This window comes from Bradyrhizobium sp. CCBAU 45389, assembly GCF_028128625.1.
GTDB lineage: Bacteria > Pseudomonadota > Alphaproteobacteria > Rhizobiales > Xanthobacteraceae > Bradyrhizobium > Bradyrhizobium liaoningense_B.
In genome coordinates this window covers 56,604-171,946 of the sequence record NZ_LBIY01000090.1, presented here as the reverse complement: position 1 = coordinate 171,946, position 115,343 = coordinate 56,604, and the positions used below count along the sequence as shown (strand labels likewise).

At 58.4% G+C, this 115,343-nt stretch carries 92 protein-coding genes and 5 pseudogenes (1 of these 97 only partly in view); 57 read left to right on the top strand and 40 right to left on the bottom strand.

The window, feature by feature from the left end:
- Positions 1–18 precede the first annotated feature (18 nt).
- The 9 genes from nifE (at position 19) to XH79_RS20820 (ending at position 7,216) form a co-directional block, all read left to right on the top strand.
- The gene (nifE, locus tag XH79_RS20860; protein ID WP_271526548.1) at positions 19–1,665 is read left to right on the top strand and encodes a nitrogenase iron-molybdenum cofactor biosynthesis protein NifE; all 1,647 of its coding nucleotides are present in this window, start codon (positions 19–21) and stop codon (positions 1,663–1,665) included.
- A 9-nt stretch (positions 1,666–1,674) separates the two neighbouring features.
- Positions 1,675–3,066 carry a nitrogenase iron-molybdenum cofactor biosynthesis protein NifN gene (gene nifN, locus XH79_RS20855; protein ID WP_271526547.1) on the top strand — a complete coding sequence of 464 codons (1,392 nt, stop codon included), beginning with the start codon at positions 1,675–1,677 and terminating at the stop codon, positions 3,064–3,066.
- Positions 3,063–3,458: a nitrogen fixation protein NifX gene (gene nifX / locus XH79_RS20850; protein ID WP_271526546.1), complete on the top strand. Its 396-nt coding sequence runs from the start codon at positions 3,063–3,065 to the stop codon at positions 3,456–3,458. The genes nifN and nifX overlap by 4 nt, the downstream gene beginning before the upstream one ends.
- 6 nt (positions 3,459–3,464) lie before the next feature.
- Positions 3,465–3,929 carry a NifX-associated nitrogen fixation protein gene (locus tag XH79_RS20845; RefSeq protein ID WP_271526545.1) on the top strand — a complete coding sequence of 155 codons (465 nt, stop codon included), beginning with the start codon at positions 3,465–3,467 and terminating at the stop codon, positions 3,927–3,929.
- A gap of 12 nt (positions 3,930–3,941) precedes the next feature.
- Positions 3,942–4,142, top strand: a complete 201-nt coding sequence (locus XH79_RS20840) for a CCE_0567 family metalloprotein (RefSeq protein WP_271582775.1) — start codon at positions 3,942–3,944, stop codon at positions 4,140–4,142.
- Positions 4,143–4,153: 11 nt separating this feature from the next.
- Entirely contained in the window at positions 4,154–4,453 is a 300-nt protein-coding gene (gene fdxB / locus XH79_RS20835; protein WP_128947961.1) for a ferredoxin III, nif-specific, read from the top strand.
- A 542-nt stretch (positions 4,454–4,995) separates the two neighbouring features.
- Positions 4,996–5,292, top strand: coding sequence for a hypothetical protein (locus XH79_RS20830; protein ID WP_271526543.1), 297 nt, complete (start codon positions 4,996–4,998; stop codon positions 5,290–5,292).
- Positions 5,293–5,362: 70 nt separating this feature from the next.
- Positions 5,363–6,199, top strand: coding sequence for a host specificity protein (locus XH79_RS20825; RefSeq protein WP_245471557.1), 837 nt, complete (start codon positions 5,363–5,365; stop codon positions 6,197–6,199).
- 621 nt (positions 6,200–6,820) lie between these two features.
- Positions 6,821–7,216, top strand: a complete 396-nt coding sequence (locus tag XH79_RS20820; RefSeq protein ID WP_128947960.1) for a Rieske (2Fe-2S) protein — start codon at positions 6,821–6,823, stop codon at positions 7,214–7,216.
- A gap of 9 nt (positions 7,217–7,225) precedes the next feature.
- Here the strand turns inward: XH79_RS20820 and XH79_RS20815 are convergent, their stop codons facing one another.
- Complete coding sequence (locus XH79_RS20815) at positions 7,226–7,816, bottom strand: hypothetical protein (RefSeq protein WP_128947959.1); 591 nt, start codon at positions 7,814–7,816, stop codon at positions 7,226–7,228.
- 261 nt (positions 7,817–8,077) lie between these two features.
- Here XH79_RS20815 and XH79_RS20810 point away from each other — a divergent pair, with 261 nt between their 5' ends.
- The 9 genes from XH79_RS20810 (at position 8,078) to XH79_RS20765 (ending at position 15,982) form a co-directional block, all read left to right on the top strand.
- Positions 8,078–8,398, top strand: coding sequence for an iron-sulfur cluster assembly accessory protein (locus XH79_RS20810; RefSeq protein ID WP_271526542.1), 321 nt, complete (start codon positions 8,078–8,080; stop codon positions 8,396–8,398).
- Between the two features lie 324 nt (positions 8,399–8,722).
- Entirely contained in the window at positions 8,723–9,895 is a 1,173-nt protein-coding gene (nifS, locus tag XH79_RS20805) for a cysteine desulfurase NifS (RefSeq protein ID WP_128947957.1), read from the top strand.
- A 5-nt stretch (positions 9,896–9,900) separates the two neighbouring features.
- A complete protein-coding gene (nifT, locus tag XH79_RS20800; protein WP_128947956.1) occupies positions 9,901–10,125 on the top strand; it encodes a putative nitrogen fixation protein NifT in 225 nt (74 codons plus the stop codon).
- 653 nt (positions 10,126–10,778) lie between these two features.
- Positions 10,779–12,338, top strand: coding sequence for a nitrogenase cofactor biosynthesis protein NifB (gene nifB, locus XH79_RS20795; protein ID WP_164937317.1), 1,560 nt, complete (start codon positions 10,779–10,781; stop codon positions 12,336–12,338).
- A 10-nt stretch (positions 12,339–12,348) separates the two neighbouring features.
- On the top strand, positions 12,349–12,573 hold the full coding sequence (locus tag XH79_RS20790; RefSeq protein WP_128947955.1) for a 4Fe-4S binding protein: 225 nt from the start codon (positions 12,349–12,351) through the stop codon (positions 12,571–12,573).
- A 337-nt stretch (positions 12,574–12,910) separates the two neighbouring features.
- Positions 12,911–13,225, top strand: coding sequence for a nitrogen fixation protein NifZ (locus XH79_RS20785; protein WP_128947954.1), 315 nt, complete (start codon positions 12,911–12,913; stop codon positions 13,223–13,225).
- A gap of 253 nt (positions 13,226–13,478) precedes the next feature.
- Positions 13,479–13,835: a DUF3024 domain-containing protein gene (locus XH79_RS20780; RefSeq protein WP_128947952.1), complete on the top strand. Its 357-nt coding sequence runs from the start codon at positions 13,479–13,481 to the stop codon at positions 13,833–13,835.
- Positions 13,836–15,379: 1,544 nt separating this feature from the next.
- The gene (locus XH79_RS20770) at positions 15,380–15,610 is read left to right on the top strand and encodes a hypothetical protein (RefSeq protein ID WP_271526541.1); all 231 of its coding nucleotides are present in this window, start codon (positions 15,380–15,382) and stop codon (positions 15,608–15,610) included.
- A 24-nt stretch (positions 15,611–15,634) separates the two neighbouring features.
- Positions 15,635–15,982, top strand: a complete 348-nt coding sequence (locus XH79_RS20765; protein ID WP_271526540.1) for a (2Fe-2S) ferredoxin domain-containing protein — start codon at positions 15,635–15,637, stop codon at positions 15,980–15,982.
- A gap of 445 nt (positions 15,983–16,427) precedes the next feature.
- Here the strand turns inward: XH79_RS20765 and XH79_RS20760 are convergent, their stop codons facing one another.
- Positions 16,428–17,171, bottom strand: coding sequence for an OmpW/AlkL family protein (locus tag XH79_RS20760; protein ID WP_442868893.1), 744 nt, complete (start codon positions 17,169–17,171; stop codon positions 16,428–16,430).
- Positions 17,172–17,622: 451 nt separating this feature from the next.
- Positions 17,623–18,036: an ArsC/Spx/MgsR family protein gene (locus tag XH79_RS20755; protein WP_128947948.1), complete on the bottom strand. Its 414-nt coding sequence runs from the start codon at positions 18,034–18,036 to the stop codon at positions 17,623–17,625.
- Positions 18,037–18,612: 576 nt separating this feature from the next.
- Between XH79_RS20755 and nifH the strand changes: the two genes are divergently transcribed.
- The 6 genes from nifH to XH79_RS20725 all read left to right on the top strand — a co-directional run bounded on the left by nifH (position 18,613) and on the right by XH79_RS20725 (position 25,274).
- The gene (gene nifH, locus XH79_RS20750) at positions 18,613–19,497 is read left to right on the top strand and encodes a nitrogenase iron protein (RefSeq protein ID WP_128948000.1); all 885 of its coding nucleotides are present in this window, start codon (positions 18,613–18,615) and stop codon (positions 19,495–19,497) included.
- A gap of 143 nt (positions 19,498–19,640) precedes the next feature.
- Positions 19,641–20,417, top strand: a complete 777-nt coding sequence (locus XH79_RS20745; protein ID WP_164937316.1) for a nitrogen fixation protein NifQ — start codon at positions 19,641–19,643, stop codon at positions 20,415–20,417.
- A gap of 859 nt (positions 20,418–21,276) precedes the next feature.
- Entirely contained in the window at positions 21,277–21,618 is a 342-nt protein-coding gene (gene nifW, locus XH79_RS20740) for a nitrogenase stabilizing/protective protein NifW (protein WP_128947946.1), read from the top strand.
- 892 nt (positions 21,619–22,510) lie between these two features.
- Positions 22,511–23,620, top strand: a complete 1,110-nt coding sequence (locus XH79_RS20735; RefSeq protein ID WP_271526539.1) for an electron transfer flavoprotein subunit alpha/FixB family protein — start codon at positions 22,511–22,513, stop codon at positions 23,618–23,620.
- Positions 23,621–23,631: 11 nt separating this feature from the next.
- On the top strand, positions 23,632–24,939 hold the full coding sequence (locus XH79_RS20730) for an FAD-dependent oxidoreductase (protein WP_271526538.1): 1,308 nt from the start codon (positions 23,632–23,634) through the stop codon (positions 24,937–24,939).
- 38 nt (positions 24,940–24,977) lie between these two features.
- Entirely contained in the window at positions 24,978–25,274 is a 297-nt protein-coding gene (locus XH79_RS20725) for a ferredoxin family protein (protein WP_271526537.1), read from the top strand.
- A 225-nt stretch (positions 25,275–25,499) separates the two neighbouring features.
- Here the strand turns inward: XH79_RS20725 and XH79_RS20720 are convergent, their stop codons facing one another.
- The 3 genes from XH79_RS20720 to modC all read right to left on the bottom strand — a co-directional run bounded on the left by XH79_RS20720 (position 25,500) and on the right by modC (position 28,853).
- Positions 25,500–26,048 (bottom strand): carboxymuconolactone decarboxylase family protein, encoded by a 549-nt coding sequence (locus tag XH79_RS20720; protein WP_271582774.1) that lies wholly within the window; start codon positions 26,046–26,048, stop codon positions 25,500–25,502.
- 6 nt (positions 26,049–26,054) lie between these two features.
- The gene (locus tag XH79_RS20715) at positions 26,055–26,609 is read right to left on the bottom strand and encodes a peroxiredoxin (protein ID WP_271526535.1); all 555 of its coding nucleotides are present in this window, start codon (positions 26,607–26,609) and stop codon (positions 26,055–26,057) included.
- A 1,053-nt stretch (positions 26,610–27,662) separates the two neighbouring features.
- Entirely contained in the window at positions 27,663–28,853 is a 1,191-nt protein-coding gene (gene modC / locus XH79_RS20710) for a molybdenum ABC transporter ATP-binding protein (protein ID WP_271526534.1), read from the bottom strand.
- A gap of 414 nt (positions 28,854–29,267) precedes the next feature.
- On the opposite strand from modC, the gene XH79_RS20705 reads away from it, so the two are divergent.
- Both XH79_RS20705 and XH79_RS20700 read left to right on the top strand, forming a co-directional pair.
- Entirely contained in the window at positions 29,268–29,459 is a 192-nt protein-coding gene (locus XH79_RS20705; RefSeq protein ID WP_271526533.1) for a hypothetical protein, read from the top strand.
- Positions 29,460–29,567: 108 nt separating this feature from the next.
- Positions 29,568–29,690 (top strand): hypothetical protein, encoded by a 123-nt coding sequence (locus XH79_RS20700; RefSeq protein ID WP_271526532.1) that lies wholly within the window; start codon positions 29,568–29,570, stop codon positions 29,688–29,690.
- Positions 29,691–30,922: 1,232 nt separating this feature from the next.
- Here XH79_RS20700 and XH79_RS20695 read toward each other — a convergent pair.
- The gene (locus XH79_RS20695; RefSeq protein ID WP_271526531.1) at positions 30,923–31,249 is read right to left on the bottom strand and encodes a hypothetical protein; all 327 of its coding nucleotides are present in this window, start codon (positions 31,247–31,249) and stop codon (positions 30,923–30,925) included.
- A gap of 504 nt (positions 31,250–31,753) precedes the next feature.
- Here XH79_RS20695 and XH79_RS20690 point away from each other — a divergent pair.
- Positions 31,754–33,400, top strand: coding sequence for an NEL-type E3 ubiquitin ligase domain-containing protein (locus tag XH79_RS20690; RefSeq protein ID WP_271526530.1), 1,647 nt, complete (start codon positions 31,754–31,756; stop codon positions 33,398–33,400).
- A gap of 279 nt (positions 33,401–33,679) precedes the next feature.
- Here the strand turns inward: XH79_RS20690 and XH79_RS20685 are convergent, their stop codons facing one another.
- The 12 genes and pseudogenes from XH79_RS20685 to XH79_RS20630 form a co-directional block, all read right to left on the bottom strand.
- Positions 33,680–34,399: a hypothetical protein gene (locus XH79_RS20685; protein WP_271526529.1), complete on the bottom strand. Its 720-nt coding sequence runs from the start codon at positions 34,397–34,399 to the stop codon at positions 33,680–33,682.
- 59 nt (positions 34,400–34,458) lie between these two features.
- Positions 34,459–35,208 carry a hypothetical protein gene (locus tag XH79_RS20680; RefSeq protein ID WP_271526528.1) on the bottom strand — a complete coding sequence of 250 codons (750 nt, stop codon included), beginning with the start codon at positions 35,206–35,208 and terminating at the stop codon, positions 34,459–34,461.
- Positions 35,209–36,687: 1,479 nt separating this feature from the next.
- Positions 36,688–38,130, bottom strand: a complete 1,443-nt coding sequence (locus tag XH79_RS20675) for a M16 family metallopeptidase (protein ID WP_442868887.1) — start codon at positions 38,128–38,130, stop codon at positions 36,688–36,690.
- A gap of 80 nt (positions 38,131–38,210) precedes the next feature.
- Positions 38,211–39,524: pseudogene (locus tag XH79_RS20670) on the bottom strand (M16 family metallopeptidase); the annotation flags it as partial.
- A gap of 1,319 nt (positions 39,525–40,843) precedes the next feature.
- Positions 40,844–41,710, bottom strand: a complete 867-nt coding sequence (locus XH79_RS20665; RefSeq protein ID WP_271526526.1) for an Effector protein NopP — start codon at positions 41,708–41,710, stop codon at positions 40,844–40,846.
- Between the two features lie 125 nt (positions 41,711–41,835).
- The gene (locus XH79_RS20660; RefSeq protein ID WP_271526525.1) at positions 41,836–42,423 is read right to left on the bottom strand and encodes a tetratricopeptide repeat protein; all 588 of its coding nucleotides are present in this window, start codon (positions 42,421–42,423) and stop codon (positions 41,836–41,838) included.
- Positions 42,424–42,453: 30 nt separating this feature from the next.
- Complete coding sequence (gene sctV, locus XH79_RS20655) at positions 42,454–44,553, bottom strand: type III secretion system export apparatus subunit SctV (protein WP_271526524.1); 2,100 nt, start codon at positions 44,551–44,553, stop codon at positions 42,454–42,456.
- 9 nt (positions 44,554–44,562) lie between these two features.
- Positions 44,563–44,991 carry a tetratricopeptide repeat protein gene (locus XH79_RS20650; RefSeq protein ID WP_271526523.1) on the bottom strand — a complete coding sequence of 143 codons (429 nt, stop codon included), beginning with the start codon at positions 44,989–44,991 and terminating at the stop codon, positions 44,563–44,565.
- A 2-nt stretch (positions 44,992–44,993) separates the two neighbouring features.
- A complete protein-coding gene (locus XH79_RS20645; RefSeq protein ID WP_271526522.1) occupies positions 44,994–45,530 on the bottom strand; it encodes a hypothetical protein in 537 nt (178 codons plus the stop codon).
- Between the two features lie 33 nt (positions 45,531–45,563).
- Complete coding sequence (locus tag XH79_RS20640) at positions 45,564–46,457, bottom strand: SctD/MshK family protein (RefSeq protein ID WP_271526521.1); 894 nt, start codon at positions 46,455–46,457, stop codon at positions 45,564–45,566.
- Positions 46,458–46,572: 115 nt separating this feature from the next.
- Entirely contained in the window at positions 46,573–46,764 is a 192-nt protein-coding gene (locus XH79_RS20635; protein WP_271526520.1) for a hypothetical protein, read from the bottom strand.
- A gap of 43 nt (positions 46,765–46,807) precedes the next feature.
- Positions 46,808–47,116 carry a hypothetical protein gene (locus tag XH79_RS20630; RefSeq protein ID WP_271526519.1) on the bottom strand — a complete coding sequence of 103 codons (309 nt, stop codon included), beginning with the start codon at positions 47,114–47,116 and terminating at the stop codon, positions 46,808–46,810.
- An 898-nt stretch (positions 47,117–48,014) separates the two neighbouring features.
- On the opposite strand from XH79_RS20630, the gene XH79_RS20625 reads away from it, so the two are divergent.
- Positions 48,015–49,469 carry a DUF1521 domain-containing protein gene (locus XH79_RS20625; protein WP_271526518.1) on the top strand — a complete coding sequence of 485 codons (1,455 nt, stop codon included), beginning with the start codon at positions 48,015–48,017 and terminating at the stop codon, positions 49,467–49,469.
- A gap of 1,417 nt (positions 49,470–50,886) precedes the next feature.
- Here XH79_RS20625 and XH79_RS20620 read toward each other — a convergent pair.
- Entirely contained in the window at positions 50,887–51,753 is an 867-nt protein-coding gene (locus XH79_RS20620) for a hypothetical protein (RefSeq protein WP_271526517.1), read from the bottom strand.
- A gap of 297 nt (positions 51,754–52,050) precedes the next feature.
- The gene (locus XH79_RS20615) at positions 52,051–52,746 is read right to left on the bottom strand and encodes a secretin N-terminal domain-containing protein (protein WP_271526516.1); all 696 of its coding nucleotides are present in this window, start codon (positions 52,744–52,746) and stop codon (positions 52,051–52,053) included.
- 172 nt (positions 52,747–52,918) lie between these two features.
- Between XH79_RS20615 and XH79_RS20610 the strand changes: the two genes are divergently transcribed.
- From XH79_RS20610 to XH79_RS20540, 15 genes are all read left to right on the top strand, one after another.
- Entirely contained in the window at positions 52,919–53,431 is a 513-nt protein-coding gene (locus XH79_RS20610) for a nodulation protein NolB (protein WP_333921003.1), read from the top strand.
- An 8-nt stretch (positions 53,432–53,439) separates the two neighbouring features.
- Positions 53,440–54,306, top strand: coding sequence for a type III secretion system inner membrane ring lipoprotein SctJ (gene sctJ, locus XH79_RS20605; protein ID WP_271526515.1), 867 nt, complete (start codon positions 53,440–53,442; stop codon positions 54,304–54,306).
- Positions 54,307–54,317: 11 nt separating this feature from the next.
- The gene (locus XH79_RS20600) at positions 54,318–54,956 is read left to right on the top strand and encodes a nodulation protein NolU (RefSeq protein ID WP_271526514.1); all 639 of its coding nucleotides are present in this window, start codon (positions 54,318–54,320) and stop codon (positions 54,954–54,956) included.
- Positions 54,953–55,573 carry a type III secretion system stator protein SctL gene (gene sctL, locus XH79_RS20595; RefSeq protein WP_271526513.1) on the top strand — a complete coding sequence of 207 codons (621 nt, stop codon included), beginning with the start codon at positions 54,953–54,955 and terminating at the stop codon, positions 55,571–55,573. The genes XH79_RS20600 and sctL overlap by 4 nt, the downstream gene beginning before the upstream one ends.
- Positions 55,570–56,925, top strand: a complete 1,356-nt coding sequence (gene sctN / locus XH79_RS20590; protein WP_271526512.1) for a type III secretion system ATPase SctN — start codon at positions 55,570–55,572, stop codon at positions 56,923–56,925. The genes sctL and sctN overlap by 4 nt, the downstream gene beginning before the upstream one ends.
- Positions 56,901–57,437: a hypothetical protein gene (locus XH79_RS20585; RefSeq protein ID WP_271526511.1), complete on the top strand. Its 537-nt coding sequence runs from the start codon at positions 56,901–56,903 to the stop codon at positions 57,435–57,437. Before sctN ends, XH79_RS20585 begins: the two co-directional genes overlap by 25 nt.
- Positions 57,434–58,555: a type III secretion system cytoplasmic ring protein SctQ gene (gene sctQ, locus XH79_RS20580; protein ID WP_271526510.1), complete on the top strand. Its 1,122-nt coding sequence runs from the start codon at positions 57,434–57,436 to the stop codon at positions 58,553–58,555. The genes XH79_RS20585 and sctQ overlap by 4 nt, the downstream gene beginning before the upstream one ends.
- Positions 58,548–59,213, top strand: a complete 666-nt coding sequence (gene sctR / locus XH79_RS20575; RefSeq protein WP_271526509.1) for a type III secretion system export apparatus subunit SctR — start codon at positions 58,548–58,550, stop codon at positions 59,211–59,213. The genes sctQ and sctR overlap by 8 nt, the downstream gene beginning before the upstream one ends.
- Positions 59,214–59,215: 2 nt before the next feature.
- Positions 59,216–59,491: an EscS/YscS/HrcS family type III secretion system export apparatus protein gene (locus tag XH79_RS20570; protein ID WP_271526508.1), complete on the top strand. Its 276-nt coding sequence runs from the start codon at positions 59,216–59,218 to the stop codon at positions 59,489–59,491.
- A gap of 10 nt (positions 59,492–59,501) precedes the next feature.
- Entirely contained in the window at positions 59,502–60,323 is an 822-nt protein-coding gene (gene sctT, locus XH79_RS20565) for a type III secretion system export apparatus subunit SctT (protein ID WP_271526507.1), read from the top strand.
- Positions 60,320–61,357 carry an EscU/YscU/HrcU family type III secretion system export apparatus switch protein gene (locus tag XH79_RS20560; RefSeq protein WP_271526506.1) on the top strand — a complete coding sequence of 346 codons (1,038 nt, stop codon included), beginning with the start codon at positions 60,320–60,322 and terminating at the stop codon, positions 61,355–61,357. Before sctT ends, XH79_RS20560 begins: the two co-directional genes overlap by 4 nt.
- A 53-nt stretch (positions 61,358–61,410) precedes the next feature.
- Positions 61,411–61,566 carry a hypothetical protein gene (locus XH79_RS20555; RefSeq protein WP_271582773.1) on the top strand — a complete coding sequence of 52 codons (156 nt, stop codon included), beginning with the start codon at positions 61,411–61,413 and terminating at the stop codon, positions 61,564–61,566.
- Between the two features lie 1,029 nt (positions 61,567–62,595).
- Positions 62,596–62,997, top strand: coding sequence for a hypothetical protein (locus tag XH79_RS20550; RefSeq protein ID WP_271526505.1), 402 nt, complete (start codon positions 62,596–62,598; stop codon positions 62,995–62,997).
- Between the two features lie 855 nt (positions 62,998–63,852).
- On the top strand, positions 63,853–64,119 hold the full coding sequence (locus XH79_RS20545; protein ID WP_271526504.1) for a hypothetical protein: 267 nt from the start codon (positions 63,853–63,855) through the stop codon (positions 64,117–64,119).
- Between the two features lie 378 nt (positions 64,120–64,497).
- Positions 64,498–65,238 (top strand): glycosyl hydrolase, encoded by a 741-nt coding sequence (locus XH79_RS20540; RefSeq protein WP_271526503.1) that lies wholly within the window; start codon positions 64,498–64,500, stop codon positions 65,236–65,238.
- A 737-nt stretch (positions 65,239–65,975) separates the two neighbouring features.
- On the opposite strand, the gene XH79_RS43320 is transcribed toward XH79_RS20540, so the two are convergent.
- The 8 genes from XH79_RS43320 to XH79_RS20500 all read right to left on the bottom strand — a co-directional run bounded on the left by XH79_RS43320 (position 65,976) and on the right by XH79_RS20500 (position 77,161).
- Positions 65,976–66,128, bottom strand: coding sequence for a hypothetical protein (locus XH79_RS43320; RefSeq protein ID WP_442869963.1), 153 nt, complete (start codon positions 66,126–66,128; stop codon positions 65,976–65,978).
- A gap of 206 nt (positions 66,129–66,334) precedes the next feature.
- The gene (locus XH79_RS20530; protein WP_271582772.1) at positions 66,335–67,294 is read right to left on the bottom strand and encodes an outer membrane protein; all 960 of its coding nucleotides are present in this window, start codon (positions 67,292–67,294) and stop codon (positions 66,335–66,337) included.
- A 1,053-nt stretch (positions 67,295–68,347) separates the two neighbouring features.
- On the bottom strand, positions 68,348–70,531 hold the full coding sequence (locus tag XH79_RS20525; protein ID WP_271526501.1) for a hypothetical protein: 2,184 nt from the start codon (positions 70,529–70,531) through the stop codon (positions 68,348–68,350).
- Between the two features lie 811 nt (positions 70,532–71,342).
- Positions 71,343–72,005, bottom strand: a complete 663-nt coding sequence (locus XH79_RS20520) for a CpaD family pilus assembly lipoprotein (protein ID WP_128948652.1) — start codon at positions 72,003–72,005, stop codon at positions 71,343–71,345.
- 10 nt (positions 72,006–72,015) lie between these two features.
- Positions 72,016–73,467 (bottom strand): type II and III secretion system protein family protein, encoded by a 1,452-nt coding sequence (locus tag XH79_RS20515; RefSeq protein ID WP_164937419.1) that lies wholly within the window; start codon positions 73,465–73,467, stop codon positions 72,016–72,018.
- Between the two features lie 27 nt (positions 73,468–73,494).
- Entirely contained in the window at positions 73,495–74,184 is a 690-nt protein-coding gene (locus tag XH79_RS20510; RefSeq protein WP_128948653.1) for a winged helix-turn-helix domain-containing protein, read from the bottom strand.
- A gap of 1,998 nt (positions 74,185–76,182) precedes the next feature.
- On the bottom strand, positions 76,183–76,347 hold the full coding sequence (locus XH79_RS20505) for a hypothetical protein (RefSeq protein WP_245471959.1): 165 nt from the start codon (positions 76,345–76,347) through the stop codon (positions 76,183–76,185).
- A 196-nt stretch (positions 76,348–76,543) separates the two neighbouring features.
- Positions 76,544–77,161 (bottom strand): hypothetical protein, encoded by a 618-nt coding sequence (locus tag XH79_RS20500; protein WP_245471960.1) that lies wholly within the window; start codon positions 77,159–77,161, stop codon positions 76,544–76,546.
- Positions 77,162–77,859: 698 nt separating this feature from the next.
- Here XH79_RS20500 and XH79_RS20495 point away from each other — a divergent pair.
- The 5 genes from XH79_RS20495 (at position 77,860) to XH79_RS20475 (ending at position 87,945) form a co-directional block, all read left to right on the top strand.
- On the top strand, positions 77,860–78,300 hold the full coding sequence (locus XH79_RS20495) for a VirK family protein (RefSeq protein WP_128948656.1): 441 nt from the start codon (positions 77,860–77,862) through the stop codon (positions 78,298–78,300).
- A 2,757-nt stretch (positions 78,301–81,057) separates the two neighbouring features.
- Positions 81,058–82,539: a pentapeptide repeat-containing protein gene (locus XH79_RS20490; protein ID WP_128948657.1), complete on the top strand. Its 1,482-nt coding sequence runs from the start codon at positions 81,058–81,060 to the stop codon at positions 82,537–82,539.
- 189 nt (positions 82,540–82,728) lie between these two features.
- Positions 82,729–83,610, top strand: a complete 882-nt coding sequence (locus tag XH79_RS20485; protein ID WP_128948658.1) for a pantoate--beta-alanine ligase — start codon at positions 82,729–82,731, stop codon at positions 83,608–83,610.
- 256 nt (positions 83,611–83,866) lie between these two features.
- Positions 83,867–85,108: a cytochrome P450 gene (locus XH79_RS20480; RefSeq protein WP_128948659.1), complete on the top strand. Its 1,242-nt coding sequence runs from the start codon at positions 83,867–83,869 to the stop codon at positions 85,106–85,108.
- Positions 85,109–85,719: 611 nt separating this feature from the next.
- Positions 85,720–87,945: a hypothetical protein gene (locus XH79_RS20475; RefSeq protein ID WP_128948660.1), complete on the top strand. Its 2,226-nt coding sequence runs from the start codon at positions 85,720–85,722 to the stop codon at positions 87,943–87,945.
- Positions 87,946–88,710: 765 nt separating this feature from the next.
- Here XH79_RS20475 and XH79_RS20470 read toward each other — a convergent pair.
- Both XH79_RS20470 and XH79_RS20465 read right to left on the bottom strand, forming a co-directional pair.
- A pseudogene (locus XH79_RS20470) lies at positions 88,711–89,454 on the bottom strand (NEL-type E3 ubiquitin ligase domain-containing protein); the annotation flags it as partial.
- 262 nt (positions 89,455–89,716) lie between these two features.
- Positions 89,717–90,328, bottom strand: a complete 612-nt coding sequence (locus XH79_RS20465) for a hypothetical protein (RefSeq protein WP_128948661.1) — start codon at positions 90,326–90,328, stop codon at positions 89,717–89,719.
- A 951-nt stretch (positions 90,329–91,279) separates the two neighbouring features.
- On the opposite strand from XH79_RS20465, the gene XH79_RS20460 reads away from it, so the two are divergent.
- On the top strand, positions 91,280–91,486 hold the full coding sequence (locus XH79_RS20460; protein WP_128948662.1) for a hypothetical protein: 207 nt from the start codon (positions 91,280–91,282) through the stop codon (positions 91,484–91,486).
- A gap of 410 nt (positions 91,487–91,896) precedes the next feature.
- Here XH79_RS20460 and XH79_RS20455 read toward each other — a convergent pair whose 3' ends face one another.
- On the bottom strand, positions 91,897–93,222 hold the full coding sequence (locus XH79_RS20455) for an MFS transporter (protein WP_128948681.1): 1,326 nt from the start codon (positions 93,220–93,222) through the stop codon (positions 91,897–91,899).
- Positions 93,223–94,941: 1,719 nt separating this feature from the next.
- On the opposite strand from XH79_RS20455, the gene XH79_RS20450 reads away from it, so the two are divergent.
- Entirely contained in the window at positions 94,942–95,517 is a 576-nt protein-coding gene (locus XH79_RS20450; protein ID WP_128948663.1) for a hypothetical protein, read from the top strand.
- Positions 95,518–98,416: 2,899 nt separating this feature from the next.
- On the opposite strand, the gene XH79_RS20445 is transcribed toward XH79_RS20450, so the two are convergent.
- Positions 98,417–98,836: an SET domain-containing protein gene (locus tag XH79_RS20445; RefSeq protein ID WP_128948665.1), complete on the bottom strand. Its 420-nt coding sequence runs from the start codon at positions 98,834–98,836 to the stop codon at positions 98,417–98,419.
- A 548-nt stretch (positions 98,837–99,384) separates the two neighbouring features.
- On the bottom strand, positions 99,385–100,638 hold the full coding sequence (locus XH79_RS20440) for a DUF418 domain-containing protein (RefSeq protein ID WP_128948666.1): 1,254 nt from the start codon (positions 100,636–100,638) through the stop codon (positions 99,385–99,387).
- 267 nt (positions 100,639–100,905) lie between these two features.
- Between XH79_RS20440 and XH79_RS43315 the strand changes: the two are divergent.
- A pseudogene (locus XH79_RS43315) lies at positions 100,906–101,043 on the top strand (transposase); the annotation flags it as partial.
- Positions 101,044–101,979: 936 nt separating this feature from the next.
- Here the strand turns inward: XH79_RS43315 and XH79_RS20430 are convergent.
- Positions 101,980–102,969, bottom strand: coding sequence for a hypothetical protein (locus XH79_RS20430; RefSeq protein ID WP_271582771.1), 990 nt, complete (start codon positions 102,967–102,969; stop codon positions 101,980–101,982).
- Between the two features lie 1,814 nt (positions 102,970–104,783).
- Here XH79_RS20430 and XH79_RS20425 point away from each other — a divergent pair.
- The 4 genes from XH79_RS20425 (at position 104,784) to rpoN (ending at position 110,978) form a co-directional block, all read left to right on the top strand.
- Positions 104,784–105,407, top strand: coding sequence for a J domain-containing protein (locus tag XH79_RS20425; RefSeq protein WP_128948668.1), 624 nt, complete (start codon positions 104,784–104,786; stop codon positions 105,405–105,407).
- A gap of 1,112 nt (positions 105,408–106,519) precedes the next feature.
- The gene (locus XH79_RS20420) at positions 106,520–107,305 is read left to right on the top strand and encodes a LuxR family transcriptional regulator (protein ID WP_245471962.1); all 786 of its coding nucleotides are present in this window, start codon (positions 106,520–106,522) and stop codon (positions 107,303–107,305) included.
- Between the two features lie 424 nt (positions 107,306–107,729).
- On the top strand, positions 107,730–108,035 hold the full coding sequence (locus tag XH79_RS20415; protein ID WP_271582770.1) for a hypothetical protein: 306 nt from the start codon (positions 107,730–107,732) through the stop codon (positions 108,033–108,035).
- A 1,440-nt stretch (positions 108,036–109,475) separates the two neighbouring features.
- Positions 109,476–110,978 carry an RNA polymerase factor sigma-54 gene (rpoN, locus tag XH79_RS20410; protein ID WP_128948669.1) on the top strand — a complete coding sequence of 501 codons (1,503 nt, stop codon included), beginning with the start codon at positions 109,476–109,478 and terminating at the stop codon, positions 110,976–110,978.
- Positions 110,979–111,436: 458 nt separating this feature from the next.
- Here rpoN and XH79_RS20400 read toward each other — a convergent pair whose 3' ends face one another.
- Both XH79_RS20400 and XH79_RS43140 read right to left on the bottom strand, forming a co-directional pair.
- Positions 111,437–111,619 carry a hypothetical protein gene (locus XH79_RS20400; protein ID WP_245471964.1) on the bottom strand — a complete coding sequence of 61 codons (183 nt, stop codon included), beginning with the start codon at positions 111,617–111,619 and terminating at the stop codon, positions 111,437–111,439.
- Between the two features lie 94 nt (positions 111,620–111,713).
- Positions 111,714–111,833 (bottom strand): annotated as a pseudogene (locus XH79_RS43140) (hypothetical protein); the annotation flags it as partial.
- Between the two features lie 155 nt (positions 111,834–111,988).
- On the opposite strand from XH79_RS43140, the pseudogene XH79_RS20395 reads away from it, so the two are divergent.
- A pseudogene (locus XH79_RS20395) lies at positions 111,989–112,252 on the top strand (IS3 family transposase); the annotation flags it as partial.
- A gap of 1,005 nt (positions 112,253–113,257) precedes the next feature.
- A complete protein-coding gene (locus XH79_RS20390; protein ID WP_271582769.1) occupies positions 113,258–113,497 on the top strand; it encodes a hypothetical protein in 240 nt (79 codons plus the stop codon).
- A 246-nt stretch (positions 113,498–113,743) separates the two neighbouring features.
- Here XH79_RS20390 and XH79_RS20385 read toward each other — a convergent pair whose 3' ends face one another.
- The 3 genes in view from XH79_RS20385 to XH79_RS20375 are tightly spaced (at most 14 nt apart) and all read right to left on the bottom strand, a layout consistent with a single transcriptional unit that may run on beyond the window.
- A complete protein-coding gene (locus XH79_RS20385) occupies positions 113,744–114,628 on the bottom strand; it encodes a HesA/MoeB/ThiF family protein (RefSeq protein ID WP_164937420.1) in 885 nt (294 codons plus the stop codon).
- On the bottom strand, positions 114,625–115,122 hold the full coding sequence (locus XH79_RS20380) for a Mov34/MPN/PAD-1 family protein (RefSeq protein ID WP_164937421.1): 498 nt from the start codon (positions 115,120–115,122) through the stop codon (positions 114,625–114,627). Before XH79_RS20380 ends, XH79_RS20385 begins: the two co-directional genes overlap by 4 nt.
- A 14-nt stretch (positions 115,123–115,136) precedes the next feature.
- Positions 115,137–115,343, bottom strand: the 3' portion of a protein-coding gene (locus tag XH79_RS20375; RefSeq protein ID WP_128948673.1) for a hypothetical protein. It continues 201 nt past the right edge of the window; the window shows 207 of its 408 coding nt (coding positions 202–408); its start codon lies off the right edge, out of view; it ends in the stop codon at positions 115,137–115,139.

Genomic DNA, 115,343 nt, shown 5'->3' with positions numbered 1-115,343 from the left:
GCCTTGAGAGGAAACAGGATGAGTTCACTAGCGGCCACGGTCCAGAATATCTTCGACGAGCCGGGCTGCGCCAAGAATGGCAGTAAGTCGGGGGCCGAACGCAGGAACGGCTGCACCAGACAATTGCAGCCGGGTAGCGCTGCCGGCGGCTGTGCTTTCGATGGCGCCAAGGTTGCGCTGCAGCCGTTCACCGATGTCGCTCACTTGGTACATGGTCCGATCGCGTGCGAAGGTAATTCCTGGGACAATCGCGGCGCGGCGTCGTCCGGCTCGGATCTGTGGCGCACCGCATTCACAACCGATTTGAGCGAAACCGATATTGTTTTCGGAGGCGAGAAGCGGCTCTGCAAAGCGATCAAGGAGATCATCGACAAGTACGATCCGCCCGCCATCTTCGTCTATCAAACCTGCATCCCGGCGATGATCGGCGATGACATCAACGCAGTCTGCAAGGCAGCATCTCAAAGATTCTCAAAGCCGGTGATCCCGATCAATTCTCCGGGCTTCGTCGGTTCGAAGAACCTCGGTAACAAGCTCGCCGGCGAGGCCTTGCTCGACTATGTGATCGGGACGAGAGAACCGGACTACACCACTCCGTACGACATCAATCTGATCGGAGAATACAACCTTTCGGGAGAGCTCTGGCAAGTGAAGCCATTGCTAGACGAGCTGGGAGTGCGAATTCACTGCTGCATCTCCGGCGATGGTAAATATCGCGAAGCCGCTTCATCTCATCGCGCGCGGGCGGCGATGTTGGTGTGCTCAAAGTCCATGATCAACGTGGCACGCAAGATGGAGCAACGCTACGGGATCCCGTTCTTCGAGGGATCGTTCTACGGTATTCAGGATTCAAGCGAATCGCTACGCCAGCTCGCCCGCTTATTGGTTGAACGCGGCGCCCCGACAGATCTGCTCGGGCGCACCGAAGCGGTGATCGCGCGCGAGGAAGCGCGGGCGTGGGCTGCCATCGAGCCGTACAAGCCGCGATTCGAAGGCAAAAAGGCCTTGTTGGTGACGGGCGGCGTCAAGTCATGGTCGGTCGTTGCGGCACTCCAGGAAGCCGGGCTGGAGTTGATCGGAACTAGCGTGAAGAAATCGACCAGGGAAGACAAGGAGCGCATCAAGGAGCTCATGGGGCAGGATGCCCACATGATCGAGGACATGACCGCGCGCGAAATGTACAAGATGTTGAAGGACGCAAAAGCGGACATCATGCTATCAGGCGGCAAGTCGCAGTTTGTCGCGCTGAAGGCGGCGGTGCCGTGGCTTGATATCAACCAGGAGCGTTGCCACGCCTATATGGGCTATGTCGGAATGGTTAAGCTGGTGGAGGAGATCGATAAGTCACTCTCCAGTCCGATGTGGGAGCAGCTACGTCGACCAGCGCCATGGGAGGCATTGGCCAAGGCGAGGGAGCAGATGCAATCGCCGATGGCCGCAATCGCCTGCGATCCGGCGCCGGCCGAAACCGCGCGCCGCGCGAGGAAGATCTGCGTGTGTAAGAGCGTTGATCTGGGAACGATTGAGGATGCAATTTACGTGCACGGCTTGAGGAGCGTCGCAGCGGTCCGAGAGCATACAAATGCGGGCGGTGGCTGCTGTCGAAGTCGCATCGAAGGTATGTTTGTGTCCGAGCCGTCTGACATGCGACAGGCCGCAGAGTAGGGAGTCGTCATGGCGCCAACAAAAGCCTGCGCTGTCAACCCGCTGAAGATGAGCCAGCCGATCGGCGCCGCATACGCCTTCATGGGGCTGCGCGGTGCGATGCCGCTTCTGCACGGCTCCCAGGGGTGCACATCCTTCGGGCTCACGCTCTTTGTCCGGCATTTCAAAGAAGCAATACCGCTGCAGACCACCGCGATGAGCGAGGTTGCGACCGTACTCGGCGGGTATGAGAATCTCGAGCAGGCGATACTGAACATCTATAACCGTACCAAGCCAAAGATCATCGGAATCTGCTCAACCGGGGTCACCGAAACCAACGGCGACGATGTGGATGCCTACCTCAAGCTAATCCGGAGCAATCATCCGCAACTCGCAAAGTTGCCACTGGTGTATGTATCGACGCCTGATTTCAAGGGCGCGTTCCAGGATGGCTGGGAGAAGGCTGTTGCACGCATGGTGGAGGTGCTGGTGGACCGGCCCAGCGCCAATGGCCTGTGGTATCCATCGAAGGTGAATGTTCTGCCGGGGTGTCACCTGACGCCCGGCGACCTTGATGAACTCCATGTCTTACTGGAGGATTTCGGATTGTGCCCCTCCTTCCTCCCTGACCTCGCGGGGTCCCTCGACGGGCATATCCCCGATGAGTTTACGTCAACGACCATCGGCGGCATTGACGTCGACGAAATCGCGAGCATGGGGCGCGCAGGATGGACGATTGCAATCGGTGCTCAGATGCAGCGCGCGGCTGAGATCATGCAGGCTAAGACCGGCGTGCCTTTTCGCGTGTTCGAGCGGCTGTGTGGTCTCCATCCGAACGACGAATTCATGACGTTTTTGAGCGAGATTAGCGGCCGCCCAATACCCTTGAAATATCGACGCCAGCGCAGTCAGCTCGCGGACGCTATGCTGGATGCTCACTTCCATATAGGCGGTCGCAAGGTCGCGATCGGTGCTGAGCCAGACCTTCTGTTCGATCTATCGAGCATGCTGCACGATATGGGAGCGCAGGTGACCGTCGCCGTGACGACCACTCAATCGGAGGTGATCGAGCGGATCAAGACCAAGGAGGTGCTCATTGGCGATCTCGAAGATCTGGAAGGACTCGCCAAACAGAAGCGTTGCGACTTGCTGATCACGCATTCGCATGGAAGGCAAGCGGCGGCGCGGCTGAAGGTGCCGTTCTATCGTACAGGTTTTCCGATGTTCGACCGGCTTGGCGCGGGCCACCAAATATCCGTAGGCTACCGTGGTACCCGCAGTGTGATCTTCGAAATCGCCAATCTCGTGATCGCGCATCGCGAGGAGAACGATCGTCCTACGCCCGATAGGTGGCGGACTACGCCCGGTCTGCCACAAAGCTCTGGGTGTCGCCGCTCCACCGGCGCGGGGCCAATTGCATGAAGGTCGCTTTTGCCACTCAGGACCTGAAACGAGTCGATGCTCATTTTGGTTGGGCAAAGAATATCGCAATCTACGATGTCGCGCCTGACGGTTATGTGTTTCTTAAAGCGATCGAGTTTGAGGGTGACCTTAAGGAGGACGGCAGTGATGACAAGTTGGCGCCAAAGATCGAGGCGATCAAGGATTGCGCAATCCTTTACGTCGCTGCCATTGGTGGTGCAGCAGCTGCGCGAGTGGTAGCCAACAAAATCCATCCTATCAAGGTGAGCAAACCAGAAAGCATTCCGGTGTTGCTAGAAAAGCTCGAGCGGGTGCTGAAGGGCACGCCACCTCCCTGGCTGCGCAAGGTCCTTGCAAAGGACCAACGGCGAACGTTTGAGTTCGGCGAATGAGGTGACATGACCGCAAAAATAGAGCAGCAGGGCAGCGTGGTCGACGCACCATTCCTCATCCAATTGGTCAAGATTTGGCGTGCTCAGGATACCAACGGATCTTGGGAAGGGAAGAGCGATCTTGATCTGCTCGAACCCTATATCCTGGACAGGGAGAAACGGCGCGCATTGCCGATTATAGGTGATCCCGATCCCGACACACTGTGGCGGCTTGAGCTATTCTTCGATGCGGTCGCGCTCTCGATGGAGAGGGAGACAGGCGTTATGGTTCAGCCGATTCTGAAGCTGCATCATGAAGGCTTCGGGCGCATAGTGCTCATCGCAGGGCGGTTGATCGCCGTAAACAAGCAGCTGCGCGATGTGCATCGCTTCGGATTCGATAGTCGCGTCAAGCTGGCTCAGGAGGGGGATAAATATGTCAGCGAGGGAATCGGCCTGATTCAGAAATTTCCGGACGTGGCAAACTATTGAGGATACTCACCCATGTGCGATCGTGAAAGACTGAAGGCCGAACTAAAGAAAGTGTCCGCCAAGGCGATACAGGCCAAGATGGATCTGCACGACCTTTCGGAAGAATTGCCCATCAACTGGACGTCGATCATGATTGTGGCGCAGAAGGCGTACGATGTCTACGCCGAGCTCGAGCGCAAGAGCCGCGAGCTGAAAGCACTGGAAAATACTTGAAGGGGCAATGGATGTCATTTGCAACGCGAGACGGCCGCGACTGGACGCCTCAATACCTGACCTCGATCGATGCCAAGAAGTGCATCGGCTGTGGCCGCTGTTTCAAGGTGTGCGGTCGAGATGTCATGACCTTGAAAGGAATCAACGAGGAGGGCGAACTTGTCAATCTCGACAATGACGAGGACGATGAAGTCGAAAAGAAGATCATGGTTCTAAACGATCAGGGCGCCTGCATCGGCTGCGGTGCGTGCGATAGGGTTTGCCCGGCCAACTGCCAGACCCACGTTTCAGCCGCAACCGAAGCTGCATGAGCGAAGGGGGATCGCATGAGGGGACGACCCGTTGGATCAGGTCAACCCGCAACCGAGACTCGCAGCGGCCGACTCGAATGGTCCCGATCTTCCACTGAACAGCAAGACGGAGCGAGCGGAGATATTGGCATAGGTCGCATAGGAGCTTAGCTCCCAGGCAAGCCATACCGGCTGAGTGCGCCTGCTTGCGAGCCTGTCCCGTACTGCAGGGACCCCGTTTTCCCGAAAGGCGCCTGGCCCTGACGCGGGGAGGGCGATCGGTTACCTTCGTGGTCTTCAAGATTGCGAATTGCCGGTTTCCGAACTAGGGACTTTCCTACGGAGCCAATGGTGCCCATCTTATCCTGTGGCGTGCCCGGTTGGAGGATCGGCAGGAGCATAAGTCGCCCGAGGTGCACGGGCGTTGACATCTGTCTGCCCGATCATAGCCGATTGCGTTGAACCGCATGTGACGGCCGCACCTGTGTCCTCCGCAATTCTCCACTGGGGACCGGATCAAGCAGCCCGGAATTGGATGACGGTGCAATAGCCTATGCGAGTTCGTGGACGCCGCGAAAAAGGCACCGATCAGCAATTCTGCTCGCGAGCAGCTGATCCTCGATGGAAGGCTGCATTGGTCAATGTGCCTGCTCAATGGCGGCGGCGGTCCGAGGAAAAGGGTGGTGGCGCTGATCTGCGCCATTATCGGTCGCATTCTTGATGGATCAAGCACGGGCAATATCACGCGCCGTCAGCTTTCGATCGGTGACCAGCGGGGGCGTGACTCGCGTGCGATTGCGCAGCCGCAGTCTCCCAAATGCCGGCAGATGCTTCGGTCAGGTTGTGGTCAGTTAGGTTAAATATTCTCGCCGCGAGCTTGCGCGGCACGAGCTCAATTGCGTGCAATTTTGCCGATAGGAGAGCGATCTGATGTATGGCAGAATCGTTGGCTCATCCAGCCAATCCACAAGCGCTAGCCAAGCTGATGAATCGGGAGATAGCCCCCGCTTTGCGGAAACAATTGCAGGTATGGAGCCAGGTGGATCGTCATCTGAAACAAGGGCTCCATACTCTCTGGATTCCAAGTCGCCCATTGTAGAGATCAGCGAATATTCCTTCGACAAAGGGCTGAAGAAATTTTTGGGGGCAGACATCAGGCACATCGCGAGCAACCCGCAAGAGTACTCGGACTTCGTATCGGAGAAAGCTGAGCACGCAGCAACGGTTACTGGAAGCTATATCAACACTTATCATGATCCGGCTAGGCCCGCGCGCTTCTACAGCTATCCATTGGATGGCGAAACAGTTGGCCTGTTAAGAGTCGGAGGTCCGGTTCGGATTAAGGGAGAGGCCTTCCGGGAACAGTTTGGGCGCAACGATCTCACCTCCGTGGTAGACCTTCGGGTGACTCACCCCCTCGTCGAGAACGCGGGCGATATTCTGCTGGAACACCAACTGAGAAAGGATGGTGATTATCCGTTGATCTTGTCCAAACCAGCCCGGGACGGCATGGAACCCCGCCTAGAGAAAATGGGTTTTGAGCACGTGGGCCGAAATCACTGGGTGCTTGATCCTCACCAGCATCCTGAGGTGTGGACAAAGAATGAGAACGACGAGTGGCAGCGAGTAGGCAAGCCTACGAAGTACCTTGTCACGGCAGAGGGCGGTGATACTGCCCCTGGACCGGCCGTCGAGACGGACTTTTCCGACGAAGATGACCCGTCATTCTACTTGGAGCGCGCCCTTGCAGGGCAGCGCATAGAGTAAAGCAACCGCTAAACCTGAACGATCTTTCGAAAGCTGAGAGAGTGATATCGACACTCAGAGAAGTTTTCGAAAGGGAATTGTTGGACGATGACCCTTCATTTTGCTTGGAGCGCGCTTTTGCCGAACGCGCATGGAGTAACGTGGCTGCGCTAGCAGCGCTGGCCTGAAATGAGGGGCATGTGACCGTTCTAAGCGCGGGCGCAACGGTCTTAATTCAAAAGGGGGCGCGCGCTCGCCGCGTGCGCCCCAGCCGGCTGGAAGCGAGCACTCGACGCTTCTGCGAAGGCACATGCGATGCCGCGGGGGAGCGCCATCCGACGGCACCGTAGCCGGCCTTATGCAGCGTGGCCTCAACGAGCAGCGACGACCATCCATCGCGTTAAGCAGTCCGGCAAAGCCCGAGCTCGAAAACTGCAAGTCTGCAGCTAGCATGGAGGAGATAAGAAGGCTCAATGTTCGTGCAAATTGGTCTGAATTATGCGCCCCGGGCAATGACGTCTGCTGCAATGCCGAAGTTTGCGCGTTGGATTACCAGAAACGCGATACGTCTCGGCACTCGTACGGTTATTGCAGGGGCGCTTGAACAGCAACAATGAAGCCTTGCAATAAAACGAGCGATGAATGCAGCACAATCCCATCTATGTGATTTGCAGCTTTAACGACATTCCGAGCCGCCAGGCGATGGGATTCCGTCTTGTAGTCGTCGATGATGACGGCAATCGCCGCCCGTGGCCCATCATTGTGGTGCGATGGGGCAAAAAGGTGATCGGCTATGTCAATAAATGCCCCCACAACGCCGTCAATTTGGACTGGGAGCTGAACCAATTCCTCGATCCATACGGCATCAGGCTGATGTGCGGCAAGCACGGTTCAACCTTCGAACTTGGCACCGGGCGGTGCGTCGAAGGTCCATGTCAGGGTAGAGCGCTCGCGCCGATCGCATTGGTCGTTATGGATGGTGACATCTGCGTCGTCGGTGTGCATCTTGTGGAAGACGATGCATCGGCCGACAACTGAAGACCGCGCTCAGACCGGCCGGTTCTCGTTGCGGTTTTTAACAGCCTCCATCCTCTTTAGTCCGTCGTCATACGAGATCTCCTCATGGGATAGATCGAGATGCTTTGTGGCATCGAGGAGGTAATCAAGCTTGCCGCCCGGATCGAGCTTCTTGATGTCGTCCTTGTTCAGCCCGACCAGGTCCATCAGCTCCTTCCAAACGGTGGATTCGTCGCACGGTAACACGTGGAAGTTAATATCGCCGAGGTTAACTCGGTACTTCGCCAGCAGATCGATGTTGTTGCAGAAAATGAAGTAGCTGCCGGTTGGGCTTAAGGCACCGTTGAGGACGGTTGCGACGTCAGCAAGATACGCGAAGGAATGTAAGTAGCCGGCCAGCACGGGAATAGTGCGCTCTCCGTCCTGCGCGATCGTCAGAACCTGCTCGATCGAATAGTCTGGCGGTCGTTTCTCGTCCGCGACCTGAGTCTGGAACTTTAGTGCGATGTCCCCGCGAAAGCCGAACCGGCCCGGCTTGGTGGTCGCGCCTTTGAGTACGGCGTTGAGAAGGCGGCCCTCCTTCTCGAGTCTGCCGAGTGCGGTGTTCTCGATTGCAGTCATTAAATGTGTCCTCGATCTAAGCTCTTCACCGATCCGTTGGTCGGTGCCAGACGCGATGCAAATTGCCTGCCGCCGCATGCGTAGCGGCCTTCAGCGCAGCTTGGAAAGAAAACGCCTCGGTGGTTGGGACCGCCTCAAGTAGCTTTGTCAGGATCCTGACAGCCGTTCCAACGCCGACGGCGCGAAAGTGAGCATCATTAAGCGTCTGCGCGCTGGCACGTGACTTGCTCTCAGCTGGGTCCAAGCTGACGAGGGAAAGACGTGATCAACCTGACCGATAGCGCAGTGAATGCGATCAAGAGCGCGATTTCATCCTCGGCGCGCCCGGCCGGTGGTCTGCGCGTCATGATCGAAGCAGGCGGCTGCAATGGATTCAAATACAAGATGGGCCTGGCCGAGGAGCCAAAGCCTGACGACACCGTGATCGAATGCGATGGACTGAAGGTGTTCGTCGATAACAAGAGCCGTGAGCATCTGGTCGGCACGACCATCGATTTCGTGCTGGCACCGGAGAGCTCCGGCTTTACCTTTCACAACCCGAACGCCACCGCGAACTGCTCCTGCGGAAAATCGTTCAGCTGACGGAAAACATTGATGAGGTCAGGAGGAGAAGGAATTGAACCATGCCGGCCGAACCAGAACAAGTGAGGAGATCGTCTTTCACTACGAAGCGGGAGGGGCGCATTCGTTGCGTGCACGGCGAGATCCGGCCCAATATGCAAGCCGGCCGAGGCGACTGTTCGCTGAACAGCACGATAGCAGCGTGCTCATGGCGAGGCGGGCCGGTGCTGGCAGGTCGTGCAAGCTTTCGAGCGTAAGGTTAGGAGGCGTTCAGACGCGATTGGTAGATAAGAGCGGAGGATTGGATCGCCTAGTCCTCGTCGCTGCAGCAGGCGAGGTGGTGGATTGAGTGAAAATCGAGCGCTGATTTACCTCGATAACAATGCAACGACGCGGACTGATCCATCCGTCGTGCAAACCATGTTGCCTTTCTTCACTGAGCAATTCGGCAATGCCTCGTCAAGGCATGCCTTGGGCAGCGAAATCGCAGTCGCTGTGAGGCGGGCTCGGAGAAGCCTGAGCGGCCTGTTAGGTAGTGCATACGATCACGAAATCGTCTTCACCTCGGGAGGGACCGAGGCCAATAATGCCGCAATCCTCTCTGCGCTTGCGACGCAAGAAGGTCGAGACGAGGTGGTCACCACTTCGGTTGAGCACCCCGCCGTACTTGCGCTAACGGAGCAATTGGCGGCAAGGGGAATCAAGACGCGCATTGTACCCGTAGATGCTTGCGGCAGGCTCGACATCGAGGCGTTTCGCTGCGCGCTTGGGCCACGAACAGCGATTGCCTCGGTTATGTGGGCCAATAACGAGACCGGAACGATGTTTCCTGTGGAGTTTCTGGCCGGGTTGACCCGTGAGGCGGGCGCACTGTTTCACACAGATGCGGTCCAGGCGATTGGTAAGGTGCGCTTAAACCTAAAGGACAGCGCGATCGACATGTTGTCGCTATCCGCGCACAAACTGCACGGCCCCAAGGGGGTCGGCGCGCTATATTTGCGCAAGGGGATTAAATTCCGGCCGCTGATCTGCGGCGGATCACAGGAACGAGGGCGACGCGGCGGGACTGAGAATATTCCCGGAATCGTCGGACTGGGGAAAGCTGCCGGGCTTGCGGCGGAGCGGCTTGAACCCGAGCGCGTCCGCATTGGCGCGTTACGCGACCGCCTTGAGCAGGGAATTTTGCGCAATGGCGAGTGCGCTGTGCTCGGCGACATCGGCAATCGGTTGGCGAACACGACCAATATTGCCTTCGACCATCTCGAAGGCGAAGGCATTGCCCACCGTCTCAACCGGGCGGGCATCGCCGTGTCGCTCGGATCAGCCTGCAGTTCGGGCTCAATGCAGCCATCGCATGTTCTGCGTGCCATGCAGGTGCCGGCGTGGCGGATGCACGGCGCCATTCGCTTTTCTCTTTCGCGTGAAACCACCTTCGCTGAAGTCGATGAGGTCGTGTACGCAGTGTCAGATATCGTGGCTCGCATGCGCGCCACATCCAGCGTCACAGTCGGGGAGTAGACGTCGTGAAAATCATGATCCGCCGCTCTCCGGACGCGGGCCTGTCGATCTACGTGCCAAAAAAGGATCTCGAAGAGCCAATCGTTGCCTCCGAGTACGAGACCTTATGGGGGGGCTGGATCAAAGTAGCTAACGGCTGGGTGCTCGATTTGCCCGAGATGGCGAGCGACACACGGTTACCGATCACAATCGACGCGAAGAAGCGGGATGAGAACGGCGACGATCCGTGAAGGCACTCATGGACATTGGCGCCCGCCTGGGGACCGGAACCATTGGCGTCTATCTCGTCCTGGCATGACGGAATTGGATCCGATGTGCTGCGCCCCCCCCCAGAGGCATCGGTCGCTTCCTTCCGGCCGGTTGACCTATCCGGGGGATCTTTGGGGAACGAATAGCTGTCGGTGCGGCATATCAAGATCAGCAAACGTCGGCCCGCCGCGACGGCATTGATGACGCAGGCATCGCTCGGTCAGTTGGGCCCAGGCGATTGCACCATCATCTTTGGCCCTCATTGCTGCCCGTCATAGTAGGGCGCGTGTCGCCCACTATTAGCCTTATGAAGTCCGGATCCCCCAGTTCGGATCCACCCAATTGGAAGCGGCAGCGCGTGAAGGCCCGTTTAGATGAAGCCGCATGCGGGCGCGTCCAACGCGAGAGTAAATGCGCAAGCGATGGAGCTCTGAGTGAGAACGGCGACGCGTCTGTCGCTTTGCCGACAGGCTCATCATTGCTGTTCTTGCAAGCGCCAACGCTATCGTCGTGATAACTCGGTGGACTACGGTTGCGATCGCACATCCTCGCCATGGCATGCAAGTTGCTACGCAGCTTCCTGAAGCGCGCTCAAGAATGACCTGGGGCGATGATGCTTGCAGAGAGAATGGGAATGAACGCGGTCGTGGGACGCGGAAAGTATATCAAAGCTGCAGTGAATGGCGGAAACATCATGCAGCCCATCACCGAGCATAAGGGCTGCCGCGCTTCGGCCAACACCGGGCGGGCGAGCTGCGGCTCGCAGGACAGCCAAGGCGATCTGCCGATCGGGATCTGGGAAAAGGTCAAAAACCATCCCTGCTATAGCGAAGATGCGCATCATCATTACGCTCGCATGCATGTCGCGGTCGCGCCTGCTTGCAACATCCAGTGCAATTACTGCAACCGAAAATACGACTGCGCCAATGAATCGCGTCCCGGAGTGGTGAGCGAGAAACTCACCCCTGAGCAGGCGGCGAGAAAAGTGATCGCGGTCGCGACGACCATTCCGCAGATGACAGTCGTTGGCATCGCTGGTCCCGGCGATGCCCTGGCCAATCCAGCAAAGACGTTTAAAACGTTCGAGCTGATCAGCCAGGCCGCTCCCGACATCAAGCTGTGTCTGTCAACCAACGGAATCGCACTGCCGGACTATGTCGATGCCATCGTCAAGGCCAGAATTGACCACGTCACCATCACGATCAACATGGTCGATCCGGAAATCGGAGCCAAGATCTATCCGTGGATCTTCTTCAACCACAAGCGATACACCGGCATCGAGGCGGCAAGGATACTCACCCATCGCCAGCTGCAAGGCCTCGAGATGCTTAGCGAACGCGGCATTTTGTGCAAGATCAACTCGGTGATGATCCCCAACATCAATGATGACCACCTGGTCGAGGTCAATAAGGCGGTCACGTCGCGCGGTGCCTTCCTTCACAATATCATGCCGCTGATCTCCGCGCCCGAGCACGGAACAGCATTTGGCCTCAACGCTCAGCGCGGCCCGACGGCGCAAGAATTGAAGGCGCTGCAAGATGCTTGCGAAGGGCAGATAAACATCATGCGGCATTGCCGCCAGTGCCGCGCTGATGCGGTCGGTCTACTCGGCGAGGATCGCAGCGCAGAGTTCACTAATGATCGGGTGATGAAAATGGACGTCCAATACGACTTAGCGATGCGCAAGGCTTATCAGGAAAAGGTAGAGAACGAGCGCCTTTCCAAAGTTGCCGCCGACCAAAAGGAGCTTGCGGAACTTTCCGGAGACATGAGGGCGATCACTCTTCTGGTGGCGGTCGCCACCAAGGGCTCCGGATTGATCAACGAGCACTTTGGACATGCAAAGGAATTCCAAGTGTACGAGCTTTCCACATCCGGCGCCAAGTTCGCTGGTCTGCGCTGTGTGGAAGGTTACTGCCAGGGCGGCTATGGCGAGGAAGATAGATTATCCGCGATCATGCGCGACATCCATGACTGCCACGCGGTCTTCGTGGCTAAGATCGGCGGCTGCCCGAAAAGCAGTCTGATCGAGGCAGGAATCGAGCCAGTTGATCAATTCGCTCATGAGTTCATTGAGAAGTCGGCGATCGCTTGGTTCAGATCCTATCTCGACAAGGTGAAGCGCGGGGAGATCCAGCACGTGCAGCGCGGCGAGCCTGCGTGTCGGTTGGGAGACCGGATCTCTGCGGCGTAAGGAGAAATATGTGCCGTTCAAAATCATCGCCTCGCAGTGTACGAGCTGCTCAGCCTGCGAACCATTATGCCCGAACGTTGCTATCTCGGAGAAGGGGGGAAGCTTTGTCATTGAAGCGGCAAAATGCACCGAATGTGTTGGCCATTTTGACGAGCCACAATGTGTCGCCGCCTGTCCAGTCGACAATACCTGCGTGGTTGACACGTCGTTGCCTCGCTACCAAGCGCCAGCCTAAAGCGGGCGCCCTCATGAGCGGCATGCAAGGACCTGGTGCTGAATACGTCGCAAGCGCCGCCCGTTGGATCGCAGGTGCCGACGTTCGCTCTCCCTTATGGACGGCGATTCCTCTGGGTTACCCTGCGATAGTGCTGTTGCTGGTCGGCAGCATGGCTTGGCGGCATTTCGGCGGTTCGAGGGCGCGTCGTAATGCTGAGAGCGGCCTTCCAGGCCGCGCTCCCATCGTGGATGTGATTGACAATATCGCGCGCGGCCACGAAGTGATGCGGAATGTCGCCTGGGGGCTATGCGGCGTCCGTGCATCTCTAGAGCGAGCGACGCATGAGGAGCGGTATATGAACATCATTCTTCGCGACAGCGACGTCGTCGAGCTAAGCGATCCGCCCGTCTTCAGCTTTGGCCAGAAGCTTCGAGCCAATCGCACCATCCGCAATGATGGCACCTATCCCGGTAAGGAGATTGGCGACGTCTTAGTCAAGAAGGGCGAGGTGGGTTACGTCATCTCGATCGGTACGTTCTTACAGCAATTCTACATCTACGGTGTAGAGTTTTTGGAAAGCGGCCGCCGCGTTGGCATGAAACGCAAGGAACTAGAGCCAGTGGATGCCTGCGAGGAGGTCGATGATTTGCCATTACCGGAGGAGTCATGACTAAGCAAGGTGTTACGAAATGTCGGCGGGGCCAGCGGGGCAAACCCGCCGCCGACCTCATCAAGGACCACTCATCTACCAATACGGAGCCCGACGGAGCTTTGCTCGCTGCCAGAACGACCCGCCAGACCGTCATCGATACTCTCAACAACGAAGCTTATGAGCCGATCTTTATTGTGCGATTTTGGTGAGGAGCTGCTCATGTGCTGGTCTTCAAGAAGAAATCAGAGTGCTTTGAATGGAGGCTTTCGTCATGAATGCCGCACTGATGAGGAAAGCAACGGGGATAGTTCCTCACCCCAACGAGCTTGATCGCAAACGGATCGAGCGCGGCTTGAGCGCGCGCAAGCGCTATCTCTACGTCTCGCCAAACGTGACGCCAGTGAGGGGCGGCTACCTCATCGAGAGTCCATGTTGCTCGCGCAACATCGACAAGGACGGCGCCTTGGTCGACGTCGCGCTGATTCTTTATGACTCCGTGAGCGGGATCTGGAAGCTGTTTCACAAGAATCACGCGGGGGGAGTCTGGGAGTTTTACAGCCTTTATCACCGCTTGACTCCTGCAATCGACGAGTTGAATGCGGATCCCGAGCGCCTGTTCTGGCAATGAGAGGCTGCCATGTCCGAGGGATAGAGGAACGACGATGGCGCTCACGACGGACGGATTGATCGAATTCGGACAACTGCATACTGCCGATGGCGCCGACATGGGTCACTTTGTCGAGGTGCGCCGCGGCTTTCCCCAGCTTGCTTGTGTGCGCTGTGATGCGTCAGATTTGTCGGATCAGCCGTTCCAACAGTGTCCTCGTTTCGATCTTCCTCTGCTCGATGATCGGACCACTGCGTGCAGATTACGGCCGACCGAACGCGAGCGACCGGGATCGTATTGGCCAAGATGAATGCTGGGCGGTGAGCACTGAACCAGCGGAATATGGCGTAGTGCATTTTAAGCCTTCCGATGAAATCCAAGAGGATGTCGAATGGTCGAGCAGTGTTACGAGGCGCATCTGCAATCATGTGAAGGTGTCGGGTCGCTTTATGTTGCGCCCGACGTGACAGAGGTGAGTTGATCGCATGCTCCCTGTTATGTTGAGGTGCACTTCACGCGATCGGAGCACTGCGCCGTTATCGATGGTCAGCGCGGCACACGGGTTGAAACGGCGCCCATATTGCCCAAACGCTTGCACGCAACTAACCTATCGCCGGCTATCGGCGTGGCTACTCTCTGCTTGCGTAGAAGATAGCCAATCGCGTCATGTCGCTTCCATTTCACACCGGTCTCGCGAACAAGCAGATCGAGTTTATCGTCGAGACCATGAAAGATGTGGCGACAACGTGGGCGCCTGCGCGGCGATTGACTGAGATGATCGTCATCCAAGACAAAGAGTACGAGAGGTTCATTGGGGGTGAGTTTAGGTTTTGTCAGCGCAAGAGATGAGCAAGCGGACCAAGGACACCTGGTTTGTACGACGTTGCCGAGCGACATCGTGATCCGCCCAGTGCAGGAGGGTGCCGGCCGCCGAAGACAACGCATCTAGAAAGCCGCAAGAGAAATGTTCCAGGTGAGTGCGGAGAAGGCATGCTCGATCATAGAACAGCTCGGCGTGCAAGGCGCGGCTTGAGGCAGGCGCCAAGATGTCTGAAAGCGAGCACATTACAATCGAGATTGTCGGTGTCCAGCTCGTGATCGTTGCTGACCAAAATCGGGAATCGGTATGAACTCTCAAGAAGTCATCATCCACGTCCGCTTCGCGCCGAACGGGCGGGTGATACAAATCAGCGAGCGTCCAGCAAAGCTCAATCCGAACCAATGGTTTGATGTCCTCAACACCCGTGCGAGCTCGGCTTATCGGCCGCTCGCTCGGGGCCGAGGGGTTTTTCGGCTGAGCCGGACTGCGGTCGATGCCTTCAAGCAGGAATCCGCGGGGCCGGCATCAGCGCACTGATTGTCGGCGACTTGATGAGCGAGCAGATCGAATCAGTCCGACCGACGCATCATTCTGACCGAGGCCATGGGCGTTTAGCCCGATCTCGGATCGCTGCTATGGGCGAGAATGCCGACATTGTTGCGACTGCGCCGAATTGTAAGACGCGCCCGTTACGCATCTGGTGTGCAACTTGCTTTGGAGAATTTCGATGACAAGTGAGTGGTGAATGAAGAATGAGATCGGGATGACGGAAGAAGACGTTGGTATTGATCAGGAAGCGGTTTCGGACGCCAAGGTATCGATCGCTCATCCTCAGCGGCGACAACGACTATGTCGCCCTCTCATTCCGGCTGCTTTCGCAAGGCGAGTGGGAATCAGTCGTATCGATCGCCAATGGGGCGTTCAACCGTTAGAGGGTATGGGCGACTATGTGCTCACACCTCATCCCTTCAGATGAAGTCCACTATCGGAGAATAGGCGCGTGAATTCAGAAAGCAAATTTGATCTTCCTCAGCTCTATAGGCATCATGTTTTCGCGTGCAACACGCAGCGTCCGCCAAGCCATCCGCACGGCAGTTGCGGCGCCTCGGGCGCGCAAGCTCTCTGGGATCGAATGGGCAAGGCGATCGAAGCGCAAGGTCTCAACGATATTGGCTTCACGACAGCGGACTGCCTTGGCTTTTGTAATACTGGTCCCTTGCTGGTTGTCTATCCCGACGGAGTCTGGTATCGCGCGACCACGCCTGAGGACGTTGACGAGATCGTCAACTCCCACCTCAAGCAGGGCAAACGTGTCGACCGCCTCGTGATGGTGCTCAAGCGAAGCTAGAGGCGTCGCTTGGGTCGCCACTTGCCCTGGCTAGCAAGCATGAACGGCTTGTTAGTCCATGAACCGGCATGTTTGGAGCTCAGATCATCTGATGTTGACCGGGCACCTTGCGCCCACGAGTCCGCTGACAGCAGGCCATAGAGCTTGGCGCGGCGTACCGTGTTTCTTCTATGCCAAAATGGGAAAATGGCTCCGTTGCAGCGCGCGACGAAACGGGCATATGATCATGTGCCGGGTTTATGTTTGTGTACTGTCACTCACGTGCCACGCGAGTCCGTAACTCGCAGCGGGCGCAATGCTGCGAATGGGGCACTCTCTTGCGAGCTAACGCGTGGTTGACGCGTCAGCTTGCTTCCTGCCACAGTGCGGTGAGAGTAGGAGATGGGCTCGATGAGCTCGCTGCGTCCGAGCTGATCAAACGAAGTCTCCTTTGGGACCCCGTTCTTCAGAACTTGTAAGCGACGCCGCCGCTGACGAGCCATGGATCGATATGTGCACGGCCGGTAACGGCAATCGCATTGTTTATGGTCGCCGAGTACTCCGGCCGCAGCCACAGTTTTTTCACGTCAAAGTTGAGGCCCCAGTGACGATCAAGCATGTAATCGAATCCGAATTGGATCGCCGCGCCAAATTGGTTTCTGAGGTGTAGATCGGTGACGGCAAGACCGGCGAGCGACGTGTTGGCTGCCGATTGGTTGAAGAATACAGTGTAATTGATGCCCGCGCCGAGATAAGGCTTGAGCGGCCCAAAATCGGTGAAGTGATATTGCAGGGTCAGTGTAGGCGGCAACAGCCAGGTTTTTCCGATATCGAGCCCAGTGAGCGCGCCATTGCCGCTGATGTGATGGTTAGTCACGCCGAGAATGAGTTCAGCGGCTAAGTTATTTGTGAAGAAATAGGTGATGTCCAGCTCTGGTATGACTTGATCGCTGATCGAAAGCCCAGAACTTGGTGATGAGAGCGATGGCGTCCCGGAAACGTTGACCGAACTGCCTGCGGTATCCGGCAAAACGCCGAGCACGCGCAAGCGGATCATCCAAGGGTTGCGGGGTTCAATTGGAGGCGCTTTATAGTAGACCGGCGCCGGATCCAGATCCGCACTACGTGCCGAGTTGCTGGCCAACGGGGTCGCTAGCGCGAGGACCGATGCCATCGCCAGAACTGCTCTTGCTTTCATCGAATTCTCCATTCCAAAGTCGCGCGAGATGTCGCGCAAGGTCTCTGTCACACATTGGGACTGCCGGAGGATTTGATATCGATCAAAATGAGAGCGGCGGTTAGTGCAATCATGCCTGTAAGTTGTATTAGGATCACACCGGCGAAGCGTGGTGATCTGTTCTGATCGTTAGTGTATCCGAGAGGTCGTCTGAGCCGAGGCTCTCGAAGCAGCTGCCTCTCGGCTTGGTGCTCTGATCTAATCCAAGCCGCGGAAGTCATGCGTGATAAAGCCACCGACTGCGGCGAATCCTCTCACGGGTCGCTAAGGCGGACGGGCGACATTCAAGCGCAATATTGGCGATGCCTCCCTACGGAGTAGGCACCTGCGCGGGGCGGTCTCAGCAGAGGCCCACTCTGTTACTGCTCGTGCAAGCCGCCAGTGGAGCACGTCATTCTTGGCATGGCAAACGCTCAGCGTTTCCTCACGTCTGCGGGCAACACGTGCGGTTTGCTTCTTGCAAGCATCCCTCGAGCTCATCGTGAGCCTTGCGGCCAAGTAGCGACAGCACGAGCCCATGATCGAGTCCGGCACATCGTGCCCCGTCTACGTCAATCAGCGGTCGTCGTATCAGGAGCGGATCGCCAGCCATCAATGCAAGTGCGTTTGCAGCATCGACAGAATCGGGGTTGACTTCGCCTGACTTGATACGAGGCGCGGCTCGGTTGAACCAGGAGCCGGCGGGCATATTGCGGAAGAAGCTGCGCAATTCGTCCGCATGCCATGGCTCCGTCAAGATGTCTTTGACGACCACGTCGTGGCCCGCGGATTGAAACGCTTGAATCTGACGCGCATTCGTGGCGCAGCCGGGCTTCTGATAGAAAATGATTGTCGCCACGGCAAACCTATGTACGCGTTGTGAGACGAACGGGTGGCACGGCGCTGCTGCATCCGGCTGCCCATTTGAAATGCTTGCTGATCATCTCCAATATCAGCGCACCAGGCGCCGTTCCGTAGTTGCAACCCTCGCCGCGGGTCCGCCAGGTTTCGAGCCCGACCGGCATGTTCATTCTCCTCAAATTGCCCCTCTTATCAGAGGAGCAGCAAGTTCCGTTCCACAACTGAGACATCGGAATAGGTGTCGTCAATTCGTTTTTTTTGGCGCTGATGTTTGTGGTTGTTTGTTCGATGTCCGACAGCCGCGCAGATTCTGTTAGATCCAAAACGGCCAACGATCACGCAAGAGCTGGTTAGCTTTTGGAAACGTAATCAGAAGCTTAAGGTGCGCGGCCAAGCGTTGGCACGGCCGTTGCTAATAAGCGGCAGCAACACTGAGTGAGGGCTGAGTGCAGGCCGACGCGTAAGGCGAGCGATGCGCTCCTTCCCTTCAACCCGTGTGGCCCCCGCTTCTGCGAGAGAAACAAGCTCGCGCGAGAAGCGCGAGCTTTTGGATAATCGGTTGATGGAGAGCAACATGGCTTCACTAAGACAAATCGCGTTCTACGGGAAGGGCGGTATCGGCAAGTCCACCACTTCACAGAACACGCTGGCGGCGCTAGCCGAGCTGGGTCAGAAAATTCTGATTGTAGGGTGCGATCCGAAAGCGGACTCGACCCGCCTCATTCTGCACGCCAAGGCCCAAGACACGATTTTGAGCCTCGCCGCGAGCGCCGGCAGTGTGGAGGACCTAGAGCTCGAGGACGTAATGAAGGTCGGCTACAAGGACATTCGCTGCGTGGAGTCCGGTGGTCCAGAGCCAGGTGTCGGCTGCGCCGGCCGCGGTGTCATCACGTCGATCAATTTCCTGGAAGAGAACGGCGCCTACGAGAACATTGACTATGTCTCATACGATGTGCTTGGCGATGTCGTTTGCGGTGGTTTCGCGATGCCAATCCGCGAGAACAAGGCGCAGGAGATCTACATCGTGATGTCTGGTGAAATGATGGCGATGTATGCCGCAAACAACATTTCCAAGGGGATCTTGAAATACGCGAACTCTGGTGGCGTGCGGCTGGGCGGCCTGATTTGCAACGAGCGGCAGACCGACAAGGAACTGGAACTGGCGGAAGCGTTGGCCAAGAAGCTAGGAACTCAGCTGATCTACTTCGTGCCCCGCGACAACGTGGTGCAGCATGCAGAGCTACGCCGCATGACGGTGCTTGAGTATGCACCGGATTCCAAGCAGGCTGATCACTATCGGAAGCTCGCGGCCAAGGTTCACAATAATGGCGGCAAAGGCATCATCCCGACCCCGATCTCAATGGATGAGCTCGAGGACATGCTCATGGAGCATGGCATTATGAAGCCCGTCGATGAATCAATCATCGGCAAAACTGCTGCCGAACTCGCAGCCTCGTAAAGGTCGCGAGTCGCGGCCTTGTGAAGGCGCGCGACAGATGCCGGTCTCCCTCACCATCCCGGAGACCGGCATACTGACAAACGACGGTTGCCAAAACCAGGATGCGCCGTGACGAACCTTGCATTGTGAAGAACCACAGAGTTATGTCCGAGCCGCACGTCTTTCCGTTCGTGGCTGCTTGTGCTGTTGACGCTAACAGCCAGTCGCATAGGGGAATTACAACCTACCGCCTGCTCACCGGTAGGCATCCTGCAGATGCCGATATCGCCACGGATAGCAATTTCGATCGCCATGTTCTGGCGTCTATCCTAGCCGCTGCCACGATGGATAGTGGCTCCCTTCTTGAGAAGGTTGGCCTATCCGGCGTTGAATTGGCGGCCTTGCTGGAGCGGTACTTTCCCTCAACCGAGACCATGGCCGCGGAGCAGGCCTCGCCTTTCAGGTGGGAAGACGACGAGGAGATCGCAATGGTTCGCGATCTGTTGCTCAAGCAACGCTCAACCGAAGGGGATATCGGCCGCTGGCTGGCCGCGATGATCGCGCGCCGCGCCATTGAGCCGGACCATCTCTGGGAAGCTCTGGGCTTGCGCAATCGTGGCGAACTCTCTCTGCTGCTGAGCCGGCATTTCGCGCCGCTCGCCGCGCGTAATGTCAATAATATGCGTTGGAAGCGCTTCTTCTACCGCATGATTTGCGAGAATGAAGGCCTTGGGATGTGCACGACACCCGTGTGCACTCAATGTGACGACTTCAACGTCTGCTTCGGTGAAGAAAGCGGTGAGAGCCGGATGGCCGAGCGCCGGCGCGATTTTCTGTCGCACGCCGCAGCTTGGCCGGATGTGGCCAGCGGCCGGGTGTTTGCAATGCCTGGAGAGTCCGCAACCGCACCGTCATCCGAGAAGGCCTTGCCGGATTTGTAGGCCGTTCGTGGAGAGTGGATGCGAGGGGATGGCGTGTGTTCAAGGCGGCAGGATCGAGTGCTCCGCTACAATTCTCACATCCTAGTGCGCCGCAAGGAAGCCGTCGTAAAAGAAGGGAGGCGCGTTCTGTTTCGTAGCGCTGTCGCATTTGCCACAATCCATTTGCTGAAGAAGATCAGAAAAAGAGGCGTTAGCTTCTTCAATGGGTGGACTGTTACGACAGGCTGGCATGCTGGTTGCTGGAGTGTCGGCAGTTCAAACTATGAGGAGTTCCCGAGTGGTTGCCGCCAGCACCGCCGCCAAATCGGCTTGGTCCGATAAAACCATGCACCAACTCTACCGCGCTAAACGAGACGCCAGTACGCCATGGCCTGCAGGCGCCTGGCATTGCGTTCACCGGCGAGGAGAAGCTGGCGATTGCGCGGCCGCCGGCGTGGGGCGGAGTCACAAAGACTGCGGCGGCACGCCGTCATGGGCAATCAAGACACCGCCACCATCCGCGCCATCATCGAAGATCTTCCGCTCGCTATCACGGGGCTGGTGCGCGGACGCGGGAAACCGGTCCCGACGTGGCGATCGAAACAAAGGTGGTCATGATCAATACGTGATCCCAACCGGCGATATCGAGACCGCCTCCAAGCTGTGTGGTCATCAGGACTTCGTGTGGAATGGGTGAAGTAAGTACTAGGATATCCCGGGGTTGGGAACATGAGGTCGCCGTCCATGATGAGAACTCCCTCCGCCCCGTCACCGATTTCTCATCAGATTGATAGCCACCGCAAAAGCCGCGCGCACGTCGCTTTAGTACTCAGATCCGCTCAGTGTGGGCGCCATTCAGAACTCCGAAGGAGAATGTTCGATGACCAACTCATCACCAGGAGCGGGCATCCTGGATCGACTCAGCAAAGCCTCATCGGCAGAGGATTTCTTTTTGCTGCTTGGGGTCGAGTACGACCCGAAGGTCGTGGATGTCGCGCGCCTTCACATTCTAAAGCGCATGGGACAATACTTCGCCCAAGAGCAATTTTATGGTGCCGCAGAACCGGAAATCAGAGCTCGATGCAAGGCCATGTTGGAACAGGCCTATGCAGATTTCGTAGCATCGTCACCGATCCAGGAGCGAGTGTTCAAGGTTTTGAGGGATGCCGTCGTAGACTCTAGGAAGCCTGCGGCCTTTGTCCCTTTGAGCGAGTTGAAGTGACCGAGCATTCCACTGTAAGCGAAGTCTGCCCGACGGAGCCGAGGCACGAGCTTTCTATTTTCGGGGGCAAGTCTCTGCGGCCCTCGGCCCAGCAAGGACTGTCGTATTCCCGCCCATGTCTGAATTGTTTTGTTCGTGACTACGATATCAGCAGCTGTTTGAAGTGTCGCGCAAGCCATTACTTCCCACCGACTTTCAACCGTCTTTGCAACTGGTACGACACTTGCCTGATGTCCCGCTGATCCGATTATCAATGCCGACAGATGGTAGCGTCGGCGATGAGTTTGAAGGAGGAGCCATGATGCTGCTGTTACTGCCTGCCGAGCCGCCCTGCGCCATCGTATCGAGGCGCACGATCCCGGCAGGTCCCTTCGCAACGGTCTCTGACGCGGTCGCAGTTTCGTAGCGACGGTGAGATGGTGGTCAATGAATAAGTGTCCCCTTCGCGCTACTCCTGTGGCGGGTATGCACAGCAGCATCCGCATCAAATCGGCCCACGATTCCGCTCAGAGTTGTCTCCATCTCATGGCGGATAGAAACTACGCCACGAAGAGCGGTAGCATCGGCCCATACGGACTGCTAGCGCTGGAGGCGCGGAGAGCGGACTCATCAACCAGGCCTGGGAGCGGCCGGTTAGAATCAGCACGGCGTCCTGGCCAGCCGCGGTGGCGCTCGTCGAACCTGGCGTGCAAGGGTTCAGTTTGCAAGATCTCTCCAAATCCGGCCGAACGGGTACGTCTATTGCGACGACGCGTGTTGTTGTGCGACCGGTGCGAGCACGCAAGCGGGCAGAGCAGCCAGCCACTTGCTGACCAAAAGTGAACTTCAGTTAACGAGAGCGAAGAAGCAACCCGTGGCGCGGGCGCGCCTATCGTTGAGAGGAATTTAGACTATGAGCAACGTCAGCAGAACGGCCATGCCACCGGGGGCCGGCCGCGGTGCAGCCAAAAAAGAGCTGCCGGAGCACTTCAAGTCCTACAAGCACGTCTGGGTCTTTGTCGAGCTGGAGCGTGGCCAAGTGCATCCCGTTTCCTGGGAGCTCATGGGTGCGGGGCGCGGCCTTGCCGACAAGCTAAAGGTGAATCTTGCCGCCGTCGTTATCGGTCCGGAGGGGCAGCACACACGTAATGCAGCACTTGAAGCCTTTTGCTATGGCGCCGATCTGGCCTATCTCGTGAGCGACAATGTTTTGTCGGATTACCGCAACGAGTCCTATACCAAAGCGCTTACCGAACTCGTCAACACTTACAAGCCCGAGATATTGCTGTTGGGTGCGACGACGCTCGGTCGCGATCTCGCAGGTTCCGTGGCGACGACTCTGTCGACGGGGCTCACTGCCGACTGCACCGCGCTGGACGTGGACGCCGATGGTTCGCTTGCGGCGACGCGTCCAACCTTTGGCGGCTCGCTGCTCTGCACAATCTATACCTTGAATTATCGTCCGCAGATGGCCACTGTCCGCCCGCGGGTCATGCCGATGCCTGAACGTGTTGTGCGCGATGCCGCTCGTATCATCGTTCATCCGCTCGGCCTTGTCGAAGACGATATAGTCACAAAAGTATTGTCGTTCCTACCCGACCGCGATGCAGAAACGTCCAATCTTGCCTATGCCGATGTGGTGGTTGCGGGCGGGCTGGGGCTGGGATCGCCTGAGAATTTTCGGTTGGTGCGCGAGCTCGCAACTCTGCTTGGCGCTGAATATGGCTGCTCGCGTCCTCTCGTGCAGAAAGGGTGGGTTACGCCTGACCGGCAAATCGGCCAGACGGGCAAGACCATCCGGCCGAAGCTCTATATTGCCGCGGGCATTTCCGGTGCGATCCAGCACCGAGTTGGCGTCGAGGGCGCGGATTTGATCGTGGCCGTCAATACTGACAAAAACGCTCCGATCTTCGATTTCGCCCACCTTGCGATCGTCAGTGATGCCATGCAATTGCTACCGGCGCTGACGGCCGCATTTCGCGCGCGGCTTTTGCCAGATTCGCGCGCCAGGATTGCGGTCTAGAGGAGATACTGATGATTGAAGAGAGATTCGATGCGATCGTGGTCGGAGCCGGTATGGCCGGCAACGCGGCGGCATTGACGATGGCCAGACATGGTATGAAGGTGCTGCAGCTCGAGCGGGGCGAATATCCCGGATCGAAGAATGTGCAGGGGGCCATCCTCTATGCCGACATGGTGGAAAAGCTGGTCCCCAAGTTTCGAGAGGAGGCGCCGCTCGAGCGTCACGTGATCGAACAGCGGTTCTGGATGATGGATGATCGTTCCCATGTCGGTATGCACTACCGTTCGGAGGACTTCAACGAGGAGCGGCCGAACCGCTACACGATTATACGTGCCCAGTTCGACAAATGGTTTTCTTCCAAGGTGCGGGAGGCTGGCGCGATCGTTCTGTGCGAGACGACCGTCACAGAGCTCGCGCAGGACGACCGTAAAAGGATCGTCGGTGTCCGTACAGATCGCCAAGACGGGGAAATACATGCCGACGTCGTCGTTCTGGCCGAAGGCGTCAATGGTCTGCTCGGCACGCGTGCGGGCCTGCGCGCGCGTCCGACACCCGATACCGTTGCGCTCGCCGTGAAGGAAATGCATTTCTTGCCTCGTGAGACCATTGAAGCGCGCTTCAACCTCAAGGGCGATGAAGGCGTCGTGATCGAGGCTGCCGGTACGATTTCCCGCGGCATGACTGGGATGGGTTTCATCTACGCCAATAAAGAGTGCATTTCGCTTGGCATCGGTTGTCTCGTCGCCGACTTCCAGCGCACGGGCCAAACGCCGTACGGCCTGCTCGATCAATTCAAGAGGCACCCCTCTGTGGCGACCTTGATAGCAGGGTCGGAAGTAAAGGAATATTCGGCGCATCTCATTCCCGAAGGCGGGTACAAATCAATCCCGCAGCTTTATGGGGAAGGCTGGGTCGTAGTGGGCGATGCGGCCCAACTTAACAATGCCATTCATCGTGAGGGCTCAAATCTCGCGATGACCTCCGGCCGTATCGCCGCCGAAGCGATCGGACTGATCAAATCGCGCGGTGAACCGATGACAGCAGCAAATCTGTCAATCTACAAGAAGATGCTGGACGACTCTTTCGTCATCAAAGATCTGAAGAAGTACAAGGATTTGCCACCCCTCATGCATACCCACTCCCAAAATTTCTTTCTCACCTATCCGCAGCTCATCTCCAAGGCGATGCAGAACTTTGTGCGCGTCGATGGTACGCCCAAGGCTGAGAAGGAGAAGGCGAGCCTGAAATCCTTTGTCAAGGCGCGGTCATGGTCAGGTCTGGTCGGCGATGCTTGTCGTCTTGCCAGGGCCTGGCGCTGACCGTAACAGTGTGAAGCCCAGCAATGGAACGCAAAAGCATGAATGTCGAACCCTCCGTGCGCGTCGAAGACAAGCTGTATTACAACCGCTATCTTGTCGACGTCGGTCACCCTCACGTCAGGATCCGTGCGCACAAGGCGCCATCGCCGCAGCTCCTCGCACTTTTGAAGGCCTGCCCGGCGCGATGCTACGAGCTCAACGACGACGGCCAAGTCGAGATAGCAGTTGACGGCTGCATCGAGTGCGGTACCTGCCGCGTGCTCGCCGAGCCGACCGGCGACATCCAATGGAGCCATCCGCGCGGCGGATATGGCGTTCTGTTCAAGTTTGGCTGATGAGAGGATGCGGCAGTGGTGGGACCAAGTTTCGCGTAATCTCACCGTATCCGCGGCGCGTTCACCGTCAGTTGGATGGCGCCGGGTATTCGAGCAAGACACGTCATGGGGACGCTGCGCAAGGCATGAGTTGCAGATATCACGCTCGTTCGGAACCCGCAAAGGGCTGGTTGTGGCGCCACTGAGTAGCGCCACAATGCCCTGGAGCGGATGGCAGAGGAAAGATCAGTCTCCCGCCTGAGGGGAGACAGGCCCTGCGGCCTCGATTGCGATCGCCACTGACTGTATGATCGCAGCAAAGCGCACGGCGGTCTGGATCACTTCCGAATTCACGCCCGCGGCTCTCAGTGTCTTCTCATGGGCATCGATGCAGACACCGCAGCCGTTTATGGAGGAGACAGCAAGCGACCACAGCTCGAAGTCGGTCTTGTCCACGCCGGGATTGGCGGTCACGTCCATACGCAGCCGCGGCGGCATCGTCTTGTATTCCGGGTTGGAAGCGAGGTGAGCGAAGCGGTAGTAGACGTTGTTCATTACCACTAGAGCCGCCGCGGCTTTCGCTGCAGCGATCGCTACAGATGTCATCACGGCGGCGGCTGCCGATTCGACCGCGGCCATCAGAGCTGAATTGCGGCTGGCAATGGCGCTCGCCAACAGCACCCCGTATTTTCGTTGCGGCGAAAGCGTCTCATCGGCCACCAAGGAGGTCAAGTTAAGCCTGACATCCTCCGCGAAGTCGGGAATCCTGTCATATATTTGTTCGATCGACGACATGCGGCGTCAAGCAACTTTCAATGTTTCGCCGCCGATTTCGCGGTTGCAGGGACAGAGCTGGTCGGTTTGCAGTGCGTCCAGAACGCGGAGTGTGTCCTTAGGACTGCGCCCGACGCTGAGATTCGTCGCATAGATGTGCTGGATCGTGTTTTGGGGGTCAACAATAAAGGTGTAACGATAGGCAACCCCTTCGGGTGAACGCACACCAAGACCATCGACGAGCATTCCCTTTGTGTCGGCAAACTGCCAGATTGGTAGATTATGCAGGTCGACATGTGAGCGCCGCCAGGCGAGCTTGCAGAACTCGTTGTCAGTCGAGCCACCCAGTACAACCGCATCGCGGTCAGCGAATTCCTTGGAAAGGCGGGCAAACTCAGCGATCTCCGTCGGGCAGACGAAGGTAAAGTCCTTGGGATAGAAGAAGATGATCTTCCATTTTTCCGGAAAGCTCATTTCGGTCAGCGTCTCAAATGCACTCTGTCCTTCTTCTTCCTGCGCTTGAAAACCGGGCTTCACGCCTGTGATTTCGAACGGCGGCAACTGACTTCCAATTCCGAGCATGCTGTCCTCACACATTTCGCTTTTTTGGATCGTGAACTCGCTGGTGGAGCAAACTATATGCCACCCCTTCTTAGGACGGGAATGGGCCCAACAAGACAAGCCCAGCGGCTTGGTTACAGGCATGCTCGCGCGCTTGGTGCCTCGATCCCGCTAAGCTGGCGGTCATCTGGAGCACCTGCACTCGCACACAACGCGTTGGGGCCACCCTGAGAAACACCCCCCTACGCCAGCGGACGAATGCCTACGATCGCGGTGCCTTTGAGCTCGACAGTACGCGAGCGCAGGCTGGGCGGTTGGCGCGAACACGGCAGCCAGTCCTGAACCGTAGCATCTCGTTCTCAACCGACGGGCACTGCAGAGGCGACTAGGGGTTGACGTCGGCTTGGGCTATTTAGCGGACGAAGCCGGTTGAGCTGCGACGTCTCGCCATTGAAGGTCCACAATCAGCGCGTTCGCAAGGCATCAAGGTGGCCAGGAGCCAACGCCCGAGCTAAGGCGGCTGCCGGAGATGGCCAACGAGTCCGATGGACGATTTCCGAGCCGACGTACTCGGCAGCCTCAATGTCACCTTCAAGTGGTCCGGTATCGTTGTGACCAATAACCGCAGCTGCCGCGCGCCGCCGCTTGAGATATCGAACCACTGCTGCTGAAAAAGTCGACGATCGCAAGGCAGCAGCGTGTCAACGTTCGCGGTGAGGCTCGCCAGCCGGCAAGGCAGTTTTCGGAACGTCTGTCAGGACTGGTACGCCTCGGGTTATGGTAACGAATTCGGCGCGAAGGCCCCAGCCAGCTGTTTCTCGTTGTTCGGCGAATTTGCCGATCTCGAGGCTCGGCTGCCGAGTGGTTGGGAATTCTAGATCTTGTCCCGTCGCAACGTCGATTGCGAGCATAATGTGTGTGCCATTTGCTCGCCTCGAGTGTCGCTGCGCCTGCGGCCGACGCCCACGCCTTGCTGCGCGATATCGCGAGCCAATTCGGCCGGTAGCCTATCGACATCGTCTTTTGGAAGGTAGAGAACTGCCCACGAGACTATTCGGATCTATTTCATCTAGATCACGGCCGGGGTCTTGTTGGTGTTTCTCTCGCATCCGGGCATACCTGAAGGTGCTCATGCGGATGCGGCGGGCGTTGCAAGCAACCGCTCGGCAGCCCGAGCGGAACGGCGCGCGCGACCTCCGCGAATACTTCCGCTCCAATGCCGAGCCGTAGCACATCAAAGGAGCGGCGCGTGATGCGCGCCAAAAGCGGCACGCTAGAACGGCCGGTTTCAAGGATCAGAACCAAGGTGACCTCAGCCTCGCCGTGCGGCAGGGAGGCTGTTATGCGTGCTCGAAATACATTGAGGATAGAGCTAGCGCGCGGACGTTCGCACGCAATGCTGACGTCGTCGGCAGCGATGCGCAGCCGCAGCTGCACGCCTGGTCTAAGCGGCACTCCGGGTATCAGAAAGCGCGCAGTCTTGAGGCGGAGCATGATCAGCCCATAGCGCCCGTCATAACCGCCGACCACCGTATCAAGACAGACTGCCGCTTCGCCGCGCCTGGCAAGCGCCGGATCGCCCTGAACGACATTGAGCGGACCGGCCGCAGTCACGGCGCCATCTTTCATCATGACGAGCTGATCGGCAATACGCTCGATATCAGCGATGTCATGGCTGATGTAGATCATTGGCAATGGAAGCGTTTGCCGCATGCGTTCGAGAAATGGCAGGATCTCGCATTTGGCGGCGCGGTCGCGCACAAGAAGCGGATCGTCCAGCAAGAGCAGCCGAGGCTGGCCTAACAGCGCGCTGCCAAGGGCAAGTCGCTGTCGCTCGATCCCGGAAAGATGTGTTGGCGAACGCTCGAGCAGTGGGGCCAAGGCGAGCAATTCGACCACACCATCAAAATCGATCAGTGTCGGTTCCGATTTTGACGCGTTGTATAAAAGGGTGCGTCGTACAGACAATTGAGAGGAGAGAATCGGTGGCTGGAAGACATATGCGACGCGGCGCATATGAGGTGGTCGAAACGTCGTCTCATCCTGCCAAATCTCCCCATCAATCGCACAGAATCCATTTGGTAGACGCTGCACGCCAGCGATGCAGCGCGCGAGTGTAGTTTTACCGCACCCGGGGGGACCAAAAATCGCTGTGACGCCTTTGGCGGGTAGGCTGAATTGCGTATCCAGCGGAATGCTTGCGGGAGAGCCGTTGAAGGCAACTTCAATATAGCCCTTCTTGGCTTCTCTGATGAACCTGCGCATGTGCTGTATCTTCTCATCTGTGTCACGATCCCGGTGGCTGCAATGGAGGTGATCGCCATGCCTCCGACGATCCATTCTATTGCGCTCCAGCAGGGTGTTTTCAGCTCGCGTGAGGGACATAAGGTGGGAGGGCGGACCGCAGATCGGTGACAAGACCTCAGTCTTGTTGAGCATCTCCGAGGCGCTAGGCTCGTGGCAATCGGACGCTGTCCTGTGCGCTAGCCATTGAGAAGGAAGCGGCTTTCCAGCCGCGCGAGGTTGTCAGTCTGCTTGGCGGGCCGAGGGCTTCTGCTGAATGTTCGAATGGCGCGGCTTGAGAGGTGTGCCGGTAAGGATGTCGGATCACGCCAGGACTGAATACCGGCTTCGGGACGGAAAGTCGGCCTCGAGCATCCCAGAGTTTCGCGAGCCGATATGAAGTTTGCGCCGGTCCCCATAATCGTGGCCTTTGCACTCTCAGGTGCGAGCACCATCAAAGCCACATCAATCAGAATGAATCGAATAAGCCTCATTGGAACCCCGGTCCGCCGCCACCGCTTCCTTCGCAACTGGCTGATCCTCACCCAGCAATCGCTGTGCCGTTTCAAGGAATATCTGGGCGGCTAGTGGCAAGGCAGGCTTTGTATCGGTCTCCACCCAGCGTCTCAGATCGCTGCATCTTATTGTAAGACTTTGGACGTTCGCGTCACCAACCGCACGTGTAGGAGCTGCTAGATGGCACCCGAGGATGATACGATGCCTCTCGCAGAGGGCATGGTGCTTGGCGAATATGCGTCCGTAAAACTCGTCAATGATGCGCAAGTCCATGCCATCCGATTGGTGTATCTTCCGATCTGAGCGGAGGAGACGGTCGGCGGCCGGTCGTTTGGAAAAAGCGCTGATATCAGATGATACGCGGTGCCTGCGCGCTTAAAGCGCTTGAATCGACCGTAGCGTCAGGTTGTAGGCATTGCGAAGCAGAATGCCATATCGGGAGCCAACACCGGCACACAAGCGCTAAACGGCCGATCTCTGTTGCATCCCGGTCTTCGCAATGCGTGTTGCGCGTTGCGGGACGATGATTCGGGCCCTCTAATCATTGCGTGGGCCCGGAACAGCGAGCCAGTGGCTGCCGAGGCGTTGCAGTCCGGTAAACGGATCGCCCTCGCCGGGCAAAGAAAAATAGTGAAACATATGAGGATTAAGAGAGGTGTGGTGAATCAATTGCGACGAATGGGCTGGACTTGCAACGCGCATCGCTGTGCAGCCGCCCTCGCAGCGATCGCGATCGCAGCGACGTGGTGCACAGCACACGCTCGCGCGAGAGATCTTCGCGCCGAGGACGTCTTGGTGTCGTGCAAACCAGACGTGATCCGCTTCTGTGACCGCTTTACAGGCCGTAGCGATGTTGACGTGGCCATTTTTTGTCTTAAGGACAATTTCAAAAACTTGCGCCGCGAATGCCGACGCATGATGCCAACTCCCGCGGACGGAAACGACGGACCGAGAGAATCTCTGAATAGGCGTCCCGTAGGCCTTCATCGCGAGTGAGGGGCGGCAGTTGCGAACTCGAACGATAGTGAGATGTTCAGACTGACTGGCGCTGGGGTTTGGCCAGCGTGGTGGCAAGGCGATCGGGCTGGAGCATCAGCCTGCCGAGGTACAGCTCAACTATCTGAGGACTGATCCGTGAATCGATTGGCCTCGATCAGCGATAAACAGTGCGCCCACCCGTGTTACGAGGTTGTAGTGCGCCCCGAATTTCGATTTCGTACTGCAGCATTTGTGATTTATTCAGCGCTGCAGCATTCGGCGACTTCGAGGCATTCGTCAGAGTGCTATCGGTTCGCTGTAAGTGTCCGGCGGACAATCTGCGTCAGCTGTAGAGATAATGGGCCGGACACATGCGGGAACTCTGTACTACCACCAATCTATGGTGTCGTGGTCGGCGCTAGGTATTTTAGAGAGTGGCGAAGTCGCTTGTGACAGGTAGAAGACCATCCTGGTTTTTCTTACATTTCCCAGCTTGGGATTACCTTCGGCTGGACCGCCGGCCTGAAGGCAACAGATTGAGGTAGAAAACTCGTTTGTTAGCCGCTGATCGACTTGCCGAAGGTAACGCTTGATGCCATCGCGGCGTTCTCGATGACCGCTTCAGGGGAATCGCTTCGCCCGATCGTGGTGCTCTCGACCGAATACACTGTTGACCCCAAGGCCAAAGGAAACGCCGTCGACAAGAGCCCTTCAAAGGCAGAAAGCTGTTCAAGTAGACGCTTCTCAACGAGCTTGCGCTCCGCGCCAGGAAGACCGGCATTAAGTAACCGACGGCAGCGCCAGATTTCGTTTCGCAGCCATCTGATCTCACTTAGTGTATCATCAATCGAAGTCAAGATGTTCGTCCCTGGAGTATCAAGCATGGCGATCGTCGTCGAGCGGCCGTTCCTCGGCTTTGTATTCCTGCCGATTAGTTGAGCCGAGGACTTGCGACTTCCAGCGCCGTTCTTCCCCGACGCGGCGAGCAGTTCGGTGTATGCAACTCTTACCAATCAATATCACCCTACACTGCTCGTGTGACGATAAATCGCGGTAGATCCTCGCGTTTTCACGGCGCCGCGATCGTTTGTCGTGCACAATTCCAGCTCGCAGGCTCGGCTCAAAAGGCTCAAATCTCGCGCCCGAGACCGGGGTGGACTCCGATATCAGCCGATCCACGGGCGGGATGTCGCCGGCTGCAATGCCTGCAGTTGCTCGGTGGCGCCTGCAGAAGCGTATTCGCGCCGGTCGTGCGGGACGGCCCGATTGTGGGATAACACCTCGTTTCGGTCGGCCGGTGGAGTGTCAGCGATAGTGGGGGACTACCAGTTCTAAGATGCGCCGACCCGGCGCGTTCGCTCCATTTTGCTACTTAAGAAGCCATATCGATGAACGCAGAACAGCTCGGCGCAGGTACTCCTTCCGCAACTTCCGATTCCGAAAGCTCCCAACCGGGTTCTCCGGCCGCGTCGCAGTGGGGAGAGGCCTTGAGGGACGTGCACGCGTCCGCTGCCGAGGCGGCTCCCTGGCAGGAGGAGGTGCTGGCCGACTGGGCTGCCGAAGATGGGCAGGGGCAACATGAGGACCGGCAACAGGCGGTAAGTCGAACGAGGGCTTGGCGGGGCACGGGTGATCTCGATGAGCCGCTAGGTCTGTCGTCTCTGTCCCTGACTGCGTTATCTGCGCCCACTCTGGCCGGCGTGCGCCGCCTGAATGTCGACAACAATCAGCTGGCAAGCCTGCCCGAACAACTTCCAGCAACGCTTCAAGACTTGGACGCCAGCCGTAACCGCCTGACCCACCTACCCCGGCTCCCGGCCGGGCTCGAGTTTCTGAACGTCGACTACAATCAATTGACGGAGCTGCCCGAACCTCTTCCGGCCGGGCTCGAATGGCTTAGCGCCAGCCATAACCGGCTGACCAACCTGCCTGAGACCGTCCCGCACCAGCTGTTATGGCTCGGCGCCAGCAACAATCAGCTGACCAGCGTGCCCGAGACGCTGCTGACGCGTCTAAGCCGCGAGTCGAGCGTTAATCTGGAGAATAATCCGCTCGCCGATTGGGTGCAGGTCGGCCTGGAAACTGCGATGCACGCCGGACACTATGCCGGCCCTCAGGTTTTCATCTCGACCACGAGTGGAGCGTTGGAGGTTGCGGCGCGGTCCCTGCAAGAGGTTGCCGCGGACTGGCTCGAGGGCGAGCCCACGGTAGTGGCCGCTTGGCAACACTTCGTCCATGAGCCGGGGGCCGCGGACTATGCACGTTTCCTTGACAGGCTCCGGGGCACCGTGAACTACCATCACGAGACGTTCCGTCAGGCGATTGCCGAAGATCTGCGGCAGGCAGCCGTCAGGCCGCGTTTGCGCGAGCAGTATTTCGAGTTGGCTTCAGGAGCGAACGCGAGCTGCGAAGATCGCATTACTTTGGTCTGGAACGGCATGCAGACAGCGCGCCTGAACGCTGATGTGGAGGACGGCGTCTATGACGGGCGAGTCGGCGAATTGCTTCAGAACGGCCGCGTCATGTTTCGCTTGGAAGCGCTTGATGGGATCGCGCGCGAGAGGGTCAACTCGCTTCGTCGTGCCGATCCCGGCGCGGACGTCGATGAGATCGAGGTCTACCTTGCCTACCAGATCCAGCTGCGGGACGCGCTGGAGCTGAGGCACATTGCTCCCGACATGCGCTTCATGAACGTCTCTCACGTGACCGAGGAGGATGTGGCCAGGGCCGAGGCATCAGTGCGGGACCAGGAAGCGGCGGAATTACCGGACTATTTGGCAGCGCGCTGGCAACCATGGGAAAGTGCGGTGAGGCGCATCGCACCCCAAGTCTATACTGAAATGCAGGAGCGGCTCGTCGACGCCATGGGCGTACAGTTTGAAACCCGCTTGAATGGGCGACTGGCCGAGCATGGCCTGACAGGCGATGCCGATGCCGAGCGGGTCCTCGGCGCAGAGATACGAAACGAGATCGCCCGGGAGATCAAAAGTGCGGTCTTGCATCAGGTGCTCGGGAAACTCGACCTTGAGCTATGAGCGCCCTCCGAAGGAAGGCCCCGCCGATCCGCCTAACCGATTACAACGTGAAGAGAGTCATCGATTCTTTCGAGGACGTGCTCTTTGAAAGAGGCATTCGCGAATGAGCCACCGTCAATTGCCCATCGTGCTGTCCGTCGGGACGATTACGGTAAGATTGGAGATCCAAGCGAAGAATCGTATACAAAACTCCATGCATTCGCGTTGCGAACGTCATCGAAGTCAGGGATCAACGACCATTCGGAGCCCGGGCGAATAGATGGCGATCAGGCCGAACTCTCAAGTGGACCTTGTGCAACGTAGGCTATCGATATCCGTCCCCCGCGGTCGATCGGACTTTCGCAGCGTCACACTCGAATCCAGATCGCGAAACATGCTGTAGTTCCGTCGGATCCATTGATGCAGCTCGGTGGACCAGTCCTTCTCGTTGCGCAGATATCCAGTGAAGGAAAAGCTAAGCCGGTCTATATATCTTTTGAGGAACAGCGGAAGTGCGGAAATGCGAATCACCCGCTCGCTATCCATCGCCTCAGGTAATCCGCCGCGCAGCACGAATTCATTGTGGACGGTGATCAGCGACGTCGGCGGAATTCGCCGCCGCAGCATTTCATAAGCGCGAAGGGAGATACGGTCTGCGGCTGCGACGAAGAGGATGATAGGGGCGACATAGCAGCGCGCTGTCTCCTTCATGAAGCCAATCTCCTCGCACATCTTGAAGAATTCGTCGAAGGCGTGAAAGCCGAGGTCGATTACCTTGGCTACACGATCGTGGATGATAAGAGGGTCCATCAGCTGCATCTTGCCGTAAGTGTCGATCACATCCGCGGTCTCCGTGTTGTTGGGAAGGTAGTCGAGCAATGACGGCTCTTTCAAGTTGACATCAAACGACAGCGCTGTGCCGTTTTTCAGCAACAAGAACTCGCTCATGGCCCGAGCGATGAGGGTTTTACCGACCTGCGGGCTAGGAGAGCAGATGATGTAGATGGGGGTCGCTAACATAGCCAGCAGATCAATTTCGTTCCGTGCGTGGGCCCGACCTGAGCTCGCCAGATATGCGGCTACTTCTCGCCGGCCCGGGTGGCGGACTTGGCCCCGGCCAATTCCGTCAAGCTGATGCGATCAAATTCGCTCCAGACATTTGCCAGCCAGTGCCGGACATAGCCGCGCAGCACGAAGGAGTTGTTCGCGGGTTCATCGTTCCGTGCTTTATTTGCGACGAAGTCTATGAATGGAACGGATGCGATCTCCACCTGCTCATAGGCCATCTCGTTAAGCTTCGGTATGGTCAACTCAGTCGCATGTTTGATGCGGTGAAAATAGGAATTGTAAGTCGCTTGGTCCCACTGGAAGAATTGAGTGTCGTTAATGAAGTTCTTGACCAGGTAGTACTTTGCGCCGCTCATAAAAGTCGCGGTTTCCGCGATCTCGTCTAGCGACGCGATGGATGATCCAAGGATGTGGAACACGGCAAATGTGATCTGGCCAGACCGTGCCGAGTCCAGAAAGCCGATGTCGCGCAAGGAAGCCAGCGCAGACGACAGTAGGCCTGCGCGAGCATCGATGACAGTGACGGACAGCCCTGAATTCAAGGTATCGAAGATCTTCATCTGGTCCGTGGTCGTCGTCATGTCGACGATCTCAGTAATCCCAGGATAAAAGCGCTTCAGCGTTCCCCGAGGCCACTCTGTGTCGAATGCGCGTGTTTGCACGTTGTTCACGCTGAAGTAGTCCAGTAGCGTTCGTGATACGGTCGTCTTCCCGACTCCTCCCTTGTCCGCACCGACCACAATTACCACTGGCTTTACCATAGAAACGTCTCCTGAGACTCTCGCTATCGCCGCGCGCGAAGTGCGCAATCAGCGCGTCTCTGCTTTGGTTGCGAACATGGCGGAAAGAAGGGGCCATGAACCTTCTGTGCGAGAGTTCTGCAACTGATAGACGTTTTCAACATCAAGCGAGTAACGTCGTGTGATGATGCAGGCCCGAGAATGAGAGAAATCACTTGTAGTGGCGATTTACGTGAGGTTTGTGCCGCTGGAATGCGCGGGCCAAGAATCAACTTTCTGCCGGCGGTGATCGTTGCATTGCCATGGTGAGCTATGGAAGCCGTAGCTGCCACCATCCAATTTTCATGAAGCGAACGAGTCTCACGTTGCGTCAGATTGCGAGCTCGATGAGAGCGCAAATCAAGGCGATGCTATGCGGCCCGACTATGGATTGGCAGACAAGGTCTGCTGGATCAGATCGTCTTCTTTTCGGACGAGAGCGAATTGGCTGGCTAATTCCCGAGAGTTGACCCTGAACGACGGAGCTCTCACTCTTCTGAAGAATGTCGGGATATGCGAACGCTAAAACGCGGTGGTGACGCAATAGCAGGCATGCATCTGTTCGCTCTGCAGCGAGATTATCGCCGTCACTGAGACCAAGACCCAAGGGAGAGCTGACCGCAGGCCAACGGTGCGGCACCGGTGGGGAAGCGATATCGGATGCCCGTTAAAAGAAGCCGACGTCGAATGGTCGGAACCGGCGATCTTGTCTTGGACAGAGATTTCGCCGAGCTGCGTACTATTGGGCGACAAGGACTCTTAGTGGAATGAACGATAGCCTGGCGGGTGTGCACTCTCGTTGGGCGCTTCCTTGGGGCGGAAGACAGTGTACGCTAGGGTTTTAAGGCGCCCACTCTGACCACCCTTCGATATGCTAGGCAAGTCCGCCTGAAATAGGTTGCGAGCTGCGCGTCAAGTTCTCTTTCTCCTGATCGATCGCGCTTGACGTAATTGATCTGCAAATTCGGGCTCGGCCTAAAGCTACGTCAAGGTCTACTTCATATCGAATAACAACCGGAGCATGCTGAGGCCGCCCGCTATAGTTTGCGCTCCAGGGGGCATCGATCCTGCCGGTGCAACGGTATATAGCGCCGGCCTGGCAAGGCAATGCACGAACACTCCTGAACGCGATTAAGCCGGATACTCACCGTAACAATCGAGGGATGGCCTGAAAGGAGGGGTCGAGCTCGAAGCTGCCGCCGAAGGAGGGCCGAAAGTCGCGATCCCCTGGCGCTGCGAAGAGCTCCGATCCGGGGATCTCTGGCAGGTCGGCGATCTCTGTCTTATTGGCTAACCGGAAGATTTTAGCTTGGACTGCCGCCTTGCTTAAACGCGTTTGCGCAAAACCGGCCCGAGCGAGGGCAGGGAAACTGCGTAACCAACGAATATCTCCACGAGCAAAGGCGCGTCGCTAGACGCACTCTGCGCGCAAGAGCAAGGCGCTTGCAAGCGTCTGGGCTGCTAGAAAGCTAAATTGGGCGGCGTCGTCGGGGCGGCGTCCAGCTGATCGACGCCTGGCGGGGGTGTGGGCCCCAATGGCACGGTAATCGGCTGCGCTGCGTCCTTTGGGGAGCGGCCGACGATAACTGTGAGCAGACCCTGGCCCCACAGCCGCTGCGCCGCTCTCTTGGCGTCCTCCAGCGTCACCCCATCGATCACGGCATTCTGCTTTTCGAAATGGTCGATGGGCAGCTTGTCAAGCTGATGCTGCAGTAGCGTTCGCGCAAGCTTTGATGATGTGTTGAGAGCCACCAGTTGCGAGCCCTTCAGGTAGGACTTTGCGTCATCGAGTTCCTGCTGAGTCGGTCCTTCCTCGGCGATGTGACGGACCTGCTTCTCGATTTCTTCGACCGTTTCGCCGGCGCGATCGGCGCTGGTGCCGCTGTTGCCGAGAAACATGGCTGAATGATCCAACCAGACAAGGCGCTCACCGACGGAATAGGCCAGTCCGCGCTTCTCGCGGACTTCGCGGAAAAGGCGGGACGTCAGCCCGCCGCCGCCGAGGATGTGGTTGACGATATAGGCGGGCATGAAATCCGGCTCGCTGCGGCGGACGGCTGGACCGCCAAAAGTCACAATTGTCTGCGGCACATCGAACCGAATGAAGACCCGCTGCGGCGGCTTTGCTGCGATGACTTCGGCAACCGGCATCGCTTCCGCGTTGCTCGGCAGGCTGCCAAAGGTCTTGTCGAGCAACTTGCAGACGACCCCTGCATCGACGTCGCCGACCACTGCGATTTTGAGCGTGTCTTTTGCGATCACGCGTCGGACATAACCCTTGAGATCCGCGACCTCGATCTTCGGCACGCTTTCCAGCGAGCCTTCGGCTGGGCGAGCATAAGGATGATCCCCAAACGCGACTTCGAGGAACTTGCGATGACCCAGAGACGAAGGATCGGTCGATTCGTGCCGAAGGCGCGCGAGCACAATAGCACGGATCCGTTCGACGTCGGCTGCGTCGAAAAGCGGCGAGGTTAGCGCCATCCGTAAAAGCTCGAAGGCCTCGTCCGCGTTGTCCTTCATCGTGCGCAAGGCACCGCGGAAGTGATCATGGGTCACGTGAAAATGCAGCTCAATAGCACGACGGTCCAGCCGCTGATGAAAGGTCTTGAAGTCAAATTCGCCGGAACCTTCCTTGAGCAGGCCAGAAACCATGTGGCCTACGCCAGGTTTTTGAGCGGGGTCCTGAGTCGCGCCGCCGGTGAAGGCATATTCCATCGAGATCACTGGGACAGTGGAATCCTGCACGAACCAGGCTTCAATACCGGAAGGCGAAATCAGGCGCTTGATCCTGGTCCGATCAAGTGACCTCGGGGCTGCAACCGAATTTGGCGAAGCGAGCGTCGTGATGGAGAGCGAGGTTCCCCCGAGGAGGATCCCACGTCGTGTGCAAGGATGGATCACTAGAGCTTCTCCTAGTGTTGTGGAGTGGACTCTTTGATGAGATAGCCGGTGACAGCTCGTTTCTTGTCGAGCCATTTCTACACGACCTCGTGCACCTGCTGTGCACTGACCGCGCGGATGTGGTCCGGCCAGCGTTGAATATCCTCGATGCACAGTCCCGTCGTCAGGCCGCGGCCATACCAATGCGCGAACATTTCCTGACTATCCTGAGCGTATGTGACCTGCGCGATCAGCCGCGCCTTCGCCCACTGGAGATCTTCGATGCTCGCGGGAGTGCGTGCAACGTCGGCGATTACCTCGTCGATGGCGCGTTCGATTAGGCCGAGGTTGACGCCAGGTTTTGGTATGGCGGAAATCTCGAATAGCGAGGGATCGAGCGCGGCAGAGTGGTAGCTCGCTCTGGCAGTGACCGCGAGCTGCTTTTCGACCACTAGCGAGCGATAGAGATATGAGTTGACGCCGCCGCCCATCAACTGCTCGAGCACCTCGAGCGCTGGACTCTCCCCAGCGACGGCGGTGCGCGCCGACGGTACGAGATAATAGCGGTGCAGGGCTGGCTGCTCGACGCGGGAATCGGCCAACGTCACTCTGCGCTGCGCGGCCGGCGTCGGCTCCTGCGGCCGCAGGCGTTCCGGGGCAATCGATGGTTGAGCGGGGATGGCGCCAAACGTCTCCTTTACCATCGAGCGCACTTCCTTGGTGGCTACGTCGCCAGCGACGATCAGGATCGCGTTGTTCGGTGCATAGAAGCGCTTGTAGAACGTAAGGGCGTCCTCTCGCGTAAGCTTTTCGATTTCCTGGCGCCACCCGATAATAGGGTGGCCGTAGGGGTGGTTGAGGTAAAGCGCAGCCATCATCTGCTCAGCAAGCCGGTTGCCGGGATGGTTGGCAACCCTCATATTGAATTCCTCAAGCACGACGTCGCGCTCGGAAAGTACGTTCTCGTCCTTGAGAATGAGACCGGTCATGCGGTCGGCTTCAAATTCCATCATCGTGCCAAGGTGCTCGCGAGGTACGTGCTGGAAGTAGCTGGTGAAGTCGAATCCGGTAAAGGCGTTTTGATAGCCGCCGGCGCGCAGTACGGCCTTGGAGAATTCATCCGCCGGATGTTTGGAGGTACCCTTGAACATCAGGTGTTCGAGGAAATGCGCAAGCCCCGATTTGCCGGGCGGTTCATCCGCGGAACCGACCTTATACCAGATCATCTGAGTCACGACAGGTGTGCGATGATCCTGGATCACAACCACCTGCAGGCCGTTCTGAAGCGTGAAGCACGCTGGTCGATCTGATCTGACCGTGCCGGCATAGACGCTAGCTTCGTCAGGACGGTGCAAGCCGGTGCTATCATCCGTTCTGTGCTCAACCGCCGGCCTGATGCGCGTCGTCGAGTCCAAGGCTTCAGCGGCGGTGCCTGCCGCCTTGGCGGTGACCGGAATCCGGCTCTTCATGGCATCGCCTTTCGTTCCATACTGGTCGTTATGGTGGGAAATCCGACAGGCGTGCAGCGGCGCCTCGTCTTGGCAAACAGCCCAGCAAGAACCAGACCAATCGCCGGATGGCGCTTGCGTACCCAACGGGTACAACACAGAACCGGCGCGTAGTATTGTGGCCGAATGTAAACGTCGACATGTCGTGAACACTACCTTGCGCACAACGTGTCAGGAGAACTTGGCGGCTCGTGGAGACTTGGGGGTCAATCAAGCGCGATATATGATTGCTAGCACAACACCCGGCAGCTTGCCGTCACACGTCTCGGTCTACACGATGAGTGGCTTGACGATATTTCTCGTGGCCGCGAAGCGGGAGCCAGCGAGCAGCTGCTCTGAGTACACTGCGCCGAAGTAGTCCAGGATGAACGTGCGACAACAGCTTAGATTATGGGCCGCGCGGATCAGGTGGCGCGGGGGAGCGCGATTGAGAAGATTTGCCGCAAAAGCCCATCGGTTGTTGACGCGCGAGGTAAACAAATGCTCAGCGATAGCTTCGATTAGACAGAGGAAGTCACTTGCGTGCCGTCGCGGTTTACGAAGGCAAAGGGACTCACCGTCCTTAAATCACCTGCCAACAAGTCACTCAGATTAAGGATATCAAGGGCACCGCAGATCGCGGTCATGTGATTTGCGGTTGCAAGCCGGAGCCTGGTTGGCGCATGTTAACTACTTCGCTATTTCTCCTCTCTCTTATCTGAACGAGCCAGAAGGGCGTGGATGTAGCAGTGCCGAGCGGGTTTGATGAGGATGTGTTCCCCCCGGAGGACGTTCATGCCGGCAAGATTCTGCCAACCAATCATGCCGTCCGCTGCCGGCGGCTAAAGGGCTGAAAACGGTTTGCGAGCAAGTTTTTACCCGGGAAGGCAGAGGAGGAGATTCTCACATGGCCGAACTGGCTGTCATGGAGATCGTGCGCCGCCATCGCGCGCTATAGCTTCGCGGTGCCGATAGACCGCGTCATTTCGGCTGATACAAGGAGGCTCTTTGCTGGCGCAAGCTGCAGATCAGGAGGAACACGAGGCTGCGGAGTTCGAGAGATAATCGATCTGCTGCTCGTCCGGCTTGATTCCGCCAGACGAAAGGACCCACAGCGCAGTTCAACTCCGCCTGCGGATACGGAAAAGATGTCGGTGCTCAAGAGTACATGCAGCAGGAAATGAGATGGAGGCCTGATCTTGCCCCGCCGAACCGGCCAATTGCTCTTCGTGTGATGCCTGTAGGCTCTACATAAAGTCATATTCATCATCATACGGATCGTTCGCGGGCTTCGCTACACTCTCGGTATACTTGGCATTGCCACTGTTGTCCTCAGTCGCGGCAAGATACAAAGGCGGTTTACCCGCCCGCTGCCAATTGCCGCCTTCGTTCTTCCATTTGTCATCGTGCTTGGTGGGGTCTAGCACCATCATCGAGTCACTAACCTCAACAAAACCCAACGCTGCTGCGCGGGCTTTCGCTTCCGGATTAGAAGAGTGGGAGAGAACGAGCGGTTTGTTTCCGTCGATCTGGAGCTGATGTTCAAGCAAGATATCGCCCGCGTTCTCGACGAGCGGATGAGTAACCCGGAAAGCTATTGTTGAGGTGATTTCATCTCGCCCAGGAAATTGATTGCGCCAATCATTGTTGCCCTTGAACAGCTCACTCATGTGGCCTCCGGGTTCCGTTCTCAGAAGCCCGACGCTTTTGTTCCCAAGCTGATAGCTGAAAAAACGCGCTTTCTCCGAAATAGACTTCATGCCGAAACGAAATGCAGTGTCCGCTGTGCGTTGAGCCTTTTCGGACACCCAGCGCGAGTATCGCTGCGGATTGGCAGCAATATCCTCTATGTCTCCTCCATAAAAATCTGCCAGCTTATTCTCAAACGAAGATTTTGAGATCTCAACCACCGGCCGCTCGTCAACCAGCGCGTATGGCGGGACTGCTGCCAAAGATGCATCAAAGGAGGAGCTCGATGGCGCCAAATTCAGAGCAGAGAATACATCCGAGAATCTTTGGCTATCGGGGTAGGAGTCTTCGTCCGAGCTCGTTCCCATTTCATCGAGCTCGGACGCACGTTCGCTGTTAGATAGAGTTTTAGTGTTTTGAAACATAACACGTCCTGTTTATGTCGGCGAAGGCCGCGCCGATTGGGGTTCCGGGCTCATAGCAAGCCGAGCTGTCGGCAAGCTGACAGCTAAGCATCACGCTTCGCTATTCCTGCCCGCTCTTGATTGCCTTATCTTGAACGAGCCAATGCTTTCCGGCTGCCCCCCTGCGGTGCTGCGCTGGCATCGCCGGCGTCCATCTTGCCTTGAAGGGCGAGGGACAGTCCGAAATTGTTGCGCAGCATCGGGTTTGCAGGTTCCGCCGCGAGAGCTTGGCGGTATAGCTCTTGGGCTTCCTGGTGCCGACCCTCGTGATCGAGAACAACTGCTTTGGCATTCAATGCGCGCAGGTCGCCAGGGGCTGCCAATAACACGCCGTCGAGCACCTCGAGCGCATCATTCGGACAGTTGCGTGCCAGTAGGGCTCGCGCAAGAGGAATGGCCGCATCAATGTTGTTCGGCTGTTGCTTCAATTCGTCGCGCAGAGCCCCTTCATCAGCATCTCGGCCGAGCGCGAGCGAAATGCGCTCGCGCGCGGCGGGGTCGATCTCTTTGCTGTCTGCGAAGTCTGATGCGGACGTCTGCTGCGGTGAAAAGCCATGTTTGTCTGCGGTAGCGCAACCAGCGAGCAGCACAACAGTCAGCATCGCAAGCAGAGCCGGCCGCAGCCTTGGACTGGCGGAGCAAAGATAGCGGCAGCTGGTGTGGTTAGATTTCATCGGCTACTCACAAGGTGGTGCTGCGCACTCTTAGCTTGCAGTTGTTAGGAGCCCTCCCGAGGAAGGCGCCTTGGGAAGCTTGACGGATCCAATCGGTTGGATCGTGAAGTCCGCGGCGAGATCTTGATAGGACAGAACAGGCAGATCGATCCCGTTGCGCGTAAGAAAACCGCGTACAAAACGCCGGATATCCATCGAACCGAGGACGACAGGCTGACTCTTACTTTCCGCGATGGTCGCGTGGATCTGACGAAATTGTGCAAGCAGCTTTTCGCTCTGCCATTCGTCCAGGACGAGGTATGGGCCGACGGCCGTTTCCCGTACTGCGCCGCGGATGATTTCCTCGCTCTCACGCTCAATGATAAAGGCGACGACGACGCGATGGGCGTTAGCATACCGAAAGCAGATTTGCCGCTTTAAGGTAGCACGAACATATTCGGTGAGAAGGACGGCGTTTTGCTCGCGTTCGCTCCATTCTGCCAATGCCTCGAGGAGCAAGCGGGTATTGCGGATTGGAATGCCCTCATCGAGCAAGCGGCGTAGGACCTCGGCGATCCGAGGGACCGTGGCTGTACGCAGCACCTCCTTCACCAGATCGGGATATTCCTGCTCCATCCGAGCGAGCAATTGGCGGGTTTCCTGGATACCCACCAGGCGCTGTGCATAGCGCGTCAATGTGGAATGCAGACGTAAGGCAAGAACTTCGCTCAGCCGATGATATCCGATTCCGGCGGCCTTGAGCGCCGCTGCGTGCCGTTCTTCGATCCAGACCCGATTCGTTTCAGGGTCTTGCTGAAAGGGGATGCCGCTCAATTCGATGTTCGCCACATCGTCGTTGAGTGCCAGGTGGCCAGGATTGATCACATCGCGCTCAACTGGCACACTATCGACATCCACTCGGAATTGCGACGAGGACAAGCTCTCGCCAATCTGGGCCGGGATGCGCGGAATAGTGATGCCAAGGTCCGCCGATACGAGCCTAGAAACACGCAAAATGCTCTCTTCCAGCTCGTCTTTGTCGATCGAATCCGTCAGGTTCGGTGCAAGGAACAACGCGATCGGAAGTGCTTCCGCATGTGCGGTCTGCTTCTGAGCCGCTGTAGGGGGCGGCGCCGAAGCAGCGGCGCTAGCTCCTATGTTGGCGGGGAGCTTGTCGCGTTTGGGGCTGACTTTGACGTAGCTTGCCGCAGCGAACAGGACGGCCAGCACGACAAAGGGCGGCAAAGGAAAGCCGGGAACGAGCCCCATGAATACCAAGACGCAGGCGGCTAGCCTAAGTGCCTGCGTACTTGCGGTAAGTTGGTGAACAATATCGGCCCCGAGTTTGAGCTTGGAGGGTCCGTTGACGCGCGTGACAATGGTCGCGGCGGTAATTGACAGCAGCAACGCCGGAATCTGCGAAATGAGCGCATCACCGATCGTCAAAAGTGTATAGTGATGCAGCGCTTCATCGAGCGACATACCTTTGGAGAGCAGACCGATGCTGATTCCGCCCAGCATATTGATGCAGATCACGATCAGCCCGGCGATCGCGTCTCCCTTAACGAACTTCATGGCACCATCCATCGCGCCATGAAGTTGACTCTCTTGCTCCAACGCGGCGCGCCGGCGACGTGCTTCGTGTTGATCAATGTGGCTGTTGCGCAGTTCCGCATCGATCGCCATCTGCTTGCCTGGTAGCGCGTCAAGCGTGAAGCGCGCAGACACCTCTGCGACGCGTTCGGCACCCTTGGCAAGAACCATGAATTGGACCATGGTCACGATCAAGAATATGACGATGCCGACCGCAATATTCCCCGAAATGACGAAGTCGCCGAAGGTGTGAATGATGCTACCGGCGTCGCCCTCTGCAAGGATCAGCCGCGTTGTTGCAATCGTTAGCGCGAGTCGAAATACGGTAGAGATCAGAATGACGCCCGGCAAGGACGAGAAATCAAGCGGTGTGCTGAGATAGAGTGCAACCATCAGCAGCAATATGGCAAAGCCAAGATTGAAGCCGATTAGCATGTCGATTACGACGATTGGGATTGGCATGATCATCATGCCGATCGCCAGAAGCAGCATCAATGCAATCATGAAATCCGGCTGGGCCGGAGCGCGCACGAAGAAGTCACGCAGAACGTTGGCCATGATAGATCCCTATTGCATTTTGACGAGGGCGGTGCTCGCGCGCAGTGACACATAGCGCTGAAAGACCTCGCGTGCCTCGGACATGCGGCCAGCGTGCCGGAGTGCGTGACTGCGCAACAGCGTCATCGGTATGCGGGAGGAGGGTTGCGTATCAAGTGCGTCCAGCCGGTCCAGAACATGCAGTGCTTCGTTGCCAAGGCCCTCGGCGATTAGCGTGTAGGCTAGAATGCGCAGTAAACCGACGTCGTTGGAATGCTCGCGGGCTGCAATTCGCAGCAGAGCCAGACTCTGTGCGCTCTGCCCGCATGCAAGATGGACATATGAGAGTGCGCAAAGCAGGTCGCGCTCCGGCCCGGAGATCGACGGAACATCGCCGGATTTGGAGACTTCTGGAACCAAGGGAGCGGCGAGATGCTGCAATCCATCAGGATCGGCCATGGCTATCCTTTGATTAAGCTGTTTTGATTTTGCCGGAGCATTAGTAACCGCTGAAGTTCCTGCTGCAGGATTGCCAAGCACTCTCGCGCCGTCTTGTCTTCCGGCGTCGCCTCCAACGTTCGCGTCAAGCGTTCCAGAAGAGGACCATGCTTGTCGGCGCGCAGTACGTCCGGATGACGGAGGCGTGGAACGACGAAGGAGAGTAGTCCGCGAGACAGATTGGGACCATAAAGCGAAGCCAATGCCGCACGTGGATCTGTCTCATTTGCCCCTGCCTCGCCTTCGAATAAAGTGACGCGCGAGATGGCGCGGACGGAATCGACCTCGAGCGCCGCTTCGCTCGTACCGTCAATTGGCAGATCATGCGAAACCGCATCCCGCCACGACGCGCGCTTCGTGCCGCTATCCGAATGGGCGCCTCCGACTTCGAGTTTATCACCTTGCGAGGGAGGCGAGCCGATGACCGCTGCGTGCTGGCCCGCATCTAATCCCTGCGATGAGGTGCCGGGCCCTACGGACTGCTGGGGCAGCCTAGCCATCGCCTTCTCCTTCTTTCTTGCAGGGTAGAGATCTTAGTATGGCAAAGCGGCAGATCGGCCGTTGCGGCTGAGCAGAACTCGTCCATCCTCAATTCGATCAACGGTCCATCCATTACTTAAGAGCGCGCCGACGAAATACTTCTGCCCGGCAATAAGCAGATAAGGTTCGCTTCCACGCCAGACGGCTTGGACGGCAATCGAAGACGGCATCTTCTCCTCTTTCACGATGACAGCATTCACAAGGGTCGGGGTGCCATTGGTTTGACGATCGAACCATTGCTGGATTTCTTTCCATTTGGCGACGAGGTTCGGGGCAATTGTGCCTTCCGCAGTCACGACGCCGGGACCGCCCCCGATCTTGATGTCAAGAAGGCCCGCTCGTTCGATCTCTTGCCGCAGCGATACGGCCATGTCATCGGCAGTTCTCGCATCAAAATGATCCACGGTTGGCTTAGCGGCAATCTCGGCCGCGCGCGATGACTCAGTCCTTGTCGCCATCGCCCTATCGCCGGGGGCGAACATACTTGAGAAGGTGCCGATCACGATGCAGCTGAGCAAGACCATGCTGAGGGTCACGATCGAGCTGCGAGAGCGCTTGCTCGAAGCAATTGGCTGGACATCCTCTGTCGACCAGCGGATGGAGATCGCGCCGGCATGCACGACCGCGGGAAGAGGCACTCTGACGCGCTCACCTGAAGTGATGCTCGCGTGACCGTCGATGCTAATATTGGCAGCGAGCGCCTCGACCTCGATCCAATCACGCTGCGGGGTGATGCGAAGGTGATGCGGTTCAAGCCCTTGTTCAACGAAGATTAGGTCAGCATCGAGGCCGCTGCCCACAATGCTGTCGCCGCCCGCCGCCTTTCCTTTGAGCCCGGTATAGAGCCCCGAAAGCACCTCGAACTCGAGCGAAATAGAGTCGTTCACGATAATCTCCTGAATAACGAGAGAAGCCGTACGGTAGTGCCGTACGGCTCATCCAGAGTTCGTCATTCACGGCGCGGCGACGGTAGCAACTCGGTGAGCCACCCGTCTTGCAGAATTACTGGACGCGCTCGTCGGCGACCTTCTTCTCGGACGAGAGTTCGGTCGTAATTCTGCGCATTGCCACGGCCTGGGCCTGAACTTTCTGGCTCACACGCTCGAATTCAGCCATCTGGTTCTGGAAGCCCGTATCACCGGTCTGCTGAACACCAGCAGCGCCGCCATTTCCGCCAACATTGTCAACCGACATGTCTATTTACCTTTCTTATGGGATTTAACCTGGTTCTGATTTGTTACGAGTTGCGGGCCGGCGAGACGATCGCAGGAATGGAAAGGAACATGGGCGTGCCGCCGAGCGTGCTGAGCCCAAGGTTCAGTTCCGGGCTCTTGCAGGCAGTGTCGGGCTTGGGTTGTACCTCGCTCTTTTCGCCGGCGTCTTTGTGGTCTGCGGCCTTATCATGGCCGCCCTTGTCGGGCACCAAGGCGTGGACCACCGTGTCAAAGACCTTGTCCACGGTCCCGCCCAGCGCCGAACCAATGGCCGCTCCGGCCGGCCCGCCAAGGTATCCGCCGGCAGCGCTTCCGATCATTTCTCCGATCATCGCATTCTCCTATGCTCGTCTTTTCGCGCTCAATAGACGACTGCTCGCCTAGATTCAGCGGCCTCATGCTAAGGACGCTAGCTTTCGAAAAGCTGACGAGCCTCACGTCGAGGCGAGTGGGCTGCACTTTTGCGGCAGGCTTGCACCTGCTCGCAATCATCGGCTCTCCCGGCAGCGCCTATAGCCGACTTGGCTCAAGGCGGGTTGAGCGGTGCTTAGTACGCGTTCAGGAATGATTTTACCTCGCGGAGGCTGCGCAAGCGCGTGGCCTGCAGGGTAGAGCGCGGAAGCGGGATAAGGTCATCGAGCCGTCGGACCTCAGCTCTCGCTTCTCGCGTGTGGCTAACATGGGCAGCTTGCGAAAAGCTCGCGTTTCGCGAATTCTTATGCTGAGAAACCGGTCGCAGCGCATGTTCAAGCTTATCGATCGGTCTTCGCAGATGATATGCGAGCGACCGGCGGGTGCGCTGGTTGCGCGGCGAGGGTGGGATGATTGGGGGGTGCCCGGCAGACGTCGCGTAACTTGTCATGAAGACACAGGGGCACGTCTGGTCAGACGAGTCTTGGTGAGAGGAAGCTTGCGATACAGTTCACCGAAGGATGCGTTTCGGACATCCGATCAATGCAAAGTGAGTGCGGCTTCGCTCGCTGATCGTCGTCAGCTTTTCGACAGGTATTCGGGCTACCGTCTCTGCGAGTTAAATGCGCGTGATGTGCTCGTGCGGTTACTGTGATGGGGCGAGAGCAAGGATCTCACTAGGGCTGCCGGTTCTGGCAAGAGAAGTGGTTGTCCTAAATGATGCGTTCTCATGCAGGTCTGAAGCGGCGCGCCTTAGTTGACTATGCGCGTAACGCTCACAGTTTTACAGATTTCGTCTATGCAACAGGAGTGAACTAAATGCAGTATCTTCCGGTGGCCGGTCTCCCAGTGGTGGGCGCGCCCGACTCGATGAACGGAGTGGTGCCAGAAGGCGCGGTTGTCACTCCCGCTTTCAACGCCTTGTTGGGGCAGTATGCTCCGGCGAGCTACCAGTACCTGCCGGTAGCCTCACCAGCCCTCGTCAGTTCTGTCGTTGGGAGTGTCGTGCCGGTCGCCGTAACGCCAGCCGTCGTTACGACCCAAGCGTACATGATGGCGCCTCCTCCTCCCACCATGCTGATGAGCCAGCTGAATCAGAATTCCGAGCCTGCTGTGGATCCGGTGTGGACGCATGAGGTCAAGGATGGCAAGGCCACAATCAACCTTGGGGACAAGTATACGATCACGGCCGATGAGAAGGACGGCACCTGGACAGTTCGCAACAACCAGACCGGTCATGTCACGGTAATTCATGGCGACCCCCACGTTGATGCCGACGGAGACGGGAAGGATGACTTCGATTTCAAGAAGGATATGACGTTTCAGCTCGACGACGGCACGAAAATTACTGTCAATAATGTCGACTACGGTAATGGTCAGGCCATCTCTTCAAAGCTTACCATTACCAACGGTCACAACGCGATGGTTGTCGAGGGGCTCGGCGACGACAAGGATGGCAAAAGCAATCTGAGGGTGACGCAGTCCAATGCTGGGATGACCCTTGACGAGTTGACGTCCGATGGTGCCCAAACGATCCATGAGAGTGGCCAGGGATGGGTCGATGGCGCCGGGCGCGCCGTGAATCAGGCGAGTATCGATGCAGGCGAACAGGGGCGCGGGCCGGGCAGCTATCAGTATGCGAGCGCGGCGCCTGCCTCTACGGTCCCCGTCTTCTTCGTTCCTCCTCCTCCGCCGCCTCTTGCGATGGTGCCTGTTGCGGCCGCCCAGGTGCCCACGCAGTCGTCTCAGCCGGCGCCAGTGTGGTCGCATGAGGTCAGGGACGGCAGGGCTGAGATCAAGCTTGGTGAGAAATATTCGATGCTGGTCGACGAACATGACGGAACGGTGCTCATTCGTAACAATCAAACAGGCAAGATCACGGCGATTAAAGGCGATCCCCACGTCGATGCCGACGGTGACGGCAAGATCGATTTTGACTTCAAGAAGAACATGACTTTCCAGCTCGACGACGGCACGAAGATTACTGTCGACACCGTTGATATCGGCAATGGCAAAACGATGGCCTCGAAGCTGACCATCACCAACGGCGACAATGCCATGGTCGTCGAAGGGCTTGGAGACCGCTTCGACGGTAAGAACAATCTCAAGGTGACACAGTCGAATGCCGGCCGTACGCTTGATCAGCTGACTTCGGATGGTGCTCAGACGATCTATGAACAACCAGGCTCGGGCTGGGTTGATCGGTCTGGACGCCAGGTGAACCAGGCGATCATCGACAGCAATGAGAATCCGGGCACACCGTCGGATGCTTGAATTGGGCGTAAGCCCGGCTGGTACTGCGAAGCGATCTCAGCCTATCGGGTAAGTCACTGAAGCGGGCGCCAGCGCCCGCTTTTCGTGTTCGCGAGGGAGACGAAGATGTTAAGTGCGGCGGCGTATCGATCAGGATCGCCGCTCTCATCGCGCGATCGGGCCTTCTAAGCTCGGGCGCCAATCGTGCCGACAAACACGCTATGACCTCAGGATCGGGCACCACCAACATGTCTCGATGCCGGGGTCAGCGGTCCAGGAGTTGTGAAGATATGGGCGCAGCGATGCTGATGTTACGGAAAATCTTAGAGGACCTCTCTGGCGCACAATCTCGCGGGCGGCTGCAGAACCAATCGAGGATAGCCGGCTGACGCAATTGATCATCAAGCGGGAAGCGCTCGGTTTCGCTTGAATCTCTATTGGCCTGGCTAAAGAGCGCTCCTGATGAACGCTCATCGAGAATATGGGGTATACCCGGGTGAGCAAGTCGCTGCGGCGTATTCCCAAAGTTCCCGGTGTAATTGCGATCGGATTTGCGGACCGGCCGCACCGCTGGCCTGGAGGACCACCTAAGACGCGTCTAGCGGCTCCTATTGCCAAGTCCGCCTGCTTCGGCCGATCGTTCTCGGTTCGGCTTGCATTCCGGCAGATCCTTCCCTGTGCGCGTCTGATTATCCGGCCCTTCACCCATCATCTAGCTCGCTCATAGCGTCATCCATATCTGACTGGGAATCGCTTATGACCTGGGTAGCGACCGCAACCAGAGCCTTTTCGAAGGCTCGCTGCAACAATGCTGCGGGCGAATTGTCGCCGCCGTTCGCGGCGTTATCGTTGTTTGCGCCAGCTTCTGGCGCCGTGGCTGGGATATCGGCTGCGCCTGTGTCCATATCGTAAAACCCAGATGGCGGCGGTGCCGCGAGATGACCTATTTGCTAGCAGGGACAGCTTGCAAGAAGCTGACGAAGAGTGAGGCGGATTAATGCCGTGATTCCTGCGCACAGTGTTCTCAGGTGGTCCCGTGTCGTGGAGTTTTTGATGCGCAAAGGACTTGCTGGTTGGAATCATCCGGCCGCTGCGTGTCTGCCGAACATCGGCGCACATAGGTCCGGCTCCCGACGTTTGGGAGCCAGTGGATCGGATGGACATCTGCGTTCCGCTACTTTTGGATAGAGAGGTTGCCTTTGTCTCACGATACGAGCCAAAAAAAGCGCGCCATGGAAGTGCACCTTTTGGCCCGCGCGATCTTTGACTTGACCGCTGCCCTCGCGCGAGCTGATCTGGCGCTTATGAAATGGCCTGAAAAGAGAAGCGTGGCCGCGGAATAGCCGCCGGCAAGGTCGCCTCTTACCAGGTGTCCTGCCATTGAAAAGGCCGGTGTCGGCCCCGCGGGGATCGCCCTGCGGTTGCTCGGCTGCAGCCGTTAGCCGATGGGCGGATCTTCCGCCTCTTCAGGTTGCTCTTGCTCTCCCTCTTCAGGCCAAAGGGTCGGATCTAGCGAGGGTGTGAGACGAATGAAGTCCTCCTCTCTCCATTCTGCCGTATGAGGCACGCCGAGAATGGTAAAGATTGTTGTCGGGTGGTCCTGGCTTGGCTTCACTCCGCTTCGCTCAAGCATATCGATCTGAGCGCCTGTGGCTGTTTGAGGCGTAAACACCCAGTAGTCCTTGGCGAGATGTCCGTCACACATACGGAACGCGGAAAGTTCGGGCGGAGCTGCGGAAGACCCAGCTCGGGACGGCGCCGCCTGCAATGGCTGGGCATGGGAGAGGCCGGCGTGGGCCGGCTCACCCTGAAAAGGGGCGGTGCGCGATGGACCTGCATGCGAGGTCCCCGCTTGTGGCTCACCGTGACGTGGCTCAGCATCCGACGGGCCGGCATCCAGAGCCTGCCATATCAGATCTTGATCGAAGCCGGGATGTTCCTCGATCGCCTGAGCGATGATCTGCGGCGAGAGATGCCGCGAGCCGTTATCCCGCTCTGGCGCGGCGACGGCCGCAGGCGCGGCATACAGACTATCCTGCCAACCCGAGCCTGCCGAATGGGGATGGGATAAATCTGGGTAAGGCGGATAGAGGTGTCCGGTTTCGAAGTATGGAGAGTAGGGATGGCCCGCGTCCAGATAGGGTGAATAAGCCTCGCCCTGCAGCACGGAATGGACGACGCCCTGCGCCAAAGCGGGGGCCTCTGTGCCGCTGAGCTTCCGCTCGAAATCGGTTGCATCTGTAGCCGCCCGTGTTGTGTCGGGCTCCGGGCTCGTATTGGCCGGGGCGATTGCATTGAAATCCACCCTGTTTCTCCTTCTCGCGCGCATCGAGCCTACGCGAAGCCTCAGCTTGCTCGAAAGCACGCGCTCGGAGGCCACGTTGATCCTTGATGCCTCGCGCTGCGTGCCAAGACAGCGCTATCCATTTCCTTCGAGCGTCCGGTCTCTGATCCATCTATCGGAGCTGTCACAAGAAGGCAGCCGTCCAGACCTCGCAGGCTCATGCTGGGGACTTTAGCTTTCGAAAAGCTGACGACCGGATGATATAGGCGGACGCCGGATGGACCGACTTCGCTCCGAGCGGTCTTGCAGCTTTCACCATCACTTCTGGCCTGGACCGGCTTCGCGCAAAGTGCCCTCATGGTGCGGCGTTTCGGGAGAAGCTACCAGCCGTCCGTCCCGGAAGACCGTGCTCGAGGAGCCGCGAAATAACATCAAAACCGACTCGTGTTGTGGCCTCTCGGCGGCGACGGGACCGCGCCGGGCCTGCGCTTCCGCCACAAGGCCTTTAAGGGTCTGGTCCACCAGCGCAACAAATCGGGGTGGGCCAGAAGCAAGGATGAGGCTCTCTCCCGGAGCCGGTTTCACGATATAGCGCTCATCCGAGATGTTGAGCGCGTCGAGCGCGGACTTGAGCACATCGAAGCTGATTGGGTTCAATACAATGAGCCGGCTTTGCGCCTCGTGGGCGGCAGAGATGTAAAGCACGAGCCCGTCGTAATACCACTGAAGATTGTACAGGGCAGTCAAACGGTCAAGGAATTCTCGTGGCGGCAGGTCCGGCATTCGTCCGCGAATCCGGCCCCTGACGTCGGCGCTTACATTGACCCTGACATTGAGATTGTTTCCGAACTCCTGCAGCGCCGCAGAAAGATCCTGATCGAGAACGGTATAGCTATAAGGGGCGGACGGCAGCGAAAGGGATGCAGCAGACGAGCGCATTATTCCGATACAGATGAAAACGCCGGCACAAAGAGCTCTTTTCAAAACATGTACCACCGTGGATCGCGCGAGCATTCCTGGACGCCTTCCGCTCATCATGAGGCTTGAGTTTCGTCCAAGCTTGGGAGCCAAACGTGATCTTTAGATGACGCAGGCAGCCCGATCTCCGTCAGGTTTTCGTCAGCTCGCCCGCCTATGAACTTGATCGGTTCATCGGCTAACGCCTAGGTCTCAACAAACGAGCACAATGACTCACTCCATGTTGTTAGGCGCAACGCCGATCCCTCCCAATTCAGCCGATTGTCTTTCCAGTGCCTGCTCGCCGGCAGCTGCTGGCGAGCAGGCGCGCTTTGAGCAGTCCCTGGCGCAAGTAGCTTCCAATCAGGGATCTGCTTTCCCGCCCGGGGACCGGCCCGCAGCAGCTCCGCCAATGTTGGAGGTCCAGCGCACGAATGTGCTGGCGAGTCCGCCCGGTGACCGAATCCTCCAAACCCTTTCCAGTATCTACCAGGGCCGCGCCGTTCCTCCGCCGATTGCGCCGGCTGCCGCGACTGTCGTGCAGCCTGGACCGGCTGCGCAGCTGCTTTTGCAGGTGGATAACGTTGGCGCGCATGCGACTGTTAAACCGGTTGGGGCCGATTTTGAATCGATGATGACGAATCTGCGAGACGTGTATAGGGATGTTATTCAGGTTTCCCTCGTCTCCAAGGGCACCAGCGCCGTCAGCTCGTCGCTAAACAAGCTGCTGTCGGCCGGCTGAGTAAGCTGATGACTGGCGATATGAAAAGGGGTAGCTGCGGCGGCGATCAATCGTGGCGGCGGCTTCGTATGTGTTTTGCTATGCCCCTTCTCCTCTCGCTGATCGGTTGTAAGGCTGATCTCTACACCAAAATTCAGGAGCGCGAGGCTAATGAGATGCTCGCGCTTCTCCTTGGCAAGGGCGTTGATGCTGTCCGTGTTGTCGCCAAGGACGGAACCAGTACAATCCAGGTGGAGGAAAAGCAGCTCGCTTATTCGATTGACCTGCTCAATGTTGAGGGGCTGCCGCGCCAATCCTTCAAAAATCTTGGCGAGGTTTTCAAGGGATCGGGCCTCGTTGCCTCGCCGATCGAGGAGCGGGCACGTTACGTTTATGCTCTAAGCGAAGAATTGTCGCGCACGATTAGCGATATAGATGGCGTCCTTTCAGCACGCGTCCACGTGGTTCTGCCGAAGAACGACTTGTTGCGGCAAGATGCGACCCCGTCTTCAGCCTCGGTCTTCATTCGCCACGGCTCCAGCGCGAAGCTCTCGGCACTGTTGCCGCAGATCAAGATGCTCGTCGCAAACAGCATTGAAGGGCTGTCCTACGACAAGGTTGCGGTCGTCTTCGTGCCGGTCGAGCGCGCTCCAATCGAGCAGCCTGCCGCGCCGGTAGTCCCTACGGCTCAATCAGCAAGAGCCGGCTCAGCGCCGTTACTTGCGCTAGCTGTTGGAGGCGCCGGAGCGGTATTGGGCATCGTATCTTGCGTATTGCTGGGCCCGCGCATGCGTCAGTTTGGACAATCATCACGTAAGTTGAGCATATTCGGTCGGCGCTCGCGTGTGCCTGCTGACCAAGCGGCGGGCAAAAAGATGATTGCTGATGCGTCATAGTCTGAACGCTCATGTCGGCATCAATGTCAACCACAACCACAAGACCCAATCCTTCGTTCACGGTTGCAGCCGATCGGCTGCGCGAGCTTGCTGCCTCGGTCGATCCCGGTCGTTTTGCTGCGCTTCTTGACCCGCTGCTTTCGCCCTCCACGTTGGCTCGGCTACAGCAGAGTGCCAGGCTGCAGCCAAGGCTCGCCGAACTGCTGCTGGGCAGCAAAGTGGAGGCTAGCTGCGCCGACTGGGACGAAGATGCTCTGTTCGGGCATGATCCGCGGCGGGCTGCGCTGCTCGCGGGCAGCATCTGGCATGCACGCTCCATCCTCAAGCTGGTTTCCAGGCACGATCTGCCCATATTGGTAGAGTTGATCGGTGCCGAAGCGCACGTTTTCGCTGTCCGGCATTTATCAAGTGCCGTCGCAACGATCCCGATCCTCGATCCAGAGCAATTGTCGCGACAGATCGAACATGACGGGCATGCTTGTCTCGGCGCTTGGCTCGAACAGACTTCGCCCCTTGCTCGTATCCGCGTGCTTCTACGCTTGCCCGTGGGGACGGCCGCCGAGAGTCCAACTGCTGAGCACCGTAGCGCAGCAGGCCCTCTGCTTTCCCTCGTCTTGGCTCATTTGCGTACAGAGGATGCCGGAGCATGACGGCCGATGCCCTAGGATCACCCGCGTCCCCGCAGATTCGGCCTCTTGGGCCCCTGATAAAAGCTGCGCAGCTTGAGATCTGGCACGATGCCGTACGGGCGCGGGCCGCTGCCGAGCGGCATCTGCAGCGGGTGCGCGGGTGGGCACGCCAGGCTTATGAGCGGGAACGGGCGCGGGGCCGCGCCGAGGGTGCAAAGGCCGGCGCAGAGGAAATGGCTCGGCTTATTGCGCAGGCAACTTGTGAACTGGCCCAGCGCAAGGCGGTTCTGGAGCGGGAATTGCCGCAAGTGGTCTTTGAGATCGTTCGCGATCTGCTTGGCGCGTTTGATCCGGGCGAGATGCTGGTCCAGTGCGTTCGTCATGCCATCGAGCAAAGATATAAGAACACGGAGGTTTGCCTTCACGTATCCCCACTGAAAGCCGACGTGCTAGCCAGTGAGTTCAAGGACTATGACGGAATTGAGGGCCGTCCGAAGGTCAGGATTGAGGCGGATCCGGCGCTGAGCGCGGATCAATGTGTCTTGTGGAGCGAGTTTGGCAATGTCGATCTTGGACTTGCGGCGCAGCTGCGCGCGCTGCGTCTCGGCTTTGGCTTGTCAGAGGAAGCTGAATCGTGACCGTGCAACGATCGACCCATCATGCCGCGGCCGCAGAAGGAACCGTAAAGGCCGCACTCTCGTCCCTGAGATCTTCCGCCAAGAACATCGATACACGCGCTGTCCGCGGCCGGATTACGCGGGCCGTGGGCACGCTGCTGCACGCCGTCTTGCCGGAGGCCCGGGTCGGGGAACTATGCTTGTTGCAGGATCCTCGCAGCGGATGGTCGCTCGAGGCCGAGGTGATCGGTCTGTTGCCGGACGGGGTGTTACTCACGCCCATCGGGGACATGGTGGGGCTGTCCAATCGCGCGGAGGTGGTGACGACTGGGCGAATGCAGGAAGTGGCTGTGGGTCCCGATTTGCTCGGCCGAGTGATCGACAGTTTTGGCCGACCGCTCGATGGCAAGGGCCCGATAAAAGTCGCCGAAGCCAGACCGCTGCGCGGCAGGGCGCCCAATCCGATGAAACGGCGCGGGATCGAACAGCCGTTCCCGCTCGGCGTCCGTGTCCTGGACGGTCTTTTGACATGCGGAGAAGGTCAGCGGATCGGAATCTATGGTGATGCCGGTTGCGGCAAGTCGACGCTGATGTCGCAAATCGTAAGAGGCGCGGCGGCCGACGTCACTATCGTCGCGCTGATCGGCGAACGCGGTCGAGAGGTGCGCGAATTCATTGAACGTCATCTTGGCGAAGCCCTTCACCGTTCCGTCGTTGTGGTGGAGACCTCCGACCGTTCGGCGATGGAGCGGGCCCAATGCGCCCACATGGCGACAGCGCTGGCCGAATATTTTCGTGATCAGGGCCTCCGCGTCGTTCTGATGATGGATTCTCTGACGCGCTTTAGCCGCGCTATGCGTGAAATCGGCCTTGCCGCAGGAGAGCCGCCGACGCGGCGCGGATTTCCGCCATCCGTTTTTGCGCTGTTGCCGGGCTTGTTGGAGCGCGCCGGCATGGGCGAGCAAGGCTCCATTACGGCCTTCTATACCGTGCTTGTCGAAGGTGACGGCACGGGTGATCCAATAGCGGAAGAATCACGCGGCATTCTTGATGGCCACATCATTCTCTCACGCGCGCTGGCCTCTCGGGAGCATTTTCCGGCTATCGATGTGCTGTCGAGCCGCAGCCGCGTCATGGATGCGATCGTGTCGGTGCCGCATCGCAAGGCGGCATCCTTCTTCCGTGATCTGCTCTCACGCTACGCTGAGGCCGAGTTCTTGATCAAGGTGGGTGAATACAAGCAAGGCTCTGATCCGCTGACCGATCGGGCGATCGCCTCGATCGAGCAGCTGCGGGCCTTTCTGCGCCAGGGGCAGGGTGAGGCGTGCAGCTTTGAGGAGACGATCGCATGGATATCGCGTTTGACCGCCTAAGTCCCGCTCATGCCTCAAAGCTGCGGCTCGTAAAGGACATGCGGGAGCGAAGCGCCGTTCGTGAATTGTCTGACGTGGAAGCCAAGCGCCACCTCGCGACTCAAGCTGTCCAACAAGCTTGCGAGCACCTTGCACTTGCCGAAGAGCGCCGCGCAAAGGTCGAGGCGGAGCTCTATCGGGAGATCCTCGCAGCCGATGCGATATCTGTGTGCGAACTGCAGCGGCGCTATCATCTCATCATCGGGCGACTCACAGACGAGATCACAGCGGCACAGCGCGTTCTTGACAAGGCCCGTGCTGCTCAAGAGCAAGCTGAGGCTGCGGTTATCGAGGCCAGGGCCGTTTGGACCAAGCGTTCAGCGGCGAGCCAGAAATGGCGTGAGATCGATCAGGACGTTCGGCGCATCACGAATGCTCATTTCGAAGCCGCCACCGAAATCGAATCCGATGATGAAGTCTTGCTCCGCTACCGGCGAGGCCCATCAGGTCAGACGGGAGGTGAGCCAGCATGATTGCAGATCCTCTCCCGCGCGAGCTAGGGGCCTGCGGCGCGGAAGCCGCACCGGCATCGTATCGGCCGGCTGAGCCCGCAGCCTTCATGCCGGCGCTGATTCTCTCGCACGCCGTAGCCTCGTGGCTTAACGAGATCGCAGCGTTGCGTGCGCCCGTGCAAGGCCTCCTCGGCGAGAAGCCGCTCTCTGTGCGCGTGAGCCGAACCGTCTGGCAGGCGGAGCCGGCTGCGGCGTCGATGCTTGACTGCGTCTTCGAAGTAGATGGTGAAACATTGATCCTGTCCTTGCCAGGTAAGCTTGCGGAAGCGCTGGTTGGGACCGTGCAGGATGGGCTTACCTTGCCGTCTGAGCCGACGCGTTCGCTGGTCCTGGAACTTGCGCTTGAACCCTTGCTTGCCCTGCTGGAAAGAATGACGCAGCGGAATCTGCAGCTTGTCCGCACCGAGGAAGCGCGGAGTACGAGGCCCTATCTTGAACTTGACATCGCCTATGGTGAGCTCGCCAGCAAGGCTCGGCTGCTTCTATTCTCGCCACTCGACGGTCCCGTTCCGCCAGCTTTCACCGTCCTCGGCGGCCTGCTCGGCCGATTACCGCGACAGACGGCCAGGCTGCTTTCCGAATTCCCGGTCATCGTTGCAGGCCATATCGGTTCGCTCCGCGTCGCGATCAGCGTTCTTCGCCAAGCAGAGCAAGGCGATGCGCTGCTCCCGGACGCAATTCCACTCGCGCGAGGCCAGGTCATTCTCGCTGCAGACCGATTGTGGGCCCCTGCAGAGATCGGCGGCGACAGGCTGGTGCTGCGAGGCCCATTCCGCTTGCGATCCCACCCCCTAAAAAGTGAAGATGTGATGCCCGAAAGCCAGTTGCAACAGCAGCCCCCGTCAGAGGCGGATATCGACAGCATCGAGATCACACTCGTATTCGAATGTGGCCGCTGGCCGATGCCGTTGGGAACCTTGCGAACCATCACCGAAGGCCACGTGTTCGAACTTGGCCGGCCTCTTGATGGGCCGGTCGATATCGTTGCCAACGGCCAACGTATCGGCCGGGGCGACATCGTGCGGATCGGCGACGAGCTGGCTGTCAGGTTGCGCGGCAGGTTGGCGCTTAATGACTGAGATTCAACCCAGCATCCTTGCGCTTCTTGCGATAACCGTCGGCCTTGGCCTCCTGGCCTTCGCTGTTGTCACAACCACCGCCTTTATCAAGGTCTCGGTTGTTCTCTTCCTCGTGCGCAATGCGCTGGGGACCCAATCGATCCCGCCGAACATCGTCCTTTACGGGGCGGCACTGATCCTGACCGTCTTCATCAGCGCTCCGGTCTTCGAGCAGACCTATAACCGCCTTACCGATCCGCAACTTCGCTACCAGAGTTTCGATGACTGGCTGACGGCCGCCAAGGAGGGACAGGAGCCGCTGCGTGCTCATCTGAAGAAATTCACCAATGAAGAGCAGCGCCGCTTCTTCCTGTCGTCCACCGAACATGTCTGGTCGGAGGAGATGCGCGGCAGCGTAACGGCAGATGATTTCTCAATTCTCGTGCCGTCGTTTTTAATTTCCGAACTCAAGCGTGGGTTCGAAATCGGCTTTCTTCTCTATCTTCCCTTCATCACGATCGATCTGATTGTCACGACGATTTTGATGGCCATGGGTATGTCGATGGTATCCCCCACGGTGATATCTGTCCCCTTCAAGCTCTTTTTGTTCGTCACTATCGACGGCTGGTCACGTCTCATGCACGGGCTGGTACTAAGCTACACGACGCCAGGAGGTTGACCATGAACGAAGCCAGCATTCTTACGCACCTTAGTCAATCGCTCGTGCTCTTCTTGATCTGGGTTCTGCCGCCGCTGCTTGCAGCTCTCATCTCCGGACTGATCATTGGCCTCATCCAGGCGGCAACTCAGCTCCAGGATCAAACCCTGCCGCTGACAGTCAAGCTTCTGGTCGTCGTCGCCGTGCTAGCCGGGTTCTCTCCCGTACTCAGCGCTCCACTAATCGACCAGGCCGAGCACATCTTCAGCGAGTTTCCAGCACTCACCGCAAGATACTAGCAGAGCTTGAATGGCTGGCCCGTCACCCGCAGAGGCGCAAGCCCTCGTTCAGGGCACGATCGAATTCGTCGCCGCAACTGGGCTGAGTACGGCCCGCGCCCTAGGCATCATGCTGGTGCTTCCCGTCTTCACCCGGCCGCGTATCAGCGGCCTCGTTCGGGGAAGCCTGACGATTGCGATCGGACTGCCGTGCCTCGCTCAGATCAAGCTCGGTCTGCAGGCTCTGGACCCGAACACGCGCCTGGTCAGCGTTACCATGCTTGGCCTGAAGGAGGTGTTCGTCGGTCTTATGCTCGGCATCCTGCTCAGTATCCCAATGTGGAGTATACAGGCAGTCGGCGACATCATCGATACTCAACGAGGAATTTCAAGCCAAGTTGCGGGGGAGGATCCCGCGACGCACAGCCAAGCGTCCGGAACCGGGCTTTTTCTCGGTGTCACGGCGGTTACGATCTTCGTTCTGGTCGGCGGGCTGCAGACCATGGTGAGCGGCCTTTATGGCAGCTACCTAGTGTGGCCTGTCTATCAGTTTCTGCCTGCCATGACAGCGCAAGGGGCAATGGAATGTCTGGCCCTTCTCGATCGTATCATGATGACAACCTTATTGGTCGCCGGGCCGGTGCTGGGCCTGCTGCTGCTGGTTGATATCGCGGTCATGATGCTCGGCCGTTTTGCATCTCAGCTCAAGATGAACGATCTCTCCCCGATGATCAAGAATGTTGCGTTCGGGGTCATCATGGTCAGCTACACCGTCTATCTGCTTGAATACACCGGCGCCGAAATCCTGACCTCGAACAACATGCTAGAGTATCTGAAGAAGCTGTTGAGATGAGCTCTACGAGTGAGGAGAAAAAACTTCCTCCGACGCCCAAGAAGCTGCGCGATGCACGCAAGAAGGGGCAGAGCGCGCGCAGCTCGGATCTGGTGAGCGGCGTCAGCGCTTGTGCCGGTTTCGGCTGCCTGTGGTGGCGAGCGGGTGCGATCGAGGACAAGTGGCAGGAGACGGTCCGGCTCGTCGATAAACTGCAGGAGCAGCCGTTCACAAGCGCGGTGCCACAAGCGCTCAGCGGCTTGCTAGAACTTTCGATTGCGACTGTCGCTCCGTTGCTCGCCGCCGCCGTGACAGCAGCTCTTCTGGCCAATGTCCTGGCTAATGGCGGCTTTATGTTTGCTTCGGAGCCGCTCAAGCCGAAGCTCGAGAAACTGGATCCCATCAAAGGCTTGAAACGCATCGCCTCGAAACGTTCGGCCATCGAGCTTGGCAAGACCCTGGCTAAGGTGGTTTTGCTTGGTGCGACCTTCTTTCTCACCGTGATCGCGAGCTGGAAAGCGCTGGTGTACCTGCCAGTCTGCGGCATGGGCTGTTTTGGCTTCGTCTTCACCGAGGTTAAGCTGCTGATTGGGATTGCCGCCGGAGCTTTTCTGGTCGGCGGATTGGCTGACCTTCTAATCCAGCGCTATTTGTTTATGCAGGACATGCGCATGACGGAAACGGAGGCCAAGCGGGAGAACAAGGAACAGCAAGGCAACCCGCAGGTGAAGCGTGAGCACCGGCGTCTTCGGCAAGAGTCGGCCAACGAGGCTCCGATCGGCATCAGTCGAGCCACGTTGATATTGCGGGGATCGGCAACGCTGATTGGGCTGCGCTATGTCCGAGGCGAGACCGGCGTTCCGGTCTTGGTCTGCCGCGGCGAGGGCGAAGCTGCTTCGCAGCTGCTTGGTGAGGCGCGCGCGCTGCACCTTACCATTGTGGATGACGATGTCCTGGCGCGTCAGCTGCTCGGCAAAGCAAGGCTCGGCAACCCGGTTCCCTCGCAATATTTCGAGTCGGTCGCAAAAGCACTCTATGCTGCGGGGCTAGTCTAGGTCATCCTGTTCTGACGCTCCGATCTGCAGCCTGGCGCTCGATGAAGGCTCGGATGTTCGGCGAGGCGACGATGGAAAGCCTCTGGGCCGCGGCCTCGCCGACCGGATCACCGGATCAGCTGCGGCGCCAAGCGCAACAACTTGTCGGCCATTTCGAGAGCTGCGGCGCCTACACCCTCGAGGACGCCCACTTGTACCACCTTGGCTAGAGGGGCCCTGCCATTCGGTTGACAAGCCGGTAGCGCTGATCGTCAACTAGGACGGCCGCCATCTGTAGCATGCTCTCTGGTCGCCTATCTTGAGCCGCGCTGCTACAGGTTCATACGATCACAGCGTTTATACGTCTCAAGATCGGCCTGAGTGCCACATTGCGCCGCACACGTTCGAGAGCCGCAGGGCATAAGCCTGCGTGCGGGGGGAAAAGCAAGCCTCCAGCTAAACTCGGGACGCAGGAGTATTGCCACCATTGTCCATCAACGCCGTCTTCCCGCGCAGGGTGCCTGCAGCGTCTATTGCTTCACCTAACCCAACCCGCTAGCTGACACCGGACAAGCTTCGCCGAACATTGAAGGTTTGCGCCGGGAGTTAGCTCGAGGCATGGATTTCGCATTCGGTCGGCAAGAACCTCTGGATGATCCCGTATAGTGGTGCCGCGGCGGTCAAGTGCCTGGCGGTCGCCTGGTTGCGCGAGTCGCCGAGATGGTTCTAATGGATCATGTACGCAGCCGGCGTATCTGCTTCCGGCCGTCGAGGGCATCCACTGCGATCAAAGTCCCTTTCAGGTGGCCCGTCCAGGAGCGCTCGTTGGCTCACAGGGCAGGGCCGTCAACAGGCCGAGCAGGCTGCCAGTGAAGCCTTCGAAGCAGGGTGGAAGCGATCACCCGTTCCAGCGGCTTGGAGACCTCGTAGACAATTATTGAATGTTGATTGCTGCTCCATGTACGTGCGCTCACGGACTTTGTCTCCGCCATCCATCTACGCGCAGCCGCCACCATCCTCCATCCGATCGCCCCAGTTCTCAGCCTCTGGGCGGGCGCCGATGAGCATAGCGACAGCACACGGACGCGAGCTTTACAGCCTGGGCTCTCGCCGTATCGCGTTCACTCCCTCCTTTGCTGGCACGTTACCAAATGAGGTAGGTATCGCGTGTTGGCAATTGTGGTACCTTGTAGGGGATGGTCGAAATGAGCCGCGAACAACTTGGTACGTTATAAGCCCTTCAAGCCAGGAGATCTCGAATGGCACCGAATGCAAGCGAAGACGAGAAACGCGAGCGGCGGCCACATGTCGGGCACGACCCGGCTTTGGTATCTGGCGCTTCCGCCGATGGCGCTGGAAAATCTACGACGGCTGCATCGCCGATTCCATTTACCTTTCGGGAATGGCAGAGCTCGATTGAAGCGACAAGCAACCTGTTCGCTACGGCCCTGAAGGACGGACTAGGTTTGACTGCTTCCATTGTGCATGACCAGGCCACCTTTCTGAAGAATATTGCGGACTCCAAAACTTCCTCGGAGCTGTTGAGGTGTCACCTGGATTTCCTGGAGAAATTCTGGTCGAGGTCGTTCAGCGCCGGCTCGAAAATATTGGATCATCTCAAGCCACAGCCATCACCTGCGGGAAGGCAGGCGATTCACTGAGCCTGCAATAAGAGCCCAATCGCAGCTACTTCCTCCAGAGCCGAGAGCATATGTCGCCCACGGATGAAGGTGTGGAGCGCTGCACGTGGGTTCAGCTGACCTGCCAAGTACTCCTACGATTGCTCTGAACTCACGATGCCGCGAGGTAATCTACGATTCGTATTGCCGTAGATACCTCTCTTTTTGTCGGCTAGAGCTTTTGTTGGGCGGAGGCAGGCAGCCGCTGCGCGCTCAAGGTGGCGCAGATCCGGTTGGGCGGCCGATGCCGGGATGAGTGATGACATGATCGCCACAAGCCGGGGCGTCGGCCACTTGGCGGCCACTTGGCGGTCTGCCACCCTTCGACGTTTTTGTCGAAGGCAACCTGGCGGAGAACCAAAGCGAAGAGCCGCCTACCGGGCAGAGCGCGAGCTCAACGACAAGTAAGAGGCCCTTCTGGTGGCCGCCGCCTGCAGTCCTCCGACAGGCCGGGTGCTGGACACTGCTGGCTGTCGAGATGCTCAGGCTGACGTGGTACCAGAGCCTGTCGCCGGAACGTCGTTCTCACTCTCGACCGCAACTGGCCCACACGGGCCGCTTTCGTTTTGGGAATTGCCGGGTCTCGTCAGCTTTCAGTAAGCCAGCCCGGATATAGAGCCGTTGTGGTTAACGGGGCGTGGCAGGGACAGCGCTATCTATCCAGAACGGTCAGCGCCGAGTCACGCTTTCCGCTAAACTCAACGGCAGCGCGGGGCGGCAGGATAGTGCCTTTTTCCAGCCCCCCAGGTCGGTAGGCGCCAGGCCGCGCCCGCGCTGCTACCTGTCGCCGACCATCTGTGGTCAGCTTTAGTGGTTTTAAGCGTTCCGGGGGTGGACATGGACGGCTTCAACTCAACATCTTCGCCTTATGCGCCGCAAGTGCGGCGCAACCAGCTGTTGCCAAGTTTGTCTCTTTATGTGCCCCCGAGCTGGCAGCACGGAGATCAGTGGGCGCCGGAAGAACTCAAGTTGCGAATGGATTTGCACAAGCTTCTGCCATCCGTGTCTGAGCCAAAGAAAAGTCTCACTCTCGGGGGCGTGAACTACACGGCCAGTATCGGGCCGCCAGGCTCTGAACACGAGATTTTTCTCCGCAGAAACTGAACTGGCTTCCGATTGAAGTCAGAAGGCGGAGAGTCGCGCCCGCGCTGCCTGCGATCCGAAGCTGATCGCCGAGCCACGTGAGGCAACTACAAGCCCTGCGGCGAGAGCTTCGTCGCCCTGGCCGAGGGTCTGCAGAACGCGCCGTGGTCGCTCGGCGGGCCAGCATGTGAGCATCGCGCCGGGCAAAGGCTGCTCAGTGACAATGGTTTGAGTTATATGGCGGACGATCTGGCCGAGTGACTCGACCAGAAGTGCATGCAGCACGTGCGCGGCGCTCCGTACGACAAAAGACAAGAAAGAAGATTCGTCGTTCTCTGACTGGCCTCACTTTTGCTTGCTGCTCGTTCGCTGGAGGGCAGATCTGAGGTGGAGATTAGAATGTCTGCGTTGTCGACGCTGAACGTACTTGCGCTACCTTTTGCGACAATGATTGCGCTATTCCCAGCATCCGCAAAAGCGCCGATCTGGAGTTCGAGCGATCAGTACGGTACCTTCTCCCGTGAGGGCTATTCCTGGAACAACGACGTATATGGTCAAGGTGCTGGGCATCAGACGATCTCGGTGTATTCGATCAATCAATGGAGCGTGTGGTCGAACCAACCTGATACTGGTGGCATCAAGAGCTATCCCCACGGAGCTTTCAATATCGGGAAACCGCTGAGCGCGATCAACGACCTCAGGTCAAGCTTTAATCAGAGCGTCCCGACTGGCGGCCATTGGAACTTCGCCTACGATATCTGGGACAGCTCAAATTCCTATGAGATAATGCTTTGGACCAACTACACCGGAAATGCCGACGGCAGCGGTGATGTTAAGCCCATTTCTTACAAGTATAACTCTTCAGGGACCGCTGCGATTCCAGTCTACACAGGCGTGAATGTGGGGGGAGCCACTTGGAACGTGTTTGAAGGCTGGAACAAACACAAGGTTATTTCGTTTCTGCGCAGCTCCAAAACCAACAGCGGGACTGTGGACATCAAGAGTATCCTGCAATGGATAAAGTCGAAAGGATACTTCGGCGACATAATCGTCGGCAGCGTCCAATACGGCGTTGAGATAACCTCGTCCCCAGGCGGGCAAAACTTCGACGTCAATCATTGGGCTGTAATCTCGAAGTGACTACCTTGGGACCTACGATGAGGTGATCGTCCGCCCACGGTATGGCGCACGCTGTACGATGCACTTCGTACCGGACCGCGCCAGGCGCTCGTTGTGGGGCCGACGAAGATCGGCCGGGGTTCATGATGGGGGCCGGGCCCTGGCGCCGCACGCCTCGTGCCGAACTGAATTCGCAGGTTCTCGCATTCATTAATCGGAAGAGCCGCAATCTCCGCCGAATCAGGCCATCTGTTTGCACGATCTCGAGATTCTGTTTCTGCTCAACTCCACTAGGCGATCTTCGCGATTGTCATTCTGACTGCAATATTGGCCCTGACGCAATTTTGGGTGCAGCTCCGATTGCTCCGCGCCGATTGCTCGCGGTGGACGAAAATCGATTTTGCTTGCCGCCGTACTTTGGCGCCTGATGACTTGAGGAGCGTCATCTGCCCCCACGGTCTGTTCATTGGGCCAGGGCAAGGTGATCGCCGCCCGAACCGCCGGCAACAAGACTGGCACGAGCACGCTCGATCCAGGATGACAATTCATCCCGGCGAAGGGACGTCAGCCTCTCGGCCCGCAGTCTATGCGTTACCCATTCTCCAACGACACGAACAGAGGCCCGAAGCCGCGCGCCTGCAAGCGGCGCCAAAGTGCAGCGCCGTTTCGGTAACCGGCTGCCCCTTCATCGTCGAGCCGTGGCACGTAATGATCGAGCGAACTCTGTGTCAGAAAGACATCATGGCGTTCACCATGGATCACCTGCCGATCAGCTTTTTGCTATGGCCGGTCTGGCGCACGACCTGCTTGATCGGCGTTCCGCTTTTGGACAGGGCCAAGATCGCCGCGGCGAAGTATCCTTCGTACTTCAGGCGCTCAGCCGAGGTGAGCAGTTTGATGTCGATCTCCACATTCGGCCAAACGCTCGATACCTCTTCCGCCTATTCTTCTGCAAGCTTTTAGGCCGCCTGCCTTTTGTGAGTTCGAGTTCCTTTTGAGCGTCTCACCTCGTCTTGTGGGCGAGTTGTTTCAGCAGCTTTTCGTTGCTCAATTTCTGCTACAGTCCTGCGTGAGTTGCCGTAGGAACAGACAGAACGTAAGATCAAACTCCTGCCAATCAGAAGTGGTAGTTCACGCCAACCCGCATCGTATGAAGCTGTTGCTTGAAGGAGACGGGCGTCGTGACTCCAATAGCGATGGCAGCAGGCGCAATGTCGCCCGTCTGCACACGGCTCGCGACGGAAATCGGCAGCGTTACGTCTTGCCTGCCGAAATCGAAGTAGTCATACTCAACTTTGGCTGACCAGCCGGGCAGGAAGGCATACTCCACGCCGGCCCCCAGTGTGCCGCCAAATATCTTCTTGGTCGCTCGGCCATCGGCAGTACCGTTAGCAGCAAAGCCAGTTCCCAAGTTCGACGTAACGGCAAAGGACTGATTGATGCCGATGCTTGAATCGGCCCAAGCTGCGCCGCCCTTGATGTAGACCAGGCCGCGGTCGCCCACCGTGAGGCCGACCCGTCCGGTGATATCGGCAATCCATTTGGTGTCGTTCGTACAATTCAAGACCACAAAGCAGCCATTGCGCCCCTTGACACCACTCCACAAAAAATCGCCTTCCACGCCGTAGACCATCACACCGGACTGGAAATTGTAACCGGCTTGTACGCCACCGAGGAAGCCATTCATCTGCACCTGCGGCAATGGCACAGTAAAATCGGCAGTGCCGCCGATAAGCTGGTTTACCGTCTGGTTGACTGGGGCGCCAATGAATGTGTTGCCCACAGCGAGGGCGGTCTGGCTGGTACCCCAACCCGAGCCCACACTGCCGCCGATGTAACCTCCAGTCCAGCTGAAGAGAGGATAAACGGGAGCTGGCGCTTTGACGATAGGTGCCGCAGGCAAATCGGCAGCTAAACTTCCGCTCACAAAAGCGATCGTCCCGAACGCAATGATGCCCGCGAGCGACAATTGCTTGTTGCACTTCATCCTAGAGTCCTCCTGCTGGGCACGGAAAATATTGCTGGCTTGGTGCCAAGTTGTGGTTAGCTCGATAGTTGGTGCTGGCAGCCAGATCACCTCTGCAATCTGGTAGGCAGCAGCTTCTTGCTGCGACCGCGACAGCCGCTTCTAGCCGTGTCCGTTCCAGAAAGGCGAGCAGGCTCTGCATTCGAGCCTGTACGTCGGTGCTCAGCAATCCTTGCGCGAAGATCCCTGACACCGCCGAGTATTTCGGAGAGCAATGGCTGTTTTACAAAGCGGACGCGGTGGTGATTCTCGCGGCTCCCAACTGGACCGGCTGACGTTGGCCGACGTATAGCGCGGTATATCTTAGTGGCTGTGCGTTGGTCTGGTTGTGAGTCCACGCCCGCTCTTGATGGGACTCACGATGGGGAGTGGGAGGCTCGATATTTTGGACGACTCGTGCGCTGCATCTCGTTGTCGTCGGACTAGTAGGAGATGTCCTCGCTCTGGCTCACCCAAAAAGGCACAAGCTGCAAGCGCACGCTGGCGGTCCGAATTTCGGTCGCGGCATTGGGGGGAACGGGCAGCGTCGCAATTGTCGAGGCTGATCCACGAGCCGCGGTTTCAAAATGGAAAGAGCGGCGCCGCCGTGCGGTTCATTCGCTTCGCCGATTTGGCCGAAATAGAAGGAGCGCGCGTCCCCCTTGAAGCCGAGAAATCTGGCCTACGGTTATCGATACCCTGACGAACAAAGCGCTGGCCATGCGCGCCATCGCCAGGGGCGCTGCCTGATCTTGTTGCGGCCGAGTCGGGCCGACATCGAAGCTGCCATACAGACGTTGATTGCTATTCGTAGGCTCAACCGCCGGTTTGCGTTCGTCCTCACTCGACGCCACGGCGGGGCTGCCGCGTAAGTGAAGCCGCAACGTCGCTCAATTCGCTCGGGGTGCTCGCGCTTACCTATGTGACAGCGTAATGAACATCAACACGCGCTTGGGGCAGGATTAGGCGTGACCGAGTGTGCGCAAGAGGGAAGAGCCTCGGAGGAAGTTCGTGAGCTGTGGCGCGATAGATCGTTGAAGCGTACTTCTAAGATTTCCGGAAGGAGGATCAGACGTGGATTCAGGTCCGCCTGAGCAGCTGTCCGAGGTGCCGACGAGCCCTCATTCAGCCAAATTGTGGCTGATGGAAGAGAAGAACGCGGCCTCCCGGTAGGCTTTCTGCCGTGTAGAGCTGACCGTGGATAAAAAAGGCGGTCATTGGGACGTCCCGGCGCGGCAGAAGGCCTAGGCTCTGCAATATGTCGATCACGGCAGGCGAAGCCTCTTGGGAGGCGTGCGTCCAGCCGTCGCCCAAGAACTCTCCCAGTTCAGGCACTTGCGGGACTGGCTGATGGCTTGATGCAGGTGCGGCAGACGGCAGAGGAAGGTTCGGCGCTAGCGCCGAGGGAGCGCTCCCACTCCATTCGAACGGTGCCGCCGAATCAAGGTTAGGTGCAAGACCGCCGTAGATATCTGAGGAAGTGCTCAGTGCCGCAGGCGTAGCTTCGCCCGGCAAAGCGGGCCGAGGGTGATGAATGAGCTGAACGTCCTTGGGCCCTGCCGGTCCCAATATCGCCGTGTACCGTTCGCCACCGATCTCAAAGTTCATGATTGGATGTTCCGCAACAGGCAAGAAGTCCCAGTGGCCCAAGGTGGTCAGCATCATGTCTGGGGCCAGCTGGGTGCGATGGGAAAAATTCTTGGGAACGGCGAACGAAACATCGAACGTATCGCCGACAGCGGGCGACCGCAGATGGACGAGCTGAACATCATTGAGCCCTCCTGGTCCCAAGACGGCCATATAGCGTTCACCTCGAATATCGTAGACCTTTACCCGCTGTGCTGCATCCGGCAAGAGGCCCCAGCGGCGAAGCCTGTGCATCATATTCGGCGCGGCCTGAGTCCCGTGGGAGAAATCTTCGGGGACGCTCAAAGACGCATCAAAGGCGTCGCCGGCCGTCACGAACGTCTGCTCAAGCACGGTCTGAGCCCCAGCGCCTTCGTTCATCATCCGCCCAGAGTGGTCTTCAGAGGTGGAATTCGGCTCCCGCGAGCTCGGCTGCCAAGTCGCGGCATCGAAAAGCTCTTCCTGAGCAACACTTTGCACCGGCGAGGGGATGTTTGAACTCATCATTGGCCAAGGCAGCAGTGCATCGAAGGTCGGCGCCGGCATGAGGTTCTCGCGATCCGCGGCATCGAAAAGCGCGTGCTGAGGGACACTTTGCACCGGCGAGTGAATGGTTGAACTCATCGTTGGCCAAGACACCGGTGCATCGGAGGTCGCCCCCGACAAGAAGTTCTCGTGGTCCGCGGCATCGAAAAGCCCTTCCTGAGCGACACTTTGCACCGGCGAGTGGGGCATTGAACTAACCGTTGGCCCAAGCATTGTTGCGGGCAAGAGGTTCTCGCCATCAGCGGCATCGAAAAGCACGTCCTGGGCGACACTTTCTATAGGAGAATGGGCGGCTAACCCCACTGCATGCCAGAGCTGCGGAGTATTGAACCCCGGGGGCAATGAGCCGCGCCCATCCGCAACTTTCCCCATCGGCTGCTCATCGGCCGGCATGGGCAAGGGGGTGGACGGCTGAATGGCGTGGTTCGAACTGCCTCCTTCTCCGCCTAAATTGTTCTGCAGGGTAATCGCGCGATAATCGCGGAGGCCGTTCAAGGCGACGATGAGCACGTTGTCCTTCGGAAACAATCTGTCTGCGTGGCCAAGCAATGCATCATCACTAAGCTTGGCAATCGACAAGGGTCGAAGCGCTACCGCCAACTTCCGCAGAGCGCTCGCATAGCCCTCGGCCGTTCCCTTGCGTATCTGTCGACTAAAACCTGCCTCAGCGGCCTCCCTGATGAGACCCTCATCTTCCCTGGTAGGGCGATAATGTGTTGAGACGGGGCGAGCGTTGGCGTCGGGCTCGCGATACCGACTGACCATTGACAATGCTGGGGCGATGACCTTGTCGTTTGGCAGCAGCTTCTTGCCGTAAGCGAGTAACGTATCGTCATCGAGCCCAGCAATTGATTGGCCGTACTGCTTCAGCTCCCCGGCTAGTTTGCGAAGCCGACGATCGTAAATTTCGACGGTTTTCTCACTCTGCGGTTGCCCGCGATCGAGAGCAGCGCGGGACGCCGCCTGGATGAGGCGATCGTCTTCCTCAGTGACATCATATAGCTCCGCGTGTTTGTATACGGGGCCCGCTTCTCGCACGCCTGCCAAGTGCTGCTCAAACGCCGCATTCGGCTGCTCCGGCTGTTCCACGGTCGCATCTGATGCACTGAACTCCTTGCTTGTGTTCAATCGGTCCATGGTCAGTCCGCTGGCATCCTTCTCTCGTTAGTTCGCTACTCACGTTAGCTTTCCAAAACCTGACGTGGCCAGGCGGAAAGCTAGAATGAAAGGGGAATGACGGCCGCCAATTGCCTTCTCTGCGCGCTGCAGCATCGCTCGCCCGCCCAAAGAAGGCGCCCCATGAAAATGAGGGTCTTCAACTGAGTGGCGGCACATTACATCCACATCGCAGCCGACTAGCTGAGCAGGTACGAAACCAAGTGGATCGCTGACATTATCGGGCGGCTCGGCGTCGCTCTGGGCGATCGTGTTTTACGCTATAGCAAGGTCGGCGCAGCGTGGGCTCATTCCAGCATCGGTATCGATCAATATTGCATCGGCTTTGAAGGCAGGCCTGCTGCGAATGGTGCATGAATGGCAGAACGACAAAAAGGTCTTCGGCGGCACATTACGTGCAGGGCGTCCAATATCCTTTCCTACCCGGCTGGCCAGCCAAGCTTGAATACGACTACTTCGATTTCACTAGGCAAGACGTTACTCTTCGTGTGTCGGTAAACGGGGCAAGTGCAGACTGCTGGCGACGGCCCGACAGGTGTCTTGGACGTTGAAGTCGCATCGCTCACCACCTTCAAACAGCAGTTTTCAAACAATCAGGCTTGGCGTGAATTTCCATTTCTGATTTGAATGAAACTGGACGGCTTAGCGCTGAGGCGCCCGGCATCCCCAGTATGATCCTGACACACAGCGCCGCGCCGCGTTAGGGGCGTGGTGTGACGGCGCTTGAGCGCAAGGTATTGCACAGTGAGTTCGGATATGCGCCTAAAACCGCCTATCGGAGCGGCTGCACATTCTGTGTTGTCGTTCCCGCCGCGTCCGACTCTGCCGTGCCTGCTCCATCTTCTCCGTTGCTCTTGTTGCGCTGGGCGACAGTAGGGTGGCTGGCAAGAGGAGCGGCGGCGCGATCGCCATTAACCGTGACGACAGACCGATTATCCACCAAGTCGAGCGGATCGTTGACCATAACTGCCAGATTGTTTTTGGTCGAGCAACCAAGCGTCGGTTCGAACGAATTGTCGTTCACTGCTGGTCCGACGATCAGAAGCGACGGACAGTTCGGAAGATGCGCTTCGAACGTGATCGCCTCGATCCTGACGCCGGAACGGCCGGCTAAATTTTGGGGAGAAGCGGAGAGGCGGATGTTATAGGGAGCCACGCCCATGGCCCGGGCCTCGTGCGCCACCTGCGCAATGAGCTTAGGGGAGCCGCTCACATCCACATGGAGCGCATCCCGCCGGCCGCCACTTACATTGGCGATAAAACTACGCAGCTGAAGCCTCTCGGGCGCACGGAGGCTCTGCAGGAACAAGACACGTTGTCTTTGTTCGACCTGGACTCCTTGTTCAGCAGGCTTGGGATGGATCGAGGTACTATTTGCGCAGCCCGCCAATGTTGCGGCAATGACAATCAAATTTGACAAATATCGCAGGGTCATTTGTCGATCCTCATTCGATGATAAAGCCGGCGTTGCCCGTCAATCCTGGTGCGCTCGCGCGCGGCGCATCGCGGCCTTGAGGCGGCCGTGCCAGCGTGTTCGTCAAAATGCGGCCTGGATCCGATGGCGGTGCGATCCGGTCGGTGGGCGCGCTTATCCGACCTGGATTTGATCCCGGCCGCACGATGTAAGGTGTGACAACGATAACCAGCTCGGTTTCGCGTTTTTGAAACGATGAAGAGCGAAAAAGCGCGCCCAGGATCGGTACATCGCCGAGCCAGGGAAACTCGCTGATATCAGTGTTGAAGTTGCGCCTGATGAGGCCGCCGATTGCAAAGCTCTGGCCGCTGGCGAGCTCGACCACGGTGCTCGCTCGTCGAGTCGAAAGGGCAGGGACCGCCGTACCGTTGATCTTGACCTCGCCTTCGCTCGACAGTTCGCTGACTTCAGGCTTCACACGGACATTGATCTGGTTGTTGCTGAGCACCGTCGGGACAAATTCCAAGCTCACACCGAACTGCCGAAATTGGACCGAAACCTGCCGGTTATCCTGCATGACCGGGATCGGAAATTCGCCGCCGGCTAGGAAGCTTGCGGCTTCCCCGGACATCGCCGTCAGATTCGGCTCAGCCAGGATTGAGGCGAGGTGCTCACTCGCGAGAGCGTCGAGAACAGCGCTCAGGTTGATATTGCCGGCGCTAAACCCGACCCCGATCGTGCCGCCGCCGGCCGCGCCGGACCCGCCCGGTTTGCCGGTGACAAGGGAAGCGCCATTTGGACCGGAGGCGGTGAAGTTGATATTAAGATCCTTGACGGCGCTGCGGGAGACTTCTGCCACCCGCACGCTGAGATTCACCTGCAGTGAGCCGGCGACCTGGATCTTGTTGACAACCGGTGCGCCCGCGCCAACAAATTGCTCGGTGACCTTCCTCGCCGTCTCAACGACATCGGCATTGGGTGCCGTACCGCTAAGGATCGCGCCCCGCGGGGTATAGCTGACCTGAATCGGATAGTCGCCGACCTCGGCCTTGAGCGCGGCCCGCAGATCCTCGATCGGTTGGGTGACGACAACACGCAGCTCGGCAAGAGCCTCTCCGTTTTCGTTGAGGGCAAACAGGCTCGTCCGCCCGGACTTTTTGCCAAACACGAAAATTGTACTGCTCGAGGGAGCCTGGTAATCGGCAATCGCCGGGTCAGCAACAAAGATGGTCGCCGCCGGCGCGCTCAGATGAACTGTCTTTCCCTGCGACGAGGTAAGGTTGAGCGTGCCCGTGGTGCTGCCAGGTGCCGCACGTGGCATCTCTCTTTTGCCGTCCCGCTTTGTCTCGGCTGAGGCGGCAAGCGGAAACAGCAAAGCAAGCCCGCATAGGAGGTAGCAGAGACGCGGCAGAGTGGCAGAGCGATGCGGGTTGGTGATCGCAGGCGGCTGAAGAGCGCCGGCGGCATGGTTAAGGACCTTCAAGCGATTTGTTGCCTTCAAGTGAGACTGCTAGGCAGCCGATGCTGTGCCAACGAGTTCTAGAGTGTAACCGACGCCGCGCGCGGTCTTGATCCTGAGCGTCGCACCGGCCTGGTTCAAATGCGCGCGTAAGCGATAAATCCCGACTTCCAGCGCATTGGTCGAGACCTCATCGTCAAACGCGTACAAGCTATCCTCCAACGATGTGCGCGGCACAGTGCGGCCGGCGCGATTGAGCAGATGTTCGAGAATGCACACCTCACGCCGGGCAATCCTCAGAATCCGACCACCGACCGAGACTTGTCTGGCGATCGGATCGAAATGCAGATTCCCGAATGTCACGACCGGCGCCGTCATTTGCGTTGACCGTCGCAAAATGGCCCGCATGCGAGCGATGAGTTCGTCGATCGACACAGGCTTGGGCAGGAAATCATCCGCTCCGGCATTGAAGGTCGCAATTCTCCGGTTGAGATCATTGAGACTGCTCATCATCATTGCCGGCATTGATCGTCCTTCGCGCCGCAACTGCTTCAACCAGTCCAAACTATCTCCGTCCGGCAAGACGGATTCGAGCAGTAAGATGTGGTAGTTCGCGCAATCCAGCGCGGCTGACGCCTCATCCAGCGTGGGCGTCACGTCGACCGCGAACCCGCAATTCACGAGCGTTGCCTTCACAGCGCGGCCAAAGTCCGCATGATGATCAACCAGGAGAATTCGCATTCATCGCCTCTCGTCCGTCCTCGGCAGGACTTGAGCGTGTTAGGTTTGAGCATGAGAATCGGCGGAACCCAGATCCTGACGGTTTGGCGTGAATTCGAAGATCCGTAAACGATATGCAAGAGCTTGGTGGCAGGCGATCGATGCATGCGCGTCCATCGTCACCGGATAGATGGCGGCTTGCGGCGGGTGGCCTGGGCGGGCGGCGCGACTCAACATATCCGTTACGCTAGCAAGAGCTTTGCGATGCCTTACGGGCTGAAAGTCCTGGCGGCGTGCTGATGCACTCTGTGAGCCGAGCATAGCCGTGCCTGCATGCGCTACGCTAACGCCTGTAGTAGCAATCGCACCAAGCCGCCCGAGCGAAAGGAAGGCCGGTGCGAGAGTAGCTGTATTTGCCGCCGGACAGGCTTGCGAAACCGACATTTGAAACTCCCCAATTCGTCTTGATCCGCGGTCAGTCGTGCTTGGCTGTTGAGCCCGGAGTGCCGTCAAGCCATGACATTGCAAGTTTTCCGCGTTAAAGACACTTCACGCGCTATGTGTCGGCCAATGGGCCGTGAAAGGCCGACAGACGTTCTCTCGCTTGCCGGTGTTAGCCAAGCAAGATGTCAACTTTCCCGAGGCTCGGTCGCTTCCGAGATGCTCTCTGCCCCCAGCCGAGCGGATGCTGCCAATGAGGACAAGTTAGGCAGGGCGTTGCTGTCGCGCATTGTCTGAGGCGGTGACGCCGGCTCCATTTCGTCAGACCTGGTGAACGGCGCAAGAACTGGGCCTTTCGTCGGCATAGACGAAGTAACGATTGCCCGCGTTGTTCTGGCGCGCTGGATCTCGGTCTGGCAGCGAAGAGAGTGCTTCGTCTTGCGCTCGCAGAACAGATACACGATGCAAGCTCTGACGAGCAGCAGTCGAGTGGTGTGACCAACCGGATCGGCTGAGCATTGAAGTTTTGAGACCTTCGCAATTTTGCTACCTGTCAGGAAGAGTTCACGCGAGCGGATTGTGTGTCGCAAGACTGTCGGAAATCCTACAATCTGACGCGAGGTGAGATTCAAGTGCATTTGAATGCTCTTTGTAGCGGTGCCCTCAATTGTGAATCGTTGTGAGGTAACGGCGACACAGTTCGGTCATGTCGTCGAGCTGCGCGCGACGTCCGTCTCGCTCTGTGCAAGGTCGTGAGCATTTGTCCGTCCAACTAAGCGTAGAGCGGAACCGATTTGAAATGCACGAAGAGGCAGGCGTTCTCAGCAAGCCTTGCGTAAGCCATGACGCCAGGATTGCGGCGATCCGATCCGCCTCGTACGTGTCAATTTAGCGGAAAGACCGTGGCGAGGGTCGGACGTCCACTTGATGCAGAGGAAGTAACGTTCAAGATGCAGACTGCCGATCGCTCGAGCCATTGTTCGGCAAGGGATTGAGAAGAGAATCGATTGCCAGACGTCATCTTGAATGCGGCCTCCTCATCTTGCGATCGACTATGAGGCTTTCAGGCGTCCTCTGCAAAATCGATTGTTTTGATGGAACGCATCCAGGTGGCGGATCGGCTGTCCTGTGGCAGCGCGGATTGCTGCGGACCAGTGAATACCCGATGCGATCGCGGCCGAAACACCAAGTGGTGGACCGCGCGGTCAATTTCAGGTCGAGTTAACTAGAGGAGGATGCTGCGCGTTCGGCGGCTTACCTTCACCAAAGCCATCAGCCAGCCGTGAGCTCGGCCGACAAATTCATGTCTTTGGAGCGCACAATGTATCAAGATAATAGAACGACCGGGCACGGGAGAGAGGGTGGTCCGGCGTTCTCCCGACCGTCGGAGGTGCGTCTTGCGCCGGAGCCCTCAGCCGCTGTTACGCTTGATGGCGAGTTGATCGGGCGGTCGGCCGCCCCACTATGCCTTGAGTGTGGTGCGTGACTCGGAGTTGGTGGGCCGCTTCCGGTTCTTCCTTGCGGGTATTATGGTGCTTGAACGCCGACGAACCCGCGAAATGGTGCGGCCGAGACCATCTACTCATTGCCCTCCCGCTTGAAGGGATTTGCTTCGCTACCGGTTTGGTAGCTTTCCAAGTTTCCGCCCAGAAAGAGGCGCTCGGTTTCTCGAGTTGGCGTTCTGCCGAGTGAGCACATCAGATCGACGTCGGCATCGATGTTGTCGTAATCTTCGGCATTCATTCTAAGCGCAATGCTACTCAGCACGTCGTCGGGCGTCCAGACAGTGAGCTTTGGGTACGGTGTAGGTATGGATCGCGTTCGCATTGTTGGCGATCGCTCTCGCCCAATGATCGCGAGAAGCGGCGAGTTTCGCCGGATCTTCGACCAATGACACGAAGGGTGATGTTGTTGTCTTGCCCCGCATATGCCAGCCAGCTTAGCGCGCCCGGTCAATAGGATACCGCTCCGGATGATCTCCAACGGAAGAATGATCCCGAGCCGTGTTGCGAACATGCAATATGGCGCTCGTGTTGTCTTCCGTATGCGGCTTGCAATCACTATCCTGATTCTGAAAACGCCGCAGTGTGACATAAGACGACCTCACCACGTCGTCGAATACGTGGTCTTGGTCAACGGCAGGTGCGCTCGCCGGTGACCAGCGCGCCGCTTGCTGCCCGGCAAGGTCGATCTTGTTCCTGAGCGCTTCAAGATTGGCCCCAGTCAGTGTTGCGGCAAGCTGAGCGCGGGCACTGACAAAAGATGGCGCTGGATAGCTACTGGTTTCCGAGGCCGCCTCGCTTGGCGCGGACGAAGAAGTGGCAGCGACAGAATTTGTCGCTGAGCGGACCGAAGTCGACGTTGTATAGACCGAATCTAAGTCGTCTAGATGCAAGTCATTCAGCTGCTGCTCGAAGCTTGCTTGATCCTCTGAAGTGTGTGCTGGTGCGCTGGTCTGACCGCCAAGCTCATCCTGTTGCCGCCCGAAGCGGCCCGGCGGCTCTAACACGTTGTGAGCCTCGAAGGGAGTGTCTGCTGCGTTTGAATCAACATTCATCTCTCTCCCTCTCTCTCCCTTGTGCCGGATGCCGGTGTAGAGTGTTGCGTGTGCAGCTTTCGAGAAGCTGACAGACCAGGAAGGGCCCATTTAGCTTCTGCTTTTTTGAGGGAGTCGAATGGAGTCAGTCAGCGAGGCGAATAATCAGCTGGACGGAAGCCGCGCAAAGCATCGAATCAAATCGGTGCTGCCTTGTGCCTTCCGACATTGGTGCTCGATTAGGCCGAGATCGGGTGCCCTGACTGAGTTTGTTCGGACCGGCGCGTCAGACTCGTTCTATCACTTCATCGCGGACGCGTCCGAGGAAGACAGCGCTTGCACAGCAAGATGGACAAGCTGGTGCTTGAGGCGAGGGAAGGGTTCTTTCGTAGATCGTCTGCTTATGCAGAAGTGAGAATTGCATTCTGTCGCTCTAGAAGCCTGGGATGGACCAGCGCAACCCGGTTCCGTTTGCTGTTTCCAAGCGAACGACTGCATCAAGTCGTTCTCGTCGACGCGTGGGAAGTTAAGCGACTTCCGCAAACCTGACCTACGAGGTTGTGATGTCGGATTAGCCATCACAACGACTTGCGCCGCGTTGCGATAGGCTGCTTTTGTACGAGCGCGAGCGCGCTTGTTGTCTGGAATCAGCCAAACGCCTCTGGAGCATGACGTCTTGGAAGCCGCGATCGGCGGCACTCATCGAGGGAGAAGAGCATATGAAGGTTACTGGCCGAGGACTAACGATCCTGTTGTCCTTGCTTTCGGCCGCGAGCGTGAGCGTGCCGGCGAGAGCCGACGAGCCTTCGCCGAAATATACCGAGGTGCTCAGTGCCCTCCAGGCGGGGAAGAACGTGAAGCTCATACTGGACATGAGCCGCTGTACCTCCGCGGAGGGCGGCAAGCCAGCGTCGGCGACGCAGGCCGGTCTGGTCATCAATGCCTTCCGGGTGACCGGCCAGAACGGCATCAGCTTTGCCAATGCTCATCAAACGGTCGACAGCTCCGGACATGCCGTGACCGAGTACATCCGCCATAGCCTTAGCCGCGAAGGCAAGCTGACGGTGCGAGCCTCGAAACTTGTCGTCGGGACCACCGAACTCGTGAACCAAGGGGAATTCATCTGCGAAATACCGGATGGCGCAAAGTTCGTCTGGTAACAAAGAACGCAGGGCGTGGGCGGCGCTTCGAAGACTTGATCCTTTAATGATATCGACACCTGCGCAGGGCATCGATCGTCAGTACGGTCAGAGTGTTTCTGGCCGTGCTTTCGTCGGGGAAGGATCAAGTTGCCTGAACTTGCTGCTCAGGTAGCTCATGAGGGCCGCCGATTTCCATTCGATCTCAGGCGTTGGAAGATCGACGGCTCAGGCAATCGTCGTATGGGTTGGAGCCAGGCCTCTCGGTTGAACGCTCCAGATGATCTCGCTACGTCCGCACGCTGTCCGCGGTCCTTGTGAGAACATCATCTGATCCGGCCGCGGGCCCGCGTTGATGACGCTCAGTTCCCCACGCTGCCGCCGGATCGGAGTGTTATAGCGCGAAGGCTGCTTTCGACCGCCCCGAGCATCGGAAAAAGCAAATCACTCTTTCCGAGCCTGTGCCATTAGACTCTTCCTCCCGACTTTCTGTATGGATTCGGTGCGCTAGCCACCCGATAGTCATCCAGATTCCCGCCCAGAAACAGTACCTCACGTTCCTCAGTGGGGGTATCACTCACCCATGCGAGATCGGGTTCATCATTCTCAGTCCCGTCCTCGAGAATACTGACAATCTCTTCGGCCGTCCAAGTTGCGACCCTCGGCACAGTGTAGGTGTGCAACTCATTCGCGGTTTCCGCGATGACTTTGGCGCCAAACTGGTTGTCATCGTCCGGCGAAAGGAGAAGTTGTGAGGCCTCCTCGGACAGTGCACAAAGGGCGAAGAACTGGTATCACCCCTCATGTGCTCTGCCGCTGCGCGCCCCAGATCAAGCCGTTGGCCTCCCCAGATATTCCAGGGGGCCTCGTCATAACGCAAAGCCGCCATGGAACGCAAATGGGCCATCGCGCTTTGACGGTCCAACGCATGTGGCTTGCAGTGGCTGGCGTGGTTTTGAAAGCGCTCGAGCTCCAGGTATGACGATGCCACTACGTCGTCGTAAACGCGGCTACTATCGACGCGATAGCCTGACGATCCAATCGCTCTTGACCATTGTGCTGATCTTTGCGCAGCGAGTTCGATTTCTCTTCTTAGTTCCGCAATGTTCGCGCAAGTCAGCGTTGCGGCAAGCTGAGCGCGCGCTCTCACAAAGGGTGCAGCCGCGCACCGTTCATTCTCCGGGATAGCTTGCGCTCTCTTATTGCCATCCGTTACCGTCCGGCTCGATCCGGGCCCTGGTGAAGCTGATGCTGCGAGGATTGGCTGAGACGCTCTAAGCTGATGCTCAAAGTCTGCTTGCGCTGCCTCCTCCTGTTGCGGCTCGAGGTAATGCATCCCAGCCCCGGATGGGTTAACGTTGTCAAATGGGTCCACTCCGTTCTCCCGTTTTTGGCCTTCAATATCATCGTACAAAGTTGATCAGATCAGGATCAGGAACCAAGACGCGCGCAGTGTCTATAAAACGTACCAGGTCGGTCTGGTTCTCGAATCGGTCGTGTGTTGAGGCGTACGGGTGGGACTTACCGGCAATCCCGGTCATTCTTCTCTTCCAGATTTTGAGCCATCGCGGCGGCCTCCTGTCCGGATAGAGATGTTGCTATGCTAGGAGGCTTAGCTGTCAAACAGCTGACCAGACTCATTGCTTGAAGAAAACTCGTGGCCATTGCGACTGTGCCGGCGAGCCTGTTGTTCATTGCAGAGCGGAGTTTGGCGGGATGGACCACCTCGCTGTCCGTTTCACGGCAGCACCGTATGAAAGGTCCTGGAGGAGCAGCCCGGCGGAAGCTTAGGTACCGGTGAGCTTGAGCTGCATGGGAGAAGCCTGCCAGGGCCGGCTTTCATCGGTTCGCAATGAATGTCTTTGAAAGGCTATTCAAGATGCTGCTGTGATCCTCACAGCCGGGTCAGGCGGCGGCCATCGCGCTCTAACCGGGCCGGGGTGGCGTGAAGCTCATTGTAGGGTTCCCGTCGGCGCGCCGGGTGTTAGTCGGAAAACAAGCCCGGGGCGTGCGACTTCGATCGAGGCAGCACGGGCTCCCATAGATGGACCAGCCGGCGTGCGGAGGAGGCCTCGCCGAGCGCGAGCTTTGGCTAACCATGAGGCCGGCGATCCGCACGTGTCGAATTGCACGTCATCGATTGCGTGCAGGTGAAGACTGCGGCTTTTGCCCTCCTGCAAACGAACTTGGAGTGTTTGCTTTCGCGATGCCCTAGCGATCATAATGCGAGTCCTGACGGCGAGACCGTGTTTGTCAGATTCAGAACATTCTGCGTCAACTTCGATATTATGCTGCCTATTTGGCTCAACAATTCCGACTGATGCGGCTGGCACGGTTGTTGCTGCCGATGAGGTAAGGCTAGGTCGAGTGCAGCCCTAGATGCAGGAGCACCTTTCCGCCCGCAAGCCGCGGCTCCATTCCGAAAAGACCTAGAATTTCGCACATTCGGGTGGATGGAGACTGATGTGGAGTTCCCAAGAGCTGACGAATTAAATCGCACTTCCGGGCACTCGGCGCTGTCAAACGACCGTGCGTGATCAGGGTTGGCGGGTTTGGTGGACAATTGCATCGAGTGGCCGTGGGGACGCATGACAAGAATTCGGCTGAAATGGTCAAGCATCGGCCGCGAGAGACACCGACATATAGGAGTCTCGTCGACGCGTCCTGTCACCAATTGGCAGGCGAGTTCGCCACAAAGCGCACAGGCTGCGTCCAGGCCAAGCACAAAGAAGGTCAATAGCAGGCCCCTCGTAATCCTGGCAGTACGGAACTCTCGACATGTCGCAAAGGATCGGCGCTGATAGCGGGTGCACCGTGAACGTAGGTGCAGAGCACTGCTCAGATCCGACAAACAAGCTTTCTTCAGATGGCGAGTTCGTTCGGTACTGGAGCCGAGCTGCCGACCGGCTGCTGGCCGTTGCTGCTGTTGGGAGGCGAACCGAGGAGGCGATCAGAAGGACCGGAATTGGTTTGCAGCTATCCTCCGAGAACTTTAGCGGTCACGACCTGTCAGATTTCCCGTTGCGACGCTGTACCCTCAATCGTGCGCAGCTCTACGGAACAAAGTTGGATCGAGCAGATCTTTCTGGGGCGAACCTTATCTGTCCCGGGCTCGAGCGCGCAAGTTTCCTCGGGGCCAAGCTCGATTTTGCCTATATGCATGCGATAGCAGCGCAAGTCTGCAACTTCGATGACGCCAGTCTGCGCAATGTAATTGATGCAACCGGCAGCCTGTTTCACGGTTGCAGCATGAAAAGAACACGCTTTGACAGCGCGATGCTCAGCGGGCTCCTCCTTTACCAGTGCGACGCGAGTGATGCTGTCTTTGATGGCGCGGAATTGCAGGGGTCAACCATCAATGAATGCTTCCTTCCTTCCGCTTCCTTCCGCCTTGCCAAGCTAAACCAAGTCACCATCACGAAGGCGCATCTGGCGAATTGCTCGTTTTTCCAGTCAAAGGGGGACTGTTTATCGATCGTGCGTTCCACCTCCGTCGATGGTCTTATCTTGGAAGGCGCTCATCTTCCTTATCTGAGACTCTCAAAGGTGAGCGGGCGGATTCGGGCGAGAGCGCTGAGCGCCCCATTCGCTGATCTTCACCTGTCAAATCTTGCCAGGGCTGAGCTGGAGCAGGCGGACTTGACCGAGGCGCGGCTTCTGTCCGTAGGCCTTTCCGACGCGAACCTCGCCGGTGCTGTGTTGAACGGTGCATCTATTCGTTCCTGCCAGCTGGACGGAGCGGACCTATCTCAGGCATCAGGCGAAAGCATTTCGATAACAGAGAGCACAATGCGAGCCGCCAAATTCACCGGTTTTCGTGGCCGCTGCGCCTTTGTGCGCGACTGCGATCTCGAATATGCGGACTTATCCCAGGCATACCTCTACAGGTCGATGATCACCGGTGATCCGCCGCAATCAATGGCATTAAGTCGCGCAAATCTTGAGGGATCAAATCTCGTTCAGGCATATCTCGCCGCGGATATGACCGACAGCAACCTGGAGGCAACGCGGGCCGCATACGTTCGCATGAACCAATCGTCCCTGCGCGATGCGAACCTGAGTGGGATATCGCCGTTCCAGGCCAGCTTCGTAAAGGTCGACTTTTCGGGCGCTAAGATAACCACTTTCGAGCCACCTTTTTTTGTCGACCGTTGTCGGGGACTGCCCGCAGCTCTAGAGGGGGATCAGCCGCGCGAGCCATCAACCTATCTGGCTGAATTCTCATCGTTGATCAAACGTGGGCGAGAAGGGTCAACCTGACTGCTCCGAAAGCCGCAAAATAGAGGTGACTACAGTGCCTGTGAGCTTAGAACAGGTTCGTGCCGTGGTCGACGTTGAAGCTCTTTCGAGCTCGTTGGCACGCGCGGCCCCGCGACACGCCCGGCGGCGCACCTTCGGCGATCCGAGCGCTCAACTCTTGTTGGCGTTCAAAAAAACTGGAGTAAGAAAATGCATCTGGCTGGTCTTTCCGCAGGCAAGGCGTTCATCCGGGAGGTCGCAAGAACAGGTCAGACTATTGGGACGGTGCACACGCTCGGCGCCCTGCATCTTGGGCATGCAGAACTGATCAGAAGAGCGGCATTAGAGAATGATGTCGCGATTGTCACAGTCTACCCGAACAAGATCCAGCTTAGACCAGGTGGGAGATACGATTTCAATTTGGACGATGATATTGGACTTGCTCTACGTTCAGGAGCAACTGCCGTGATTTCCTCGAACGACAACGAAATGTTCCCGACTGGCTATCGAACGTTTGTATCGCAAGGTGACTGTCATTTGCGTCTAGGGGGGCCCGAGGCGTATTTGAAGGAAGCCGTTACTGGGGCAATCCGCTGGATCTGCTATGCGCGGCCAACTCGCAGCTACTTCGGCCTGAAAGATATCGGTCAGGCGATCCTGGTCAAGCGCGCTGCGGCAGACCTCCTTCTCGATTGCGAGATAAGGTTTGTGCCGACCGTTAGATACAAGAACGGAGTTCCCGTTTCGTCGCGCTTGAGGCGATTTAGCCGCTCGGAGCTTGATGAGCTGTCGTGTCTCTCCACGTCACTCAACTATTCAAGAGAAGAGATCGCCCGAGGAGCGACTAGCGTGAAGGATCTGGTAGCGTCGGCTACATCTCGGGTCAAGTTCCGACGGTTTAAACTCGATTTTATTCGAATTGTCGGCGCTGATAACTTCGAAGATTTAGAGCAGATCAAGCTCCCTTTCATAATTTTCGGAGGGGTAATGGCTCATGGCCTCAGGATTTTCGATAATATCTACGTTCCAGATCAGGATACACTCCAAAACGGTGCTCCGGATCTTTGGATCGATCTGCCTGAGCGGCGCTAGCCAGACCGCTATTGATAGCATGATCTTCATAAAAAGGAGTGCGCTATCCAACCAGTGCTGGCAGCTCTCAATGTTCCATTGAGTAGTGAGTCCGATAGTCAATACGATTTTTACTGCCCGACATGGTAGGGCCAGGCCAGCTGACTGTGAGGTAGTCTGGTCGAGAAGCCCGTCGCAGCCAAGCGCCGCGGCAGCTCGAAGCGATGAGGCGCCCCTAGGCCGTACGCTCTCGAGAGCGGAATCTGCAGAGATGATCATGACCAGGCGATTGGAAGATTATAGGGCCGACGATACGTGTGTTATCCCGCTCAGCAATCTGGATGTAAGTGAGAGCAAGCGCTTTCAGGACGACAGCATATGGGCTTGCTTCGAGCGGTTGCGAAGGGAAGATCCCGTTCACTACTGTCAAAACAGCACTCATGGTCCATATTGGTCCGTAACGAAATACCGGGATATAGTAGCGGTAGACACAAACCACCACGCGTTCTCGTCAGAGCAAGGTGTCACTATTGTCGACGTGCCTGGTGAGCACTGGACCCAGAGTTTCATCAAGATGGGGCCTCCCAAGCACGCCGAGCAGCGCAATACCGTGAGCCCGATCGTCGGACCGGAAAGCCTGACGAAACTCGAAACCCTGATCCGCTCTCGTGTTAGGTCAATTCTCGATGGCCTGCCTCGTAATGAAGACTTTAATTGGGTGAACAAGGTCTCCATAGAGTTGACGACGCAAACGCTCGCCACCCTGTTCGACTTCCCATTCGAGGATCGGCGACTCCTGACCTATTGGTCAGACGTAGCTGTTACCGCTCCTAAAGCAGGCCATGCGATCGACAGCTGGGACAAGCGAACCACCATCTTGTCCGAGTGCCTGGACTATTTCACGGGGCTTTGGAACGAGCGCATCAATGCCGAGCCGCGCCTCGACCTGATCTCCTTGATGGCGCATTCGCCCGCCACACGTCATATGGAGCCAAGTGAGTTTCTCGGCAACCTAATTTTGCTAATCGTTGGAGGCAACGATACCACGCGCAACTCGATTACCGGCGGCCTCCTGTTCATAAACCAGTACCCCTCCGAACTGCGAAAGCTGACTGACAATCCCAAGCTGGTCTCGAGCGCTGTGTCCGAGATCATTCGATACCAGACGCCGATCGCACATATGCGCCGCACTGCCGCGGTCGACAGTGTCGTAGGGGGGAAGCAGATCAGGAAAGGCGACAAGGTCGTCATGTGGTACATCTCCGGCAATAGAGACGAAGAGATCATTGAGAACGCCAACAGTTTCGTGATCGACCGCAAGAATGTGCGGCAGCACCTCTCGTTCGGATTCGGAATCCATCGCTGTCTTGGTCGACACCTTGCGGAACTGCAGTTGAGAGTCCTCTGGGAAGAGATTTTGCAGGCGGGATTGGAGATCCAGGTTGTCGGCGAACCAGAGCGAATTGCATCTAACTTCGTGCACGGCTATTCCGCTCTGCCCGTGCGGATTGAAGCCTAAACCCTGATCGTGCCAGTCTCGGCGCTGGCGCGCGGCGGGTGGATTGAACTATCTCGGCTTCTGCAAGCTGCGCAGATGGCTCGATCGACGCCAAACAAATGCTGCACGTCGGCGGCTACTCATCAACCGGGCAGACGTTTGAAGTGCCTGTGACAAGCGATACGTCAGGCGAGCGTCTCGACCTGCAAACGCCTGAGATGCCGAAAAGGGCTCCGATGCCGCATCACCGCATGGTGGGACGCGTGTTGCGAGCGCTCTCTGCCGATCAACATATGCTGGCCATTTCTGCTTGGCCAAAAAAATCGCCGTTAAGGAGGCGGGCGCTCGCCTGGCTGCTCTCTAGCGTTTGGGATGACTTGGCCCAGTTCGCGTGCACAGAGCCACGGCATTGGGCCGGACTATCTCGCGGGCAGGCACGTCGGGCCCCGGTCTCGTCTTAGCGGATCACACCGGGGCAGTGATGCGGTCAGCAACACGGGAGCTGCGATGGAGCTGGAACACAAGGCCACATCTTCTTTCTTGCGCATGCGGATGAATGCTCTTGGTCAGCTAGTCGTCAGCGAGGCGGTCTATCCAGACGGGCTGCACTTTCGATTATTCGGAGATGATGTATGGCAGGCGTTGGCCGAGCTGATCGATCACAGGTTGAGCCCGCCGAGGTCGACAGGACTGGGGAATTGGGCCGTTCGAGCCCGGAACCTGGTCTCTTCCCTCGGGAACGTGGTCAATCCTTCGATGCTATCCTGGAGCGGATGCGCTCTGCGGCGCTTGCGAGCCCGCCACCCACTTCGGATGTAGCGGCGCCAACGCGGCACGACTTCGAGGCAGCAGAGCGAAAATTGAGCAGCCTGGTTGGGGAGCTTGAAGCTTGCCGTCGAGCGGCCACGCACGCCCGAAACTTGCCTGAGAGGCAAGATCTGATGGATCAGGTCATCAAAGCAGGCTCAACAGTTCTGGAATACTACGCGAATCTGCCTCCCGATCTGGCGCGCGGCATTCTGCCAGACGATCAGGCTCGCCGGCTCCGCGATGACACTCTGAGGGAGGCTGACGAATGTAATAAAGTGGCGACCTGGATTATCTACGAGCTGGAGGAGAGCAGAAAGAAAGCACAAGACGTGCTCGACGGGCTCAAAGGCGTCGCTTCGCCCGCCCAGCTGAGACGCTTGTTTGCAAGTGTTGCGAACCGCTATGTAGCCTGCATGGAGTGGTGGGGAAAGAAGGCGTTGCGCTTCGAGCGGACGCAGTCTGTCTGTGCCGCTACCGCCCACTTGCCAAGCAGCACGCCCGACATGCGCAACGCCGAAGATGCCGCACTGAGGCATCATACCGGCTGGGCGCTTAATATGAAGTGCATGCATCTGCAATCGCGGATCGCGCTCGCGGAGCTCTTGGTCAAATCGCAAGCGAGCACGTTGGAACCAGACGTGCGCGACGCCCTCATCGATGAGAGCGGGGGGGTGCGACTGCTTCGGACCTTCGTCAAAGATGTTTTCCCTGCATTCAATTCGACGTCCGGAGCCGTTCTGAACGGCAATGGAGCGGCGCTCGACGCGGAGCACCGCGCCGTCCTGGAAGGCGTCATGGAACGGCTTTCGGAATTTGCATCCCAACTGGGCGCCATGCTTGGAAACCTGAGGGAGGCCGGTGCGGAAGCTGACCTTCCGTTGCAGTTGCTGGACGAGATCGTGGAAGCTGCCTGGGTGACCGCGAACGAAGTCATGCGGCTGCTGGCATTGCAGCCAAAGACGGAAGCCACGATTGAACCGCCGGCCTGGGCTGCGATGCCAGAGAATACTATCCCGGTCGGCGAAGGCACTCCGGCGCGCAGAAAGGGCAAAGCAAAGCACGCAGCAGCCGCAGGGGAGGGGAGTTCGACGGCCAGCCCACCCGCGCCGCAACTCGCTAGGCCCGATGCAGCCGGGGCCCCAAGGGGCAAGGTCATTGTGCTCTCGGATCTCGGCACAAAGAGACTCGCCACGGCGGAGGAGGCACGCGCGTCATCCTCTGCGTTCGATCACCTCCAGATGTGGCGGGCTCCGCCCTCCAGGAAAGCACTGCCGGGCTTACTTGAACGATTGGACGAGCTGCTGCAGTTCGATCTGCCTGCTCAGCAAAGCGCCGCCTCGCAAGCCCGGCACATGAAGCCCGAGGACGCCGAACACGTCTTGGATGTCGTCATCAACCACTTGCAGACGCAGTCCTCCGAGATTGAGGCCTGTATTGCCGCGCTGGAGGAGCCTCGCCGACGCGGCCTGCTCACGGCTGCGCAATTGCCCGAAGTGCACGAAAAAATAGTCCGGCTCAAAAGGATGTTGTCCGAGGTTCAGGGACAGGCAAACTCATTGAACGCGCGAACGGCAGCAATCGCGAGCGATTGCATGAAGACCTATGCGTTTCCATCGCAAAAATACCTAGAACAGTTGCGGGACGCGGGGGAACTGGCGTCAGTGGATCCACCGCGCGCCTTGAAGGGAGAGCCAGGGACGCTGTTCGAAATCAAGCTGCAGCCCAAGGCGCTGCGCAATGGTGCGATGCCAAGGGCGATGTGGGTGCACATCCATACCAAGCACCCGGTACATGCCTGGCAACTGGCAACGCTCGGCAATCGCGAATTCGCAGCTTGCCATGTGAAGTCCGACGAACAGCGCGGCTACAATCAACACTGGCAGAGCGCTCGAGCCGCCGAGGGGCACGACAACGTCGTGATCCACCGGGGCAAGCTCACTCCTGCGTTCTGTAAGTCCTTGTTGAGCACCACCGCTGGCCAGCCCTGGCAACTCGTCTCGGATCCGGAGCATGTGTCGGCGCAGATGGCTCGCCTGGGAATCCAGTGAGCTGCTCGTCTTGCGGCGGTGAGCCGTTCGGTGAAAGCGTTGATGCATCCAGATCGGCTCGGCGGACTGCTTGATCAGCGCCTAGCCCCTTCGGGCGCCATCTTACAAAAGGATGGAGGAAGAGAATACCCGGGAGCGTTATCAGCCGGCGATTCCAAGGATTGTCGGTCGTCGCCAGGCAAGTAGCCGTTCCGGGGTCTGGTGAATATCGGCGCTAGGCCGGAGGAGGCCCCCGAGTGTTACAGGCGCAAAACATGTACCTGATGCGGGCGGCGATCCGGCCGGACGCCAGTGCTTTCGCCTGTCTGCCCGCGGCGAACTGGCGCGCAAGCCTCTCCGGAGCTTCAATGGACCGCGGAGGGTCGGGATGCTCGGGAGCTGAGCATCCTCACCGCTTTGACGAATCGAATCGGGCGGTGCACAACAACACTGCCTGTTTGCTACTCTTGCATAGGGCTACGACAGCCCCAGCATCGCGCCTCCATGGCCCCCGAACGATGCTGGGGCTTGTCTTTCTTGGTTGAGCGTCTCAAGCCGAGTGAGCTCAAAGCTGCTTCACTTCAACTGACAATGGCGCCGAGCGCCGCCGGGATAATTTCAGTACACGGACTATGGTCAGTCATTTCCCTTCTTTTTCAGTGGCCTACGAGCTTAGCAACGTTGGCATCGGCGGAAGAGCAGGCTCCGTCGCCCGATCAGCTTTGGGGACTTGAGTGATGGCACGAGCTCACGACCGCAATCCGTATGACGGATCTGACCGATCTCTTACAGCTCGATGCCGTGCGCCCTAAGCACCCGGTGCATCACCTCGCTCTTGATCTCGCGGGCGATCTCGTTGACGATTTGAGGTCCGAGCATCCGCTCGGCGTCGGCATCGCCCGCAAGTCCAGCTTCGGCGAGCCGTTGGTTCAGCCGAATTTGAAACTCCTCGCCCATCGCATCGATGAGCCGATCGTCCATTGCTGCGTGCTCTTCGGGGGCAATGCGCCTCAGCACCGTTTCCCAAGGTTGCCAGCGCGTCGCTAGATAGTCTGCAAAACCTACCGTTTCCTGCTGCCGCACCGTTGCCATCGCCCTCTCAACGTCGCCGCGGGTGACGCCAGAGACGGTCAAAAAGCGCATGTCGGGGGCGACGTGTCGCAGCTCCAGTGGATCGCGCAATTGGGTCTGGTAGGCGAGATGGACTTCGGTCTCGTCGACCGGTCTGGAGTGATGACGAAGGACATTGACCGTCTGGCGCGCTATTCCGTCCAGCGCCTCCAAGCGGAACATGACGCGGGCATGCTGGAGCAACTCGGCGAGCCGATCGTCGTACAGGCCGTCCTCGATGTCGGCGTTCAGACGTGCGGTCTGCATCCCGTTCCAGGCCAAAGTGATCCGATCCTGACAGCTCGCGCATGCATCGGAGGCCAACTGGAAAAACAACTCGCGCAGTCGAGGCCTCGCCGATGCCTGCCGCAGATCCTCGACCACGGCCTGCCGGAATTCGCTATTGCCGTAGTTCACGGTGCTGGCTGGAAGATCGGGCAGGCTGGTAAGCTGGTTGCTTGGCGCGACAAGATCCCGGAGCGTTGACGGAAGCGCGGGCAGACTGGCCAGTTGATTGTCACCGGCGTCCAGGTCCTGAAGCCCGGCTGGAAGGTCAGGCTGGTCAGCTGGTTGCTTTCAGCATGGAGCTCCTCAACCGTTGCTGGAAGAGCGGGCAGACTGGTCAATTGATTATTCTCGACCACTAGGCTCCGCAGCCCGGTTGGAAGGTCAGGCAAGCTGGTCAGGTGGTTGCTTCCAGCGTAGAGCTCTGATTATTCTCGACAACCAGGCTCCGCAGCCCGGCTGGAAGCGCAGGCAAGCTGGTCAGGTGGTTGCTGTAAGCGCTGAGTTCCCGAAGGGTTGCCGGAAGGGCGGGCAGACTTGTCAGTGAATTTTCGCCGATGATCAGGGACCGGAGCCGGGATGGCAGGTCGGCCGGCAGGCTGGTCAGCAGATTGCGCGCTGCATTGAGCACGCGGAGCCCGTCAGGAAGTACGGGCAAGCTCGCCAATTGATTGTCTCTCGCGTCAAAGACCTGAAGCTCGGGCGGGAGGGCGGCGGGCAATGAGGAGAGATTTAGCGCCGCACTACCATTCTCCGGCAAAGCGCTCGTTTGAGTAATGGCGGTTTGGCGGTTCTCGTCTTCGTCCTGCCCCTCATCAGCCGTCCGCGCATCCACAATGTGGTCCTGCGGCCCTGCCGCATTGGAAGCGGACGGCCGCGCGTCCGTCAAAGCCTCGTCCCAATGCGCCGCAACGGGAGTGCCGGGTTCTGAGGCCTCGGATTGGGACGCTTCGGAGCCGGAAACTGAGAAAAAGCCGTCGCCGTCAAGCTGCGTCCGATCTGTATTCATTGTTCACGCCTGCCATGGCAAAATGAAGCAAATGCGCTGGAGCGCCGCTTTCACAAAGCCGGTCTTTCATTGTGACGATATCCATCAAGAAGAAGCGGGCAATCATGGAGCGCGGCCCAACCCTTGGAGGGCCGAATATGCTGGCCGACCGGCGCACCAAAGACGGCGAGATGCCCGCACGAATCTAATTCTCGAAAGGCTCGCCATCTTGAGGGGGATCGGCTGCTTCTCCCTTTCCAGGTTGAGCTGATCAGGGTCGAGCCTCTTGTCTGGTTCGAGGTGTTCTCAACCTAGGACGCTGAGCTGTCGAGAAGCTGACTAGTCTCATCGCGACAGAAAGTCCGGGCCGTTGCAGCTGTGCTAAACGCCTATTGTCAATGCCTGAGAAGAGTTCAGCCGAGATGCCGTCATCGTCACTCTCGCGTCTTCGCTCCTCGGCTGACTAGTCTTACAGGATCGGGAAAGGGCTGCGCCAGAAAACCATATCGCGGCGCTGGCAAGTTGGTGGAATGTAGTCGCGTTAGACTGTAAGCATGCCGCCGTGACCGGCTGCATCGTAGCCTTGCCTGTGGCCTGCAGCGCAGCCGAACAAACGAATGAGTAAGCGGTTGTCGCGGTCCTCTCTTTCGGTGATGAAAATCGCGCGACCAATTGTGACGCAAGTGCGTTCGGGCGCATGTGTCGACACGATGTAACCGACTGTGGCTGGCTCCGGACGATACGAGTCAGATTCAACAACAGCCCTTGTCGGGTGCTCCGAGAAATGCAGCGACCGAGGCCGTCGAGCGTTCGACCATAAAATAGATTCTCAGGTTGCGGGTAGACAGAGCGATACTGTGATGCCCGAACTTATCCATTCGGTCGATAGATCTGATCAAGAAAATCAATTTTACCGCTTGCAGCCTCGTCTATAGACCGTCACGAGGGCTGGGCCAACTTAGGAAGGTTCAAATGAAAAAGTCTGTTTTGGTGACGGCGAGCGCCCTCGCGCTTGCAACCGCGGTGGTACCTCCTTTTGCTGCGGAAGTTGTCGCGCAACCGCTCACCGCCAGCGTGCAGGTAGCCGATACATCATATCCTGAGTGCGCGGATGACCCGTTGAATGGTATCTGCGATCTGTTTTTTTGTTTGACCGATCCCTCGTGCGTCCTGCACTGACGGGAAAACAATCAAGCAGAAAATGAGGATCGAGCCTCGTCGCGGCCGCTGCTCCTTCAGCGGCCGCATCCTTATGCCGTGCGGCTATGCTGGCGGACGGTGCAAGCCGCGTCTTCTTGTTCTCTAAGGATAATCAGGGTCATTGCTCACTTACAGCCGGCTGGCGACGACCGCCAAATCGCGCAACTGCCGCATCGGCCAACGTTCGGTAAGGGGGAAAAAGTGGTTTCAGAGCGCGACGCTGCCGTTCCGGCAGGAGCTCCTGCTCGATGTCAAACTGGTCCAATTTTCAGGATAGATTGCCTTTCGTGCTACGCCCCTTAGCGTCTTCCTGCTCGATGTTTCGCATTTCGGACGTCATAGATGTCATCCTACCCTGTTCGGCTACGCTTAGGGCAGCGGTCGTGGCGTTAGGACGTTCGTCTATGGCTGGGCACAAAATTGAGTGGCGCCGTCTCAGGCATCATCAGCATCGCAAAGAGCCCGGCCGCGCTAGCGGAAAGCATGTACCAAGCGGGCGCGAGTGCGCTCCCGGTAAGATAGATCAGCCAAGTGACGACCAGTTGAGCTGTGCCTCCGAAAATCGCAATCGCAAAAGCGTAGATCGTCGCGAAGGCGCCACCACGAATGTTCCTCGGCAAACTTTCGACCATGCTCACGTAGAAGGCGCTATACGGAATCGTCCCGATCAGGGTGAGCGCGCCGAGACCTCCTAGAAGTGCGAGGGCACTGCGGCTCTCCGCAATCCACAGGAATACTGGATAGGTCATCAGCAATGCAGCGGCCTGCGGCCATATCATGATGCGCCGACGGCCTGCGCGGTCTGCGAGCAGGCCGCCCAGCAGCGCTGCGGCAATGCCCGCCATGTTGCTGATGAGCGTGGCGCCGAAGGCGAGAGGTGCCGAAACGTGGAGGGTGGTCAACGCGTAGGTGGTCATATATCCGGTAACATAAGTAGTGATCGTGCAACTGGCCAAGATGACAAATCCCAAGCTCATGATGCGGCGTGCGGCAGGCGGTCGCCTTACGGGCTGGGTGACCAGAACCGGAGCCTCAGGGCGGTGCAACGTCTCGGGTAGGACGCTCCGCAACCATAGTCCGAACGGCAACGTAGCGGCGCCGAGCAATAGCGCGATCCGCCATCCGTATGCATTGAGCGCCTCACTTGTCATGGCGAGCGACAGAATTTCTCCAACCAACGCTCCAGCCGTCGCAGCAACCTGTTGGCTCGCGGGCTGAAACGAGACCGCCAGACCGCGGGCTCCCACAGGGGCCGCTTCCATCAAGTAGGCTGTCGTTGGACCGACTTCACCTCCGAGAGCAAAGCCCTGCAGCAAGCGTGCGAAGATGGCTAGCAACGGAGCGGCAAGTCCTATTGTCTCGTACGATGGCGTGATGGCCAATAACAGGACCGCGGCGCTCATCATGGCAAAGCTGGCGGTCATCGCGGGCCGGCGGCCAGCCCGATCCGAATACGAGCCGAGCACGATGGCCCCGATCGGCCTGGTCACAAAGCCCACGCCGAAGGTTCCGAGTGACAGCATGAGGCTGGCGAATTGGTCGGTTGCCGGGAAAAACGCCTGACCGATCTGTATTGCAAAGAAGCTATAGGTGCCGAAGTCGTAGAATTCGAGAATATTGCCCATGGTTGCGCCCAACACCGCGCGGCCCGTCAAGCGTTCGTCTGCCGGAGCGCGGACCGGCTCCAGCCTCTCTCGAGTAAATTGCCTCGCCATCTTCGACCCAATCTGGAGCGCGATCCCGGCCCGAACATTTCGACCAGACAGGTCGCGCAAAGTTGCTTTCCACTTGCCCGAACGCGCCCCTCACGGCCATTGCGTCTCTCCAAATGTAGGCTGGAGCGCGTCACGACGAACCTCACGGTAGCGTCTGCAATAAAAATGCCTGCCTTCCGCGGCCCATTTAACCCTTGATCTGATCGCTGGCCTTGCCGGCGCGACAAACATGAGAACCTGTTGCAGTTATCGGTCGCCGCAGACATTGCGCTGCTGCGGCGAGTTTGTGACAAAATTGGCTGGCGCCGAACACGATCGACGACAACTCAAGCCATCTCAGCGTCGCCTGGTTGCGTCCGCTCCTTACGGATCCAGTGGGCTACGTCTTCATCGCCCAGACGCTTGCCGACAATCAGCGCGCCTGCGGCGGTCTCGCGCGCGAGCAAGATCACGATTCATCGGTGCTCCACCCTTCCGTCGCGGCTGGCTCGCCAGCGAGCGGGCGAACCGCCCGCTCACGGGCCGCTCGCGTCTGGCGACCATCAAGACCCAGGTCGTCCGTCATAAGGTACGTTCGGCGCCGCCCGCCGTGCATCTTGGCTATTCCTGCGCGAGCGCGTCACCCGGGACGGGCAGAAGGCCCGGCTATTCGGCCCTGACACCGAGGATGCCGACCTCACGTCGTTAGGTGCGCGTCAATGTCAGGGTCGTACGTCTTGGTAACCACTTGGGAAGCTGTTAAGGCAAATCAGTGAGGCTACACGCAGGAGCCGCCGTTCGGGTGCCCGGACCGACAAGCAAAGAGGGTGGCCTACGTTTCTTCGCCAAGAGACGCTTAGAGAGAGCGGACATTTCGGCGGCGACTTCGGCACGCGCGAATTAGACGATTTTCCTTTAAGGACACGAGTGAATTCTCTTGCCAACGCGCTGACACGAGCGCCAACTCTCCTGACGGAGAGCGTCAATAACGGCTGGGACAAAGTTTGCCATTCGCGTTGCCTCACCTAAGGATGTAACGTTCCGCTTGATCGATGTAGCTCCGGCTATCAGCCGAGGGCACATCATGCGTCAGGATCGGAGGCAGGAGGGACGTTGCGGAGTGCCTATTAGACGCCGCGGCAAACGCATTCCCGGGATCACCGGCACCGCCGCACTTTTATCGATGCACGAGATGATCGTCTCGGCTGCTTTGCGTCTGAGCAATTTCGTTCTTCATCTAATCAGGTGAAGAGTTCGCTCGCGCTTGCCGGACTCTTCCGTAAGCGCACTCTCTCGCCGGCGCGGCTATCACGGTCATTCTGCTTAGCGGCTCGAGTGTCGGCTCGAACTGTAAGCCAGAACGACTGGTCGCCGGCAGAGATCGAAATGCACGTGTTCGGTACAAGACTGGGTCTGGCTGCGGTCCGCATCGCTTGGACCTCCGAACCGGCCCTACCGCCAGGTGAACGCGAGGCACGGCGCAGACCTGCGCGCCGACTGCGAGGTCAGGTGCAATGAGACTTGGCTCGGAGATGAGCGCATCAGACGTGGAAGATGCGGCCGCGGGTTTGTCTTTCTTCTTCGATCTTTGTCAGCTTCTCGAAAGCCAGCCTCTTTAACACTCGAACTTGGTCTCTCGATGACGAAGCCGCCCATGTCTGAGTTCGTGACGAACTTCAGCTCAATCCATGGGGGAGATCTTCAAGAGGCCTTTGTTCTCGTAACAGCAAGGAGAGCTTCATGGATCCGAACTCGATCGATAATGCCCGTTCACCAGAATCACCGACGGCGTACGTCTGGACACAGGAAGATCGTGATTTGTTCAGTCAGATCATGAATGAAGCTGGACCATCATCATCTGCCGCACGTGAGGAAGCGGTAGATGTCTCATTCGCCGCTCCCCAGACATTTTCGCACGGCTCGCAAATCGCCCCTGACCCGATGGTCGACAGGCTGTTCCACCGGGGTCTCTTGCCGGACTCGGACCAGCCGACGATGACCTATGAAATCCGAGGTCACCGCTACACGGCCGGTTTGGATGACTCCAACCGTGTTCTTCTTGTTCATAACCCAGCGGACGACCAGGTGGTTGGGGCCGGCCGGGCGGGCGTACCGGACTTCGGAGCCTTCTTCAGGGAAAACCGGCGCTACGGAACGCCGCTACCAGAGCAATGGGCCACAACTGCCCTCATGGACAAGCTACGCGAAGAAGGTTTCATGCCGGCCGCTGATAACCCAACAACAATCCTGCTTAACGAACGGGCCTACAAAGCCGAGCTAGTCGAAGGAGGGTTCGTTAAGCTTACGCGGGTATGAGACGCAACCCGACTGTGAACCGATCGGGCCGGACTGGAGCCCTGCGCTCGATTCGGTTGTCCTTATCTGGATAGAGAATTCACTGCTTAGCGGTGGATTGTTCGCGCCGCCAGTGGGTACGCATCATCGGACCCACTGGTAGCCCACTTGATGCGCCGTCATCCTGGCATTCGTCTGCCTGGTGCTGACCTATCATCTGGCCTGCAATATTTCCCCCCATTGCTTCACCAGAGGATGTTACTTTCGCTTGACCGATGTAGCTCCGGCTGTCCGCCAGTCCGACGTTGTGCCATCGCGCGCAGGATCGGAAGGACTGAGGCGACGTCGCCGAGTGCCCATTGCACCCCGCCGCGCCCCAGTCCCGGGATCACTGGCCGGCGCCGCACCTTAGCCGTGCGCGGATCATCATCTCGGCTGCTTTGCGTCTGAGGATCTTAACAAGCACTGCACGATGGTGCGCTGCGGGCCGAACTGTTCGGGGCGTTGCTCCGCGAGGTGACCCACATTGCCAGCGCGGTCGAACGGGGGCGGGCCGCCAGCCAGCGCGCGATGTCTGAGTTCGCGCAAATTTGGCAGCTAACCGGTGACCGTGGAGGGCTTAATCGGAAGCAGCGGAGGCCCTGCCGGTGAGCCTGATTGTCTTGGCGGACGCGGAGGTATTCTCAAGGAGTGGCAGCAAAGGTCATTAGCCGCAACGACCCTCGCAAGTGGGCCAGTTGCTTTGCGTAGCAGTGAAATCGTGTGAGCGTATTTATCCATGAGAATCCTGTCAAATGGCACTACCAGATCTGGGCGTTTTGCAAGCAGTAGCTCCGCCGTAGGATCAGAGCAAGATCGCGTGCACATAGGCGTGTGCGAGCAGCTTCGAAAAGTGGAAAAGACCGTTATGGCGAACATCAATCTCAGCTTCCGATCTATTGCAGGTGCACGCGTCGGACAGCGAGCCAGCGCCCCCGGAAACGTCATTGAATGGAGAGCGCGGGCCCCGAGACGGCGAGGTTTCCAGATGATACGCGGAATGAAGCCGACGGTGCGGATAGTCGCAGCAATAAGGCGGGCGCTAGCAATGTCCGATCTCGACCGGTGCTGCGCAATCTGGTGGCTTTATCGCCTCCATTTTGGTTTCACCGGCGACGTGATGTTGGGGCTCGCTGCGGTCACAGTTGCCCAGGAGAGGTCTCGGTGCGGAATTTAGAAACACAGGCATCGAGCACCTTCCATACAGGCTCGGCGCCCGAACGTGCCGCAGGTTACGCGTTTGGCTCGCGAGCAAAGAGTGGTCCAATCCTAATCGCCTCAAGTCTCGCCCAGCCAACAGGGCCGCATTCACACGTAGCATCGACGATCTGCGCGGGGGGCACCAATGGCGCCGGTAAATACGATTGGCAGAAACGCCCGAACTTGTGCTCGCACTTCACACCGTCAGCAAGCTGAAATTGATGGGGCCGATGATGCTGCTCATGGAGGGGCCCAGCCGCGTCAGGCGAACGGGCCATAGCGGCGAGCGCCGGAATCGGGAAGTCTAGGATTGCTTGGTAAAGTCTGGCGATTAGGAGCAAGGATGCGCGGCTCGCATTCCATCTGGTGATCTTCTGCGGTTATATGAAAGGAAATGCCCCACCTGAGTTCGCATGGCGATGAAGGCCGGGTCGAGCAGTTCCTCAAGCAATTCTGGCCGAGTGCCTTGCGCTGGATTGATCCTCGCGCAGAACCTCACCGCATCGCTGCATCCCCACGGCTTGAATTCCTCGGTCGGCGATTCGTCCCCTGCAGATGGCCAGCCGCTCAAGCGTCCGCCGCTGCTGCAACAAGCCGTCGGCGCGTATTGCCAGCGCTCTGTGCTCGCCTGTGGCCGCTGCGCGATGAGACAACGGGTGGGCTTCCCGCTCGTTTGGGGGCGCCCTCGAAAGGGGCGCGCGGAATGGCCCTTGGAGCGAATTCCGTCCGGGTCAACAGATCGAGGTGTTATCACTGGAACCGAGCTGTGGTTCGGAGGCGGAGTTGCGCGCCTTGTCGATGCGGGTGGTATGAAATCGAAGCAACTCGGTGTACAGGTGTGATCGCGACACTCCATTGGTTTGCAGACGGACAAACGAGCGTCGACAGTCGCTGCATGGCGGGGCGATCGTCGAAGGCACGCGCTCGTGCGCGAGTTTAGTGGTTTACATCGGGAGGCAGGAACCGGTTCAGCCTGGATGAACTCGTGATTTCAAGTGCAATCTTCTTGTCACTGCGCGAGCTGCCGTGATGGCACCAGCCGGCTCTTGCAAGTTTGGTTCGTGCTAGTTTTTGGGAGCGTGAGTGCGCGAGGAAGCTACGAGTCGTGCCCGGACCGCTTGAGGATCGACTCGCCCGTCGTCTTCCGGCTTCCGTTGCCTTCGCGCGGCGTCCTGGAGCGCGTAGGGATAGTTCATTGGCACGGAGGGCAAGATCGGATGGACCTCGGCGAAGAACTCGATCACTCAGTCGTCGCTGATCTCATAACCTAAAACGGGTCTCGATACGGGAGTACGTAGCGTCCGACTGGATGGGACGGATTCCCTCTCCATGCGCGAAAGTTAAATCGAGGCGCAAAGATCGGGCCGCTAGCGGCCCTCATCAAGAGCGTTTCTGAACAGCACATCTGTGACTCTGACATCAAGCGGCACAATCGGCGTATCCCACGGATAATATCAGGATATGTCGGGGCCATCTCAGCAGTGATTGGGATCGATCGAGGGTCATCAATTCTAAAGTAAGTGCGAGATCGGGCACATCCGCGGAGATCTTGCCTAGGGTAGGCAAGGCAACCGAAAAAAGCTGTTGTCCGTCGATAACCTCAACGAGTTGCGGAAACTCTCCCGGGTAAATTCGCCGACGAAGTCGAAGTGGTCTGAGCGCAAGCTCAATCCACTACCGCCTAGCCCGTTGGAGCCTCAACATTCGCCGTTGGTTCTTTATTCCACGATAAGTCACACTTAGGATCGAAAAACAAGTAATCGCAAGTCAGTTCTTCACCAGGTTGTACGTCACGCGCCGTCAGAATTCGGCAATGATCGTCTTGATATGTGTTTGGCTGACTGCTGTGGTTCATGAAGCGGGCGTTGTCAGCATTATACTCTACAACGCCATCGCTAGCCCTGTAGTCTCTTGGATAGGCATGCTTATCTAGTAGAGCTTGAAATGTTGGAGCTAGAGTTTCGTACTGCTCAGGCGTCACCGCGATGTCAACGATAGGATTATAAATCCAAATCAACGAATCTTTAGGCAAAAGAGTAGCTGAGAAAAGTCCAATGCCGCCAAACTGGTCTGGTTTCAAAATAGTGTCAACGATCAACATTGAAGAAATCTCCCAGGCACTATCACCGCAAGCTAAGTGACCTGAGTCCCGAAATCTCCTGCATAAATTGATAGGTCGTCTAATCGCGCCTCCATCACATTTGGATTTTCTCTGCATTTGTTGCCGGCTGCTGCGGATTGCCCTTCCGTCGTACCGGCATGCTGGCGGTGCTGGAAAGGGCCTGCGAGTAATGGAAGACCGAGCAAAGATCCGCGTCAAGGCGATGAGTTCATGTCGCGCGATCGCGACCTTTGAGCCTATCAGCGCGGCGACACGCGAGGCGTTTTCGCAGATCTGCAAGCCGCCGAGGCAACGCTCGGCAATCATGTTGTCGTGGCGCCTGTCTTTGCGGCTCGTTCGCAATTTTCGAGTGGTCCTCAAACAGTAGGCCGTGTACTCATTAAGCGGCTGGCCGCCTGGTGTCCGCTCCCTTCAATAGCGGTGGAAAAGCGGACGTCTGCCGAGGTCGCTGAAGGGCTAAAACCAGCCGTACTCGCTTCGGCGGCTTCCGCTTGAAGCAGCACGCAGCTAGGGTATCTGGGCCCGCATCAATCTGCTATCGTCGCGCGCATGATGGCTAAATTGACCGTTGCCCGCATCGGCTGCGGTACCCCATACATGCACGAGCGCCAGAGCCACTCGACAGGACCGAACCGATAGCGGCGGAGCCACCACGCGCTGAACACCACCTGCGCGACATACACGAAAATGCCGATCGTCAGTGTCGCGGCCACGCCGAGCCGGCCAAATTGGCCTAGACCATAGCCGTAGAAGATCCAGCCGCAGATCACAGATTGCGCCAGATAGTTGGTGAGCGCCATGCGGCCAAGCGGTGCGGCCCAGCCCAGCATCCTCCGCCCGCCCGCGAGGTTCACAGCCGCGATGACTGCGGCCGCATAACCGAGAGCCAACACGACCGCCCCCAGCTGTTCTACCGGAAAATGCGCGCGCCCGAGCGACGGCCAATCGAAGAGCCCTTGTCCTGCTGCCGCGAGACTCAATCCGCCGCCGAGAGGAATGCCAAAGGTTGCGACGACGAACAGCAGGCGCCGGTTCGCCGAAGCCCGACGCAAAACCCCGCTGCGCCACGCGAGGGCGCCAACGAGGAACAGCGCGACAGTGCGCGGAAAGACCATGACGTGCGCCGAAAAAATCGCCGGCACCTCGCGGATCCGGAACGCGAGCACATCGAAAAATCCGCCTGTGCCGTAGGCCCGCATCGCGTCCGCGGCAAGACCGGCCATCCCGGCTGCTTCCGGCAGCGGCACAATCGGCGGTAGCACCGGCGTGGTCACGTAGAGCCCCAGGAGCAGCAGGGCTGCACCCGCCATGAGCCACCGCGCGCCGCCGAGGAAGGGCAGCACCACGAAGCCCGCCAGCGCATATTCGACGAGAATGTCGCCGTTCCAGATCAAACAGAGATGCACCAGGCCAATCGCCAGCAACACCACTAGCCTGCGCACGAGCAAGATCATGCGCCGTGCATCGCCGGCAAGCCGTTCGAATTGGATGACGAGGCCGACGCCGAACAGCAGCGAGAACAGCGCAAGCGCCTTCCAGTCGACGGCGACCGTCAGCACAGCCGCTACCACCCGGTCGAGCGGCCCCGCCGGCTCCGCGTTCGGCAAGAACGGCGCGTAGAAGGAGACCCGAAATATGGTCACGATGTTCATGGCGAGCACGCCGAACAGGGCCAAGCCCCGCAGCACGTCAATCGCGTCGAACCGCTCCGACCGGCTCATAGGCTTTGGAGGCGAGTTACTCGCCGGCGCGGTGCCCGAGCCGATGCTTCCGCCGGTCATTGCAGGACTCCCCCATTTTCGATGCAGAGATTTAGAATGCCGCCTCGTGCCGCATCAAACTACCTAAATTGGGGGCCGACTCGAACGATGACAATTTGATTCGCTACCAGTGCGCGAGGAAATAAACATGAACTTGGATTGGCGAAATTTCTCCAATGGCTCAAGTTGATCTCCCGGTATTGCCGCGAGTGTTATTTCGGTATCGTTCCATAAACAGACGAGACGATGAAACGCGAAATTCTCTGCTAGTACGGAGCGATATCCTATCTCTATCGAGCCCGGAATCTGGTCGAGCGCTTCTTCAGCAAGCTCAAGCATTGTCGGCGCGTGGCAACGCGCTACGACAAACTCGCCGCCGACTACCTCGCGCTCGTCCTACTTGCATCAATCAGGCTGTGGCTGCGCGTTAATGAGTCACGTCCTAATCTGGCCGATTTGATCAGCCGGATAGAGGTCGCTGCGGCTTGCTCAGCTTCATTCTGCGCTCAAGCTCCTTGAGGCGCTAGGTCACCTCAGGTGGTCTTTTTCGATGGGCAGATCAGTGCCGAAGGCACCCGGCGCTGAACCGAATCCATGTCCCGAACGACGCAGCTCTCATCAAAGCGTCCGAGTCCGGAGTAGCGACAGATACTGCACGATCTATTCACTGCTCTTACAGGTTGCAGCACCTAGCTCCGCCAAAACTTGCTCACCGGCTTTCCGCGGGGACGTTGAGGCAGAGTATACCAGTGCAGGGGCGCTGGCGGCAGAGTCGGGGTCGCACCGTGTAAGCTGCGGAACTCGTCGGTTGGGCTAAGCGAAGATCGCACGGTATCCCGACCAGTGCTGACCCTAACATACGGTACTGATTTTGAGGCGGAATTCACGAGGTGCTGGGCAGCGCCTCGTTGGCCACGGGAGCTTTCTGCGGAAGGCCACGACGAGGATGTGCGTCTGAGGCTAATGGACGACCACATTCATCTGTAGCCAGCTAAGCTCAGCTGGCGCGTGTTCAATGGGGGCGCGCGAAGCAGCCTCTTTGCTCGGAGGATGCTTATCCTGTCTCGGGGCAGCGGCCCCAATCAATGGCAATGCTGCAAAGCGCAACGGCAATAACGCCGTAGGTTTCCTTCGCAGCTTTGGCCGCCGGCTCTTCGGAAGTGAAAGGGCGATGGCTGTGCGGCTCAACGCGGAGCCGCACAGCCATGATGCGCGCAAGTCAATCGGGCCGGGTAGCGCTCAGCCGCACCGCCCGGAACCGCGCCAAGCTCGCAAGAGTTGCTGGAGCAAGCTATGGTCCAATAGCAAGTCCAACACGGAGCTATGCGGACGGGCTCGTAGCGTGGGATTGTCCCTCAGCATCTACCTTCTCGGCTGATGAATGAGCCGAACGTCATTGGGGCCCCCCGGCCCCAAGAGGGCGGTGTAACGCTCGCCGCGAATGTCGTACTCTTTTACCGGCTGCGCCTCGTTCGGCAAGAGGCCCCAGCGGCCGAGCTTCGAGCGCATCGTGTCCGAGGCGGGTTGGGTGCCGTGCGAAAAATTCTCGGGAACGGCGAATGATGCGGCATAAATCTCGCGGGGCGCGGGGGACGTCCTTTCAGCCCTGGAGGACGCCGGAGCGGCTTGGTCCATCGACCGTCCAAGCAACGCTGGTGAGGCTCGATTCGCTGGCTGCGTGCTGGGCTGCGGCACGTTTTCCCGTCGAGATCCGAGAGGAATGGCAGCGCCTGGCGGATTGAGTGGGGTGCTTCGCCTGATCGCCGCAGCGGGCACGAACAGCGCCGTGTAGCGGTCATTGTGAACGATAAAACTGTTGGGTCGGCTGTCCTGGCTCGGCGGGGCGTTGTTAAGGTCAAGCGCAGCGGACGCGTGCTGGTCGCCCTGCCGGAAATTGAAGGGACGAACGACGGATTCTAAATCCGGCGCTTGGTGATGACCCTCGGTTGGTTCGAGAGACGACGATGGGCCGGCGTTTCCCACCATCGCCCACAGCAGATCCTGATCGAAGTCTTCCGCAGGAAGGACGGCCGGACCGCGGGCCTGAAACGGTGCGCCGACTTCTTCCATCAGCTCGCGAACGACTGAACTGCCGGGCTCGCTCACCTGGCCCCCGATGGCATCCCCTTCCGTATGGCTTAATATTCTTTGCCTCTTCGCAGGCCTCAACTCCCCGGTATAATCGTCACCCATCAGGACCTCCCGACTTGAAACGGGAGCGCTCCAGGTCAGCTCGTACGGAGCCGGCTGGTAGCCGCCGCTCCAGTTGAACTGACGGACGGCTTCTCCGGGGTGTCCGAAGTGATCGCGCACGCTTGGGTCGAAAGACGATGCTAGGATGGCTTCGCCCATCAAGGGATCCTGATCATGACCTTCCGCAGGTAGCGGCCAAGTCGAAGCTTCCCCCGGCGCGCTGTGCTGGGCAGCGGTGTCCCCGAGGTGTCTCGTTACTGCGTCTTCAGGATAAGGACCGCCGGCCCCCTGGTGCCCAAGTACCAAGGCCTCGATAGGTCTACGATCTTCCTCGGACAGATGAGGATAGTAGCGATCTGGAGAAGCAGGAATCTCTGCAGCAGGGGGATCAAGGTGCGGCACTTCATCCAAGTACGGCTCAAACTGGGCTTGCTGCTGTTGCGGTTGTGACAGCGCGGCGTTGTCTCGGTCGAATGGGTTGATGCTGTTAAATCGGTCCATGTCCACTCCGCGGGGTTTGAGTCAACTCGGCAATGCCGAGCCGATAGTGTCGCTCTCTCTCGCTCTGTCAGGGTCAGCTGTCGACAAGCTGACGCGCTTAGAGAAAATTTAGCGATTGCGATCTCAGATTAGTCATTTCGCCGCTCTTAACCCTCGACCGGTGACGGAGCCGAGGAGGCGGCATGGCTTTGTGTGTTCGGGAAGAGCTCAATGGCGTTGGCACTCTGACGCCGCGACGATCTCGGCAACTGATTTGGCCTCTTCAGTCAACCCAACATTCCCGACGCCACCTGGATCAGCTTGCACCATCAATCTTAGGATTTGTGGCGACAACGGATCCATGGCTCGCGCGCTCGTGTGTCGCACCGCGGCGGATGCTCTCGATCGGCTTGTAGGTCTCAACTGGCTCTGGTGCTTCGGCAGCAAGGTCATAGAAAGCCCATAGGTCCTAGATTGGCGATCCTTGTCCGGTAACCAAGGTCACGCGCATATTGGTGCCATTCTCGACCAAGGTACCGAATGCATGCTCCGCGACCGCGCGGCTGGGCGCCATTGAGATCCTGCATAACCTTCTTCTTGCCGCTCCGAACGAGCTCGGAATCTCTTTGAGCACCCTGACTGTCTTGTGTGCTGCCGGCACTCGTATTCGCCGTGATTGGTCGTTCAGGCCCGAAATCACCGAAGGGGAAAGGTTCGGCGCATCCTTTCCACCAGGGCCGGCAGCGCCTTCTGGGATCGCCTCTCGACATACTGCGCGGCGACGGGGCGGGCAGGAGGGGATCGAGGCTCCTGGTCCGCCGCGCTCGGACTGGCAAATCATTTAGGGGTGACGGGGATCCAACCGGCGAGCCGCTCGCACATCGGTCCTCGCCTTGGGCTGGCAGCCTTGATCGCGCCGACAGTGGCGATGTTGCGCGTCGGGCCATAGCCGTGCCGCACGGCCGGCGCGACCATCCGCGGCGGCTTCAGCTCGCCGGCGTCTGCCGAACGCGGCAGTTCCGTCTCGACAGTCCGGCGAACAGATCACGCACTCTGTTGCGGAGAATCTGTACCCTTGCATGATCAACCGCAGACGGTTGAGAAGGGCATAATGTTGATCCTCTCCTTCGGGCCGTATCGCCTCCTTGGAGAAGTTCTCGCAGGTTCGCCGTCCGCCTTGCCACGCTGCCTCTCTGAGCGCGTCATGACCGAGAGTGCTGCATAGCTCCCGCTTTCTTCGTATTCACCCGGTCCCCGTTCAAGCCCTCTATGTGCAGAGTCCGACAGCAAATTGCGATCGAGTCGATCTGAGATCGCAAATTGGTGATTGTCTGGACCAAGCTCGCGAGCCCTGGCATGTCGATTGCTACGAAGCGCCTGCTACATCACGCCAGTGGACCAGACGCGAAGGCCGAGCCAGATCTGCCGTCCAAACCAATTCGCTAGCTTAGAAGCGGCGCTGTTAACTGCCGCTCCGCCAACGGGGCCAAGTCATGCCGATCGACACATCCAAATTCTTCGCCTCCATTCGCATCAACAAGAAGGACGCGCAGGAGCGGCAGACCGCGGCGCTATGCGAATGGCCTGATTGCCAGAACAAGGCGACCCATCCCGCGCCAAAGGGTCGCGGCAATGCGCGCGAATATTGGCACTTCTGCATCGACCATGTGCGCAAATACAATCAGTCCTACAATTTCTTCTCGGGCATGGACGCGGAAGCGGTCGCGCGCTACCAGAAGGACGAGCTGATCGGCCATCGTCCAACCTGGAAGATGGGCGAGAGCATCAGCGCTCGCAAAATGACCGGCAGCCCGGCCGATTCCGAGGGCGCCTGCGATGCTTTTTGCATGCTCGCCGAACTGAGCGGACGCGCCAGTCCCCGCCCTCGCGCGGAGGCCAAGCCTGAGGAGCGCAAGATTTTCAATGCCAAGCGGAAAGCGTTGCAGGTGATGGGCCTGAATGTCGACGCGACGCTCGAAGATATCAAGGCAAAGTACAAGGCGATGGTCAAACAGCACCATCCCGATGCCAATGGCGGCGACCGCTCTAAGGAGGACCGCCTGGTCGAGATCATCAAGGCCTACCATTACCTGAAGACCGTGGTGCGCGAGAGCTAGCCCGGACACGATTTGAGCGGCTTCACCCCACCCGCCGCTACGTAGGACCTTGATCGTGTGAAGCTGCATCCGAGCTGGCGCGTAATCCGCTTCAGACCCCCACCCCGACGCCCGCAGGCAACATCTCCGCCAAGTCACGTCTTTATCAACCGCCCTCCCGGATCAAACCACGACGAACCTTCCGTGATTCTTGCCTCTTTCGCTCCCTTCTCGGCTTTCCAAGGAGGGGGCAAGTCCTCATGACGCAAATGGGACATTCGCGATGGCGCGCCATAGCGAAACTCCGAAAGCGCCGGTCCTCTCAAAGACCCCGCTAGACTAAACTGCTGCTCCGCTTCTCGATTCAAGGATGGGAAGGCTCGTAATGGATTTGGCTCGCGCCTTAGGACCGCACTCACAGGCAGCGCCCATCCGCGTTCCGCGTCAGCGCAGGTGAGGCATCCAGCCTTGCTCTTGATCCATATCAATTCGATGTCGCGCTTGAGACGTTGTCGCATGTTTGACGTATGCCACATCCGTTCAAACACCTCAGACGACGCCGTGTTTCTCTGAGTGCCTCTCTTAGCGGGCCATTTTGTCGATCGGAAAGTGGTGCGAGAATTGCTGTGCCCATCCTGATGGTTCTTGGAAAGGCCTGAGGATCGCATACATGCTGTCGTCCTCATCAAGCAGCTATGTGTCAATGTCCGCGAGTGGCAGCCCGGCATGCGCAAGCGCTGCACCGGTCTCTGACCTGAGTTGTGCCGAGCTGCGCGAAGAGTTCTGTGCCGAGCTCACTTCCTTAGGTTGGCGCTGGGGATGCTGGTATGTTCTTGTGACAAGTACTGACCTTGTCCGCCGCAAAAGTTGCGTCATTTGCCAGCCACTCTTTCGAGAGTCTGGATACGCTCGCGTCAATTTGGCACCTCGGATAGCAACCCGGCGGGTCAGCAACGAAAAGATCAGCATCGACTTGGCTCAATCTTCGGGCGCACGTCGGTTTGCTCCAGCTATCTGCCCGGTGCGAGCTGGGACCTGGCCAAGCATTTCGGGCCCGGCGCTTTCCTTCGCGCGTGAGCGTTCACCTGAAACAAGCGGACCCCAACATCTGTGTAAGCAAAATGGAAATAGAAATGGATGACCAATCGCACGGCAAAATGCCAATCTCTTCAAGGGGACGGGAAAGCCGCGGTCCCGACCTATTCAGCTTCGTCGAATGCGCCATACAGACACAATCAATCAAAGCCCTGTTCGATCTTCTAGTGAATTGCTCGAGCAATGAAGGCTTCGATAAAGTCGCGTACGGAGCACTCACCCGCTCGAATGAGCGTCGTCTGCCGGAGTATCTGCCGCCCCCGCCAACTATAAACTTCCCGTCAGATTGGTGCCAACGCTATGCTGAGCAAGAGTATCGAGCGATCGACCCCGTGGTCCGGCGGACAGCAATGCTACCAAGGCCCTTTCTCTGGGATGAGCTAACCAGTCTATATGAACTGCAGCCCCGTGAGCTGCGCGTCTTGCACGAGGCCAGAGAAGCAGGTCTTAAGCATGGCATAAGCGTGCCATTGTTTGGATCGCAAGGCCGATTGGCTTTCGTTTCGTTTGCATCTCCCTTCGATGATGCCGATCCACGGGCGCGCATCGATCATCTCACGACATTGGCGTCGGCGTTTCACAACGCTGTCGCGCAGATTACACCGCCGCTTGATGAAGGTTCCAAGACAGACATTCCGCTAACAGAGCGAGAAACAGAGTGCCTATACTGGGTCGCAGAGGGGAAGTCAGCTTGGGTAATCGGGAAAGTTGTTGAGGTCAGCCCGAATACCGTCAATTTTCACATGAAGAACGTCATCAGGAAGCTAGGGGCGGCGAACCGGACAAATGCTGTAGCTATAGCAACCCGACGCCGCCTCATTTAATTCCGTGCGCGTATAAAAAAGCGATCAAACGCCCCGTTCCCGGGCGGGCTCTTCTGTTCTCATGCATTTGCCGCGGAGCGGGACATCCGATCTCAACTGGGTTCAACGATGCACCGCAACGGAAAACGGCTCAAATCAGATAACTGGGTGGGCAAGCGCATCAGGCGCGCGTATGCGATGTCCCTCAGCAGTGCCTGGTGTGGACCTTGGGGCGTCGTCGTTGCATGCAAGTCTCGTCGCCAGAAGCAGTCCGCCTCTCAGAGGTTGGATTTCCTCGTACGGACGATGTACGCCTCCGGCGCTAAATATCAAGCACGCGATCCTGGCAAGATTGATGTGAAATTCGCTGCGTTTCAGATCGAGGATGTTTATTTGATGAATCGCGATGTAATAGGTTCTTGTTGCTAACAGACTGCTCAACGCGATGGACGGGTTGAAGGAAGACGCTGAGATCACCTTCATTCTCCTCACCAATCGTCCTGAGGCTCTCGAGGCCGCGCTGGTCGGCCGTCCGGCCCTATCAAGCAGGATCGCGGTGCCGCTGTCCGACGCGACCGGCCGCGGCAAGCTGGTCCGCACCTATGGCAGGGGCTTGCCGCTGGACGAAACCATGGTGGCTAAAGCTGTGACTTCACGCCGGGGGCAGCGCCGCCTTTATCGAGGAGTTGATGCTTCGCGTTGTGCAATCGAGGCTTGCCAGCTGCTGCAATTGTGGCGCGATTTCCCTTAACGTGGAACGACCTGCTCGTGCAGCGAGATCAATCGCCTAGCGATAGGCGTTGTGGTAAGGGATCTCCAGCTATCGACCTTGCGCATGTTGATCTGGCCGAGGAGAGCAGGCTAGGACAACATTGCAGCGGCGGTCGCTGATGGAAATGGTGTTGATCTTGATCCGCCGCTTGAAGCTCGTGCGGGCGCTCAATGGTGTTGGTAATGCCCAGTGCCAAACTTCCGCTGCAGTGTTCTACAGCGTGGTATATGGTCGTACATCGGCACAGAGGCAGCAGAAGCACTAATTGCGGGTCTGGCGATGCAGGCAATGAGCCGAGAGTTCGAGTCGGGAGCTGGCCGCCTCTGCGACTCGCTGCGTTGTACCAAGAGTGCGAACTCGCGCTTGTCGTCTCGCCGCAGCTGAGATGCCAATGAGATGAGTGATTGGCATCGGCATCCACACAAGCTTCGGGGAGGTATTGTTTTGAGGTGGCGGCAGGCTCCGCCGGCAGCACAGATATGACCGCGGAGTGCGCTAAAGCGCTCGCAAGCCCCTGCTTGCCAGCATGGGGTGGTGCTTGGGGTGACAGGTAACAGCATGGCGGTCTCGCGCGTGCGGACGTCTTTCGCGGTGCGTGTCATTGTCGGCAGTCCGCTGCAAGCGAAGCGACTCGCGCAGGCTCTCGACAAAACCGACAAGATTGTCCGATCATGCCGCCATTTTGGGAAGAAAGTAACCTTCCCAGATTCGGATGCGTGGGCGGCCCAGAAGCGTCATCGCGAATACGTTAGAATGTCGGCAGGATGAGTCGAAGAGCAGGCACAATAGTGCCAGCTGTTCGACCTTGTGCCGATTTGCGTCAGAAACCCGGACAAGCAACATAGGCAGACGCTGGCGGTTAACAAGCGGCTGGCTTTATGCAGCCGCGACGACAACCTCGCAATCTCTTTTGGCGCAACGCCCATCTTGCGGCCGGATCAACCCGCTACTCAACCATTTTGACAACCTTGGTGCCAATTCATTTGGGCAACGTCCTTCCACGATCGACTTCAAAGTTCGGGCCAATTGCAAGCGCGCAGCAAAGCTCGACATTGATCGATTGTCTGAGCGGCGGTCAGGCACTGACCCGTCCTGCGGGATGGTGTAGGATCGCGGCTACTCGCAGAAGTCACCGAAACTGCCGTGGATCGGCGAAGTCCTTCATGGGATTCTCGCCACGGTGAAGCTGGCCTGTTGGCTCATGTCCTCGGGTCACAGTGCCACATCCTAATCTCCAGTTCTCAGTCTCGCACAATGGGACTTGACGAGGAATTCCGACAAGTTAGTCGCCGTCCAGTTGTCCGCTGCTTCATCAGAATTCTCACCTTGGATCTGCATTTTGCGCGACATCAAAGCGCATGGATCAGCTTCCGACTAATGAGCAAAACGCGCACCAACTTCAGTAGCGGTTCTTGCTTCATGGCGCTTACGCAGAGACTAGAGTTCCGGCAATCGCAGTCGTTGGTCATGTCGCCGCAGCTGATGCAGGCGATCAAGCTGCTGCAATTGTCCAATCTCGACCTTATGGCCTTCGTGGAGGAGGAGCTCGAGCGCAATCCGCTGCTCGAGCGAGAAAGTGACGCTGCAGCTGCCGACGAAGCGCCGACCGAGGTCCATCAGGTCAGCGGCGAACAGCTGGCCGACGGCCAAGCGTGCAACGCCCAGGACGCGGCGCCGACCACCTATACCGAATGGGGCGGCGGCGCCTCGGGTGACGAAGACTACAATCTCGAAGCTTTTGTCGCGGCCGAGACAACGTTGTCGGACCATCTCGCCGAGCAGCTCTCGGTTGCCTTCCCCGCGCCCGCGCAGCGCATGATCGGCCAGTACCTGATCGACCTCGTCGACGAGGCCGGCTATCTGCCGCCCGATCTCGGCCAGGCCGCCGAACGTCTTGGCGCGTCGCAGCAGGAGGTCGAGGACGTCCTTGCCGTCCTGCAGAAATTCGACCCGCCCGGCGTCTGCGCGCGTAACTTGAGCGAATGCCTGGCGATCCAGCTCCGCGAGCTCGACCGCTACGATCCGGCGATGCAGGCCCTGGTCGAGCATCTCGACCTGCTCGCCAAGCGCGACATCGCCGCCCTGCGCAAGCTCTGCGGTGTCGACGACGAGGACATCGCCGACATGATCGGCGAGATCCGCCGCCTCAATCCCAAGCCCGGCATGAAGTTCGGCTCGGCCCGGCTCCAGACCATGGTGCCCGACGTCTATGTCCGTCCGGGTCCGGACGGCGGCTGGCATGTCGAGCTCAACAGCGACACCTTGCCGCGTGTGCTGGTCAACCAGACCTATTATTCCGAGCTGTCGAAGAAGATCGGCAAGGACGGCGACAAGTCCTACTTCACCGATGCGCTGCAGAACGCCACCTGGCTGGTGCGCGCGCTCGACCAGCGCGCCCGCACCATCCTGAAAGTTGCAACCGAGATCGTGCGCCAGCAGGACGGCTTCTTCACCCACGGCGTCGCGCATTTGCGGCCGCTGAACCTGAAGGCCGTCGCCGACGCCATCCAGATGCATGAATCCACGGTGTCGCGCGTCACCGCCAACAAGTACATGGCGACAAATCGCGGCACATTCGAATTGAAATATTTCTTCACGGCCTCGATCGCCTCGGCCGACGGCGGCGAGGCGCATTCGGCCGAAGCCGTGCGCCACCACATCAAACAGCTGATCGATTCGGAAGAACCCTCCGCGATCCTGTCGGATGATACCATCGTAGAACGCTTGCGCGCCTTAGGCATTGATATTGCCCGCCGCACGGTCGCGAAGTACCGCGAAGCCATGCGCATTCCCTCCTCGGTGCAACGCCGCCGCGACACCGAGTGGTCAACGATCAACAGTCGAGCATCGGGCGAAACTGGCCTCCATGAAGAAACTCCCAGCCCTCGATCTGGAATCCTCCGACGCCTTGTATTTACCTGAAAGCGGGCCTTTGGAGCGAGATTTGGTGATTGGTGATTGAACGAATCCGCTGGTGCGAAATTTGAGCATGTTCATGCGTTCTAGATTCACCTGGTGGTGAGGAGGATCTCTTGGCCGGCCCTCAACCAGATCGTCTGTGCGTTGCGCGTTTTCTACGGCATGACGGTCGGCCACAGCGAGTCGAGGCACAACTGTAAGCCGCGGCCAGCATCACCAGGGGGAGGTCCGGCGGGATCGCCAGCTTTGCGCCAAAGGCGTCTGCTCAGGACCGGCGGGCTCATGGGGGCTTCAACACAATCGAGGAGGCCTCGGCAGGCGCGATACCATGACCCTCGGCTGAGCATGGACGGATCTGACGAATGGCACGTCTTCTGACGAGGCGCGTCCGAACTCGGCGGAAGGTCCAACGTAGCGACGCGGACACACACACACAGGCCGGCCTCTAACGCGATAATCGCTCATAAGGTCTTGAGATATTCGACAAGCGCTCGCCGATCGGCGTCGGTCAATTCTGGTCCGATGACGCCAGGCGGCAGTTTCCTCAAGTCGGTTTCCTTGCCCTCGAACGAATGCCCGCGATTGCTGTTCCCAAGCAGCGACACATCGAAGTTCGTCAGGCCGGCCGCACAGCTGTCGGTCACCTGTGCTTTCGCGACAAGCCCAACATTGACTGGATCGAACGCACGGCTGCCGACGCAACGACGTCGGCCGTTGAGCCTGCGGCACCAATATGTGTCTCGGGGTCGGAACGGACCCGTTGTGCAGATAAGGAGCTGTTGCCCCCGCAAGCTCGGACACGGCGATTAGGTTGGCGAGGTCGGCCGCCGACTTCGGCGGAGGAAAGAGAACGGACATATCATTGGGCGCAAGCGGCCTCGACGCCGCTTGCGCCGGAGCCGTTCCTACCTCCAAAGCTGCGGCGAACATCACGACCGCCGCTAACAAGCTCGCAAGCCGTCGCGGAAACAGAGATCCGTTGATTTGACTTCTCGCGATCATTGAAAATCCCCCTCAAGAAGCTGGTGGCGGACCTGTCGCTCGAAGGAGATGCTGCAGGACGTGATCCGCCGAAAGCTATGAAGCGTGGCCGGAAGCGCAAGCTGGTCTACAAAATGTGCCGTGAGTGGCAGGCGTCGATCCGTCGGGCCTGTGACGCTATCGGGTTCGACTGGTCAACGTACCATTACAGGTCGCGTCGCTCCGGCCAGGCTGCTCTTGAAGATCGGATCGAGGAGATCTGCCATGTTCGCGTTCGCTACGGCTTCGCTCATATCAGGGGCATGTCGTCGCCAAAATCTTCTGCCACTCAATACCAGTCATTATTGAGTCGTTCTTTGATTCGTACTCACATGCCTTCACCGCACGAGCATGGGCGCTTTCAGTCCGTGATTTCCACGCGTCGCCAAGCCAGATTGGTTCATATGTGCCGGGCACGAACACGTATGTGTTGACCTTGCTGACGAGAAACTTCAAAAAGTCGCTCACCTTGCCTTAGAGGTCGTCTCGGCAGTGCACCGCCCCCCACGATGCCGTTGGCGTCCTTCACGGACGAATGATGCGGTCGGTCCGGCCATTCAGGCACAACAAGCTTATTTCCGAGGAGGCAAGGAAGAGGGCGATGGGCGTAGCGCGCATCCCACGGTCGCCGGACGGCTTGCGTCACTACAGCTTCGGCACGGGCTGCCCAAGAAACGATGGGCGACAACTGGCGAGACAAAAATACTGACGACTACTTCCCCGGCCACATCAAGGGTACGCACTTCAACGACGGCTCGTGGGAAAAGCTGAGAAAGGAGCTCGATAAGCAATCAGGCGTGACTGGATGGCAAGTGCGGGATCTTCGGCGCACGTTCCGATCTACACTCCCCCGCCCGGGGATCTCGCGTGAGATCGCCGAGATCATGCTCAACCACGTAACGGGTGGAGGAAAAACCGATCTCGATGAAATATACGACAGGTATGACTATCTACCCGAGAAGCGGGCAGCACTGCAGAAGCTCGAAGCTCACCTGAAAAGGTGGTGGCTAGCCGTCTCTGCTGGCCCATGTTCGCCGGCGGCATGTCGCTCGGCGTCTGGACCGAGGGCCTGCTCATGATCAGAGCAACAATGCGTTCCTTGCGCTCGCGCGCAGCCAAGTCAAGCGTGTCAGCGAAGTAGATGTCCTGCTATGAGATAATTGCGGTCGGAATTTACGATGATGAGCCAAGTAAATGAAGGGAGTAAATTACGCACGAGTTGGACCGATCAGCTCGTCTGTTAGTGGTAAGACTTCGTCAGAATGTATGTTTCTTATCTCTATGTTTCGGCGAATGAACGAGAACTCAGGGTCGTAGGCAAGGAAGGCCGGCAAGGGAAGCGATTTCGGAAAGCCTTCTTGGAAGGCGATGTCCATCAGCGCACTGAGGCTGCATCGAGCCAGCCAGCCAATCTCGGGAATCTGAAATTTCAAACCGCCGCAGTGATGTATGACGCCATCATCGTTTTCGATAACACCATCAGGAGTGCCGGCCAAAAATGATCGGCGCCGAGCCTTACGCCGTTACGCTCGGCCACGAGCCCAACGTAGTCACGCAGCACGTTTTCCTTGAAGAGCAGAGCACTTCATGCTGCTCGTGCGCTTCGCTCCGGATCCTATGACGAGATACAGGGCCGGCAGGCAACCTACTAACTGGTCAGAGTTGGCACCAGAGCTCTCTCCTTTCGAACAGCAAGGAGAAATCTCCCGAATCGGAGCGGGCGGCTACTACTCTCCGGGTTCACTGATTCAGCGCGTTCCCCTCCGCCGCCTTTCACGAAGATGTGGCATCCGCAGGAAGCGCTCGGCATCGGCGTCTCGCGGCTTACCGCGAATTCCCTTGCAGTAATAGCAATCCGGTTTCGGCTTGGCCGTGGTGAGTTTTGGTACGTGGCCGTAATAGTTGATCAGGCGCTGCGGCTCTCTCATGCCGGTGACAGCAATCATGAACTCGGTTGCGGCGAGCGCCGCGACGACGCCGTTGATGGGGGACACGGAAGGCCCTGTCTCGCGCAGCAGCTCCACCGGCACGCCGTAGATCGCGGCGCGGCCCGCCTTTTCGGCGTCCGTGCTAAGGTATAGTTCGACATCATGCGGATCGAGAGCATCTAGGCAGTGCAGGCAGCCGCCGCCCTGCCATGCGACGCAGATGCGTCCGCCGTAGACGCCTTCCTCCGGTACGTCCGAGGCGAGATCGATGTAGGACTTCGCGTAGGCGGCGCACAACTCGTTCAGAATCGCGCGCGGGCCGTCCTCATCGAAGCAGCCAAATATCCAATTGGCCTGCCTCACCGTAGCGAACACTTCTTCGCTGATCAGGCTTGCCCTTATCGGCGTGACGAGAATGGTGGGATCGATCTCGCGCACAAGACGCGCGGCCAGTTCGACTTTTGGACTGCCAGGCACCGGGTCATCATTTCTTGCGCCGACGAAGCGGTTGCGATTTGTCTCGTCCAGCTCCTCGTCGTCGACCAGCGTGATGCCGCCGACGCCGAGCAGGGCGAGGTGCTGGACGAGCGGGCTGCCGAGGCCGCCGACGCCAATAACCGCGACGTTCGTGGCTCGCAGCTTGCGCTGGCCTTCCTCGCCGAAGAGGCGGATGTTGCGGTCGAAGCGGGCAGGAAGATCGCTCATCCCCAGCCTCCCAGGGAAAAGTTGGTCGGCTTGAGCACGCGACTGCCCTCGACAATCCCGTCCAGCGGACGCGGGATCTTCGGGTTGTCGAGCCAGAGCAGGGCGTCGAATCCGGACTTCGCGACGACGATGGCGAGATAGGGGCGCTTCTTGAGGCGCCACCACATGTGCGGCACGGTCTCCTGCAGCCCAAGGCGATCGGCGTAAGAGAAGCCCGCGGGCCATGGGCCGGGATGCGAGTGCAATTCCACGAGCGACGTGTCGATATCGTGCGCGCGCTTGATCAACGCGGCGCGCGTTTCATCGGCTAGTTCCAGATAGTCGTCCTGCTGCACGATGAAGTCGCCAGGACTGAGCTTCTTCGTTTCCGCGACCTCGAAAGTGACCTGATGATCGCTGCGCACGGCGCGGGCAAACAGGAACGCCGCTTGCTCTTCTTCGGAGTGAGGCGGCAGCAGGTGCGCCATCAAATCATTGAGCGCGCCGTTCTCCAACTTTAAAAATGCCTTCATGCCCCCTCCTGCAATCGCACCATGAAACTCCGCACCCACGCGAGCAGGTTCGAGCCCTTGCCCACGTCCGCGGTTGCCGACCAGTTCTCCACCGACCACGAGAAATGCAGCCACTCGCCGGAGAAGGGCGGCGGCGAAGGTGGAGCGCCCGCATTGTTCGGAGCGGCACCTTTGAAATTCAGGCCGGCGGGCGTGAGAAATCC

Coding starts and splice junctions, on each gene's coding strand:
- nifE (WP_271526548.1), top strand. CDS start 19: ATGAGTTCACTAGCGGCCACGGTCCAGAATATCTTCGACGAGCCGGGC.
- nifN (WP_271526547.1), top strand. CDS start 1,675: ATGGCGCCAACAAAAGCCTGCGCTGTCAACCCGCTGAAGATGAGCCAG.
- nifX (WP_271526546.1), top strand. CDS start 3,063: ATGAAGGTCGCTTTTGCCACTCAGGACCTGAAACGAGTCGATGCTCAT.
- XH79_RS20845 (WP_271526545.1), top strand. CDS start 3,465: ATGACCGCAAAAATAGAGCAGCAGGGCAGCGTGGTCGACGCACCATTC.
- XH79_RS20840 (WP_271582775.1), top strand. CDS start 3,942: ATGTGCGATCGTGAAAGACTGAAGGCCGAACTAAAGAAAGTGTCCGCC.
- fdxB (WP_128947961.1), top strand. CDS start 4,154: ATGTCATTTGCAACGCGAGACGGCCGCGACTGGACGCCTCAATACCTG.
- XH79_RS20825 (WP_245471557.1), top strand. CDS start 5,363: ATGTATGGCAGAATCGTTGGCTCATCCAGCCAATCCACAAGCGCTAGC.
- XH79_RS20820 (WP_128947960.1), top strand. CDS start 6,821: ATGCAGCACAATCCCATCTATGTGATTTGCAGCTTTAACGACATTCCG.
- XH79_RS20815 (WP_128947959.1), bottom strand. CDS start 7,816: ATGACTGCAATCGAGAACACCGCACTCGGCAGACTCGAGAAGGAGGGC.
- nifB (WP_164937317.1), top strand. CDS start 10,779: ATGAACGCGGTCGTGGGACGCGGAAAGTATATCAAAGCTGCAGTGAAT.
- XH79_RS20785 (WP_128947954.1), top strand. CDS start 12,911: ATGAACATCATTCTTCGCGACAGCGACGTCGTCGAGCTAAGCGATCCG.
- XH79_RS20780 (WP_128947952.1), top strand. CDS start 13,479: ATGAATGCCGCACTGATGAGGAAAGCAACGGGGATAGTTCCTCACCCC.
- XH79_RS20770 (WP_271526541.1), top strand. CDS start 15,380: ATGAAGAATGAGATCGGGATGACGGAAGAAGACGTTGGTATTGATCAG.
- XH79_RS20760 (WP_442868893.1), bottom strand. CDS start 17,171: ATGGAGAATTCGATGAAAGCAAGAGCAGTTCTGGCGATGGCATCGGTC.
- nifH (WP_128948000.1), top strand. CDS start 18,613: ATGGCTTCACTAAGACAAATCGCGTTCTACGGGAAGGGCGGTATCGGC.
- XH79_RS20745 (WP_164937316.1), top strand. CDS start 19,641: ATGTCCGAGCCGCACGTCTTTCCGTTCGTGGCTGCTTGTGCTGTTGAC.
- nifW (WP_128947946.1), top strand. CDS start 21,277: ATGACCAACTCATCACCAGGAGCGGGCATCCTGGATCGACTCAGCAAA.
- XH79_RS20735 (WP_271526539.1), top strand. CDS start 22,511: ATGAGCAACGTCAGCAGAACGGCCATGCCACCGGGGGCCGGCCGCGGT.
- XH79_RS20730 (WP_271526538.1), top strand. CDS start 23,632: ATGATTGAAGAGAGATTCGATGCGATCGTGGTCGGAGCCGGTATGGCC.
- XH79_RS20725 (WP_271526537.1), top strand. CDS start 24,978: ATGAATGTCGAACCCTCCGTGCGCGTCGAAGACAAGCTGTATTACAAC.
- XH79_RS20720 (WP_271582774.1), bottom strand. CDS start 26,048: ATGTCGTCGATCGAACAAATATATGACAGGATTCCCGACTTCGCGGAG.
- XH79_RS20715 (WP_271526535.1), bottom strand. CDS start 26,609: ATGCTCGGAATTGGAAGTCAGTTGCCGCCGTTCGAAATCACAGGCGTG.
- modC (WP_271526534.1), bottom strand. CDS start 28,853: ATGCGCAGGTTCATCAGAGAAGCCAAGAAGGGCTATATTGAAGTTGCC.
- XH79_RS20705 (WP_271526533.1), top strand. CDS start 29,268: ATGAAGTTTGCGCCGGTCCCCATAATCGTGGCCTTTGCACTCTCAGGT.
- XH79_RS20700 (WP_271526532.1), top strand. CDS start 29,568: ATGGCACCCGAGGATGATACGATGCCTCTCGCAGAGGGCATGGTGCTT.
- XH79_RS20695 (WP_271526531.1), bottom strand. CDS start 31,249: ATGCTTGATACTCCAGGGACGAACATCTTGACTTCGATTGATGATACA.
- XH79_RS20690 (WP_271526530.1), top strand. CDS start 31,754: ATGAACGCAGAACAGCTCGGCGCAGGTACTCCTTCCGCAACTTCCGAT.
- XH79_RS20685 (WP_271526529.1), bottom strand. CDS start 34,399: ATGTTAGCGACCCCCATCTACATCATCTGCTCTCCTAGCCCGCAGGTC.
- XH79_RS20680 (WP_271526528.1), bottom strand. CDS start 35,208: ATGGTAAAGCCAGTGGTAATTGTGGTCGGTGCGGACAAGGGAGGAGTC.
- XH79_RS20665 (WP_271526526.1), bottom strand. CDS start 41,710: ATGTTTCAAAACACTAAAACTCTATCTAACAGCGAACGTGCGTCCGAG.
- XH79_RS20660 (WP_271526525.1), bottom strand. CDS start 42,423: ATGAAATCTAACCACACCAGCTGCCGCTATCTTTGCTCCGCCAGTCCA.
- sctV (WP_271526524.1), bottom strand. CDS start 44,553: ATGGCCAACGTTCTGCGTGACTTCTTCGTGCGCGCTCCGGCCCAGCCG.
- XH79_RS20650 (WP_271526523.1), bottom strand. CDS start 44,991: ATGGCCGATCCTGATGGATTGCAGCATCTCGCCGCTCCCTTGGTTCCA.
- XH79_RS20645 (WP_271526522.1), bottom strand. CDS start 45,530: ATGGCTAGGCTGCCCCAGCAGTCCGTAGGGCCCGGCACCTCATCGCAG.
- XH79_RS20635 (WP_271526520.1), bottom strand. CDS start 46,764: ATGTCGGTTGACAATGTTGGCGGAAATGGCGGCGCTGCTGGTGTTCAG.
- XH79_RS20630 (WP_271526519.1), bottom strand. CDS start 47,116: ATGATCGGAGAAATGATCGGAAGCGCTGCCGGCGGATACCTTGGCGGG.
- XH79_RS20625 (WP_271526518.1), top strand. CDS start 48,015: ATGCAGTATCTTCCGGTGGCCGGTCTCCCAGTGGTGGGCGCGCCCGAC.
- XH79_RS20615 (WP_271526516.1), bottom strand. CDS start 52,746: ATGCTCGCGCGATCCACGGTGGTACATGTTTTGAAAAGAGCTCTTTGT.
- XH79_RS20610 (WP_333921003.1), top strand. CDS start 52,919: ATGACTCACTCCATGTTGTTAGGCGCAACGCCGATCCCTCCCAATTCA.
- sctJ (WP_271526515.1), top strand. CDS start 53,440: ATGACTGGCGATATGAAAAGGGGTAGCTGCGGCGGCGATCAATCGTGG.
- XH79_RS20600 (WP_271526514.1), top strand. CDS start 54,318: ATGTCGGCATCAATGTCAACCACAACCACAAGACCCAATCCTTCGTTC.
- sctL (WP_271526513.1), top strand. CDS start 54,953: ATGACGGCCGATGCCCTAGGATCACCCGCGTCCCCGCAGATTCGGCCT.
- XH79_RS20585 (WP_271526511.1), top strand. CDS start 56,901: ATGGATATCGCGTTTGACCGCCTAAGTCCCGCTCATGCCTCAAAGCTG.
- sctQ (WP_271526510.1), top strand. CDS start 57,434: ATGATTGCAGATCCTCTCCCGCGCGAGCTAGGGGCCTGCGGCGCGGAA.
- sctR (WP_271526509.1), top strand. CDS start 58,548: ATGACTGAGATTCAACCCAGCATCCTTGCGCTTCTTGCGATAACCGTC.
- XH79_RS20570 (WP_271526508.1), top strand. CDS start 59,216: ATGAACGAAGCCAGCATTCTTACGCACCTTAGTCAATCGCTCGTGCTC.
- sctT (WP_271526507.1), top strand. CDS start 59,502: ATGGCTGGCCCGTCACCCGCAGAGGCGCAAGCCCTCGTTCAGGGCACG.
- XH79_RS20560 (WP_271526506.1), top strand. CDS start 60,320: ATGAGCTCTACGAGTGAGGAGAAAAAACTTCCTCCGACGCCCAAGAAG.
- XH79_RS20555 (WP_271582773.1), top strand. CDS start 61,411: ATGTTCGGCGAGGCGACGATGGAAAGCCTCTGGGCCGCGGCCTCGCCG.
- XH79_RS20550 (WP_271526505.1), top strand. CDS start 62,596: ATGGCACCGAATGCAAGCGAAGACGAGAAACGCGAGCGGCGGCCACAT.
- XH79_RS20545 (WP_271526504.1), top strand. CDS start 63,853: ATGGACGGCTTCAACTCAACATCTTCGCCTTATGCGCCGCAAGTGCGG.
- XH79_RS20540 (WP_271526503.1), top strand. CDS start 64,498: ATGTCTGCGTTGTCGACGCTGAACGTACTTGCGCTACCTTTTGCGACA.
- XH79_RS20525 (WP_271526501.1), bottom strand. CDS start 70,531: ATGGACCGATTGAACACAAGCAAGGAGTTCAGTGCATCAGATGCGACC.
- XH79_RS20520 (WP_128948652.1), bottom strand. CDS start 72,005: ATGACCCTGCGATATTTGTCAAATTTGATTGTCATTGCCGCAACATTG.
- XH79_RS20510 (WP_128948653.1), bottom strand. CDS start 74,184: ATGCGAATTCTCCTGGTTGATCATCATGCGGACTTTGGCCGCGCTGTG.
- XH79_RS20505 (WP_245471959.1), bottom strand. CDS start 76,347: ATGAATGCCGAAGATTACGACAACATCGATGCCGACGTCGATCTGATG.
- XH79_RS20500 (WP_245471960.1), bottom strand. CDS start 77,161: ATGAATGTTGATTCAAACGCAGCAGACACTCCCTTCGAGGCTCACAAC.
- XH79_RS20495 (WP_128948656.1), top strand. CDS start 77,860: ATGAAGGTTACTGGCCGAGGACTAACGATCCTGTTGTCCTTGCTTTCG.
- XH79_RS20490 (WP_128948657.1), top strand. CDS start 81,058: ATGTCGCAAAGGATCGGCGCTGATAGCGGGTGCACCGTGAACGTAGGT.
- XH79_RS20485 (WP_128948658.1), top strand. CDS start 82,729: ATGCATCTGGCTGGTCTTTCCGCAGGCAAGGCGTTCATCCGGGAGGTC.
- XH79_RS20480 (WP_128948659.1), top strand. CDS start 83,867: ATGACCAGGCGATTGGAAGATTATAGGGCCGACGATACGTGTGTTATC.
- XH79_RS20475 (WP_128948660.1), top strand. CDS start 85,720: ATGGCAGGCGTTGGCCGAGCTGATCGATCACAGGTTGAGCCCGCCGAG.
- XH79_RS20465 (WP_128948661.1), bottom strand. CDS start 90,328: ATGAATACAGATCGGACGCAGCTTGACGGCGACGGCTTTTTCTCAGTT.
- XH79_RS20460 (WP_128948662.1), top strand. CDS start 91,280: ATGAAAAAGTCTGTTTTGGTGACGGCGAGCGCCCTCGCGCTTGCAACC.
- XH79_RS20455 (WP_128948681.1), bottom strand. CDS start 93,222: ATGGCGAGGCAATTTACTCGAGAGAGGCTGGAGCCGGTCCGCGCTCCG.
- XH79_RS20450 (WP_128948663.1), top strand. CDS start 94,942: ATGGATCCGAACTCGATCGATAATGCCCGTTCACCAGAATCACCGACG.
- XH79_RS20445 (WP_128948665.1), bottom strand. CDS start 98,836: ATGTTGATCGTTGACACTATTTTGAAACCAGACCAGTTTGGCGGCATT.
- XH79_RS20440 (WP_128948666.1), bottom strand. CDS start 100,638: ATGACCGGCGGAAGCATCGGCTCGGGCACCGCGCCGGCGAGTAACTCG.
- XH79_RS20430 (WP_271582771.1), bottom strand. CDS start 102,969: ATGGGCGAAGCCATCCTAGCATCGTCTTTCGACCCAAGCGTGCGCGAT.
- XH79_RS20425 (WP_128948668.1), top strand. CDS start 104,784: ATGCCGATCGACACATCCAAATTCTTCGCCTCCATTCGCATCAACAAG.
- XH79_RS20420 (WP_245471962.1), top strand. CDS start 106,520: ATGGATGACCAATCGCACGGCAAAATGCCAATCTCTTCAAGGGGACGG.
- XH79_RS20415 (WP_271582770.1), top strand. CDS start 107,730: ATGGACGGGTTGAAGGAAGACGCTGAGATCACCTTCATTCTCCTCACC.
- rpoN (WP_128948669.1), top strand. CDS start 109,476: ATGGCGCTTACGCAGAGACTAGAGTTCCGGCAATCGCAGTCGTTGGTC.
- XH79_RS20390 (WP_271582769.1), top strand. CDS start 113,258: ATGTATGTTTCTTATCTCTATGTTTCGGCGAATGAACGAGAACTCAGG.
- XH79_RS20385 (WP_164937420.1), bottom strand. CDS start 114,628: ATGAGCGATCTTCCTGCCCGCTTCGACCGCAACATCCGCCTCTTCGGC.